At 54.0% G+C, this 115,343-nt stretch carries 106 protein-coding genes, 4 pseudogenes and 1 riboswitch (1 of these 111 only partly in view); of the genes and pseudogenes, 63 read left to right on the forward strand and 47 right to left on the reverse strand.

Annotated elements, in window-relative coordinates:
• A protein-coding gene (locus P0H77_RS18600) for a ParA family protein (RefSeq protein ID WP_276158697.1) crosses the window boundary here: on the reverse strand, positions 1–852 show its 5' portion. Its footprint begins 24 nt before the window's first position; the window shows 852 of its 876 coding nt (coding positions 1–852); the start codon lies at positions 850–852; the stop codon falls past the left edge of the window.
• Positions 853–1,116: 264 nt separating this feature from the next.
• Here P0H77_RS18600 and P0H77_RS18605 point away from each other — a divergent pair.
• A pseudogene (locus tag P0H77_RS18605) lies at positions 1,117–1,309 on the forward strand (Arm DNA-binding domain-containing protein); the annotation flags it as partial.
• An 18-nt stretch (positions 1,310–1,327) separates the two neighbouring features.
• Here the strand turns inward: P0H77_RS18605 and P0H77_RS18610 are convergent.
• On the reverse strand, positions 1,328–1,453 hold the full coding sequence (locus P0H77_RS18610; RefSeq protein ID WP_276158698.1) for a hypothetical protein: 126 nt from the start codon (positions 1,451–1,453) through the stop codon (positions 1,328–1,330).
• Between the two features lie 319 nt (positions 1,454–1,772).
• Here P0H77_RS18610 and P0H77_RS18615 point away from each other — a divergent pair, with 319 nt between their 5' ends.
• Positions 1,773–2,585 carry a hypothetical protein gene (locus tag P0H77_RS18615; protein WP_276158699.1) on the forward strand — a complete coding sequence of 271 codons (813 nt, stop codon included), beginning with the start codon at positions 1,773–1,775 and terminating at the stop codon, positions 2,583–2,585.
• Positions 2,586–2,640: 55 nt separating this feature from the next.
• Here P0H77_RS18615 and P0H77_RS18620 read toward each other — a convergent pair whose 3' ends face one another.
• The gene (locus P0H77_RS18620; protein WP_276158700.1) at positions 2,641–2,994 is read right to left on the reverse strand and encodes a hypothetical protein; all 354 of its coding nucleotides are present in this window, start codon (positions 2,992–2,994) and stop codon (positions 2,641–2,643) included.
• 11 nt (positions 2,995–3,005) lie between these two features.
• Between P0H77_RS18620 and P0H77_RS18625 the strand changes: the two are divergent.
• Positions 3,006–3,134: pseudogene (locus tag P0H77_RS18625) on the forward strand (IS630 family transposase); the annotation flags it as partial.
• 549 nt (positions 3,135–3,683) lie between these two features.
• On the opposite strand, the gene P0H77_RS18630 reads toward P0H77_RS18625, so the two are convergent.
• From P0H77_RS18630 to tssB, 16 genes are all read right to left on the reverse strand, one after another.
• Positions 3,684–4,592 (reverse strand): hypothetical protein, encoded by a 909-nt coding sequence (locus P0H77_RS18630; RefSeq protein WP_276158701.1) that lies wholly within the window; start codon positions 4,590–4,592, stop codon positions 3,684–3,686.
• 23 nt (positions 4,593–4,615) lie between these two features.
• Positions 4,616–5,095: an Hcp family type VI secretion system effector gene (locus P0H77_RS18635; protein WP_276158702.1), complete on the reverse strand. Its 480-nt coding sequence runs from the start codon at positions 5,093–5,095 to the stop codon at positions 4,616–4,618.
• Positions 5,096–5,118: 23 nt separating this feature from the next.
• On the reverse strand, positions 5,119–6,459 hold the full coding sequence (locus tag P0H77_RS18640) for a type VI secretion system ImpA and VasL domain-containing protein (protein ID WP_276158703.1): 1,341 nt from the start codon (positions 6,457–6,459) through the stop codon (positions 5,119–5,121).
• A gap of 10 nt (positions 6,460–6,469) precedes the next feature.
• Positions 6,470–9,904: a type VI secretion system membrane subunit TssM gene (gene tssM / locus P0H77_RS18645; RefSeq protein WP_276165176.1), complete on the reverse strand. Its 3,435-nt coding sequence runs from the start codon at positions 9,902–9,904 to the stop codon at positions 6,470–6,472.
• 104 nt (positions 9,905–10,008) lie between these two features.
• Complete coding sequence (tssA, locus tag P0H77_RS18650) at positions 10,009–11,433, reverse strand: type VI secretion system protein TssA (RefSeq protein ID WP_276158704.1); 1,425 nt, start codon at positions 11,431–11,433, stop codon at positions 10,009–10,011.
• A gap of 2 nt (positions 11,434–11,435) precedes the next feature.
• Positions 11,436–12,182 (reverse strand): type VI secretion system-associated protein VasI, encoded by a 747-nt coding sequence (vasI, locus tag P0H77_RS18655; protein ID WP_276158705.1) that lies wholly within the window; start codon positions 12,180–12,182, stop codon positions 11,436–11,438.
• A complete protein-coding gene (gene tssH / locus P0H77_RS18660) occupies positions 12,179–14,953 on the reverse strand; it encodes a type VI secretion system ATPase TssH (RefSeq protein ID WP_276158706.1) in 2,775 nt (924 codons plus the stop codon). Before tssH ends, vasI begins: the two co-directional genes overlap by 4 nt.
• Before the next feature lie 11 nt (positions 14,954–14,964).
• Entirely contained in the window at positions 14,965–15,705 is a 741-nt protein-coding gene (icmH, locus tag P0H77_RS18665) for a type IVB secretion system protein IcmH/DotU (protein WP_276165177.1), read from the reverse strand.
• Positions 15,706–15,787: 82 nt separating this feature from the next.
• The gene (gene tssK, locus P0H77_RS18670) at positions 15,788–17,131 is read right to left on the reverse strand and encodes a type VI secretion system baseplate subunit TssK (protein WP_276158707.1); all 1,344 of its coding nucleotides are present in this window, start codon (positions 17,129–17,131) and stop codon (positions 15,788–15,790) included.
• Between the two features lie 2 nt (positions 17,132–17,133).
• On the reverse strand, positions 17,134–17,667 hold the full coding sequence (tssJ, locus tag P0H77_RS18675; protein WP_276158708.1) for a type VI secretion system lipoprotein TssJ: 534 nt from the start codon (positions 17,665–17,667) through the stop codon (positions 17,134–17,136).
• The gene (gene tagH / locus P0H77_RS18680) at positions 17,664–18,950 is read right to left on the reverse strand and encodes a type VI secretion system-associated FHA domain protein TagH (RefSeq protein WP_276158709.1); all 1,287 of its coding nucleotides are present in this window, start codon (positions 18,948–18,950) and stop codon (positions 17,664–17,666) included. The genes tssJ and tagH overlap by 4 nt, the downstream gene beginning before the upstream one ends.
• A gap of 16 nt (positions 18,951–18,966) precedes the next feature.
• Entirely contained in the window at positions 18,967–20,010 is a 1,044-nt protein-coding gene (gene tssG, locus P0H77_RS18685) for a type VI secretion system baseplate subunit TssG (RefSeq protein WP_276158710.1), read from the reverse strand.
• Positions 19,977–21,800 carry a type VI secretion system baseplate subunit TssF gene (gene tssF, locus P0H77_RS18690; protein ID WP_276158711.1) on the reverse strand — a complete coding sequence of 608 codons (1,824 nt, stop codon included), beginning with the start codon at positions 21,798–21,800 and terminating at the stop codon, positions 19,977–19,979. Before tssF ends, tssG begins: the two co-directional genes overlap by 34 nt.
• A gap of 5 nt (positions 21,801–21,805) precedes the next feature.
• Positions 21,806–22,228 carry a type VI secretion system baseplate subunit TssE gene (tssE, locus tag P0H77_RS18695; RefSeq protein ID WP_276158712.1) on the reverse strand — a complete coding sequence of 141 codons (423 nt, stop codon included), beginning with the start codon at positions 22,226–22,228 and terminating at the stop codon, positions 21,806–21,808.
• A gap of 5 nt (positions 22,229–22,233) precedes the next feature.
• Positions 22,234–23,718, reverse strand: coding sequence for a type VI secretion system contractile sheath large subunit (gene tssC / locus P0H77_RS18700; RefSeq protein WP_276158713.1), 1,485 nt, complete (start codon positions 23,716–23,718; stop codon positions 22,234–22,236).
• Positions 23,719–23,737: 19 nt separating this feature from the next.
• Positions 23,738–24,244: a type VI secretion system contractile sheath small subunit gene (gene tssB / locus P0H77_RS18705; protein ID WP_276158714.1), complete on the reverse strand. Its 507-nt coding sequence runs from the start codon at positions 24,242–24,244 to the stop codon at positions 23,738–23,740.
• Between the two features lie 699 nt (positions 24,245–24,943).
• Here tssB and P0H77_RS18710 point away from each other — a divergent pair.
• From P0H77_RS18710 to P0H77_RS18780, 15 genes and pseudogenes are all read left to right on the forward strand, one after another.
• Entirely contained in the window at positions 24,944–25,462 is a 519-nt protein-coding gene (locus P0H77_RS18710) for an Hcp family type VI secretion system effector (protein WP_001142963.1), read from the forward strand.
• Positions 25,463–25,677: 215 nt separating this feature from the next.
• Positions 25,678–27,669, forward strand: a complete 1,992-nt coding sequence (gene tssI / locus P0H77_RS18715; RefSeq protein ID WP_276165178.1) for a type VI secretion system tip protein VgrG — start codon at positions 25,678–25,680, stop codon at positions 27,667–27,669.
• A 47-nt stretch (positions 27,670–27,716) separates the two neighbouring features.
• Positions 27,717–28,358: a hypothetical protein gene (locus tag P0H77_RS18720; RefSeq protein WP_276158716.1), complete on the forward strand. Its 642-nt coding sequence runs from the start codon at positions 27,717–27,719 to the stop codon at positions 28,356–28,358.
• 146 nt (positions 28,359–28,504) lie between these two features.
• Positions 28,505–28,918, forward strand: coding sequence for a hypothetical protein (locus tag P0H77_RS18725; protein ID WP_276158717.1), 414 nt, complete (start codon positions 28,505–28,507; stop codon positions 28,916–28,918).
• Positions 28,919–28,964: 46 nt separating this feature from the next.
• Positions 28,965–30,146 (forward strand): DUF2169 domain-containing protein, encoded by a 1,182-nt coding sequence (locus P0H77_RS18730; protein WP_276158718.1) that lies wholly within the window; start codon positions 28,965–28,967, stop codon positions 30,144–30,146.
• Positions 30,147–30,148: 2 nt separating this feature from the next.
• Positions 30,149–34,588 carry a PAAR-like domain-containing protein gene (locus P0H77_RS18735; RefSeq protein ID WP_276158719.1) on the forward strand — a complete coding sequence of 1,480 codons (4,440 nt, stop codon included), beginning with the start codon at positions 30,149–30,151 and terminating at the stop codon, positions 34,586–34,588.
• 95 nt (positions 34,589–34,683) lie between these two features.
• Entirely contained in the window at positions 34,684–35,154 is a 471-nt protein-coding gene (locus P0H77_RS18740; RefSeq protein ID WP_276158720.1) for a hypothetical protein, read from the forward strand.
• A 274-nt stretch (positions 35,155–35,428) separates the two neighbouring features.
• Positions 35,429–35,569 (forward strand): annotated as a pseudogene (locus tag P0H77_RS18745) (transposase family protein); the annotation flags it as partial.
• A 592-nt stretch (positions 35,570–36,161) separates the two neighbouring features.
• Positions 36,162–36,656: a DUF4150 domain-containing protein gene (locus P0H77_RS18750; protein ID WP_276158721.1), complete on the forward strand. Its 495-nt coding sequence runs from the start codon at positions 36,162–36,164 to the stop codon at positions 36,654–36,656.
• On the forward strand, positions 36,650–36,976 hold the full coding sequence (locus P0H77_RS18755; protein ID WP_276158722.1) for a hypothetical protein: 327 nt from the start codon (positions 36,650–36,652) through the stop codon (positions 36,974–36,976). The genes P0H77_RS18750 and P0H77_RS18755 overlap by 7 nt, the downstream gene beginning before the upstream one ends.
• A 42-nt stretch (positions 36,977–37,018) precedes the next feature.
• On the forward strand, positions 37,019–38,098 hold the full coding sequence (locus tag P0H77_RS18760; protein ID WP_276158723.1) for an RHS repeat-associated core domain-containing protein: 1,080 nt from the start codon (positions 37,019–37,021) through the stop codon (positions 38,096–38,098).
• A gap of 18 nt (positions 38,099–38,116) precedes the next feature.
• Complete coding sequence (locus P0H77_RS18765) at positions 38,117–38,491, forward strand: hypothetical protein (protein ID WP_276158724.1); 375 nt, start codon at positions 38,117–38,119, stop codon at positions 38,489–38,491.
• A 169-nt stretch (positions 38,492–38,660) separates the two neighbouring features.
• On the forward strand, positions 38,661–39,650 hold the full coding sequence (locus P0H77_RS18770; protein ID WP_276158725.1) for a hypothetical protein: 990 nt from the start codon (positions 38,661–38,663) through the stop codon (positions 39,648–39,650).
• Positions 39,650–40,213 carry a hypothetical protein gene (locus P0H77_RS18775; RefSeq protein WP_276158726.1) on the forward strand — a complete coding sequence of 188 codons (564 nt, stop codon included), beginning with the start codon at positions 39,650–39,652 and terminating at the stop codon, positions 40,211–40,213. Before P0H77_RS18770 ends, P0H77_RS18775 begins: the two co-directional genes overlap by 1 nt.
• A 31-nt stretch (positions 40,214–40,244) precedes the next feature.
• The gene (locus tag P0H77_RS18780; RefSeq protein ID WP_276158727.1) at positions 40,245–40,853 is read left to right on the forward strand and encodes a hypothetical protein; all 609 of its coding nucleotides are present in this window, start codon (positions 40,245–40,247) and stop codon (positions 40,851–40,853) included.
• Between the two features lie 717 nt (positions 40,854–41,570).
• On the opposite strand, the gene P0H77_RS18785 is transcribed toward P0H77_RS18780, so the two are convergent.
• The 3 genes from P0H77_RS18785 to P0H77_RS18795 form a co-directional block, all read right to left on the reverse strand.
• Positions 41,571–42,716: an L-dopachrome tautomerase-related protein gene (locus P0H77_RS18785; RefSeq protein WP_276158728.1), complete on the reverse strand. Its 1,146-nt coding sequence runs from the start codon at positions 42,714–42,716 to the stop codon at positions 41,571–41,573.
• Positions 42,717–42,824: 108 nt separating this feature from the next.
• A complete protein-coding gene (locus tag P0H77_RS18790; protein ID WP_276158729.1) occupies positions 42,825–43,130 on the reverse strand; it encodes a hypothetical protein in 306 nt (101 codons plus the stop codon).
• Positions 43,123–43,626, reverse strand: coding sequence for a lactoylglutathione lyase family protein (locus tag P0H77_RS18795; protein ID WP_276158730.1), 504 nt, complete (start codon positions 43,624–43,626; stop codon positions 43,123–43,125). The genes P0H77_RS18790 and P0H77_RS18795 overlap by 8 nt, the downstream gene beginning before the upstream one ends.
• Before the next feature lie 90 nt (positions 43,627–43,716).
• Here P0H77_RS18795 and P0H77_RS18800 point away from each other — a divergent pair, with 90 nt between their 5' ends.
• A complete protein-coding gene (locus P0H77_RS18800; RefSeq protein ID WP_276158731.1) occupies positions 43,717–44,583 on the forward strand; it encodes a LysR family transcriptional regulator in 867 nt (288 codons plus the stop codon).
• 342 nt (positions 44,584–44,925) lie between these two features.
• On the opposite strand, the gene P0H77_RS18805 is transcribed toward P0H77_RS18800, so the two are convergent.
• Both P0H77_RS18805 and P0H77_RS18810 read right to left on the reverse strand, forming a co-directional pair.
• Complete coding sequence (locus P0H77_RS18805; RefSeq protein ID WP_276158732.1) at positions 44,926–45,570, reverse strand: TenA family protein; 645 nt, start codon at positions 45,568–45,570, stop codon at positions 44,926–44,928.
• On the reverse strand, positions 45,570–46,415 hold the full coding sequence (locus tag P0H77_RS18810; RefSeq protein ID WP_276158733.1) for a BtpA/SgcQ family protein: 846 nt from the start codon (positions 46,413–46,415) through the stop codon (positions 45,570–45,572). Before P0H77_RS18810 ends, P0H77_RS18805 begins: the two co-directional genes overlap by 1 nt.
• Before the next feature lie 26 nt (positions 46,416–46,441).
• Between P0H77_RS18810 and P0H77_RS18815 the strand changes: the two genes are divergently transcribed.
• A complete protein-coding gene (locus tag P0H77_RS18815; RefSeq protein WP_276158734.1) occupies positions 46,442–47,314 on the forward strand; it encodes a PfkB family carbohydrate kinase in 873 nt (290 codons plus the stop codon).
• Position 47,315: 1 nt separating this feature from the next.
• Here P0H77_RS18815 and P0H77_RS18820 read toward each other — a convergent pair whose 3' ends face one another.
• Entirely contained in the window at positions 47,316–48,269 is a 954-nt protein-coding gene (locus P0H77_RS18820) for a substrate-binding domain-containing protein (protein ID WP_276158735.1), read from the reverse strand.
• A 342-nt stretch (positions 48,270–48,611) separates the two neighbouring features.
• On the opposite strand from P0H77_RS18820, the gene P0H77_RS18825 reads away from it, so the two are divergent.
• The 9 genes from P0H77_RS18825 (at position 48,612) to P0H77_RS18865 (ending at position 59,387) form a co-directional block, all read left to right on the forward strand.
• The gene (locus P0H77_RS18825; protein WP_276158736.1) at positions 48,612–49,634 is read left to right on the forward strand and encodes a LacI family DNA-binding transcriptional regulator; all 1,023 of its coding nucleotides are present in this window, start codon (positions 48,612–48,614) and stop codon (positions 49,632–49,634) included.
• 380 nt (positions 49,635–50,014) lie between these two features.
• A complete protein-coding gene (locus P0H77_RS18830; RefSeq protein WP_276165179.1) occupies positions 50,015–50,761 on the forward strand; it encodes an ATP-binding cassette domain-containing protein in 747 nt (248 codons plus the stop codon).
• Positions 50,762–50,779: 18 nt separating this feature from the next.
• A complete protein-coding gene (locus P0H77_RS18835; RefSeq protein WP_276158737.1) occupies positions 50,780–51,781 on the forward strand; it encodes an ABC transporter permease in 1,002 nt (333 codons plus the stop codon).
• A 3-nt stretch (positions 51,782–51,784) separates the two neighbouring features.
• On the forward strand, positions 51,785–52,864 hold the full coding sequence (locus P0H77_RS18840) for a phosphotriesterase-related protein (RefSeq protein ID WP_276158738.1): 1,080 nt from the start codon (positions 51,785–51,787) through the stop codon (positions 52,862–52,864).
• A gap of 13 nt (positions 52,865–52,877) precedes the next feature.
• Positions 52,878–53,633, forward strand: a complete 756-nt coding sequence (locus P0H77_RS18845) for a glutamine amidotransferase (RefSeq protein ID WP_014838512.1) — start codon at positions 52,878–52,880, stop codon at positions 53,631–53,633.
• Complete coding sequence (locus P0H77_RS18850; RefSeq protein ID WP_276158739.1) at positions 53,633–54,745, forward strand: M20 family metallopeptidase; 1,113 nt, start codon at positions 53,633–53,635, stop codon at positions 54,743–54,745. Before P0H77_RS18845 ends, P0H77_RS18850 begins: the two co-directional genes overlap by 1 nt.
• A gap of 296 nt (positions 54,746–55,041) precedes the next feature.
• Entirely contained in the window at positions 55,042–55,935 is an 894-nt protein-coding gene (locus P0H77_RS18855) for an SDR family oxidoreductase (RefSeq protein ID WP_276158740.1), read from the forward strand.
• A 72-nt stretch (positions 55,936–56,007) separates the two neighbouring features.
• On the forward strand, positions 56,008–57,834 hold the full coding sequence (locus tag P0H77_RS18860; RefSeq protein WP_276158741.1) for a glycoside hydrolase family 15 protein: 1,827 nt from the start codon (positions 56,008–56,010) through the stop codon (positions 57,832–57,834).
• A 149-nt stretch (positions 57,835–57,983) separates the two neighbouring features.
• On the forward strand, positions 57,984–59,387 hold the full coding sequence (locus P0H77_RS18865) for a DUF1996 domain-containing protein (RefSeq protein ID WP_276158742.1): 1,404 nt from the start codon (positions 57,984–57,986) through the stop codon (positions 59,385–59,387).
• 255 nt (positions 59,388–59,642) lie between these two features.
• Here the strand turns inward: P0H77_RS18865 and gss are convergent, their stop codons facing one another.
• Positions 59,643–61,511 (reverse strand): bifunctional glutathionylspermidine amidase/synthase, encoded by a 1,869-nt coding sequence (gene gss, locus P0H77_RS18870; protein WP_276158743.1) that lies wholly within the window; start codon positions 61,509–61,511, stop codon positions 59,643–59,645.
• 154 nt (positions 61,512–61,665) lie between these two features.
• On the opposite strand from gss, the gene P0H77_RS18875 reads away from it, so the two are divergent.
• Both P0H77_RS18875 and yghU read left to right on the forward strand, forming a co-directional pair.
• Positions 61,666–62,223, forward strand: coding sequence for a thioredoxin domain-containing protein (locus tag P0H77_RS18875; protein WP_276158744.1), 558 nt, complete (start codon positions 61,666–61,668; stop codon positions 62,221–62,223).
• A gap of 45 nt (positions 62,224–62,268) precedes the next feature.
• A complete protein-coding gene (yghU, locus tag P0H77_RS18880; protein ID WP_276158745.1) occupies positions 62,269–63,135 on the forward strand; it encodes a glutathione-dependent disulfide-bond oxidoreductase in 867 nt (288 codons plus the stop codon).
• A 44-nt stretch (positions 63,136–63,179) separates the two neighbouring features.
• On the opposite strand, the gene P0H77_RS18885 is transcribed toward yghU, so the two are convergent.
• Positions 63,180–64,817 (reverse strand): methyl-accepting chemotaxis protein, encoded by a 1,638-nt coding sequence (locus P0H77_RS18885; protein WP_276158746.1) that lies wholly within the window; start codon positions 64,815–64,817, stop codon positions 63,180–63,182.
• Positions 64,818–65,019: 202 nt separating this feature from the next.
• On the reverse strand, positions 65,020–65,523 hold the full coding sequence (locus P0H77_RS18890; RefSeq protein WP_276158747.1) for an RNA helicase: 504 nt from the start codon (positions 65,521–65,523) through the stop codon (positions 65,020–65,022).
• Positions 65,524–65,623: 100 nt separating this feature from the next.
• Between P0H77_RS18890 and P0H77_RS18895 the strand changes: the two genes are divergently transcribed.
• The 3 genes from P0H77_RS18895 to P0H77_RS18905 all read left to right on the forward strand — a co-directional run bounded on the left by P0H77_RS18895 (position 65,624) and on the right by P0H77_RS18905 (position 67,467).
• Positions 65,624–66,028: a hypothetical protein gene (locus tag P0H77_RS18895; RefSeq protein ID WP_276158748.1), complete on the forward strand. Its 405-nt coding sequence runs from the start codon at positions 65,624–65,626 to the stop codon at positions 66,026–66,028.
• Positions 66,009–66,482 carry a cytoplasmic protein gene (locus P0H77_RS18900; protein WP_276158749.1) on the forward strand — a complete coding sequence of 158 codons (474 nt, stop codon included), beginning with the start codon at positions 66,009–66,011 and terminating at the stop codon, positions 66,480–66,482. Before P0H77_RS18895 ends, P0H77_RS18900 begins: the two co-directional genes overlap by 20 nt.
• 88 nt (positions 66,483–66,570) lie before the next feature.
• Positions 66,571–67,467: an SDR family oxidoreductase gene (locus tag P0H77_RS18905; RefSeq protein ID WP_276158750.1), complete on the forward strand. Its 897-nt coding sequence runs from the start codon at positions 66,571–66,573 to the stop codon at positions 67,465–67,467.
• Positions 67,468–67,628: 161 nt separating this feature from the next.
• Here P0H77_RS18905 and exbD read toward each other — a convergent pair whose 3' ends face one another.
• Both exbD and exbB read right to left on the reverse strand, forming a co-directional pair.
• A complete protein-coding gene (exbD, locus tag P0H77_RS18910; RefSeq protein WP_176918470.1) occupies positions 67,629–68,054 on the reverse strand; it encodes a TonB system transport protein ExbD in 426 nt (141 codons plus the stop codon).
• Positions 68,055–68,060: 6 nt separating this feature from the next.
• The gene (gene exbB, locus P0H77_RS18915; RefSeq protein ID WP_176918469.1) at positions 68,061–68,795 is read right to left on the reverse strand and encodes a tol-pal system-associated acyl-CoA thioesterase; all 735 of its coding nucleotides are present in this window, start codon (positions 68,793–68,795) and stop codon (positions 68,061–68,063) included.
• A 250-nt stretch (positions 68,796–69,045) separates the two neighbouring features.
• Between exbB and metC the strand changes: the two genes are divergently transcribed.
• Both metC and yghB read left to right on the forward strand, forming a co-directional pair.
• On the forward strand, positions 69,046–70,233 hold the full coding sequence (metC, locus tag P0H77_RS18920) for a cystathionine beta-lyase (protein WP_276158751.1): 1,188 nt from the start codon (positions 69,046–69,048) through the stop codon (positions 70,231–70,233).
• 132 nt (positions 70,234–70,365) lie between these two features.
• Complete coding sequence (gene yghB / locus P0H77_RS18925) at positions 70,366–71,025, forward strand: DedA family general envelope maintenance protein YghB (protein WP_276158752.1); 660 nt, start codon at positions 70,366–70,368, stop codon at positions 71,023–71,025.
• A gap of 32 nt (positions 71,026–71,057) precedes the next feature.
• Here yghB and P0H77_RS18930 read toward each other — a convergent pair whose 3' ends face one another.
• Positions 71,058–71,957 carry an AraC family transcriptional regulator gene (locus tag P0H77_RS18930; RefSeq protein ID WP_276158753.1) on the reverse strand — a complete coding sequence of 300 codons (900 nt, stop codon included), beginning with the start codon at positions 71,955–71,957 and terminating at the stop codon, positions 71,058–71,060.
• A gap of 173 nt (positions 71,958–72,130) precedes the next feature.
• Here P0H77_RS18930 and yqhD point away from each other — a divergent pair, with 173 nt between their 5' ends.
• Both yqhD and dkgA read left to right on the forward strand, forming a co-directional pair.
• Positions 72,131–73,294 (forward strand): alcohol dehydrogenase, encoded by a 1,164-nt coding sequence (gene yqhD / locus P0H77_RS18935; RefSeq protein ID WP_276158754.1) that lies wholly within the window; start codon positions 72,131–72,133, stop codon positions 73,292–73,294.
• A gap of 101 nt (positions 73,295–73,395) precedes the next feature.
• Complete coding sequence (dkgA, locus tag P0H77_RS18940) at positions 73,396–74,223, forward strand: 2,5-didehydrogluconate reductase DkgA (RefSeq protein ID WP_276158755.1); 828 nt, start codon at positions 73,396–73,398, stop codon at positions 74,221–74,223.
• On the opposite strand, the gene P0H77_RS18945 is transcribed toward dkgA, so the two are convergent.
• The gene (locus P0H77_RS18945; RefSeq protein ID WP_276158756.1) at positions 74,208–74,660 is read right to left on the reverse strand and encodes a carboxypeptidase-like regulatory domain-containing protein; all 453 of its coding nucleotides are present in this window, start codon (positions 74,658–74,660) and stop codon (positions 74,208–74,210) included. The genes dkgA and P0H77_RS18945 overlap by 16 nt on opposite strands.
• Positions 74,661–74,810: 150 nt before the next feature.
• On the opposite strand from P0H77_RS18945, the gene P0H77_RS18950 reads away from it, so the two are divergent.
• Positions 74,811–75,113, forward strand: a complete 303-nt coding sequence (locus P0H77_RS18950; protein ID WP_276158757.1) for a hypothetical protein — start codon at positions 74,811–74,813, stop codon at positions 75,111–75,113.
• Positions 75,110–76,189 carry a DUF3828 domain-containing protein gene (locus P0H77_RS18955; RefSeq protein ID WP_276158758.1) on the forward strand — a complete coding sequence of 360 codons (1,080 nt, stop codon included), beginning with the start codon at positions 75,110–75,112 and terminating at the stop codon, positions 76,187–76,189. The genes P0H77_RS18950 and P0H77_RS18955 overlap by 4 nt, the downstream gene beginning before the upstream one ends.
• Before the next feature lie 58 nt (positions 76,190–76,247).
• On the opposite strand, the gene P0H77_RS18960 is transcribed toward P0H77_RS18955, so the two are convergent.
• The 5 genes from P0H77_RS18960 to P0H77_RS18980 form a co-directional block, all read right to left on the reverse strand.
• Positions 76,248–78,419: a YgiQ family radical SAM protein gene (locus P0H77_RS18960; protein ID WP_276158759.1), complete on the reverse strand. Its 2,172-nt coding sequence runs from the start codon at positions 78,417–78,419 to the stop codon at positions 76,248–76,250.
• Positions 78,420–78,561: 142 nt separating this feature from the next.
• A complete protein-coding gene (gene ftsP, locus P0H77_RS18965) occupies positions 78,562–79,974 on the reverse strand; it encodes a cell division protein FtsP (protein ID WP_276158760.1) in 1,413 nt (470 codons plus the stop codon).
• A 62-nt stretch (positions 79,975–80,036) separates the two neighbouring features.
• Complete coding sequence (gene plsC, locus P0H77_RS18970) at positions 80,037–80,774, reverse strand: 1-acylglycerol-3-phosphate O-acyltransferase (protein ID WP_276158761.1); 738 nt, start codon at positions 80,772–80,774, stop codon at positions 80,037–80,039.
• A 175-nt stretch (positions 80,775–80,949) separates the two neighbouring features.
• Complete coding sequence (gene parC / locus P0H77_RS18975; RefSeq protein ID WP_276158762.1) at positions 80,950–83,208, reverse strand: DNA topoisomerase IV subunit A; 2,259 nt, start codon at positions 83,206–83,208, stop codon at positions 80,950–80,952.
• Between the two features lie 118 nt (positions 83,209–83,326).
• Positions 83,327–83,725: a YgiW/YdeI family stress tolerance OB fold protein gene (locus P0H77_RS18980; RefSeq protein WP_176918450.1), complete on the reverse strand. Its 399-nt coding sequence runs from the start codon at positions 83,723–83,725 to the stop codon at positions 83,327–83,329.
• A 146-nt stretch (positions 83,726–83,871) separates the two neighbouring features.
• Here P0H77_RS18980 and qseB point away from each other — a divergent pair, with 146 nt between their 5' ends.
• From qseB to P0H77_RS19000, 4 genes are all read left to right on the forward strand, one after another.
• Positions 83,872–84,531 carry a quorum sensing response regulator transcription factor QseB gene (gene qseB / locus P0H77_RS18985; RefSeq protein WP_276158763.1) on the forward strand — a complete coding sequence of 220 codons (660 nt, stop codon included), beginning with the start codon at positions 83,872–83,874 and terminating at the stop codon, positions 84,529–84,531.
• A complete protein-coding gene (gene qseC / locus P0H77_RS18990; protein WP_276158764.1) occupies positions 84,528–85,877 on the forward strand; it encodes a quorum sensing histidine kinase QseC in 1,350 nt (449 codons plus the stop codon). The genes qseB and qseC overlap by 4 nt, the downstream gene beginning before the upstream one ends.
• A gap of 106 nt (positions 85,878–85,983) precedes the next feature.
• On the forward strand, positions 85,984–86,565 hold the full coding sequence (locus tag P0H77_RS18995; protein WP_276158765.1) for an NAD(P)H-dependent oxidoreductase: 582 nt from the start codon (positions 85,984–85,986) through the stop codon (positions 86,563–86,565).
• 36 nt (positions 86,566–86,601) lie between these two features.
• Positions 86,602–86,916: a putative quinol monooxygenase gene (locus P0H77_RS19000; protein ID WP_176918446.1), complete on the forward strand. Its 315-nt coding sequence runs from the start codon at positions 86,602–86,604 to the stop codon at positions 86,914–86,916.
• 108 nt (positions 86,917–87,024) lie between these two features.
• On the opposite strand, the gene P0H77_RS19005 is transcribed toward P0H77_RS19000, so the two are convergent.
• From P0H77_RS19005 to P0H77_RS19015, 3 genes are all read right to left on the reverse strand, one after another.
• Positions 87,025–88,215 (reverse strand): glycoside hydrolase family 88 protein, encoded by a 1,191-nt coding sequence (locus P0H77_RS19005; RefSeq protein WP_276158766.1) that lies wholly within the window; start codon positions 88,213–88,215, stop codon positions 87,025–87,027.
• An 11-nt stretch (positions 88,216–88,226) separates the two neighbouring features.
• Complete coding sequence (locus tag P0H77_RS19010) at positions 88,227–89,489, reverse strand: oligosaccharide MFS transporter (protein ID WP_276158767.1); 1,263 nt, start codon at positions 89,487–89,489, stop codon at positions 88,227–88,229.
• Between the two features lie 64 nt (positions 89,490–89,553).
• The gene (locus P0H77_RS19015; RefSeq protein WP_276165180.1) at positions 89,554–91,380 is read right to left on the reverse strand and encodes a DUF2264 domain-containing protein; all 1,827 of its coding nucleotides are present in this window, start codon (positions 91,378–91,380) and stop codon (positions 89,554–89,556) included.
• 163 nt (positions 91,381–91,543) lie between these two features.
• Here P0H77_RS19015 and P0H77_RS19020 point away from each other — a divergent pair, with 163 nt between their 5' ends.
• From P0H77_RS19020 to tatB, 15 genes and pseudogenes are all read left to right on the forward strand, one after another.
• The gene (locus P0H77_RS19020) at positions 91,544–92,383 is read left to right on the forward strand and encodes an AraC family transcriptional regulator (protein WP_276158768.1); all 840 of its coding nucleotides are present in this window, start codon (positions 91,544–91,546) and stop codon (positions 92,381–92,383) included.
• Between the two features lie 224 nt (positions 92,384–92,607).
• A complete protein-coding gene (locus P0H77_RS19025; RefSeq protein ID WP_276158769.1) occupies positions 92,608–93,201 on the forward strand; it encodes a molecular chaperone TorD family protein in 594 nt (197 codons plus the stop codon).
• Positions 93,198–95,477, forward strand: coding sequence for a molybdopterin-dependent oxidoreductase (locus tag P0H77_RS19030; RefSeq protein ID WP_276158770.1), 2,280 nt, complete (start codon positions 93,198–93,200; stop codon positions 95,475–95,477). The genes P0H77_RS19025 and P0H77_RS19030 overlap by 4 nt, the downstream gene beginning before the upstream one ends.
• Entirely contained in the window at positions 95,474–96,031 is a 558-nt protein-coding gene (locus tag P0H77_RS19035; RefSeq protein ID WP_276158771.1) for a 4Fe-4S dicluster domain-containing protein, read from the forward strand. The genes P0H77_RS19030 and P0H77_RS19035 overlap by 4 nt, the downstream gene beginning before the upstream one ends.
• A complete protein-coding gene (locus P0H77_RS19040; RefSeq protein WP_276158772.1) occupies positions 96,031–96,798 on the forward strand; it encodes a DmsC/YnfH family molybdoenzyme membrane anchor subunit in 768 nt (255 codons plus the stop codon). Before P0H77_RS19035 ends, P0H77_RS19040 begins: the two co-directional genes overlap by 1 nt.
• Before the next feature lie 76 nt (positions 96,799–96,874).
• On the forward strand, positions 96,875–97,216 hold the full coding sequence (gene hypA, locus P0H77_RS19045) for a hydrogenase maturation nickel metallochaperone HypA (RefSeq protein ID WP_276158773.1): 342 nt from the start codon (positions 96,875–96,877) through the stop codon (positions 97,214–97,216).
• 99 nt (positions 97,217–97,315) lie between these two features.
• On the forward strand, positions 97,316–98,446 hold the full coding sequence (gene hybO / locus P0H77_RS19050; protein ID WP_276158774.1) for a hydrogenase 2 small subunit: 1,131 nt from the start codon (positions 97,316–97,318) through the stop codon (positions 98,444–98,446).
• Positions 98,443–99,453 carry a hydrogenase 2 operon protein HybA gene (gene hybA, locus P0H77_RS19055; protein ID WP_276158775.1) on the forward strand — a complete coding sequence of 337 codons (1,011 nt, stop codon included), beginning with the start codon at positions 98,443–98,445 and terminating at the stop codon, positions 99,451–99,453. Before hybO ends, hybA begins: the two co-directional genes overlap by 4 nt.
• Complete coding sequence (gene hybB / locus P0H77_RS19060; RefSeq protein ID WP_276158776.1) at positions 99,446–100,615, forward strand: Ni/Fe-hydrogenase cytochrome b subunit; 1,170 nt, start codon at positions 99,446–99,448, stop codon at positions 100,613–100,615. Before hybA ends, hybB begins: the two co-directional genes overlap by 8 nt.
• Entirely contained in the window at positions 100,612–102,312 is a 1,701-nt protein-coding gene (gene hybC / locus P0H77_RS19065; protein WP_276158777.1) for a hydrogenase 2 large subunit, read from the forward strand. The genes hybB and hybC overlap by 4 nt, the downstream gene beginning before the upstream one ends.
• Complete coding sequence (locus P0H77_RS19070) at positions 102,312–102,806, forward strand: HyaD/HybD family hydrogenase maturation endopeptidase (protein ID WP_276158778.1); 495 nt, start codon at positions 102,312–102,314, stop codon at positions 102,804–102,806. The genes hybC and P0H77_RS19070 overlap by 1 nt, the downstream gene beginning before the upstream one ends.
• The gene (gene hybE / locus P0H77_RS19075; protein WP_276158779.1) at positions 102,796–103,287 is read left to right on the forward strand and encodes a hydrogenase-2 assembly chaperone; all 492 of its coding nucleotides are present in this window, start codon (positions 102,796–102,798) and stop codon (positions 103,285–103,287) included. Before P0H77_RS19070 ends, hybE begins: the two co-directional genes overlap by 11 nt.
• 2 nt (positions 103,288–103,289) lie before the next feature.
• Positions 103,290–103,538 (forward strand): hydrogenase maturation factor HybG, encoded by a 249-nt coding sequence (gene hybG / locus P0H77_RS19080; RefSeq protein ID WP_276158780.1) that lies wholly within the window; start codon positions 103,290–103,292, stop codon positions 103,536–103,538.
• A 59-nt stretch (positions 103,539–103,597) separates the two neighbouring features.
• Positions 103,598–103,822: a twin-arginine translocase TatA/TatE family subunit gene (tatA, locus tag P0H77_RS19085; RefSeq protein ID WP_276158781.1), complete on the forward strand. Its 225-nt coding sequence runs from the start codon at positions 103,598–103,600 to the stop codon at positions 103,820–103,822.
• A 2-nt stretch (positions 103,823–103,824) separates the two neighbouring features.
• Positions 103,825–104,106: pseudogene (tatB, locus tag P0H77_RS19090) on the forward strand (Sec-independent protein translocase protein TatB); the annotation flags it as partial.
• A gap of 190 nt (positions 104,107–104,296) precedes the next feature.
• On the opposite strand, the gene parE reads toward tatB, so the two are convergent.
• From parE to nudF, 5 genes are read right to left on the reverse strand one after another with little or no spacing between them, the layout of a single operon-like run.
• The gene (parE, locus tag P0H77_RS19095) at positions 104,297–106,189 is read right to left on the reverse strand and encodes a DNA topoisomerase IV subunit B (RefSeq protein ID WP_276158782.1); all 1,893 of its coding nucleotides are present in this window, start codon (positions 106,187–106,189) and stop codon (positions 104,297–104,299) included.
• Positions 106,190–106,216: 27 nt separating this feature from the next.
• On the reverse strand, positions 106,217–106,792 hold the full coding sequence (gene yqiA, locus P0H77_RS19100; protein ID WP_276158783.1) for an esterase YqiA: 576 nt from the start codon (positions 106,790–106,792) through the stop codon (positions 106,217–106,219).
• On the reverse strand, positions 106,792–107,619 hold the full coding sequence (gene cpdA / locus P0H77_RS19105; RefSeq protein WP_276158784.1) for a 3',5'-cyclic-AMP phosphodiesterase: 828 nt from the start codon (positions 107,617–107,619) through the stop codon (positions 106,792–106,794). Before cpdA ends, yqiA begins: the two co-directional genes overlap by 1 nt.
• A gap of 24 nt (positions 107,620–107,643) precedes the next feature.
• The gene (locus P0H77_RS19110; protein ID WP_176918438.1) at positions 107,644–108,066 is read right to left on the reverse strand and encodes a DUF1249 family protein; all 423 of its coding nucleotides are present in this window, start codon (positions 108,064–108,066) and stop codon (positions 107,644–107,646) included.
• Positions 108,063–108,695, reverse strand: coding sequence for an ADP-ribose diphosphatase (gene nudF, locus P0H77_RS19115; RefSeq protein ID WP_276158785.1), 633 nt, complete (start codon positions 108,693–108,695; stop codon positions 108,063–108,065). Before nudF ends, P0H77_RS19110 begins: the two co-directional genes overlap by 4 nt.
• A 198-nt stretch (positions 108,696–108,893) precedes the next feature.
• On the opposite strand from nudF, the gene tolC reads away from it, so the two are divergent.
• The 3 genes from tolC (at position 108,894) to P0H77_RS19130 (ending at position 112,316) form a co-directional block, all read left to right on the forward strand.
• Positions 108,894–110,336, forward strand: a complete 1,443-nt coding sequence (tolC, locus tag P0H77_RS19120) for an outer membrane channel protein TolC (protein ID WP_276158786.1) — start codon at positions 108,894–108,896, stop codon at positions 110,334–110,336.
• Between the two features lie 142 nt (positions 110,337–110,478).
• On the forward strand, positions 110,479–111,150 hold the full coding sequence (locus P0H77_RS19125; RefSeq protein ID WP_276158787.1) for a DUF1190 family protein: 672 nt from the start codon (positions 110,479–110,481) through the stop codon (positions 111,148–111,150).
• A gap of 5 nt (positions 111,151–111,155) precedes the next feature.
• Entirely contained in the window at positions 111,156–112,316 is a 1,161-nt protein-coding gene (locus P0H77_RS19130) for a glutathionylspermidine synthase family protein (protein WP_276158788.1), read from the forward strand.
• Positions 112,317–112,472: 156 nt separating this feature from the next.
• On the opposite strand, the gene ygiD is transcribed toward P0H77_RS19130, so the two are convergent.
• Positions 112,473–113,264: a 4,5-DOPA dioxygenase extradiol gene (ygiD, locus tag P0H77_RS19135; RefSeq protein ID WP_276158789.1), complete on the reverse strand. Its 792-nt coding sequence runs from the start codon at positions 113,262–113,264 to the stop codon at positions 112,473–112,475.
• A 195-nt stretch (positions 113,265–113,459) separates the two neighbouring features.
• Between ygiD and zupT the strand changes: the two genes are divergently transcribed.
• Positions 113,460–114,233: a zinc transporter ZupT gene (gene zupT / locus P0H77_RS19140; RefSeq protein WP_176918432.1), complete on the forward strand. Its 774-nt coding sequence runs from the start codon at positions 113,460–113,462 to the stop codon at positions 114,231–114,233.
• 128 nt (positions 114,234–114,361) lie between these two features.
• Here zupT and ribB read toward each other — a convergent pair whose 3' ends face one another.
• On the reverse strand, positions 114,362–115,015 hold the full coding sequence (ribB, locus tag P0H77_RS19145; RefSeq protein ID WP_276158790.1) for a 3,4-dihydroxy-2-butanone-4-phosphate synthase: 654 nt from the start codon (positions 115,013–115,015) through the stop codon (positions 114,362–114,364).
• Positions 115,016–115,106: 91 nt separating this feature from the next.
• A riboswitch (FMN riboswitch) is annotated at positions 115,107–115,255 on the reverse strand.
• Between the last annotated feature and the right edge of the window lie 88 nt (positions 115,256–115,343).

A 115,343-nucleotide genomic window follows, 5' to 3' on the forward strand; every position in this document is an offset into this window, starting at 1 on the left:
CAGAACGTCACTGAAATGGCTCTGCCACTCAGGGAACAGTTCACACGCGAGGTCGTGCATGGTGACGGCTGCGGCCGGACCTTTGCGGCGTGTTTTGTATTCCAGACGATGCACGGGCTGCTGCTTTACGTGCCCCAGTTTGAAAATATCCAGCGCCTCGATACGGGTATTGAGTAAACGATAAACGTCACGGTTGCCCAGCGCAGAGGCGTCGTAATGTTTTTCGTTAATGATGGCGGCAAGACCGTCCATTGCTTCACGGTCAAGCAGGGTGTTTTCGATACAGTTGACGAGAATGGAAATATCAGGAAGGCGGATACCGTAATTTTCATAGGTTTTCAGGCGGTTAAGCATGTGAAGGGAGCCGCGGATAAATTCGCGGACATCCGGAAGGATGGGTTTAACAACGCCCATCACATTACCGGTAGAGGAAAGGAGGGAAAGTTCGGTCATGACGCCTGTTGCGCCTTTCGAATCCACAATAATGACGTCATAACGGTTAAAGAAAGGATGCTGAAGTATGTTACGCAGGCGAAGACGGCCATCTGCAGCGTGGAGCATCGCGGTCGGCAACAGTTCGTCCGGGTCGTTAGAGTAGATGACATCGAGATTTTTTATGGCGGTCTGCGAAATGCATTGCATATGGTCACTGACCATCTGCATCAACAATTCATAGAGACCGAAAGGGGATTCATGCTCCAGCGCGAAGATACTGCTGGCTGTGGGCTGGGAATAGTCTGCATCCACAAGAAGGGTATTCAGGCCAGCATCGGCAAGAAAACCGGCAAGGTAAGCAGCAAACGTGGATTTGCCTTCTCCACCTTTGGGAGAGATAACGGGAAGTATTTTCATTTTGCACACTCTTTACAGTATGCAAATACGCCTGTTTACAAACTATTAACTTTGACTCAGGGATTGAAAATCCCCGTGTCCTTGGTTCGATTCCGAGTCCGGGCACCACCTTTCCTTTTTATGCTTCCCTATAAATCCCCATGTATTTGTGACTCAATGAGTTAGCGTAAAAACTTTCCTGATACGTTTTGATTTATCTCTGTGTATCCGGAAAATTGTGGGGCAGATTACGGGTCATTCAGTTCGATGAATGGAGAGACCCTCATGTTGACTGACAGTAAAATCCGCGCCGCGCCCCCCCGAAAAATCCTACAAATTCACCGATGCATAACGTCTGTACCTGACGGTATCTGCCAGCGACTCTAAGCTGTGGTATTTCCGCTATCGTTTTGAAGGTAAGGAAAATCGTCTGGCCTTCGGCCCCTATCCTCAGGTTACGCTGGCAGAAGCCCGTAAAGGTTAAGGGCGCTGAAAATCAGCAGGTACAGGACTTACCGGGATAGTTTCCGGCCAGGTGAAACGTCAGCCAGCAGACTGGCGCAGTGAAGGATGACCCCTGCCGCAGGTATTTTTGCGGCCCGGCGATTGCAGAAGTTTGCACCTAAAGGTATTCCTTGTAAATGTGATAGGCATCCCAATGTTATTTAATTATTAATTCAATACCGTATCGACCATCATTAAAATGATGATGTAAATTTCAGCAGGGTATAAATAATTTATAATATTATGCATTTTAATTTAGCAGTAGCTATTATGAATTAATTTTTCAAAATAAAACTGATTTCATTGTGTTTTTTCATTCATACTAATTATTTTTTACGTAATACCATTCGCTAAATGAATGTTTTTATTGTTACAGGAAACAGCGGTATAATGATTGTCGAATTTGGGCGTGTCAATATGGAGATAAGGACTCATCGATGAATATGAAGCCACTGTCCGCTATAATTTGTACCCTTTTACTCGCCAGTTGTTCGAAATCATCATCTATTGATGGCCGGAAAACCGGAGCGACTACACCACGAATGGACGGTATTCCCGCTGTAACAACACAACTTACCGACCGGGATGTTTTTGGTGATGAGCTAACGCTGGATATTACGGAAGAAGATATTGAGAATGCGGTGGAGGCAGCCTCGGAGGGGTTTGAGATACCGCTGAAGTCCTCCGTTATTCTGGTGGAATCAGGATCACGCGCACCTGATGTTATTATGCAGAAGGAAATGCAGCGATATTACCAGGTTTCCATTTTCTCCGGTATTCCTGTCGCCAGGAAAAAAAGGGCTGTTCAACTGGTAACACCAGTAAAGGAAACAGTCAGCGACACGGAAAATTTTTCAGACAACAAAAGCGGCATAATCAATGCCAATTATATGCAGGCGCTGCGCTACATCGGCGCAAAGGGAAGGCAAAAGACCATTGTGGTTTACTGGAGCGAACTTGAAGCCGGGAAATATAATGCTGCCACAAAAGAGGTGGTCTGGAAAAAATATACTGGCGGGAATGTTTCCGGATCATCGCTGCGCTATCTGATCCGGTTTGCACTGGTGGATGTTGCGACCGGGGAGTGGGCAACGTACTCACCGGTTAACACAGAATTGATGGCTGTTGCGTTAAGCGGAGAAACAGGCAATAAAAAGGATATGACAGAACAGCAACTTGTAGATCTGAAAAAGAAAACCTGTAAAATGGTGGTTGAGGATCTGGTCAATCGGTACAGCAATAAAATCTGACGGATACGGGCTGTGTCATTCAGGAATACCGGCCGCCGATGATTTACGGTGGCAGTCAGCGGTACGAAAATTTCCGTGTATCCGGATCATCTTTTTCTCTGACCAGAAACAGTGCCAGTGGCCGCTGCCTTGCCGAAATATCCAAATAATATGCCGCATTGAATGCAAGAAATGCCGCATTATTTAATTTAGTTCGTATTGCCATACCGAATCCAACTGAGCCAGCAATAAACTTCCCGACAGCATATGCCAGAATACCTTTTGCTACCATATCTGTAGCCAGATTAGCAGCCAACCCCATAACTGCCTTCCGTGCTTTATCCATAACAGGATAGATGGATTCTCCAATCAGGTGTTCCAGAGTATCATCTCTTTTTGTCGGATCCTGGTTACCTTCCGGTGAACTCATATTTTCTTAATTATTTCAGCAGTACGCGAGAGTTCAGGGATACAATATCCACATTTTTTGCACAGACGCTATCAGATATAGTGGACTCGCTGACATCCCGAATTAACGATATCTTTCAGGTGCTCAAACCTGCATCCTGATATTTATTAGTTATAGCACTGACGGATGCAGGATATAAATCCCTTTGCTGTAACGCCAGATCCCCAGTATCGAGAGCGTTTGTATTTCCCATCAGAGTTCGCGCATGAAGGGGATACCCTGTTTATTCATAAACAACAGTATCCAGCATTTTTCAGGCAAAAAACACCAGTACGGCCAGTCAGGAATTGCTTTACCCTTCATTCATTAACCGGACACTTTCGATTTTTGCCACGGATCCGGGATGTTTTTGCAAAAGAAATCTACAATATTAACTGGACTGACAACAGAATTATCTATGATATTTCATTCCTTAAAAAATAGCTTACATAGCAAATTACACTCACAGATATTGCTGATGAGAGATCGTCATCTGATAATCTTATAAGCAAAATAAATTATGACTACAGCAATAGGGATAAATAATGCATCAAAGTACCCGGGAATATATTCAAGCACCACAAGCATAATGGCGACAATAGCTATAACCATAAGATTGGGAATTATGAGGTCATTAAATATCCTTGTAACCAACCATCTAAATACTTTCCTCATTTTATTATTCCCTTGAAAAATCTTATTGCATTTTCTCCAGCATTGGCACCATAATCACCAATAAATATTTCAATTGGCAGGTAATCTTTAAATAGAAATAAAAACATTTCCAGATTATTCATATATAATAAACGATAAAGTTCAGGATTACAGTATTCTAGCCTTTCAGCCGTGGCCGCTGCCTTGCCAAAATATCCATAATAATATGCCGCATTGAATGTAAGAAATGCCGCATTATTTAATTTAGTTCGTATTACCATACCGAATCCAAATGAGCCAGCAATAAACTTCGCGACAGCGTATGCCAGAATGCCTTTTGCTACCATATCTGTAGCCAGATTAGCAGCCAACCCCATAACTACCTTCCGTGCTTTATCCATAACAGGATAGATGGATTCTCCAATCAGGTGTTCCAGAGTATCATCTCTTTTTGTCGGATCCTGAAGATCTTTTAGTATTCTTTCGATTTCTTCTGTATCAAGATTAAGATCGTAACACATTAAAAGCGAAGGGTTATCCTTGCAATAATTTAAATAATAAGTAGCCTTTGCTATTATTCTAAGCTGTGTTTCCTCATCATACTTTCCCAAAATATAGAGTATACACATGTATAAAATATCAAGAAGGGCATCAGTGCGTTTTAGAAACTCCTTAGTACATATATACATTCTCTTATCATCATGCCGCAAATCTACACAAGTGTTGTTATCACTAAGGAACGCACAGACGCCCCTTCCTATTCCCCTTTCTGTACCGTCCAGGATTACCCCTACTGTTTGGGATACTCTTGCCATGAAAGATGCAGTACCTTTATGCAGTGAACGGGCAATGTGGTTCATATTCTCCTGCTGTTCAAGTCGTGTTTTTACATATAGTGAATTATTCTCATACGTCTGATCTTTCATTTCCCGCTCCTGGTGCTAAATCGTCAGAAAAGCCGCTCTTCCCACAGGCTGTAGGCACTGGTCCCGGCAATACAGTGCTCCTGGGTAATACTTTCATAGCTCAGTGACAATGACTCTTCCGGTTGTCCCTCGCTGTGGTTGATGGTATGCGGCACAATATGCTTAATACTGGCGATGCGGGCGTTAATCAGCTTCACTTTATAATACAGTTCATTAATGCCAAAGCGGTTGGTCCGGTAATACTCAAAATCACAGGTCAGACATTCGTTTTCGCTGATAGCCTTACTCAGCAACGGGGAGGATTTATCCACCGGCTTCTGGATCGTCAGCATCTGATGATTCACGTTCTGTGCGCGGGTCAGCCCGTGGGACAAACCTAACACCATAATCTGATCCATATGCGCAATCTGCGCTTTATTTCCAATGGAGGCCATGGAAGAACAGCCTGCCGAGATCAGCCCCTGAAGGTCACCGTTCAGTGTCAGATAAACCGGATTAGCCATAATAAACTCCTTTGATTTCGTCGTTATTTTTCGGATTTGATTTCGGTTGCCGTCTCCGGCATCCCGCCGTTTTTCAGCAGCAGCCAGCGACTTAACACGCCGTCCAGCCGTTCATTAATCTGTTTTTCCAGTGCCTCAGTATTCTGCCCCCGTGCGCGGGCGTCCTGGTACTGCGTCAGCAGGGATTCCAGCGGCGTTTCCTGACCCAGCCCCCGCTCTGCCTGCCAGATAACATTCTTTATATAGGAAAGGGTCAGCCCTTCTTTCTCACGCTGCATCACCAGATCAGCAAAAGCGTGTAAATCCTGGCGGGTCTGGAGCCAGCCGCGCAATTGTGGACTGCTCTGTGCGCGGTTTTTCAGTGTTTCATTCCATTTCGCACTTGCCTGCTGCTGTTGCAGACTCTCCGGCCAGCGGCTGTCGGCGGTACGGGTCATCTGCATACCCGTCTCCAGCAGTTGTAATGGCGACGTATCAGGAAGCTGTTGCAGCCGTTGCCCATAGCTGTTCAATTCAGGCGATACCAGCCAGACCGTTGCCGCACCCTGTGCCGTATCCCTGACCTGTGCCAGTTGCTGCTGCATCGGGTACACCTGCCACCACCAGAGCGCGGCGGCGATAACCGCAGTAGCGGCGACACCCGACATAAAACCTTTCACCGGACTGCCCTGACCGGCGATACCGCCATTATCCGCCAGACCACGGACTTCCACCCGCATCTCCGGCAGGTCGGGGAGAGGAGCGACGGCCTCAGTAGCCATGGGCGCATTACTTTCCGGGGCATAGACCAGCGTTCTGACGGTGGCCTGTGTGACAGCATCGGTATTATTCCGGGGTTGCGGTTCCAGCCTTTTGCGCGTGTTCTGCACAAAATACAGCAGGTTCTCCACGCGCGGCGGGCGCTTCAGCTCGACCTGCTGGAGTTTGTCACAGATAAGCTGTAAGGCCCGTTCGGTGCGGTACAGCAGCGGCAGGTCGTTTTCCGCAAAGGATGTCTGCTGGCGCAGGATATTTCCGGTACGGGTGTTGAGCCAGTCCAGCATCTCGGTGCGTGCAGATCCACTCTGTGGCCAGAATTTGTCCCATTCACGGGTAATCATTGCCGCCAGCAGTTCAGCGCCTTCACAAAAACCGGCCAGCCCCTGCGTGCGGGTACGCGCCAGGGTGTAGTAGGTGGCCGTGTGCAGATCCACACCATTGGCCTTAAAAATTGTCAGCGCCAGCGATTCCACCAGCCGCCAGTTCATTTCCGGCTGCGACGGATGGCTGGCCTTATTAATTTCCTCGCGGATAGCGACGAACTCCGGCAGATTGCGCGGATCGCTGCCGGTCACGATAGTTTGTGTCAGTACATCGTTGCTCATCCCTGTCTCCTCAGTACAGCGTATCCGGTAGCCGGAACTGGCTGAATAGCCCACCACTAAACGGGTTGTCTTCGGTATCAGCGTGTATCCGGTAGACCATAGCACCACCGTCCACGTTAAAGCGCACGCTGAATGTCCCCTCTTCCACGCCAGTTAGCTGTCCAGCCCCGAACAGGCGGAACTGTGCCCACGGCCCACTGAAGCTGATGCTGCGTGGTGCGCCGCCACTGACGCCAACCAGCGTCAGCTTGCTTTCATTACCCTCGCGCATGTTGTTCGGCCAGACCAGATGGGCGGTGTAGTTACGCCCCTGACTGTAATCGACTAACTGACCGTCGAGGTTCAGCACGCTGCGGCGCTTGTTACCGGAAAGCGAAACGGTCTCCACCGCAAATGAAGTGCCCAACCCGTTCTGTCGGCTGAAGAAGATGTCGCGGATTTTTTGTGCCGTCTCAAGCTGGGTACGGATATCCTCACGAATAATCACGGCATTATCGCCGTCCTCCAGGCTCAGGTCGTTTTCCATAAACAGTTTCAGGTTCTGCTGGTAAAAAGTGTCCAGCACGCCATCCGGCTTAAAGAAACGCTCAAACGCATCCAGCGACGCATCCTGCGATGAGCGCGGATTGAACGGATAGTTGTTTGCCAGTTGCTCGTTGAACGGTCTGACCACGTTGTCGCGCCAGTCAATTTCCATATAGTGAACGGCTTCCACCATCACCACATGCCATGCCTGGTCGGCCAGCTTGCCCACCCAGCGGTTAAGCGGCGCGGGCAGGGTTTTCGCCATCTGGCGGGTAGCGAAAATGGGATCGCTGCTGTTCTGGTCAAGACGTAACTGGACGGCTTTCAGCGCCGATTTCCCCGGCACCGGCGCATTCTGTATCGCCAGCAGGTAACGGTGCAGTTCTGTTAACTGCTGATACACTGCCTGAAACGTGTTTTCCTTGTTATTCTGTACCGCCAGCGTACTGTTTTCCGGCGCAAATTCATGTCCAAGCCGCGTCAACAGGCGATAGCCCGGCTCCGCCTGGGCGTCTTCACGTTCTTTATCAGAAAGTTTTTCAGAGAGAACAGCAGGCTGCGTGTTATCCCGCAGCGCCGTCAGCGCCCGCTGTAATGGCTGGTCGCCGCTGATAACCTGCTCCAGCGCGCCGGTCAGTTGCGCAATGGACTCATAGTCGCGCACGTTGAGGTTGTCCATTCCCGCCCGCCAGGTGGCGGTGTAATCACTGATATACTGTTCAGTAAGCTGGCGCTGGATTTCTGCCCGGTCAGCCTCGCTGTATTTCACGCTCTGCGTCAGGTTCAGTACCCACGAGTCCAGTGCCGTCAACTCAATCAGTTCATTTCGTTGCTTTACAAAGTAATTCTGTAGTCCGTAACGGGTAAGGAACTGCGGGACAACCAGTTTGTTGTCATCTGAGGAAATAAACACCTGATCGAATGTCGGGCCAACCTGATCGCGCAGGTTCAGATCGGCAGGCAGTACGCCCAGCGCCCGTGTTTTCAGGCTCTGGTAGACACGCTGGTAAACCGGCAGCTTACTGAGTTCTTTTTGTGCTGACACTACCGGGCCGTTATACGGCGTCCAGCGGCTGATGGCGTCGCCGTCGCCCGCCGCACGCTCTGCGTGCCAGTCGGTATGCTTCAGGGCATAGTCCAGATGGGACATGAGTTGCGCCTGAACGTCACGCTGGCCGTGAAACTTATCGCTCCAGCGCTTTGCCATGTACTGTTTTACCACCTCATTATTGCGCCCGCTTTTATCCTCCAGCATTCTCATGACACGCAGCACGGCAAGTTTTTCTTCGCTTTCTGGTGGTGCAGCATTCATTTCCTTCACCAGACCGTTAAACAGGGCGGGCAGATAACGCTGCTCCAGCAGTTGCAGGTAGGTCTGTTCCACATACGGCCCGACACGCCTGCCCTGGTACAGTCCCATATCGGCCAGGCGGCTGCGATCCCCCCAGTCACCATAAGCCAGGGTGGCGTCGCGAACCGGGTTAAGTAATGGCAGTTGCAGATTACCATAGTCATCCATACCCTGCGGCGGCTGTATGGACATAAAGGCTTCAGCCTGTTTCAGTACCTGGACGCCGGAGGTGTAGTTGGCATTGTAATAATGGTGCCAGCCGGTGATTAACAATAATGCCGCCACCCCGCCCACTGCGGAAAAGACGGTCAGACGGCGACGGCTCCTTATAAGCCAGGAACGGCTTTCTCCGGCCAGATTCGGTTCTGCCAGCAGCGCCTGTGGAAACAAATTGCGGGAAAAATAAGGTGCGGTATCCACCAGCGGCCAGGCCGTCAGCGGACTGCTGCCCAGCCGGTACTGCCGGGCGGCAGACTGGGTGAAAATATCATCCATCTGACCGCGTTGCAGTGATGAGGTGAGATAGACGCCACGCAGCATGACATCCATGTTTTCACCGTCCAGCAGGCCATCCAGCAGCGCCACCAGATAGTCCCGGCTCCCCTGCATCTGGCGGACAAAACTGAACAGGGAACTGCGCATATGCGTCTGCGTGAGCATCAGATCCGGCGTGGCGTGGTTCATTCGCTCACACCATGCCTGCCAGAAAGCATCCAGCTCGGTGCGCCAGTCTTCATTTTCATGGGCGCGGCGGGTGAAGGTGACGCCCAGAACCGTATCGCGATCTTTTTTATCCAGAGACTGAAACAGGGCGGCAAACCCGTGCAATAAATCCAGCCGTGTCAGCACCACGTAAACCGGTAACTGGCAGTGAAGGTGCTGGCGTACATCCTGCAAACGGCTGCGCAGCGTGTGTAACAGATGCTCACGCCGACGTTTATCAGCGGTCAGCAGATCAGGTAAATCGAGAGTGATAATGATCCCGTTCAGCGGCTGGCGGGCACGCTTTTCCACCAGCCAGTCCAGGACATGCTCCCATAAACGGCGGTGCAGGACACCGGCATCCGGTTGTTCACAGAGCGCACCGTCAATATCAAAAATAACCGCCTGTCTGCCGACATGAGGAACGATGTACAGGCGTTGCTCTGTGCCACGCACCATCTCCGGGGTATAAATGATATCGGACGGATATCCCTCTCTTAACAGTGCAGTTTTACCGCTCCCGGCAGGGCCAATAACCATATACCACGGCAGTTGCCACAGGTAACGACGGTTGTCGAGATGGCGTTGCAGACGCAGCAGCCACCTGTCGAGGTAGCGTTGTTGTGCATTCAGCTCCACACTGAGTGGATCCTGCGCCTCCTCGCGTTGCTGCTTTTGTTGTCTCTCAAGCTGTTGCAGGCGTTTCATCACCCGGACAGTGAGCCACCCCAGGGCAATAATCCCCCAGGCCGCCGTCGCCAGCCAGCGGTTCGCCAGCGGCCTGAGCCAGTGCTCGTCATACAATGACCATGACGGACCTTTCCACCAGATCCACACCAGCAGAAAAATCCATGCCAGCACCAGCAGCCAGAACGCGGAGATCTTAAACCGGGGCATGGCTGGCCGGAGGGCTGATCTCATGCCACTGAATAGTCGGGGGGTTGGTAATCTCACAAAAGCTCCTGTGTCTCTTACTGTTCTGCCGTGAATTTGTTTTCCAGTTGCTCCAGCAGGGATGGCTCCCATTCAGCCAGCGTCATTCGCAGACCTGCTTTGAACAACATCCTGTACTGTTGCTGTGCAAGCTTTACCATCCCGGCTTCCTCCATCAGCTGCGCGCCAAGATACTGTCGGTGAAACTGATCGCGGGGCTCGCCTTCCGGCAGGTTTTCCAGGTATTGCAAGGTAGCCTCCAGTCCCTGCTCGCTGAAACACTGCCGGACAGCCTCTGCATTTTCATCGGCCCGGATCACAGGGGTCGCCTGCTGGCCCGGTGATGTCGCCAGCCACTGTTTTGTCTGTTCGCTCATAAACGGCGAGCGATCGTTAAACAGCAGGGTGGCAAGTTGCGGCAGACGGGTAAGAAAGCGGGCAACTTCATCCCGGATGGCGTCTGCCGCACTGGTATAACCCAGGCGCTGTGCGGTCAGTGCGGAAAGATAATGACCATCAAGCCAGTACGGTGCCAGCAGCAGGCTTTTTTCCACCTGCTGCCACAGTGCTATATCCGCGCCGGTTATCCGGGACTGGTAGTCAGCAGCCATGTCAGCAGAAACTGCCGCCAGCGGAGTACGACCGTCGCTCTCTGCCGGAGGGGTGCTGGTGATGGTGTGCCACAGCGCGTGGCGGCGCAGACGGTAACCCAGCGGCGATTCCGGCTGGCGCTCACAGAGAATATCGGCGACTTTCAGCAACGTGTCGCGCCAGGCCGTATCGTCGTGGCTGTCAACTGCAACCTGCGGAGCCGGAGCCGCAGACACGGTGGTGATATTGTGTGGCACGTCGCGGGCCGGTGTGGCGACCGTCTGCGGTGTGCTGCCGGAGGTGGCCGGAGAGGAAGACAACGCAGGCGCGGCATCACGAAATGTACGCTGGCAGAGAGCAAACAAATCATCAGTCGCCTGCGCCAGATCCGGGGCATCCTGCGTCTGCCAGCTTTGCGCCAGTTTTGCCATTTCCCCCAGCAACGCGTCGCGCTGCGTCATGGTGGCATTTTCTGCAAAACCGGGGATACCCGTTTCAAAACGTTTTATCACCTGGGCGGCAAAGCGCTTTTTATGTGCCATTCGCGGGGCTGCTACCGTCCAGTAACGCTCCACATACAGCGCCAGTAAACGCAGCGCCAATAGCAGATCACCAGCGTGTTGCAGGGTGCGCAGCAGGTGGGCCAGCAGGCGAAAATCCTTGCTCTCCGATGCCAGGAGCGTCAGCCCCCGGCGCTGTATCTCCGGAATATCAAGCTGGCTGTGGGCCAGCGAGCCGAGTTTCAGCATTTCGCCGTCGATATACTCCCAGCCGGGATTATCGTCTTTCAGCGCGGAAGTCAGTTTGTCTTCCGGCAGAGTTTCCAGCAGGTGCGAAATCCAGGTATCCGGGTTACGTAGGTCCATTACCATTTTTATTCCCCCGCCCAGTGACAGGCAGCGCGCAGCGGCGCGATAGTTTTTGCCAGCCCGTCAATGTTAAACGTCAGTTTCCCGGCGGCGCTGTCCGTACCGGTATCGATAGTCAGCGTTTTTGCGCCGAAAAGCTGTTTAATCTCATCAATGCCGGATAAGCCCCGGCTGGCCTCCAGCAGATAGCCGTTTTCGCGGATAAACCAGCGCGACTGAAAACGCCCGGCGTTGGTGGTCAGCGTCACGGCGATGTCGTTGGGCGTCATGGCGTGAGTCAGCGCCACCTGCATCCGGGTGATGTTGTCCACGCAACTGAACATCAGCACCGGGCGTGGCGGCACGTTGCCGATAGCCGGGGTGGTAATAATCACGGTTGGCCGCTCTGTGTCGCTCTGCGTCATCATCAGCGTGGTGGAGTTGTCGGTACGCTGTTTTTCCTGGCTGAAGGCCCGTTTCCAGGCCTCGCCTTCGTAATGTGCCCTGACCAGTGCACCGTCGAAACCAGGCTGTTCCGGCGCAAGAATGCGGTCGTAGCAGTCCAGCCGCTCCAGCGCCGCAGGCTCACGACGACAGGCCATCATGGCCGTTACCGTCGTCGTTACCGTTGCCTGGGCATTTGTCTGTGGTATGACAATGCCCGGCAGCACAGCGCCGGATGCCGCCGGTTCAGCAGGCGCTTCTGCCTGTACGGCGCTGGCGAACAGCCCCGGTAACAACAGACCGGCCAGCAGTATCCGCATTCTGCTCATAAAACAGCGGTGTCCTCTGTTTCCGGTTCCGGCAGTGTGTCGGCGTCTGCGCTGTCCTCCGGTGCGTCCTCCACGTCAGCGATAAACGCGCCATCGGCCACGCCCAGCACGATGCGGGCAATCGCGGTGTTCGCTGCCATTTTCTGCAACAGCAGCAGGGAGAGCGGCGGCAGCATCTCGCCGTCGATCACCGATTCCAGCATACGTGCACCGTTTTCGGCACGGGTGACGCGCTGCATGATTTCATCAGTTACTTCCGGCTCAATCACCACTTCTGCGCCGAAGCGGGTACGCAGCACGTTATCCAGCCGTGCCAGTTTCCCGGCGATAATCACGGAAAGCGTTTCACGCGACAGAGGCAGGTACGGCACCACTTCCATACGTGCCAGCAGCGCAGGCTTGAAGAAATCCGCCAGCACCGGATACAGCGCTTCCTGCATCGCTTCCGGGTTATCCGCATGGTCGACAATCACCTGATAACCAAGGTTGGACGTCAGGAAAAAGACGATATTTTTGCAGTCAATCAGGCGGCCTTCACCGTCAGCCATCTCACCTTTATCAAAGGCCTGGTAGAACAGGTTGAGCACATCCGGATGGGCTTTTTCCACTTCATCAAGCAGCACCACCGAGTAGGGCTTCTGACGGATGGCTTCAGTCAGCACACCGCCCTCGCCGTAGCCGACATAGCCCGGCGGGGAGCCAATCAGGCGCGAAACGGTGTGTTTCTCCTGGAACTCCGACATGTTGATGGTGGTGAGATACTGGCGTCCGCCATAGAGCAGTTCCGCCAGTTGCAGCACGGTTTCTGTTTTGCCGACGCCGCTGGGACCGGCCAGCAGGAACGCGCCGAGCGGTCGCCCCGGACGGCGCAGATCGGCGCGCGCGGTCAGCAGGTGTTTATGCAGGTGTTTAATCGCCAGATCCTGGCCCTTAATGGTGTCGCCCAGCCACTGCGGCAGATCGGTAATGACCGACATTTCATTCTGTGACAGGCGGTTAAGCGGCACGCCGGTCCATTCTGCGATGACGGCGGCAATCTGCTTTTTATCGACGTGCGGGGAAACCAGAAGCTGCGTGTTGTGCAGGGCGTCCAGTTCGGCGGTTAACTGTGCAAGGCGCTCTGCCGGAAGGATGTCAGGCTCTTGCTGCCCAGTGACGGGCTCATCCACAACCACGGTGTTATCGTCGGTGGTCTCTGCCACCAGTTCATCCGCGGCGACAGCATCATCACCGGCAGTTTCTGTATCCGGTGCGGCGGTTTCGTCCAGCAGCCCCTTACGCAGCGCGATGATTTCCTGTACCAGCCCCTGCTGCAGGTGCCACGCCGCTTCCAGTTCGTCCAGTTCGGTCAGCGTTTCGTCATACTGCACAATCACCTCCGTCAGCCGTGAGGTGTCAGACCGCAGGCCGATGCGGATCTCGCGCTCAAGCTGACGCATTTCCGCCTCGCACTGGTGGCGCAGGGTGGTCAGCGCCGAAATCTGCTTCGGCGGTGATGACAGGTTGATCGCCACGCGGGCGCAGGCGGTATCCAGCACGTCGATGGCCTTGTCCGGCAACTGACGGCCGGAGAGGTAGCGCTCGCTTAACATCGCGGCAGCCTGTAACGCCTCATCGTCAATCAGCACACCGTGGGATTGCTCATATACCGCCGACAGGCCGCGCAGAATAATGGTGGCTTCCGCCGCCGTGGGTTCGCTGACCTTCACCAACTGGAAGCGGCGCGACAGGGCGGCGTCTTTCTCAAAGTATTTTTTGTACTCGCTCCAGGTGGTGGCGGCGATGGTTTTCAGTTCGCCGCGCGCCAGCGCCGGTTTCAGCAGGTTGGAGATATCCAGCCCACCCTGCTGGTTGCCCGCGCCAATCAGCGTATGCGCCTCATCGATAAACAGGATAACCGGCTTCGGTGACTGGATCACTTCCGCCATCAGCCCCTTGAAGCGCTTTTCAAACTCGCCCTTGACCGATGCGCCCGCCTGCAACGCGCCAAGATCCAGCGTCATAATATCGGTGTCGCGCAGCTTGTCCGGCACCCGGCCATCCACGATGCGCAGCGCCAGCCCTTCAATCAGCGCGCTTTTACCGACGCCTGCCTCACCTACCACCACCGGGTTATTCTTGCGGCGGCGGCAGAGAATGTCGATCATCAGGTCAATTTCGTTATCGCGACACAGCACCGGATCGAGCCGCCCCTGACGGGCATCGTCGGTCATGTTTTTGGTATAGCGGCCAAGCAGGCTGTCGCCGGTATCGGCTGTGACGCTCATAGCCTGTCCGTCCGCATTCAGCGCCACGGATTCGGCGGACTCTTTCGTCCACGCGGCAAAATCCTGCTGTAACTGGTCGCGGTTAATACCGGTCAGCAGCCTGGCGGCGGCAGACGGGACGTAGCGCAGCGGCGAATGCAGCAGGGCGAGCAGCAATACGCCGCCACGCAACTCCGTCTGCTGCATCTCAGCAGAGGCCAGCAGCCAGCTCTCTTTCAGCCACTCGACCAGCATCGGCGAAAATGCCGGATAGCTGTCAGTCGTTCGCGCCGTGGCATAATTTTCCACCGTCAGCGCCCGGCGAAGCTCACTGATGTCAATGTCCGCCCGCTCCGCAACCACTCTTACGTCGCTGCGTACCGCTGCCAGCATCTGCAACAGCACATGCGCCACGGTAATTTCCGTTGCCTGCTGGCTCATACATTCTGCTGCGGCAGCTTCCAGTGCCTGCCGGGAAAACGGGTTCAGATGCTTTACCAGAGAGGCCAGATTAATCTGGATCATATGTTGTGTCCTTACCTGGCGAGCAGCCGGTTCAGTTGATGCAGAATATCCTGCGTCTGGCTGTCCAGACGCAGCATCCAGAACAGATAAAACAGCGCTAGCACAACCACGCCACCCAGGAGGAGATGTTTAATGGTCAGGCGCTTCATTAACTGATAGCGCCCGCCCTGCGTCTTTTTATCCTGATGCAGTAGCGGAAAAGGCGCATCGCCACGCAGTTTGTGCAGAACGTGGTGCAGGCGGCGGTAAATCTGTTCAAATTCGCCCTGATCCTGCGCGGCCACCTTGTAGCGCCCGCGAAATCCCAGCGAAAAACAAAGGAATAAAAACTCAAGCAGATCCTGGTAACGCTTTGGCTCACGGATCAGGCGTTCAAGCAAAATAAACACCTTTTCGCCACCCCAGGCTTCATTGTGAAAATGAACCAGTAGCGACTGTTTGATCCATTCGTTTTTGTTCGACCAGCCGTTGCCCAGCGCGGCTTCATCAATAAAGGTGCAGAGAACATAACGGAACGAGACAATCACACCCGGTTCGTAGCCCTGCTCCTGAAGCAACTGCTCCACAGCCTGAACGTCCGTTACCACTTGGGCAAAGAGGTGCTCCGGCATGGTCTGACTGTTCATCCCGGCCACGCGCATTACCATGCCCAGCAATGGCGTGGCGGCGTCGATCATCGGGTTCAGGCTGTTGCCACGCAGGGACAACCGGTACTGGCGGGCGGAGATGTCGTCACCCGCATCCTGTGCCATCGTACTCACGTTCTCCCGAGGTTCCCCTGTGGCCTGATGATCATTACTGGCGGCCAGCGGAATGAACTGCTCGCTCATGGCCTTAACCTCTTATCGCCCACAGTTGTATACCGAGATCCGGGAAGGGACCGGAAATATGCAGCGCCAGCGCTCCGGCTTTCACCACGTCCTGCCAGGCGGCAGCACCTTTGTCCAGTTCGAAGTAAACAAAGCCATCATGGTACGGTAGCTGGCGCGGAGCGGCGGTTCGCGGCGTCAGCGGAACCCCCGGCACCTGCACGCTGACCATATCGCGGATTTTGTTGGTGGCCGCGATTTTTGACTGCTGGGTAAACTGGTGGATAAGCTGGCTGTGCGGCATCCGTGCGCGCACCGCCAGAATGAAGGTGCCGGAACGCAACAGGGTCGGATCGTTAACCGTGGCGACATAGAACCCGTCAGAGAAGACAAGCGGCAGATTCTGCGCACGCGGCATCAGTACGGTGTTGAGCGCCCGGCGCAACTCCGGGATCACGGTATTAAACGACGTCGTAAGATTGCGGTGGTCGTAAGACTCCACCGGACAGGGCAGACGGCTGTCCTCCGTAAAGGTCATCAGTTCCCCCAGCAACCGGACCAGATCCAGATAAAACGTTTCCGGGTGCAGGGTATGCAGATGAGTACGGTGGGTAAAGTGCATCTGGCTGCGGTTAAGCACCTGCAACATCATAAACTCGGCCACATCCGCAATACCGCTCTGCTCCGGCGAACCGATACGCTTTGCCAGTTCGCTGGCGCGATTGCTGAGAAGCCCCTGCACATCCCCGGCAAATCCGTTCAGCAGCGGGCTGACACGAATGGCCTGACAGGTCGGGATAAAGCTGTCATCCAGCACCAGAGCACCACCGGACTGCTGGCTGAGGATACGGCACAGCGGCAGCGTGACCATCGCACTGAGATCGTCCGCACCACTGACGATTTTCGGTGCCAGTTGCCCCAGCATGATGGGCTGCACGTCGCCGTCATCGGAGTGTAAATCGCGGATATCGGCCTGTGTCAGGCGGTAACGCTCCGTTCCCTGCCCTGCGCTCCGGCGTCCTTCGATTTCACAGGTGATATCACTGATAACGGGTAACGCCAGGTAAATGTCGTTGCTACCGGGCCGGGAGAGATCGAGCGGCTGATACGGCAAAGGGAGCTGATCCTGCTCCGGGATGCTGAACACCGTGCCATCCGGCATACAGCCCGTCGCGTGGTCCAGCATCAGTTTCCCTTGGGCCAGCAGTTCTGTATTGATCGACAGCGAGGTAAATCCCCAGGCAAAATCATCCCGCGCACTCATACGCTGGTTCAGCAAATATTCCTGATTACGCTGCTGTTGCTGGAAGTGCTGCGGCAGGGCAAACAGACCTTCCTGCCAGATCACCCTGTTTTTCATGGTTGCCATTGTCAGTTGTCCTCTTTTTTCATTTCGATACTGCCCTGTCGTATATGCACCAGCAGGCGGTAGTGATGGCCAGTGCCTTCCACCGGTTCGATTTGCTTCCACTCTGTAATCTGGTCATCGGAGAAATACGCCACAACGCCAATAAAATGCGTTTTTTCATCCAGCTTCACCGGCGGCAGCGTTTTCATGGTGTCCGGCAGGAGGTTAAAATCCTGGTGGTCAATATAGTTTTTTCCCAGTACCTCCGGCAGTGGCGTACTGGCAACCCCGTCATAGTCAGCAGCCTGTAGCTTCGAGTCATCGCTCATATAAATCAGTTGCACATCGATGGCCGCCGCCTCACCGTCCGCATTGATATTCGTGTCCGGCTCGGTCAGCAACGTGACCGTCACCTCCGATGACTGATCCGCCAGTTCCCCAACCTGAATATCCGGGTTCTTAATCACCTGGCCGAGCTTTTTCACCGTTTCGCAGCCTGTCAGGGTGAGGCTGAAAAGCAACATCACCATGCAGGTACGAAAAAAACGCCCTGTCATGCTTCCGGCTCCCGCTGTTTCTCACGCAGTACCCGGTCATACACCTGGGCATAGACTTCGTTAAACAGCATTTCAAATCCCTGCTGACGGCTGGAGGCCAGTTCGTCGTAGTAATCGCAGTACATCTGCCAGGCTCCGGCATCATCCAGCGGCTTGCGCAGTTCGTGACTGCGCCGGTACTGGACAAATCGGCGCATCAGGCTCTGCGGCGAGAACGCGTCCAGCAGTACGCGCAGCGACTCCACAATGGCGGCGCGGTTGGCTTCTTCATGGTGGCGGATATTGCGCAGGCTCTCACCAACGGCGGCGGGCGCGGCAAGATGCACCGGACTTTTACCTTCCGCGAACATCACGTCCAGCGCGGTGGTGTAATCCATATTCAGGCGCAACGGGTTATCTTCCAGTGGACGCAAATGCTTGTCCGACAGGCTGTTACGACGCTGCTGTAGCTCAAGCAGCCCTTTTATCGCCGCCTGCAACGTCCGCCCCGCTTCTTCCAGAAAATCATCAGCATCCTGTGAGTTACGCACGGCAAGCGAACCGCCCAGCCCACGCAGCAACGGGGTAACAGCAAGATGGAGTTGGGCTGTATCTGCCGGGGACGCCGCATCATCCTGTCCGGTAAGGGGATCGGGATACAGCGGCGGCAGATCCATAAACGGGGTGTCGATCACCCCATCCCTGTCAGGAACAGAAGATCGCGCAGGAACGATCCCGGAAAGCGGATCGCCCGCCACGGTCAGGCTTTCCGTCCGCAGAGCCTGAAGCGGATCGGCTGAAAAACTGTTGACCACGGTATCCGCAAGCTGGTGCGTCCGGGGCATTCCCGGATACGCAGGCTGGCCGTCTGTCGTCAGCAGCGCGTCTGCCAGACGATCACGGTTGGTGACGATGGTTTCCGGTGCCGCCATCTGCTCGCTGTAGCTGACCAGCTTCCCGTTATGGATAAACACCTTCAGCGCCAGCGCCCCCAGGACGACCTCATCGCCCTGGCGCAGGCGCACCAGTCCGGTCTCCGTGGACACCGGAGCCAGATTAATCATCAGCCCCGGCACCAGGCTTTTCAGACAAAATGCACCGTCATGCATCACCACCTGGCAGGCGCGTTCGGCAACAGAACCAGCCCTGTCCTGCAACGACCAGTGGCAGGCGGGCGCGTGGCCGATATCACCGCCACCGGCGGTAAACAGACATTTTGCGGCACGTCCGCTCTCCAGCTCATTACCGTTCATCACCTGTAGCGTCAGTGAGAGTACGGGAGCGAGCGTTTTTTCCTCAGCCATATGCGGTTCCATAAAATTAATCCCTGATGTGGAGGGTGACGGATGGCGGCATTTTCGGCTGGCCGATAAACGCCGTGCGTCCGATACAGGATCGGGAACGATCGCCCAGCCGCATTCCCTTTGCCTGCTCCGGAGCAAGATCAAGCCGCAGATCCCAGGCAAACTGATCGCGCAGCAGGAAGGAGATAAACATCGTCAGCGCCTGGTGGTTTTCACCTTCCGGTAAAAAGGAGAGGTAACGCGCCATTGAGAGATTGCCGAGCCGCAACAGAAATTTTCCACTGCGATCCGGCACTCTGGCACCGAGTGTAAAATTAACGCCGATCACCGAGCGGCCCGGCACATACCCGGCCGTTTTCCGTTTCGGGTTACGCACGCCCAGCCGGTTCTGTTGCGCGGGATCAAGGGATACCTTACGCAACTGCCAGTTTTCGATGCTGACCTCCGGTAAATCGAAACAGTGGCTGACCAGGTTGCTCACCACGTCCGGCGAGCGCCCGGGGGTTGCCAGTATCCCGGCATAGGCCAGCATCTTGCTGTGATTGATGGCGAGTCTGTCACGCACGCTCGGGTTACCCAGGCCCACCAGTGCATACATCCGCTGTGAAAAAGCGTCGGTTCCGCCGTTTCGAAAACAGACGTAATAGCGGTATTTGCGCCAGGCATGGTAAGCAAACTGTGTCCAGCGGTGGCTGAACAGATCGAGGAATGCTTTCAGCCCCTCTTCATTCTGCGCAGATTCCTGCGCCATCCGATCCAGGTAGTAGCCGGGCAGCGGCGACTGGCTGCCGGAGAAACCCAGGAATTTTGTCGTCAGGATAAACTGCCCGTTGTCGCTGCGTTCAAGCGTACTCAGGTCACTGCCCGGAAAGGCAATGCTGGCATCGGATTTGAACAGCACCACTTCCTGCTCCGGTTCGGTACGCAGAGATGGCTCACGATCCGGCTCACCATACTGGCGGTACAATGACTCCATCAGCACATAAAAATTCATCCCGCGCACATCCGGGAGCAGTGTCGCTTCCCCTACATCAGGGCGTGCTGGCCTGTATGTTGCCATTCCCAGGACTCCTGACTTTCCGTGTTAATGATTCTGAGACAGTGAAATGAGTTGATGCTGGCGTACAACGCAAAAAAGTATGACAGCACGGTTCCCAGCAGGTAGATCTCGCCTTCACAGACAAAGGGGGCGGGATTAATCCACAGCGTGGTGGACAGACCGCGAACCGGCACGCCCTTAAACAGACGGTCAACCGGGCGGGATTCCATTTTTTCGATGGCGTCGAGCTTCTGCGAGGAGAGCCTGGCCTGCTGCGGATGGTGGATACCCGGCATATCGAAGGTGCGCAGCACCTGAATCAGTGCCTCCCTGTCCAGCAACGAGAGGTAGTTCAGGTTCATGCTGGAAATTAGCGACCAGTGCATATCGCCATCCGTCACCGGATACAGTGGACGGGTCGGGCGCGTAACGTTGCTGAAAGAAGCGACCGCAGGATTTTTATTAACAGCCTCACAGATATCACCGATATGCAGTGACGCAGGTAACATCCGGTTGGTGCAGACCAGCGAGGCGGTAAACACTTCGCCGCTCAACCGGGAAGAATCGGGCAGACTGCCATCGGCGTGAACAAAGGCAATAGCATGATCCAGGCCACGATGGAACAGGGAGGTTCTGGTGCGGTGGTGCCAGTAGACGACTTCACGCTGGCGGTTGTACTCGATCTGATGCTGAAACCCTTCAAACTCAGGCCAGAGGCGAAATTTTTTACCCTGGCTGGTCTTCGGGAGCTTACTGGATACGGATTTTACCCGAAAAATATCGCAGGACTCCAGATGCTGCTGGCTGGCGCAAAACGGATACTGCGGCATACTGCCATCCGGCCTGACGGGTTCAGACTGTTGAACAAAGAGATTTACCGCTGGCGTACAGTACGGGCGCAGCGAATCTTTGCGAAGCTTGATATCCACAGGCAGCGGCAGGTTAAAATGCAGACGCAGTGTAAACGCGCCTGCCGGGAAATTCGCCGGTAACGGCGCGGCTCCCCGCAGATGAAAGAAGAAAAAGCTCTCCGGGTAGCAAAAATACTCCTGGAGCACACGGTAGCCGTTATGGACGTTTTTTGGCCACGGCAGCAACGCATCTTCCCGTTCAAACCCGGCGGCATCCAGCCACAACTCCGGCATTGGCATCTGGTACTCTCCGGCCATCAGTTCCGCATCCATCAGTCTCTCGCTGAACCACAAATAGAGTTGTTGCCGGGTGTAATCATCCTCATTGCCCAGCCAGAAGGTGAGCTTATTCAGATCCAGCTCGCCGGGAGAGACATTTCCTTCCGTGAAAAAATCAATCTCAATGATACCTTCTTTCAGGGTGCTGGCGTTACGTACATCCCGGACAAAGAGTGGTTGCAGCCAGGTATTGCGTGCCAGCGTAAAGTGGCAGACAGGTGGCGCAGTGTTATTATCTTCATCGCTCAACGCCCCATGGGTGGACGTCTGGTTACTGCCTGTCGTCAGCGTTTTTATCAGTTCATCCCGGCAGACCTGAACGGACGATTTCAGCTCCTTACGGGGCAGATATTCAATCACCGTCATAGAGGGAACCGGACGCAGATAATTCGGCCACAGCATATTAATCAGGCTGTGCGTAAACTCCGGGAACTCATCCTCCAGCTTTTGCCGCAGGCCACCTGAGAGAAACGCAAAAGCCTCCATCAGGCGTTCCACATCGGGATCACCCTCTTTCTCGGCCAGGAACCGGGACAGATACGGTTTTTCCTGTGCCAGCAGCTTGCCAAGCTGGCGCAGGTAATCGAGTTCTTCGCGGTAGAAACGTTCCAGGAAGGCCATCAGTTTTACTCCACACACCAGTGCTGGTGGTTATCCAGCAGAATGTCAAACTCCAGAACATCCTGCCTGTCGCTGAAATCCAGATATGCCACAATATGAAAACGCAGTTCCAGTGGCGCATGGCTATCCTCTGTGGCAGCAGTCACCGCCACATCTGATATCCGGGGTTCGTAACGCAGAATACAGGTCTGAATCGCCTGAACCATCCATTCCCGGATGTTCTGGTAATCAGAAGACTCATCGTTAAAATCAGCGATCCCCAAATCCGGTGAGCCATAACAGCTACCGGAACGGGTGTTGAGGATATTACGCAGGTTATCGCGTACAGAATGCAACAGCGCCACCTTTGGGCGCTGGCGTGAAGGCGGTTTTGCCGCCTCCCCGATACGTTCAAACAAGCTGTTCCCGGACTCCCGTTCCGTTATCATGATGACTACTCTTTATCCAGACGTCCGACCAGCGACAGTTCAAATGAGGCTCCCATATATTTAAAGTGCGGACGCACGGACAGGGCTACTTGATACCAGCCTGGCTCCCCTTCCACATCAGAGACTTCAATCTTCGCCTGACGCAGCGGTTTACGGCTGCGTACGTCAGAAGGTGGGTTTTCTTGGTCGGCCACATACTGGCGTATCCAGCCGTTCAGCTCACGCTCCAGATCGCCTCTTTCTTTCCATGAGCCAAGCTGCTCGCGTTGCAGCACTTTGATGTAATGCGCCAGCCGGTTAATGATGAAAAGATAGGGAAGCTGCGTACCGAGTTTGTAGTTAGTTTCGGCCTCTTTCCCCTCCACCGTGTTAGGGAAAACTTTCGGTTTCTGGACCGAGTTGGCGGAGAAAAATGCTGCATTATCAGAGCCTTTTCGCATTGTCAGGGTAATAAAGCCTTGCTCTGCCAGCTCGTATTCCCGCCGGTCGGTAATCAGAATTTCGGTAGGAACTTTGGCCTGAAGCTGGCCCATTGCCTCATACAAATGCACCGGCAAATCTTTTACCGCGCCACCGCTTTGCGGACCGACAATATTTGGACACCATCTTGTGGACATGAAACTTTCGGCCATGTTCGCTGCCAGAAGAAACGCCGTATTCCCCCACAAATAATGCTCGTGATTTTTGCTGACATCCTCATGATAGTTAAAACTCTTGACCGGATTTTCATCCGGTGCATAAGGATGGCGCAGCAGGAAACGCGGTGCCGTCAGGCCGAGGTTACGGGAATCTTCGGACTCGCGCAGCGAACGCCATTTGGTGTAAGCCGGGCCTTCAAAAATGGCGGCGACATCCTTAATGCCGGGAAGTTCGGTAAACGAATCCAGACCAAAGAACTCCGGCGATACGGAAGACAGGAACGGGCAATGCGCCATTGCGCTGACGGCACTGATATATTTCAGCAGCTTCATGTCAGCTGCGGTATTCTCGAATGCGTAGTTACCAATCACTGCGGCAAACGGCTCGCCGCCAAACTGACCAAAACCACTGGAATAGACGTGCTGGTAGAACCCTGACTGGGTGATTTCCGCCGAAAATTCAAAATCATCCAGCAATTCTTCCTTAGTGGCGTGCATGATGTGAATTTTGATATTTTCACGCGGATCGGCATGATCAACCAGCAGTTTCAGTGAACGCAGAAACGACTCCAGTTCCTGAAACTCCGGGGCATGGAGGATCAGATCCATCTGGTGTCCCATGCGCGCATCAATATCGGCAATCATGCCGTTGATGGCAAGGATATCGACAGACTCTGCCTCATCATTATCCTGCAACAATGCGGTGATAAAGGCAGTCACGCCCTGACGGGCGATATCGTAGCTTTCTGACGTCGGTTTAAAACGCGTCTGCGCCATAATTTCATCCAGCAGACTGGGCGTAGCGACCGGTGCTGTGGAAGCGAGCGCTTCCGGTAAGGTAGTCTCTGACATACTGAAATCCTTGTACAAGTTATTTCCGGCCCGCGAGGCCCAGCTCTGCGATCAGTTGTTCGCGGCTCTTTTCATCAGCAAGCAGTGCCTGAAGTTGCGCACGGAAAGCAGGCATATTGCCCATTGGCCCCCGCAGTGCTACCAGCGCTTCGCGCAGTTCCAGCATTTTGCGCATCTCCGGCACTTGGGCGGCAACATTGTCCGGCGACAGATCAGCCAGCGATTTTACTTTCAGGTTGACGTTCATGCGCGCATCAGGGGTGTCGTTAAGCGTGGAGGGCACTGTAAAATCACGCCCGATACCCGCCTGATCCAGCACGGCGTTAAAATTGTTACGATTAATGGCAACCGGCTGGCGTTCATCCAGCGGTGTGTCGTCTGTGCCCCCCGTCAGATTGCCGGTTACTAATAAATTAAGTGGCAGTTCCACTTCTGCTGTCTGATTTCCAGTTTTCGGCTGAAATCTTATATTTACACGTTCTTTCGGGGCAATACTGCCACTGTTGTCATTTTTTCCGCTGCTCATAAAAATAGTCCATCAGGTTGTTGTTCGAGCCATGAACACAGCATGTTCGTTACTATAAAAAATTACTGAAAATGCCGTTACCGTGGCAGTAAAAGATGAATTTCGCACCCTTCCCGTTTCGCATTTTACGCCCAATGAAAAATTTTAAAAGATCTTTTTCTTCTAATGAAACAGGGGTATGATTTTGCCATTCGGTACGATGACATAATGCTAAATGGAAGTCATCGGCGGCGCATGGAAGGCAAGAAATACTCAAAAAAAAATAAATAACTTACTGATTTTAAATCATTTAATAGATATTCATGGATAATGCTTATAGCAGAATTTTATACATTAATTTTGTGAATGTGAAAAACGCAATAATTTAAGGAATATCTGACGGATTTTTCTTAAAACAAATGAAAAACGAGATGGATATAATATTATTCATGATTAGTTATTTCCTGAATTACAGACAATAAAATTCAGAAAAAATGAATCTACCTGGTCGCCCGTACATATATTTAGTTTAGATTAAAAAGGTATTCAGTAATATTAAATCGTTGTGTACCGGGATTACCAAAAATCCGGTTTATCCGTAAACCGGATACCGAAGTATGATGCGACTCCCGGAGCGAGCCGCATTATTATCGGCCTGTCGGGAGTTAACGGCAGACCACCGGAAATAGTTGTTAACAACACTCACAAGGAGCATTACAAATGCCAACTCCATGTTACATTTCAATAACAGGCCAGACCCAGGGCAATATCACCGCAGGCGCATTCACCGCAGATTCTGTCGGTAACATCTACGTGCAGGGCCACGAAGACGAAATGCTGGTGCAGGAATTCCTGCATAACGTCACCGTGCCAACCGATCCTCAGTCTGGCCAGCCTTCTGGTCAGCGTGCTCACAAACCGTTTATCTTTACCGTGGCGCTAAACAAAGCCGTTCCGCTGCTGTACAACGCGCTCGCGTCTGGCGAAATGCTGCCGAAAGTTGAACTGCACTGGTGGCGTACCTCTGTCGAAGGCAAACAGGAGCACTACTTCACCACCCGCCTGACTGACGCGACGATTGTGGACATGAACCTGCATATGCCGCACTGCCAGGATCCGGCACAGCGTGAATTCACCCAGTTGCTCGCCGTTTCACTGGCATACCGTAAGGTTGAGTGGGAGCACATCAAGTCCGGCACTTCCGGTGCCGACGACTGGCGTGCGCCACTGGAGGCATAAGTCTCAGACAACAGCATCCCGCCCTGTGGGCAGGGTGCTGTTTTTTTACGTGTTGAATACAAAAAAGCAGTGCCAGTAAGGGGTTACGTTTTCTACGGGAGATGGCGGATGCCGGAAACTTCGGCGGTAGCGTGCCTGAACGCCAGCGTAACACTGTACTGTCACAGCCGCTGAACAGCGGAATGTCTTTATTCCTGAACTCCAGGGAGGTCAATATGTCATTAAAAGGGCTGCGTTTTACACTGGACGTGGACGGGCAGGACGCAGGTACGTTCGCCGTAGTGAGTTTCTGGTTAATGCAGAACAATTCCGTTCCGTTTGTCATGGATGTGGATGTCGCCAGCAAGGAATTTGGCCTGAAGGCAAACAGTCTTCTGGAAAAAAAAGCCACGCTGACCATCTGGCAGGGACCAAAAGCGCTGCGTTATGTCACCGGCGTGGTGGCCAGCTTCGGGATGAAAGAAAACAACCGCTGGCAGATGCTGTACCGTCTTCGTATCCAGCCCCCTTTGTGGCGCTGCGCCCTGCGCCAGAACTTCCGTATCTTCCAGCAACAGGATATTCAGGCCATTTCAGCCACCCTGCTGGATGAAAATGGCGTGACCGGCTGGACCTCCTCCTTCAATACCGGCCACCCTCCCCGCGAATTCTGCGTGCAGTATGGTGAAACCGATCTGGAATTTTTGTCCCGCCTGTGGGCGGAAGAAGGGATTTTCTTTTACGACAAACTCGCTCCGGATGGCCCGGACCAGAAACTGACGCTGTGTGATGATATGGCCGGACTCTCACCGATAAAAGAGGCTATCACCTTCAACCCGAACACCACCACGGAAGTCACCAGTGAGTGTATAAGCGCGTTTCATTATGAAGCGAGTGTCCGCCCCTCCTCCATACTGAGCAAGGATTACACCTTCAAAACCCCCGGCTGGGAGGGGAAGTTTAACCAGCAGGGCGAGAACCTGAACAGCCAGTTCACACAGTATGAGATTTATGATTACCCGGGGCGGTTCAAGGACGAACAGCACGGGCAGGATTTTACCCGTTACCAGATGGACGGTCTGCGTAACGATGCGGAAACAGGCAGCGGTTCCAGTAACTCCCCGAAGTTATGGCCGGGTACACGCTTTACGCTGAAAAACCATCCGCAGGAAACCCTGAATCAGGACTGGCAGGTGGTAAGCAGCGTGCTTACCGGGGAACAACCGCAGGCATTACACGGTAGCCAGGGCTACGGCACCACGCTGCATAACCAGTTTACCGCTATCCCCGCTGACCGTACCTGGCGTCCTCAGCCTTTACCCAAACCCAAAGTGGATGGCCCACAAAGCGCCATTGTCACTGGCCCGGCGGGCGAGGAGATTTTTTGCGATGAACATGGCCGGGTGCGGGTGCAGTTTCACTGGGACAGATACAATCCGAAAAATGAGAACAGCTCCTGCTGGGTGCGGGTATCACAGGCCTGGGCCGGAGCCGGATTCGGCAACTTAGCGATACCGCGTATCAATCAGGAAGTGATTGTGGACTTTCTCAATGGCGACCCGGATCAGCCCATTATCATGGGCCGCACCTACCACCACGATAACCGCTCCCCCGGTGGCCTGCCCGGCACCAAAACCCAGATGACCATCCGCTCGAAAACCTATAAAGGCAGCGGTTTTAACGAGCTGCGCTTTGAAGATGCCACTGCAAAAGAACAAGTCTACATGCACGCCCAGAAGGACATGGTGACAGAGGTACTGCATGACAGGACAACCACGGTAGATCATGACCATAACGAGACGGTGAAGAATAACCAGACGGTCACGGTCGTCGTGGGGCAGACCATTAACGTGGGCAGTAAGAAAGAAGGCGGGCACGATCAGAAAACCACGGTGGCAAACGATCAGATAATCACGGTCCAGAACGATCAGAAACTGCACGTTGCTCACGACCGCCACAAAGATGTTGATAACGACCAGATCACCACTGTTACCGGGTTTGACACTGAAACCGTGGTGAAGGATCAGAAGGTTAACGTTAACCAAAGTTATACGCTCACCGTTACCAAAGAAACGAAGATCATTTCAGGTGATCTTATCGAACTGACCTGTGGTGACTGCTCCATCAAAATGGAGAAAAGCGGGACGATAACCATTACCGGAAAGCAGTTTGACTTCACTGCCAGTGGCCCGGCCAATATCAAAGGTAAAGACGTATTCATCAATTAATATGTAAATAGGTGTATTTTCAGATAGTTATGCAGGTATAAATTATTATGGATTTTAACATCCCAATATACCCTGAATATATTTATGATTTTGATAGTGAATTAGATGACTATGGTGGTCAATACTATTCCTTTACTTCACCGTTAGATGATGGAATGTTTTTTTCAATCCCACCAGATAAAAAAATTCCGGGTTATTATTCACCAATTGTAGATGAGGATGAGGGGTTATGTGTTGGTTACATGCACAAGGGTACGTCAACTCTTTATGATATCTACGATTATAATGGTGATTTTGTCAACAGGTTTGAACCACCATTAGAAACACCTTGGGTTGACCCTCTAGATATAATATTAATGGGGCCTGTTATTATAAAAGGTTTCCGCCTGGGACTTGAATCATTTAAGCTAATAACAAAAAGAGGTGCAGTAGTTCGTGTTTCATCCTATATCACCAGGCATTGGACTACTCTCTTACGTGGCAGAATGAAATGGGGTTTATCATCTGGCGCACTTAAATTCTCAGCGACGCCCGCTCGTCACATGGCAGAAGCTGGTCGGTATGTTCCTGTGGCGATTTTGGAAAGGGCTATAAGGTATGGTAAAAGACTACCTGATGTCTCAGGAAAATCAGGAAAGATTCTACAGAGGTATGAGATTAAATTAATTCGTTCAAAAAAAAATAGTTAAAACAGCTGATATTGAGGGACCAGCTGTAAAAAACGCTAAAATAGGGGAGCATATATTATATGTAAATGAAGAATATACGCTTGAAGTTGTTGTTGATGAATCAACATGGACGATAGTGCATTTTTTGTATAAGTAAGGTGAGATATATGCTGAAGATTAAAACTCCTGAAATTGAATTTACCCTTACAGTTGATAGCACAGAAGAAAACTCTGCTGATTTTCCTTATTATAGCATATGTTTTAAACTGTCTGCCTTGTTTATTTCAAAAGAAATTAGGTATTCAGCGATATGGGAGGCTTATAATGGTGAGATTGAAACATTCAATTCCGAGTTAATTAGATTAAAAGATAAAGATGATAATGGTGAGGTTACTTTATCGCTGATGAATGAAAATAGCACATTAACTATTGTAAAAATAACCTCTCCCTATGAGATATATGTCTTTAGGTACAGGTTATCATCATCTGCAAACTCAGAGTTATTTATACAAGGGGAGTCAATACTGGATCAGACTTATATTTCCGCCATTGTAATGGGGGTCGATGATTTATTGAAATGATATGTCTTTATTACATTCTTTCTGTTATTAGAACGAGGTGTATAAAATGGAATTTCGTAACCTGACACCCTTTTCAGTGATGCAGTACGCAATGGATGATAAACACAACGAGCGTCATTGTGTGGTCGCTATGAAAACAGGCTTCCGTCTGGTACAGGACGATGAGGGCCAGTGGCAGGCCGGGTTGATGGAAAATCCGGTACTGCCTTTATGCGTGGAAGATGAATATGCCGGTGAAATCAATGTGTCCCCGGTGCTGCGTGAAAGCGACCTCGCCCCCCTGAAACCTGCCTGCGATATTATTGTGAATGGTACAGCGTACACGCCGGACGGTATCGCTGTGCCGGAAATGACGGCAGGTTTACTGATGCGCTCATCAAAAGGTGAGGTGCTGATTGACAAAAAACTGCGCATTACCGGCCCGCGCTTTTACCGGCAACAAGCATTGACCGGACAATGGTACGAAACCGAGCCGGAACCCTTTACCTCCCTGCCACTGAACTACCGCTACGCTTTTGGCGGCGAATGCCGTGTGAACGCTGACAGCGATTATGCAGACCGCATCCCGGAGGAATACCGTCTTACCGACGAACAGCGGCGCGAACATCCGGAGGCGGATAACCCGCCGCTGGCGCATATGGCCTGCCCGGTAAACCCGCTGGGGCTGGGGTATACGCAGGCGTGGTATCTGCGGGCCTGTGAACTACAGCAGGTGGACGCGCCCCGGATTATTGCGGTGGACAGCCCGTTCACCGTGAAACAGTTCACCGACTGCATGAACGGACATGCCGACTGGTTTGCCCCTGAATACCAGCCAGCGGGTTTTGGCGTGATTGGCCGTGCCTGGCTGCCGCGCCTGCCGCTGGCGGGCACCTATGACGAGGAGTGGCTGGAAACACAGCACCCTGACCTGCCGGATGACTTTGATTTTAACTACTGGAACTGCGCCCCGGATGACCAGCGCATTCCCTTTCCGCTGCCGGGACTGGAGTTCGTGCTGACGGGCTTTCGCCCGGAGGGTGATATTCATTTCACCCTGCCAGCACATGAAGGACGCCTGCTGATTCGTGCCATGAGCGGACACCGTTTGCCGCTGCCGATGCTGCTGGACACCCTGGAAATCAATACTGACACACTGACGGTGGCGCTGACCTGGCGCTTTCTGCTGCCGGGCAATACCCCACCGATACGTGTACTGGAAGCGAGATACCGGACAAGGAATGCATAAGGATGGCAGATAACTATACCGCGCGTAAAAGCGGAGACTGGAAAGTCGTCAGCACCAAACCGGACGTGTGTAAAACGCCGCGCGGGGATTCGACACCGCCCGTCCCCTACCCTGTCACGGCGAATATGGGTACGGCGGTGATGGTGGTGGAGTCGGTGAAGCTGAACGGCTGCCCGGCGCTGGTGCTTGACCAGAGTAAAATCCCGCAGACCATCGGTGATTCACCGGGTGCCGCGAAAGGCGTGAGCAGTGGCACGGTGGGGGATGTATGTGAGCCGCTGGAGCACAGCGAGACAGTGTTCTTTGGCGGCAAACCCATGTTACGGCACAACGATGAGTTCTGGATGAACAGCCGGAACACTATTGGTCTGATAGTGGGACAGCCGCCACCGGGAGGGGTTCCGGCAGACGAGGCAGACCCGCCGGATGAGCCTGAGACGGAAGAGGAAGAAGAGGAAGAAGGCAGCGGCTGGCTGGACTGGGTGCAGACGGGGCTGGATATAGCAGGGTTTATTCCGGTTGTGGGCAGTCTGGCGGACCTGGCGAACGCGGGTATCAGCGCGGCGCGGGGGAATTATGCCGAAGCGGCGATGTCGCTGGTCGCGGCAGTGCCGGGCGTGGGTGATGCGGCGAAGGCGGCGTCGATGGCGGTGAAGGGAGCAAAGGCCGTCGGCAAGATGGGCGCAAAAGCGGCGGCAAAAGCGGCAGCGAAAGCAGCAAAAGAGGCAGCGAAGGCGGCCAGACTTGCGGCGAAGGCAGCAGCAAAAGCGGCACGGGAAGCGGCCAGGGCGGCCAGGAAAGCGGCGGCGAAGCTGAAGGGCGGGATAGTTAAAGGCTGGAAGGAGCTCTGGGAACATCCGGGTGAAAAAGTTGAGGAGTTACTTTGTGACAGCGACCCGGTTGATGTGGTAACGGGTTCCCTTATTCAGCAGCTTAGCGTTCTGAGCCTGCCGGGTTCCCTGCCACTGACGCTTTCACGTTTTTATCGCTCACAGGCAAAAGAGACCGGGATATTTGGCCCGAAATGGACGGATGAGTGGTCCTGCTCGCTGGTGGTACACGGTGACAGTCTGCATTTCACCGATACGACTGGTGTGGTGCTCTACTTTACTATCCCGCAGGACGGCATTTTTCATGATGCCGTTAACTTCCGCATAAGCCGTTACCGGCTTTCCGGTGACATGCGCGGCGAACTGGCCATTTTTGACCGCAGCTCGCAGCAGACGCGGATTTTTACCTCAACAGACCGGGGCACATACCTGCTGTCAGCCCTTCATGACAGTTACGGCAACCGGATTGATTTTCTCCGCACGGACAGTCTGCTGACGGAAATCTGCCACAGTGACGGCTACACGCTGGCGCTTGACTGGCAACAGCGGCAACTGATGAGCATTGACCTGGTGACGCCGCAGCGTCAGCGCCTCGTCACCTGTAAATACGATGACAATGGTTTTCTGGCAGAGTGTGACACCTTCCAGTTTACCCATCTGTGGCATGAATATTCCCCCGAAGGGCTGATGACCCTCTGGCGGGATACGGATAAAACGCAGGTCAGCTACCGCTATGATGACGCCGGGCGGGTGACGGAGGTTTCCACGCCGGAAGGATACTATAACGACCGTTTTATCTATAACGATGAAGAACGCTGTACCACCTATCTGGATGCGGAGGGCGGACAAAAGCTTTACCGGTATAACGAAGATAACCTTGTCACCAGTATTACCGACCCGCTGGGCCGGGAAGAAGTTTCCGTGTGGGAAGGAATGAAACTTCAGTCCCGCACTGATGCGCTGGGGCGCACCACGGCGTATGATTATAACAGTGAAGGCGATATCAGCCGCGTATCCCTGCCCGGCGGCTACAGCCTGTCTTACGACTATAACGATGCCGGGCAACTGACTCAACTGACGCTGCCGGGGAATCAGGTATGGCAGTGGGTTTACGACGATAAAGGCAGTATGGTCTGCCTGACCGACCCGCAGGGACGCCAGCAGCAGTTCAGCTACAGCGAACAGGGTGATTTGCTGGCGCGCATCATGCCGAACGGGGCCACCTGGCGCTGGAGCCACGACGCACTGCACCAGGTGCGGGAAGCTGTTGCGCCAGATGGCGGCGTGACACAAATGGAACAGGATATTCTGGGGCGTCTGTTGAGCGTCAAAGACCCGCTGGGATTCACCACACAGTTCCGCCACAGTAAAACTCATGCCGGGCCACTGGGCAGCGTGGAAGAAATTCAGCGCCCGGATGGTGTACGCGAACTGATGCGCCAGAACAGCGAGAAGCTGCCGGAGAGCTTCACCGATGGCGAGGGGAAAACGACCTGCTATGAATACGGGGCGTTCGATATCCTGACCGCTGTTATCCGCCCCGACGGCGAGCGACTGGAATGCCGCTACGACAGGCTCACCCGCCTGACCCAAATCATTAATGCCGAAGGTGAACACTATCGTCTGGAATACGATAAAGCCGGACAGCTTGTTGCTGAAACTGACTTTACCGGACGCACGCTGACCTATGAATATGATGCTGCCGGGCGCTGCATCCGCACTACCTTCCCGGACGGCACGCACCTGAACCGCCGTTATAACGTGACCGACCAGGTGACGGATGAGGAGGTGACGCAGGGCGACAGTGACCGCATCCTCAGTACCACCACCTTCCGCTATGACACCCTCTGCCGTCTGGTGGAAGCCAGGAATGACGATGCCACCGTCACCTATGAATACGATGATGCCAGCCGGTTAACCGCCGAAACCATTAACGCCAGACGGACGGAATACAGCCACGACGCTGAACTGGACACGGTGGCGCAGCGTACTACCGCAGGTATTACGGAACGCTTCACGCGCGGGTTAACGGGCGAGCTGAAAGAATGGCTGATAGCGGACCATGCGCCGCTGGCTTTTGAGTACGACCTGCGCGGCCAGGAAATATCGAGAAAAAGCGAAACCGGGTTTTACCAGACGCAGGGCTACACGCAGACGGGGATGCTGACAACGCAGCGCGCAGGGAACCTGACAGAGCCGGAGGCGAAGAACAAAGACCTGCAACGGCAGTGGCTGTATGACCATGCCTATAACCTGACCATGATATCGGACTCGCTGCGCGGGACGATGGTCAACAGCATGACGGCGAACGACCAGATAAGCCATGCCACCTGGACGGGCAGTGGCAGTACCCTGATGAGCGAGGAGCGTTTCACTTACGACAGTAACCTCAACATCAGCCGCCGCCAGACGTGGGTGAACGAGGTGCTGGAAAGCGAGACGCATCAGCATCAACAGCATGGCCGGGTGGTATCGCGTGGACACAAAGAATGGCGACACTCAACACACCGTATTAACCCGGACACCGGGATGCCGGAGGAAGGGAAATTTGTCCGGGTGGTCAATGCGCACGGTATCACCTGGAAGTACGATGTTAACGGTCGTCTGGTGGAGAAACTTGTCGATAAAGGCGGCTACCGCCCGCTCACGTGGCGCTACCGGTGGGACGCCCGAAGCCAGCTTACCGGGCTGGAGACGCCGGAGGGCGAACGCTGGGAATACCGGTACGACCCGTTCGGCAGACGCATCAGCAAGCGCTGCACTAACCGGGACAAGGCAGGTATGGATTTTCACTGGAACGGGGGCCAGTTAACGGAAGAAATCCCTGTTAACACTGATGGTACACCAGACCAGGAAAACGCGATCCGCTGGATATACGAGCCGGGGAGCTTCACGCCGCTGGCGCGTTATGAAAAAGGCCAGTTGCATTATGCCATCACGGATACGGTGGGGCGTGTCCAGGAGCTGTTGACCGAAGACGGGGAAATCGTCTGGAAAGGTAAACAGCAACTGTGGGGCCGGGAAGAGGCTGCAAATGACGATAACCTGTCATGCAGGCTGCGCTTTCCGGGGCAGTATGAGGATGCGGAGTCGGGACTGTACTATAACCGATTCCGGTACTATGATTGCGAAACAGGGCAGTATCTGTGTGCAGACCCGATTGGATTAAGAGGTGGATTAAACCTTTATGGTTATGTCAAGAATCAATTGAGTATGACTGATCCGCTGGGACTGCGCAGAAAACATGCAACGTTAAAAGATAGAAACGGCAATCCTCTGGCTGAGGGAGTGAGTGGTAATTATGGAAGGGAAAAAGTTGGGGGGAAATTAGACTCTAGGTTAGAGGCCGTTGTTAACGCAGCAGTGGAAAAAATGGAGGATTTGGGAAAAGATAAAGATTTTCATGGCCATTATGCAGAAATTAATGCAATTCAGGATTTTTTAAATAAAGGCGGTACACTAGAGGACTTAGATGGATTGATAATGGAGACAGTAGAAATGTTTGGTGGGAAAGCAACTAAAACAGTGGTTGAAGCGTGTGATTGCTGTAAAGAAATATTATCTCATTTCAGGATAGATGATGCCTTTGAATTACTAAAAAATCCCTTTTAACGCCATTGAATTTTAGTGGAAATTATGTATGGCATGATTAATTGTATTATCAAGTGAGTTTTGTGATAATTGTATCTATGATAATGGAGGCTCAAATGACCGATATTTACAGAGATGACTTAATTGATCTTATTGACGAAATATGCGATTACCATGAAAAGCATGATGATTTAGATACTTATAAAAAAATTATTAACTTGAAGGCGAGTGTATTGGTTTTGCTGGAACCGTTTGATATTGCTGAGATGGAGGTTCTAATTAAGGGGAAAGCAGCTTGGGAACATGGTGATGATGAAGAAATAAAATATATTCGTAAAGAACTGGGCAGGAAACGTAGTGCGCTATATGAACTTAGAGGCAGTGACTGTAAGTGGCGCATTGGTAGAATAGATGCATTACGAGATCTTTTTTACACATACGATGAAGGCGAAGGTTACGGTGAGCGCTCGAATACAATAGATTATTTTGTGATACATATGAAAGAGGCCGGAGTGTCAAGGGATGCTATATATGCCAAACTTAAGGACGAATGGAAACGTTTTAAGAAAATTAATAACATTAAATAACGAATTGGTGCCATCAGCGATTGTCGGGAAATCCCACCGATGGCGAGGGGAAAACGACCCGCTATGAATACGGCGCGTTCGATATCCTGACCGCTGTTATCCGTCCCGACGGTGAGCGGCTGTAATGCCTAGGGAAAGATCATCAGCAGTACGTTTTTTGTACTAGTAAATCCGCATTTTTTGTTTAAAAATTAAGCCAATCCTTATCCGGTGCAACTGTCCTTCTGACTTTACATATGATCAAATATCTCCTGAAAAATAAGGAGAACAGATTATGGAACTTGAAAAGTTAATGGCACATATTTCAATTATTCCTGATTACAGACACTCCTAAAAAGTAGAACATAAGTTATCAGACATTCTTCTTTTGACAATCTGCGCTGTCACTCCTGGTGCTGAGGGATGGGATGACATCCATGGGGGCCGTATGCAGAAACGCATAGCTAAGGATACGTTGCGCGGAGTATGCGCAAGCTTGAGAAGAAACGGTGGCAGGCCTACCGGGAGCTGCTGTCGCAAATCGGCCCCAAACAACCCCGGCTGCTGTGATAAAGAGTCACGGTGGGCAGCGCAGGGGGAAAGCTCAGACAGGATCTTAGCCAGGGCGAAAGCATGAGTATTATTTTTTGTACAGCCATAGATCGAAGATAAAATACAATCAGAGATCGTGTGTTTTGCGTATATGAAAATACAACAGCGCCAACCGGGCATCAATGATATACAGGCTAAATATTTATTGCTTTGGTTGTATTTAATTGGTGATTGAAAATAATTCTGACCAATAAAATAGAAATAATATTATTTTTTGATTACTAAAAATACCCGGTAGTTTACATTTTTATTATACAGGCATTATCCGAAGGACTATCCGGCAATCATCGTTAGGTTATTTTAATACTAATTAATTTCATGAGGTGTTTAGCGGGGATAATATCTCCTGAAATAATTTTCTCAGCGAATAACATTAATTAAATGTTATTGATTCCTGAAACAGGGAGTGCATAAGGATGGCAGATAACTATACCGTGCGTAAGAGCGGAGACTGGAAAGTCGTCAGCACCAAACCGGACGTGTGTAAAACGCCGCGCGGGGATTCGACACCGCCCGTCCCCTACCCTGTCACGGCGAATATGGGTACGGCGGTGATGGTGGTGGAGTCGGTGAAGCTGAACGGCTGCCCGGCGCTGGTGCTTGACCAGAGTAAAATCCCGCAGACCATCGGTGATTCACCGGGTGCCGCGAAAGGCGTGAGCAGTGGCACGGTGGGGGATGTATGTGAGCCGCTGGAGCACAGCGAGACAGTGTTCTTTGGCGGCAAACCCATGTTACGGCACAACGATGAGTTCTGGATGAACAGCCGGAACACTATTGGTCTGATAGTGGGACAGCCGCCACCGGGAGGGGTTCCGGCAGACGAGGCAGACCCGCCGGATGAGCCTGAGACGGAAGAGGAAGAAGAGGAAGAAGGCAGCGGCTGGGCTACTCGCAGACGGGAATGCTGACAACGCAACGCGCGGGCAGCCAAGCAGAACCGGAGACCGGGAACAAAGACCTGCAACGCCAGTGGCTGTACGACAAAGCGTATAACCTGACGATGATATCGGACTCGCTGCGCGGCACGATGGTCAACAGCGTGACGGCGAACGACCAGATAAGTCACGCCACTTGGACGGGCAGCGGCAAAACGCTGATGTGTGAAGAGCGCTTTACCTACGACAAAAACCTAAATATCACCCGCCGTCAGGCCTGGGTGAACGAGGTGCTGGAAAGTGAGACGAGCCAGCATCAACAGCATGGCCGGGTGATATTGAGTGGACACTAAGAATGGCGACACTCAACACACCGTATTAACCCGGACACCGGGATGCCGGAGGAAGGGAAATTTATCCGGGTGGTCAATGAGCATGGTATCACCTGGAAATACGATGTTAACGATCGCTTGGTGGAAAAACTGGTTGATAAAGGCGGCTTCCGGCCATTGCAGTGGCGCTACCGCTGGAATGCGCGGAGTCAGCTTACCGGACTGGAAACACCTGAGGGAGAACGCTGGGAGTATAAATACGACCCGTTCGGGCGCAGAATCAGTAAGCGCTGTACCAACCGGGACAAGCCCGGTATGGATTTTCACTGGAACGGGGACCAGTTAACGGAAGAAATTCCGGTTAACGCCGATGGTACACAGGACAGTGAAAATGCCATCCGCTGGATATACGAGCCGGGCAGTTTTACGCCACTGGCACGTTATGAGAAAGGCCAGTTGCATTATGCCATCACGGATACGGTTGGCCGTATTCAGGAGCTGCTGACCGAAGATGGCGAAATCGTCTGGCGGGGCAAACAACAGCTTTGGGGCCGGGAAGAGAGTGCGAATGATGACAATATATCATGCAGGCTGCGTTTTCCGGGGCAGTATGAGGATATGGAGTCGGGGCTGTACTATAACCGTTTCCGGTACTATGATTGCGAAACGGGGCAGTATCTGTGTGCAGATCCTATTGGGTTACTAGGAGGCACTAATCCATATGGTTATGTATTAAATCCATTATATTACAGTGACCCGCTTGGGTTAGACTGTTATTCGTGGGATGCAAATCTCAGACGCTGGCGGAATAGCAAAGGGGAGTTTGTTAGAGTTGCTACTCGAGATTTCTTTGAACAGGACCTTAAAAGACAAGGGTTGCGGACACCTCCTGCATCTTTAAAAGAAACGTGGATTGATGGTCAATATAAAATAACGGTTAGAGCTCATCCGGCGGCCCCCAATCATGGATATACTGGCAGTATATATAGAGTATCGCGCCAGAAGATTGGAGATGGTACAGAATATATGGATATTTATGGTGATTGGCATAAGGAATCAACGCTGAAACCAAATTATAAGGGTGGTGCTCCTAATCCGACTTATGATGCACAAGCAGCAAAAGATACACATATCCCTTATTAAGGAAAGGTGATTATTTTCATGAAAAATACAATAGATGAAATAAGTAAAACATTAAAAGAAAAAGAGTGGTGTGATATGGAAATAGATAGCATCAGTAATAATGATTTAATTATAAAGGGATGTATGGAGTTAACAGATCAAGATTATTTTATAGAATTTAAATTCTGTGATGTCTCTTATATTGATGCGCCTCTTTCATGGACAGTTGATACTCGTGAGGAGTGCATATTCAAATACGTCGATAAAAAATTGATTTCTGTAGATTCTTCTGGGTTTCAAAAATATTTTCACTTGGGTGGTGATTATATGTTTTCATTTTTAGCTGACTTTTTTAATTCAAAGGATTGGATCCATATAGTTGCGAATTCGGTGGAATATAGAATTTTAACTTAGAAGTTATCCCGGTAGGCGTAAACCAGAAGAGGGGAAGACAGAGGGTATCTGGCTACAGTCCTTGCGGGGTTTCGTAATCTTGCCCTGGGATTTAACACAAATTTAATTCATGCGCTTGCCCTACTGCAACCCACGACCCGTCATTATAACCATTTGGAGGTATAACAAAATGTTTAATGATAGAAAAATTGAGGACTATTCAGATTATGATATATCAGTAATGCTTGGTATTGTAAAGCCTGAAAATATTAACTTCCAGTCGATAATTAATAATCTTGATTGTCATAAGGATTTCTATGGTGTCGGTATTATTTATAATGATGGTGTCGAATCTTTTGTGATCCGGAAGTCAAGACCTGGAGCCGGTGCCGTAGCGCATAAAATTACACATATTATTATCACCAAAATACTCACATCTCTTCCTGATTCAGTCAAAAAGAACTTTGAAGATATAGTTACTTCATCATTAATTGAAAACGAGAAAACATCATTCATATTGTCTTGTGGAGCGATGATTCTATGGGGTATCGGAACTTTTATTGCTGATGCGGCTACAGTAGCATCTTTCGGAGGTGCTACTCCTCTTGCTGTAATTTCGACGGCAGGCACTATAGCTACAGGAGCACAATGTGTAAATAGTGGATTGAGATTGTACGATTTAAATTTTAATGATGGTAAATGGGTTAGGTGGTTTGACTCTCAGACATGGTATTTATCCACAATTGCAATATTAGACCTGATAGCTCTGGCCGGTGCTGGTCGGGATTTATATAAAGCTGTTAAAGCATTTAGAGCTATTAAAAGTGTATCCAGTAATGCTACAGTCTCGTTGATAAAATGGCTGCGTGGATTTAATGTGACTGAGCGAATTACCCTTTCAAAAAATATCATTAAGCATTTTAACCCCAACGCTTCAGAAAAACAAATTAGCATGTGGTTAACAGCTAATAGGTACCCTAAAGTACTAGACTCTGAAAACGCCATGCGTGAGATAAATAGTTATCTTAATGATACAATAATATCATCAATGGGATATGGCGGTAGCGCACTTAATGGGGTACTCAGTGGCGCTCCTTTTGTGGCTAAAAAGCAGGAACCAGAGTATACAGAGCAAGATCGTTACGCAATAGGAATACTACGTACAGAGCAGACATTTTAATGAAAATCATAAATTTTATTACCGGGAAGAATATTAGCTCATTGATTTATTATTTTGATAGCATTAATGAAAATGATATTATCGAACATGCGCTTAATAATATTTGGCTTAAACAAAAAATACCCAATCCGCTTTCTGTTATTGCAATAATGATGTTATTGATGTTCTCATTCTCGGTACCATTTCAAATTACACTTGTCAGTTTTGATTTTCCTCCTCCAGTAGCCGTCTCAATTATATATCCACCTGTATTAATTGTTGTTGTATTAGTGGTTCTTGCCATGAAGGCAACGATAAAAGGAAGAAAATGGGCCGTTGTGACATTTAAATATCTGTTTCTGATTGATTGTCTTTTGTTTTTAATATCATTATATTTATCTTTTTATGTTGGAGATTTTCACTGGCAATTAATGATGGTAATAGCGGGGATGCTTTTGTGGAGTAGATATTTATTGAATAGCCACTCCTTTTTGATTGTAATAAAATTCTATCTCCATCGGAGGTTGGCTATGAATGTGATTGATAAGGTATCAGATAAAAAAAATACACATCAGGGAAAATAGCATATGAGGTTATTGACTGCCTGGTGAATAAATGAAATTTCATCTAATTGAACTGGTTCATAAGACCTTAACCAGTATTGTTAAACCGTATATGGCTGAACCCAAAAATGTGCAGGAAAAATTTTCATGCTGTGAACGCCCTGTGGGAGAATTTGATTATCGTGGTTACAGACTGCTCAACAGCTATAAACAATCTGTTATCCGTGGAGCCATTTGTCACACTGCACATCAGGTCGTGATTAAACGCATCACTGAGAAAAATGGCGGTATCATCCCCTTCGATCTGGCCGATCATTTCATGCTGGCGCAGGGGGTGGATATTGAGAGCCGGACAGATATTGCCCCGTCAGGAGAAATTGATGCAGGGACAGAAACCCGTGCCAGGAACCCGCTGTTAAGCCTGTCCGGACGCTGGGGACTCGTAGGCAAAGCCGGTATCGGTAACGCCATTCCTACCGGAGGCGTACAGTGGGACATGTTTGGTGAAGGTGCCCGCACCATCATGTTTGAACGTGATGAATCACTGATTGATCTACTGGAGCCGGATCAGGTGGAGCGTCTGAAACGTATTATCACTGAGCAGGCAGAGGCCAGCACGGATATTCAGCCGATAAAAGCTGAACATCAGGGCGCAGGATAAAAAGGGACAGCGTAATTGTTGTCCCTTTTTTCAATGATACGCAGTAAATTACATGATTCGTTAACACGATTAACCAAACTGGTTACAGGTTGCTAAAACAGCTTTATCAGGTTTTGTTAATGAACAGGATCATACCTTGTGAAGCTGTAGCAGAAACCAAATCCGCATCCGGTGACGGACAAACCAGTAAGCCAATGTTGTAGATAACCTGCAATTCTGCAAGGAATGCTTTCGTGGTAGTCTGCTTGGTGGTCCCGACAAACAGCTAAAAATAGTTTTAGTATAGAAAACATTTCATTAGCCCAAAGGACTGCGCCGAGTCCGGGCACCACCATTCAAAACCGGCTGGTCAGTTTTACAAGATGCAATCCTGACGGACACGAAGTCGAGCCAGTAAAAACACGATGTAACGCTGTTATTTGCTGTTGAAAGAAAGGCTCCTGAAGAACAGACTTGTTTGCGCAAGTCTGTTCTTTCGTGCGTGATCTTTACAGACCCTGATCGCTAATGCCAGATTGTGTCAGTTCGATATTCATCCACTAATTACGTCAGCTCTGTTTCCAGCATATCCCTCAAACTATCAACACTTTTATCCGTGTATTTTTAGTCCTGCATTCAAACGCGAATCGGCTCAACGGGTTGTTGACCCAAATTACACTGTCTCTGACGCTGCCGGGCAAGGTGAAATAATTACCTCTTACACATAAAAAATAGCATTCACGATCCACTTACTGCACTACCCAGAGGTATTCCTTCATAATTGTTCGGCAGATCAATGCTGTAAATATTAAATACTCGTTTAGCTTTACCTGTATCCGATGTGGATACAACAGGCTGTTTTACCGGAATCCAGAGTTTTCGGTCGGGTGAGATAAAAGAACCGTCCGGTCGAACCAGTCGTGGATCGCTAACCAGTACCGCACTTTTTCCATGAGGAGACCACAGAGTAATATTATGAGTTTCAGTTTCTGAGAAATAGATGTTTCCCTCCGAATCCATCGCGCATCCACCCGAAAAATTGTTGTCATAAACAAGCTCCACATGCCCGGCAAGAGCGGTATCAGAAAGCTTTTCATTCCAGAGATATTCGGTCTGTACCCGATACAACGGGCCTGTTGGCGCAGCCCAGTAGAGCCACGTGCCATCGGCGGTAATCTCGATCATATCACTATTCGGTGGATGAAATGTTTTTCCCCCTTTAACGTGCGCCAGCATCGCGGGAGGTGCTTTATCGCTGGCTTTTACTACAGGCATACCCGACAGGCGGCGGAGGGTAAGGCCGTTTTTGAGATCGTGAATAATAATGCCCCCCAGTCCTGAATCAGAAATGTATATTCGTGAACCGTGGAAACGTAGATCATTCATCTGCGCGCCCGGAGGCAGGATGGTTTCATCAAAACGCAGAATTCTAATAATCTCACCACTTCCGGCGTCTAATTGGACAATTTTCTGCGCACCCGGGCCGGGTCTGGCGAACTGCTCGCCGAAAATACCGGCGCTTAATGAACCCTGATCGACACACCATACGCTTTCATCAGTAAATACATGTACCGAATTGAGATAGACAAACGCCTCGCTGCCATCGTCCCCCGGCTGCCAGGTATTCCAGCGGTTTCCCGGAAAAGGCTGCAGGCTGCCATCTGCCCTCTGACGCGCCAGTGAGGGTGTGGCATATTCAGCAGAATAGCGCGGCAGACCAAGAAAAAGTCTGCCGCTGCGGGTAATCGCGACCTGGTTTGCCATCCAGGGAGACTGAACGGCAACCTGCAATACAGGCTTTAATGTGACGGCATGAGTGAAAGGGATTCTGCCAGCACAAAGCACAGCAAGTACTTTTAGAAATGTACGGCGTGAATAAGTCATTTTCTGTTCCGGGTATCAGTTCTGGAAGTTATTCGCACCCAAAAGGCCAGTTCTCAACTAACCTTGCGATGAGTAATGCTCGGCAACAAAGTACATCAGAACTGCTGGCTACGACTGAGGCATCAGGCCTTTGTAACAGGTAAAAGAGCATGCCCCTTGCGGGCGCAGATCGCCATTCGGCCCCACGGCAACCACGGTACCTGCGCCATCAACGCCAAGGACCTGGCCGACCTGCGTCGACAGGACTTTCCAGTCCACAGGGTTAAGCCCGATCGCTGCGTTATGTACCAGTATGTCATCAGGCTTTAATGGCTGAGCGCTGAGATAACAATCCTGCAGTGCTGCCGGTGAATCGCCGCCCTGCCATACCCAGCCGCGCCATTCCGTGGGAACACAGAGGTCATTATCAGACATAGGCACCTGCCGAATAAGTCAGCTCATAACTGTGGCTGTAAAGCTCAATGATGTTGCCAAACGGATCTTCCATGTAGACCATCCGGTAGGGTTTCTCTCCAGGATAGTATTCACGCACAGGCATACGCTGTCTGCCGCCTGCGGCGACGATTTTAGCCGCTAATCCCTCCACATCCGGGTCCTGCACACAAAAGTGAAACACACCGCTCTTCCAGTATTCAAAGTTGTTTTCCGGTTTTTCAGCGGCTTTAAACTCAAACATCTCCACTCCAACACGATCGCCGGTTGAGAGGTGGGCAATACGAAATTTTTCCCAGCCTGAGCCAAATACGTCTGTGCACATTACGCCAATAGCGGAATCATCTTCCTGAATCTCAGTAGGCGGCATAATCAGATACCAGCCCATCACCTCGGTATAAAACGTAATGGCAGCGTCAAGGTCAGTGACCGACAGGCCAATGTGGGAAAAAGCACGGGGATAAGGTGTTGTCATCATTTCTCTCCAGTGATGAAAAGATCTACAGACTACGTGCAGCCATGTATAATGAAAACAGTGATTCAGTTATAGGATTTATAAATTTTCATTATGCTAAATCCACAATGGTTAAAATCATTCGTTACACTGACAGAAGTGGGCAGTTTCACTGAATGTGCAGAGCAGCTTGGTATCACCCAGGCTGCAGTCAGCCAGCATATTCGTCACCTCGAGCAGAAGTTAGGGCCCCTTCTCCTGCGCAGCAGACGGCCTCTGGAACTGACCCCGGCCGGAAACGCGCTGACTGATTATTGTCAGCAGGTTGATCGGGCGCACCGACAGCTTGAGTTACGGCTCAGCGACAGTGATGTCACCTGCGGCGAAATTAGCCTGATTTCACCCGGTAGTATTGGCTTGCGCCTTTATCCACTGCTGCTTTCACTACAGGGGGAGCATCAGGATTTAACGGTTCGTCATCGTTTTGCCCCTGACAGTGAAGTTATCGACGCGGTACTACATAATCGCTATGAAATGGGACTTGTAACGCAGAAACCTGATGACCGGCGGCTTGTGGCGCAGAAGTTTGCTGAGGAGGCGCTGGAACTGGTTATTCCGGCCAACGCCTGTGTTAATTGCTGGGAAGATCTGGAAGCGCTTGGCTATATCGATCATCCTGACGGGCAGGCTATGGCGACGCGTCTGCTCAGTAGACGTTTTCCCGGCAATCCCGGCGTTCGTAACCTTCCGCAGCGTGGTTTCAGCAATCAAATCAGCCTCATACTCGAACCCGTGGCGCGCGGGCTGGGATTCACCGTCCTGCCCCGCTTTGCCCGGCTGGCGTTTGCTCGTCCGCAAGCCATTAAGGTCACTGAAGACGGGGCTGCACTTGTTGATACCATCTGGCTTATTCATCGTGCCGAATGGCCGCTCTCGGCGCGGGCGCAACAGGCGCTGCACTGGCTGAAAGACAGGATATAACCTCTGCCCGGGAGCCAGATTTATTTACCCGCTTTGCCGCCGATACCAGACCATCCAGCCAGTCCTGATGCCCGATAATCACCGGATTTGGTTTAGTCTGTGCCGGCTGCTTCGTCGGTTCCCCTGCTGTCGGAGAAACATACTCTGTTACCTGCGCTTTAACGGGAAAGCCGAAAGTCTCAGAATAGAAACGAACGCCCTGTTCCAGTTCAGGCCCTTTATCGTTATAAAAACGCGCATTGATAGAATCATTGAAACGTCAGAAAAGCTGTTATATACCCCATTTCATAGTATCAACGTTCAGGGGGCGCCGCTTCGGCGTCCCCTTTGTTTAGCGCACGACTAATCCTCGTACGCAGCGTGATGGAAATCAATTTCCCACTGCAGCACATCACCGTAAAGCGCCGACAGCGCCTGCTTTTCATGTTCACTCAGCGCCATGGCGCAGCGGTCGAGTTCGTTCTTCAGCCAGAGCGCCTGCTGATAAAATTCGTCCTCCGCGTGCATTTCCACCCAGCGTCGTACATCAGCATCGCTCTGGCGATGTTCGCTCACCCGTCGGCACCAGAAATAATACATCCACTCCGCACCGAACATCAGGGTAACGATCTGCTCATAGCTTCCCTGCCGGGCCGTCCGCAGCATGCCGTCGCGAAAGCGCTGCACGCCGGGAAGATCGTCCGGATAATCAGCGGGAGTAATCCGCCGTTCTGATAATACCTGTTCAAACCATGCAATCTGCGTGTCAACCAGGGCATTCAGGACGCCAATAAGCCAGCGCTGCTGATGAATACCCGGCGCATTGCTGACCCCGAGAGCAAAAATCGCGATTGCCGTCGCGACAAAGTTGCCCTCAAACACCAGATAGCGGTTAAAGACGGCTGTCGGCAGACGATCCTGTTCGATATCAGTCACAAAACGGTGCTGCTGCATCGCCTGCCACGCCGATTGATGTTCGCGCAACAGCCGTTCGCTAAACGCTTCCATTATGCTTCCTCCAGCGCGGCCTGAGCGACCGACATAAAATGCTTCACCCGGGCCAGTTCAACATCGTTCCACCAGACGCCATCGACCTTCATCGTACTGGCCACAATGACCCCCTGGGTCCGTCCGAGGATCTGGCTCACGTTGGCGGGCGTCACCCCGGATCCCACCAGCAGCGGTAGCTCCGTCGCCCCGCGGATCTCGTCAATTTCCTCCATCGTGGCGCTATCGCCCGTGCGCTGGCCGGTCGCGATCACCGCATCGGCTTCGAAGAAATCCACGTCGCGCGTGAGCTCCTGAATAGAACGATCGGCAACGATGGCATGGCTACCGTGCTTGACGTGGCTGTCGGCAAAGACGCGAATATGTTCAGCGCGCAGCATGCTGCGATAGCGCAGCGCCTTAGCGGCCGCCCCTTCAATAAATCCTTCGTTGGCGATATAGGCGTTGGCCCACTGGTTTACGCGGACGAAATCGGCCCCGCCCGCCAGGGCGATCGCCATCGCCGGGATCGCCGCGTTCGCCAGGACGTTAATGCCCAGCGGCACACCAAAACGCTCACGAACTTTCTCGGTAATCACCGCCATCAGCGCAGAGGTTTCATGACCGATATCCTCAGGTTTGGAAAAAGGAATATCACCATGGTTTTCAATAATCAGGCCGTGAACGCCGCCTGAAATATAATTTTCAGCATCGCGAAGCGCACGCTCAACAATACCGGGGACTGATTTCCCTCGATATTTAGGCGTACCTGGAAAAGGATCGCAATGAATAACGCCAATAACAACTTTATCACGTGAAAAAATAGCTTGTATTGCATTCGTTTTTTCTGCTGAGATAGCAACCATCTTATCCATCCTGTTAAGGGAACACTATGCGTGTTTATGTTACTGGTAATATTACCGTAGATGAAACCTGGTCCATTCCGGATATACCGAAAAAAGGCGCTTCCATTCACGGCATTAAAGTTTCGCAGGATATCGGCGGTAAAGGCGCGAATCAGGCGATTATATTATCCCGCTGCGGAATCGACACGCGTTTAATTGCCGCCACGGGAAATGACAGCAACGGCGAGTGGATCCGCCAGCAGATAAAAAATGAACCACTGACGCTACTACCCGACGGCCATTTCAATCAACATAGCGATACCTCGATTATTTTAAATAGCGCTGATGGCGACAATGCCATCATTACCACGACGGCCGCAGCCGATACGTTCAGCCTTGATGATATTATTCCTCATATGGCGGAGGCCGCCGCAGGCGATATTCTGCTACAGCAGGGAAATTTCGCCCTGGATAAAACCCGGGCGCTGTTCCAGTACGCCAAAACCCGCGGTATGACAACGGTATTCAACCCCTCGCCTGTCAATCCTGATTTTTGCCATCTGTGGCCGCTTATCGACATCGCGGTGGTCAATGAATCCGAGGCCGAGCAGCTCCAGCCTTACGGCGTAAAAACCTTAGTCGTGACCCAGGGCGCGGCAGGCGCCTGGCTGGTTCAGGCAGGCCAGCGCCAGTTTTGCCCCGCCGTCCCCGCCGAAGCGCTGGACACCACCGGCGCTGGCGACACGTTCCTCGCGGTAATGCTGGCGTCCGCGATCCTGCGCGGCGTAGCGCCGGATGCGCTGGCGCTGGCGCACGCCAGCCGCGCTGCCGCCATTACCGTTAGCCGCCGGGGGACGCTCAGCGCGTTTCCCGGCGGTCATGAGCTCGCCGCTCTGTTAGCCGTGAACGGCGCGCGCTGACCTACTTGAACAGCGAACGATAGGTATCGACGTTCGCTTTGGTTACCACCGTGGCCGGAACCAGAATAGTTTTCGGCACGGTTTTACCTGAAGCGATCGTGTTCAGCGCATTCAGGGCTTCGGCCCCCATCTTTTCCGGATCCTGCTGCAGAACGGCGGTGACGTAGCCGTCGTCAATACCGGAAATCGCCTTCGCCGTCAGATCCCAGCCAAAGACTTTAATATCTTTCTGGCGCCCCTGGTTTTCCACAGCGGCGATAGCGCCCAGCAGAGCGGGTTCGCCGGTGGCATAGATCGCCGTCAGATCGGGGTTACCGGTAATCAGGTTCTCCGCCGCGGTCATCGCTTTATCCTGCACGTTCTGGCCGTCGACGACGTTAGCGATGGTAATTTTCGGATTGCTTTTCAGCGTCTCTTCAAACCCTTTCTGCCGCTGGTTCTGAATGGCCGAATTCAGCGCGCCGACAATACCCAGCCGCACCTGACCGCCCATCTCTTTCTGCACGTAGTCCACGAAATATTTACCAATAATTCTGCCGCCTTCGATATTATCAACGCCGACCTGAGCCGCCTGCGGCCCGGCCGGTAATACGGCATCAATCGCAATCACTGGAATGTTAGCGGCGGCGGCTTCTTTTACCGCGGGCATAATTCCGTTAACGTCGATAGCGTCAACCAGAATGCCTTTAACGCCTTGCTGAATATAGTTTTCTATCGCGTCGTTTTGCGCTACGGGATTATCGTTAGAGTTAAAAATAACTAAATCCTTGCCGCTGGCTTTGGCCGCATCCTGGGCGCCTTTATTCATCAGATTAAAGAACAGAGCCTGCTGATTGATTTGCACCAGCGCATAGGTCGGACCGGCGGCGCCGGCGGCAGAAATAAAACTCATTGATGCCAGCATCGTCGTGGCTAAAGCAAGTAAACGCAGTTTTCCGGTGTTAAATAACATCATCAGTATCCTCGTCGGGAATAGTTGATAGCCAGCAGAGTTCCGCGCCGCATGCGAACGCAGAAGGATTATTTTTGGCGGGCAAATATCGTCTATATGGCCAGAACAATCAGCGACCGTTCGGCGGATACCTGCTTAATTTCATTCCGGCAACCGGTCCGTGTCGGCGCGCGACTGGAATGAGTTAAACGGGTTTGGGAATGACTTCCCGGATGATGCGGTAAACTGCCTATACAATTCTCCGCAGATTAAAATTTGTCAAGCTTTTATTTCAGGTATTGTTAGCAGAGAAATTGCTGTATCCACCGCGCTTAACTATGTTACAGATAGCCGATTCTGGCAGAAATGGCGCAGGAAATGAGTATAAAACGCGTATTGTTATCCGATGTGGCAAAGCTGGCGGGGCTGTCGAAGGCGACCCTGTCGCGCTATATGAACAACAGTATTGTGCTACCGCAGGACACCATCCTTCGCATCGAAACCGCCATTCGCGAACTGGACTATCGCGGCAATAGCCTGGCACGCCGTCTTAGCAAAGGCGGCAGCGAAACGCTCGGCCTGGTGCTACCCGATATTACCAACCCCTTCTTTGCCGAACTGGCCGATGCCGCCGAAGAGGCCGCGTCTGCCAGCGGTTACAGCCTGGTGCTGTGTATCACCCGCAACAACCCGGAAAAAGAGTGCCAGTTTATCCGCTGGCTGGATACCTGCCAGGTCGACGGCCTGCTGTTCACCACCAACCGCCCCGATAACGGCCTGCTGCGTAAAGAAATCCAGCGCCACGAACGAATTGTCCTGCTGGATGAAGATATTCCCGGCAGTAAGGTGCCGAAAGTGTTTGCCGATAACGTCCAGGGCGGGCGGATCGCCACCGAAAAACTGATTGCCGCCGGGCATCGCCTTATCGCTTTCGTCGGCGGCCCGGACAAGCTGATGAGCGTTCGCGAGCGCTATCAGGGCTTCTGCACTGCGATGGAGCAGGCCGGCCTGAGCTGGCCGCCCGATTGGGTGATGTACGGCGACTACCAGCGTGAGTTTGGCCAGCAAGCACTGCGTTCCCTGTTCAGCCAGCCGGTTCGCCCGACCGCCATCTTCGCCGCCAGCGACTATCTGGTGCTCGGCCTGCTCGACGGTCTGCGCGCCAGCGGGCTCCAGGCACCGGAGGCGCTATCGTTGGTCGGCTTCGATGACGCCAACTATGCCGATTTTACCCAGCCGCGGATTTCCACTATCCGCCAGCCCGCCCGGGAACTGGGCCGCACCGCGGTGAACATCATGATGCGTCTGCTGAACGACGATCGGGATATCCCGGCGGAAACCCGCCTGCCAGTGGAGTGGATTGGCCGCGACTCAATCAAGAACTGTTAAGCACGTCCCAAAATGGCGCAAAAGCGCCCACTTTTGGCGCAAAAAACGTTCAATTAACATTTTATTCACTATAATTAGTAAACCGGTTTACCTGAATGTAATTAATAAACTCTATTTATTACATAAGGTTAAATCACAGGGCTGCTGTGTTGTTCCTGCCCTGGCACGGATGCTGCAATGTTCTTACTGGCGAACAAATATCTTACATAGCGTTTGTCCTGACTGTACTGGCGAGTGATCTATTCCGCAGGTAAACCGGTTTACTAGCATGTAAACCGTGTCGGATAGCCTCTCTCCCGCAGGATGGCGAACATTTTCCCGGCAACAGCGATGGGAGTTATCAGATGCAGCAGCCACAAACTACCCCGCCAAGGGTGGAGATGATCAATATCACCAAGACCTACGGGTCGATACTTTCATTGCGCGGAGTCAATCTTGAGCTGGCTCCGGGCGAGGTGCTGGGCTTAGTGGGCGATAACGGCGCGGGGAAATCCACCCTGACCAAAGTGCTCTCTGGCGCGGTGATCCCCTCCAGCGGCACGATTCGTATCGACGGTGAACAGCAGCAGTTTACTAATCCGGCCGATTCGCGCCGCTGCCATATCGAGATGGTCTATCAGGATCTGTCGCTCTGCGACACGGTCGACGTCGCGGGCAATCTGTTTATGGGCCGCGAGCCGATGAAGGCGGTCCTCGGTATCCCCTTTCTCGATGAGGCCAGAATGCACGCCGATGCCAGGGAGATGCTAAAAGGACTCGGGATCTCCATTCCCGATACCCGGCTGCTGGTGCGAAACCTCTCCGGCGGCCAGCGCCAGGCCATTGCCATCGCCCGCGCGGCGGCCTTTGACCCGAAAGTGCTGATTATGGATGAACCCACCGCCGCGCTGGCCGTCGCGGAAGTCGAAGCGGTGCTGGAGCTCATTCGCCGCGTTTCCGCTCGCGGGGTGAGCGTGATCCTGATTACCCATCGCCTGCAGGATCTGTTCCTGGTTTGTGACCGGATCATGGTGATGTATGAAGGTACCAACGTCGCCGACAGACGGGTAGCCGACACCAGCCTGAGCGATATCGTTAACCTGATTGTGGGCGAAAAGTTCACCGCCCGCTCTGCGGCTGCACATTGAGGTAACAGGATGAGTATCATGAACTTAAGCAGCTCCCGCATGATTCAACATTCGCTGCCGCGCCGCCTGCTACATAACCACTCAGGCGTGGTCAGCATCGCACTCTTTTTCGTCTTCTGCTGCGTGGTGTTTTCGCTGATCACCGGCAACTTTCTCACCGGCACCAACTGGCTCAACATCATCCGTCAGAGCGCCCCGCTGCTGATCGTCGCGACGGCGATGACCCTGGTCATTACCACTGGCGGTATCGATCTGTCGGTGGGCTCCACCCTCGCGCTGGTCGGCGCGCTTTCCGCTATCGCCCTGAATAACTGGGGGCTGCCGTGGCCGGTAGTACTGCTCGGCGGCCTGCTGCTCGGCGGACTCGTGGGCGCCATCAACGGCTTCTTTATTGCCTATGAAGGCATTCCGGCATTTATCGTCACGCTCGCCACCCTGGCCGTGGTTCGCGGCATTGCGCTGCTGGTCACCCAGGGCTACTCGATTCCGGTTCCGGCTGACAGCCTGTTTACTTTTATAGGACGCGCGTGGGTAGTCGGTATCCCCGTGCCCGCGCTGATCGGCATTATGATTCTGGTTATCGGGCATATTGTTCTCAACCATATGCGCTTTGGCCGCTACGTAACCGCAATCGGCGCTAACGCCGAAGGCGCGCGACGCAGCGGCATTAATACCAAAGCAGTCACCATGAAGGTCTATATCATCAGCGGAATGGCCGCCGCGCTGGCGGGGATGATTATAACCGCGCGCCTCGGCAGCGGCTCCTCCAACCAGGGCGAAGGCTTTGAACTGCAGGTTATTGCTGCCGTTGTGCTTGGTAGCACCAGCCTGTTTGGCGGCTTCGGTACCATTATCGGCACGTTGCTGGGCGCGCTGTCGATTGCGGTCATTCAGAACGGACTGATCCTGTCGCATATTTCGCCGTTTTACACCCAGATAGCCACCGGCACCATTATCCTGCTGGCGATCTGGCTGAACACCCGCATTCTCAACCCCACGCGCTCCGCGGCAAAAGGATAGCTGATGAAAGGATCAATTTTTCGCCATCCCACCCCGCTGCCGCTTGGCGTCGGTAGCGGTTACGTGATGACAGTGCTTGGCCCGCTGCCGATTAGCGAAATAGGCGTGACCCTGATGCATGAGCATATTTTGCTGGATGCCTCCGGCAAATGGGTACCGCCCTGCTGCTGTAGCGATCGCCATCTTGCCGAAATGCCCGTAAAAATGGAAAACCTCGGCGAACTGTCGCTGAATCCGCTGATGAGCCGCGATAACTGCCAGCTGTTTGACGTCGACGTTGCGATTGAAGAACTGACTAAATATCGCGCCCTTGGCGGAGAAACGGTGGTCGACCCGACCAATATCGGTATCGGCCGCGATCCCAAAGCGCTGGCGCGCGTCGCGCGCCTGACCGGTCTGAACATTATTATGGGTACCGGCTTCTATCTGGAACCTTCGCACCCCGAGTGGGTAAGAACCAGCAGCGTCGAACAGCTGACCGAGCGGCTGATTTACGATCTGGGCGGCGCGGAGGAGAAGCCGGAGGTGCTCGCCGGGCTCATTGGCGAAATCGGTATTTCGAGCCGCTTTACGCCGGATGAAGAGAAATCCCTGCGCGCTGCGGGCCGGGCCAGCGCCGCGACCGGCGTGCCGATCGAGGTCCATCTGCCCGGCTGGGAGCGGCTGGGTCATCGGGTGCTGGATATTCTCGAACAGGAAGGCGCCGATTTACGCCATACCGTGCTGTGCCATATGAATCCCAGCTTTGCCGATAAGCGCTACCAACGGGAGCTGGCGCAGCGCGGGGCGTTTCTCGAATACGACATGATCGGCATGAGCTATTACTACGCCGACGAGTCGGCGCAGTCGCCCTCCGACGAAGAGAACGCCCGCGCAATTCGCGAACTGATTGACGACGGCTATATCCAGCAAATACTGCTGTCGCAGGACGTCTTCCTGAAAACCATGCTCACCCGCTACGGCGGCCACGGTTACGGCTACATACTCAAGCATTTTGTTCCCCGCCTGCGGCGCCATGGCGTCAGCGGCGAACAGCTTGAAACCCTGATGATTGGAAATCCCCAACGGGTCTTTGGCGGATAAAAGGAAAGTCATAATGCAGAAAAAAATCTTACTGGTCGGTGAATCCTGGACCAGCACGTCAACGCACGTTAAAGGCTTCGACCAGTTTGCCACCGCCACCTGGCACACCGGCGCAACGGATTTTCTGGCCGCGCTCGCGGACAGTGCCTACGCCATTACCTATATGCCCGCCCACGCGGCGGCGACAGACTTTCCGCTGACGCTGGAGGCGCTGCAGCAGTGGGATGCGATTATTCTTTCGGATATTGGCGCCAATACGCTGCTGCTGCATCCGGACACCTGGCTGAAAAGCCGCCGAACCGCCAATCGTCTGACGCTGCTGCATGACTACGTGGCCGGCGGCGGCTCGCTGATGATGATTGGCGGCTATTATAGCTTCCAGGGGATTAACGGCGGCGCGCGCTATCGCCATACCGCGGTGGAGAAAGTTCTGCCGGTCCGCTGTCTGGCATGGGACGATCGCATTGAAACTCCGGAGGGTTGCTATGCCGAAGTGACGGAATCCCACGCTCTGTTCAACGATATTCCGGGCGAATGGCCGTGGCTGCTGGGCTATAACGAAGTAGAAATGCATCCGGAAGGCAAACTGCTGGCGACCGTGGCCGGTACTGGTCATCCGCTGCTGGCTATTCGTGAATATCAGCAGGGTCGCTCGCTGGTGTGGACCAGCGATATGTCGGCTCACTGGCTGCCGGAAGAGTTTGCTCAATGGCCCGGCTACCGCCAGCTGTGGATTAACTGCCTTGACTGGCTGACGGAACGTCGCTGATGGCCGCCACCCTGCAACTGGCCCGGCAACTGCTGGACTTTAATACCATCAACCCGCCGGGCAGCGAAGCAGACTGCATGCGGTTCTTCGCCGACTGGCTTAACGATCGCGGTTTTGCGGTTTCGCTGTCGTCGTTCGGCGAGGGACGCTGCAATCTTATCGCCAGGCTGCCCGGGGCGAAGACCGGTAAGCCGCTGGCTTTTACGGGTCATCTGGACACCGTGCCGCTGGGAAATGCCCCGTGGCAGTACGATCCTTTCGGCTCGCAGATCAAAGACGGTCGCCTTTATGGACGCGGGTCCAGCGATATGAAAGCGGCGATAGCGGCGTTTGCCGTCGCCTGCGTTCATCAGCGAGAAACGATCCTCGCCGGACGCGGCGCGGTAATGCTGATTACCGGCGGAGAAGAGACCGGCTGCGATGGCGCACGAGCGCTGATCGCCTCCTCGACGTTGCCTGACGTGGGCGCCCTGATCGTCGGGGAGCCCACCGCCAACTATCCGGTGATCGGCCATAAAGGCGCGCTCTGGCTACGCTGCGAAACGCGGGGGAAAACCGCCCACGGCGCGATGCCGGAGCTGGGAATAAATGCTATCTATCTCGCGGCGGATGCACTGGGTAAGATCCAGCATTTTTCGCCGGGCGCGGCGCACCCGCTGATGAAGCAGCCCACCCTCAACGTCGGACGCATCGAAGGTGGACTCAATATTAATTCCGTGCCGGACCGCACGCGTTTTGATGTCGATATCCGCAGCGCGCCCAATTTACAGCACGCCACTATCCGGCAGCGCTTGACCACGCTGCTTGGCGAAAGCGTCACGGTTTCCACGCTGGTTGACCTGCCCGCCATGCTGAGCCGGGAGGATCACGCGTGGATTCAGCAGGTTTATCAGCGCTGCCAGCCGCTGCACGCTAAGCCGATTGAACCGCGCGTGGTGCCTTACTTTACCGACGCCTCGCTGCTGCTGCCTGCGTTGGGCGATCCGCCCTGTATTATTCTCGGCCCCGGCGAGCCGTCTATGGCCCATCAAACCGACGAGTACTGCCTGCTCAGCCGGCTGGAGGAGGCTGAGCAGCTATACGAAGACATTATTCGCAACTGGGAGATGTAGCTAAATCAGTAGCTCCCCGGAATTTGGGACAGTCGCAATGAATCCGGTCAGAAGACCGCACCAGGAAAATAATCATTATTCATTACCTCATCGCATCTTAATTATTAAACTGAGGATTGATAATTATATTATTGTAAATATCCACTTTCCCATCACACCCCTGAAAAAATAACACCCCATTACACCAGTAAATAATTACTTTCATTTTTCGTCGTGGAATTTTGACGTCAAAACGTGACAAACATCACATCTATGCCAGGCTTAATAACACCTTTCACAACGTTCAAGGAGTAAGCATGTCTGAGCAAACCAAAAAAACCTCTCTCGCCCCGGAATATCCTACTCCTCCCTTTGTAGAGCAGCCGCAGCCCGTACCAGGCCTGGCCAGTAAGATGATCCCGGTGCCGGATCACGGTGAAACCAGCTATCGCGGCTCTGGCCGTCTGAGCGGGCGTAAGGCGCTGATTACCGGCGGTGACTCTGGTATTGGTCGTGCGGTGGCGATTGCCTATGCACGTGAAGGCGCGGATGTAGCCATTAACTATCTGCCGGAAGAAGAGTCTGACGCGGCGGAAGTGATCAAGCTTATAGAAGCGGAAGGCCGTAAAGCTATCGCCATCCCCGGCGATATCCGCTCGGAAGAATTCTGTGAGAAACTGGTGAAAGAGGCGGTTAACCAGCTCGGCGGGCTGGATATCCTGGTTAATAACGCCGGTCGCCAGCAGTTCAACGAATCTATCAAGACGCTGAAAACGGAAGATTTTGACGCGACGTTCAAAACTAACGTTTATGCGATGTTCTGGATCACCCGCGCCGCGGTGGAACATCTGCCGCACGGTGCCTCGATTATTAATACATCGTCAGTTCAGGCGTATCAGCCAAGCCCTATTCTGCTGGACTATGCGCAGACCAAAGCCTGTATCGTGGCGTTCACTAAGTCACTGGCGCAGCAACTGGGTAAAGACGGTATCCGGGTGAATGCCGTGGCGCCGGGGCCATACTGGACGCCACTGCAGTCCAGCGGCGGCCAGCCGCAGGAGAAAGTGAAGCAGTTTGGGGCCAGCGCGCCGCTGGGTCGCCCAGGCCAGCCTGCGGAAATCGCTACGCTGTATGTCACGATGGCTTCGCCTGAAAGCAGCTACACCTCCGGTCAGGTATGGTGCTCTGACGGCGGTACCGGCACCCTGTAAGCGTTATTTCCTGTCCCGTGGCCGCCGTCCGGCGGCCATGTCTTCAGAACCCATCAATCTGGATAACAAAAATTGAAGAATGCAGAATACCATTCTCCCGTCCGCAAGGAGGGGTTTGCCGAACTCGGCGACTACGCGGCAATCGGCGAAGGGCGCTCGGTGGCGCTGATCGCGCCAGATGGTTCAATCGACTGGTGGTGCGCCCCAAATCTTGACTCTCCTCCCCTGTTTGACCGCCTGCTCGACCCGGAAATTGGCGGTTTTTTTCAGCTTGAGCCGGAAGGTGCCTATACGGTCAGCCGTCAATATCGTCAGGACAGCAACGTTCTGGAAACCCGTTTCGAAACCGAAACCGGCCAGGTGCTGCTGACCGAATCCATTAACAGTACGCTGGCGGGACGTCTGCCGTGGAGCGAGCTGGCGCGCCGGGTTGAAGGCATTGAAGGTGAGGTCACGCTGAATCTTGCCTTACGCTTCGGCACGCGGGCCGAAACCCGCTCACCGTGGATGGCAAAGACTAAACAGGGCAACGTTTATCATATTGCCGATCTGATGGCGATGCTGCGCACCAGCGATGACATTGAGATCACCTCGGCCGATGATGAGCAGATTACCGGCCGTCTGAAAACAACCGCCGGATCGCGTGCGCTGGTCGCCTTGCTGGTGACCGAAAAAGAGCCGCTGGCCGTTCCGCCCCTTTCAGCTATCGATAATCGCATCGAAACCAGCCATGTCGCGTGGTGTGACTGGGCCAGAAGCCTGAGTTATGAAGGTCGCTATCAAAAACACGTGGGGCGCTCGGCGCTGGCGCTGAAGTTTCTCTGGTATTCACCGACCGGCGCGCTGGCGGCAGCAGCCACCACTTCGCTGCCTGAAGGGATCGGCGGCGAGAAAAATTACGATTATCGTTATGCCTGGATCCGCGATGCCTGTCTCATTATTAAGGCCTTCGCGTTTCTCGGCGCGCTTGAGGAGTGTAAAGCCGCGTTCTCCTGGCTGTCGAAAACCATTCTGCGCCACGGTGTTCAGTTGCACGCCTGCTATACCCTGGAAGGCGATATGGTGCCGGAAGAATCGTATCCGCCGCTGCGGGGGTATAAAGATTCGACGCCGGTGCGAATAGGTAATAACGCTCGCGATCAGACCCAACTCAGCATGTACGGCGACATGCTCGCCACCGCCCAGCAGTTTGTGGAAGCGGGACACGTCCTGGACCTCTCCACGTCGCGCTTGCTGGGAGAACTGGCCAACTGCTGCGCCGATCACTGGCGGCAAAAGGATTCCGGGATTTGGGAGTTACCCGACCTTCAGCACTATACGCATTCCAAAATGGCCTGCTGGCTGGCGCTGGATATGGCCGTTAAGATGGCGGAGGAAAAGTATATTGAACCGACCTGGGTCAAGCGCTGGCAACGCGAGCGGGACCGCATTCGCGACTGGGTAGAAAGCCACTGCTGGTCCGAAAGTAAGCAGGCATATTTGTTCTATCGCGGCAGCGACGGCGGCCTTGATGCCTCTCTGGCGCTGGTTCACCGCTACGGCAAAAAAGTCAATCCGCAGCGAATGCTGTCGACCTACGCCGCTATCCGTCGCGAGCTGGGGAACGACAGTGCCATGCTCTACCGCTACAGCGGCGTGGAAAAAGAAGAAAACACCTTCGTGGCCTGTTCGTTCTGGCTTGCCGAAGCCTGGGCGGAGATGGGAGAAATCAACCACGCTGAACAAGCGATGGAAGAAATTCTCGACACGATTTGTGATAAAGGCAACGTGGAGACCTTCAACGAAATGTTCGATGTCAGAAGCAATACCTGGACCGGCAACCTGCCGCAGGGGCTGAGCCATCTGGCGCTGATCTTTGCCGCACAGGCGATGACAAACTACGATAAGCACGCATCGTAGCGGCAACCGGGACCGTTGCCCGGCTGGCGGCGACGGTCCCGGTTGTTCTCTCATTACGCTAAAATGAGACTGATTGATAATTAATGATGTGTTAAATCAAGTACATCCTGCTACTTCTGCTGATATTCACACACAGCAGGAACGCTACGATGAAACTTACCGCTATCACAACCGGACTGATGTCCACCCTCGCATTTTGTTCTTTTACCGCCCATGCCGGGCCGCAGTCGCACGTGGTGTGTGCGTATCATCACACCCTCGGTGACGACGCCATTATGATGTTTGGCAAGCCAAACCAGGCGATGTGGCACGATTTTTTTGGCAATACCCACACGGATGCTTTTTCCACCTATCAGACCCTGCGCGAGCATCCCCAGACCAGCTGCGATAACCAGGCGGATGGCTCAGCGTACTGGGCTCCAGCCATGAAACTGCCCGACGGCGAAGTCGTCAAACCGGCCTATCAGAAGACCTATTATCAGGCCACTAACGTTGATAACTATCCACTGCACCCTTTCCCGGCCGGGCTGGAGCTGCTGGCGGGCGACCACCATGGAACCGCCCCCAGTTCGCACATCACGTTCTTATGCGCCAACGGCAAAGGCTACACCAATAAAGCGGGTGAAGTCTGCGGCTTACGCGGCGCGGGCGATGCCGTACAATTTAATATCGGCATCGCCTTTCCCAACTGCTGGGATGGCGTCAACCTGAAGCCGACGCACGGCCACAGCAATGCCGCTTATGATGTTAAAGGCAAATGCCCGGCGGATTATCCGGTGAAAGTCCCGACGGTAAACATGAATATCGCTTATGTGCTACCGCAGATCACCTCGCTGGATACCGCTAAGGTCCAGCTCTCCCTGGACCCGACCATGCACGGCGACCGTCGTGAAGAACACTGGGGCAGCATTTATACCGCACATGCCGATTTCATGAACGGCTGGACGGAAGATGCGGCGCAGTTTATGACCGAACTGTGCATGAACAACAACCTGGATTGCGGCACTACCGTACCCTGGGCCTATGCCAAAGCAGAAGAGAACACCTCGGTCAGCAGCAGCCATCCGAATCAGCATAACGCGACGCCGGAAAGCCTTAACGTAGAGGATAACTGGCAGGATGGCGGACGTACTCAGCATCCGGAAACGATGACGCTGGTGAAATTTAAAATCCCACAGCTACCCGCAGGCGTGGATCCGGCGCGGTTCAAATACCGTATTCGAATTTTCGGCGGCAAAGTGGAGAAGAACGGCGCGGATCAGATTTTCTTTTATCCGACCAGCAATGACTGGAATGCCAGAACCGTAACCTGGAATACGCGCCCGGCGGTGAAGTACAACTCTGATGCGATCCTTTACCTGAACTATTCCCGCGAATATCGCATGGTCGATGTGGATAAAGCCGTGCGTAAAGCGCTGGCGGAGGGGAAAACGGAGATTTCCTGGTATATCGGCGGCGATCGTCATGGCAACCATTATGAATTCAAACCGGCCAGTTCGCGGGAAAGTCTGGTGCTGATGTTGACCGGCTTTAAAAGCGTTCCGCAGACTTGATGTGGAATGATGCCTGGCGGCGCTTCGCTTGCACAGGCCTACGAATTGCAAGTCACCTGTTGATGTTGCGGCTTCTCGTAGGCCGGGTAAGGCAAAGCCGCCACCCGGCAAAAAGGCACAACCAATACCAAAGCCCGGTACAGACGGGTTAACAGGGGAAACGCCGGGATTGGGTTCCCGGAGGGAGACCCAACCCGGCGGTCGCCCCGCTGACCACGGACTATTGACTGTTGACCTGAGCCCTGTTTACCGGGCTTAGCTTTCCTCCGTTTTCACCACAATTAACGGTTCGATATCGCTCTCTTTTTTAATGACCAGCGAATCATCGCCGCGCAGGCAGGTTCCGCCATAGCTGCCCCCAACGGTAAACGTACAAACCTGGATATATTTTCCGTCCACATTCGGCAGGCACCAAAGCTGCTGGTAGATATTTTTCTGTTCGCTAAATTTACCGCTGGTTTTATCCAGTAGTTCTTCCTGATGGCTCACCAGATCGATATTACTGCCGCAGCGACCGGCAATCGGCTTCACGGCATATCCGGTCTGCACCAGCTCGTCATTAACCACAAAATCAGTATCCAGCAGATAGCGATGATGCGGGAACAGCGACCAGAGGATCGGCAGTATGGCCTTGTTGCCGGGGATCACCGTCCACAGCGGTTCGAAAACCATCACTTCAGGGCGTAGCAGAACGTCTATCAATCGGACCTCGTTCTGCGGATGCCCGGTGCGGATCGGTACGGCGGCATACTCTGTCTCGCTGACTTCGCGCACCTGTTCTATCGCCGTTTCCCACGCCCAGGTTTTCCACACGCAGTTCACCAGCCGTCCGTCGCCGTCAATCAATTGACCAGCATCATCCCAGCGCAGCTCATCCAGCCCGCGGAGGATCTTGCTGTCAAAACCGGCTTTCTCCAGCGCCTGCTGCATAAACTGCGCGTGGTAATCTTCCTCAACGTCGTTATCCTGCATGATATGCACAAACGGACGCGCATGACTGTGTCTCCACGCGCCGATTAACTCATTAAGCAGATCCTCGCCAGGATTATACCCGTTTCCTTTATAGCCGAGCGCCGTCCAGCGTTCGAGGATGCGCCCCGCTTCCGTATGGCAGGAGGCCGAATCCGCGTTGTATTCGTAAACCTTCAGCCCGCGCTCATCCAGACAAAAATCCATCCGCCCGGTGATCATGTCGTGGCGGCGACGCTGCCACGACAAACGCAGACGCGGCCAGAGGATTTTAGGAATATCGAACAGCGCCAGCAGGTTATCGTCCTTCATCACTTTGTCGGTGGCGTGGAGATACATCAGATGCAGTTCGTTGGTCGCCTTGATCAACTCCTGCTCGGCGGTGTCGGTGATGGTAAAATACTGTGCCGGATCGCGGTTAATCACATGGCCGTTAGCCTGCACATAGGCGCGTTGCAGCGGGTCCTGCTCATCGAGCCATTTCCCTTCAAACAGCGTTTTATCTTCCAGCCGCGCGCCGCGAATGGCCAGCGCCTCGCCGCGGATATCCGGCTGTGGCAAACTGTGCTCCGTCTCATCGGTCTGGATCATCCAGCCTAAGATCGTGGTGTCGTCAAAGGTATCGCGAAGGGTATAGCAGCCGTTTTCCACCACCAGCGCCAGTTCACGGGTCCACTGCTGGCCGGGAGGCAGCGGCGTGTGAATCACATTTTGCTCGGCGATCCTGACGCGGTTCTGGCACAGTTGGGTAATGACCGCCACATGCCCGGTACCGCTAAATTCGCCACCTTTCTGCCAGACCAGCAGCGCCCCCGCTTCCGGCGGACGCCGGGAGCCATTGGCAAATGCCTGCAGCGGCAAAATGTTGTCGTTGACCACCTCACGCAGAAAGCGCAGAGAGAAGATTTCCCACGCCATACCGACATCGGTAAAGACAACGCCATAATTCAGAAACAGAAAACGGCGGGCGAATTCCACGCACTGCCATTTGTGCCCCATATATTCATGGTCGATATAGCTGCGAAAGGACGCGTCATCGGCGTAGTAGTGCGGATCGAGGGAGCTGTAATCTGACGAATAAATGGCGACGCCGCCGGGGGCGTAACCTAATAGCGTGCCAAACGGGGCATGCTGGTGATGAATTCCGTTGCTCATTAACCTTACCTTAACGTAATACAGCCTGAGCAGAATGCACCCTGCTCTTTGTGCTAACTAAACAGACGTCGACTTATCATACACCTCATTACCCGCTACCATGATCCGACGAAGGAAAAATTCACGCGTTGTCATTCATCATCAGGAGTCGCAAATGAACCAACAGCATTATGTCGCGCAGCCGCTGGAATGGGGCCACGGCCCGCGGACGTTTGAGGTTTTTCTTGAGCCGACCTGTCCGTTTTCCGTGCGTGCGTTTAACAAGCTACACGCGCTGCTTGAACTGGCGGGCGAAGATAAAATCACCGTGAAGATCCGCCTGCAATCGCAGCCCTGGCATCTTTTTTCCGGGGTCATTGTGCGCTGTATTCTGGCCGCGTCGACTCTGCCGGACGGCAGAGAGGCGGCGCATAAAGTGATGCAGGCCGTTGCCGATCATCGGGAAACATTTGAGTTTACCGATCACTGCGCCGGCCCGAATATGGACGCCACGCCGCAGGAAATGATTGCGCGGATTGAGAAGTACAGCGGCGTCAGCCTGGCGGAAGCCTTTGCCCGTCCGGCGTTGCAGAACGAGATTAAGTGGCACTGTAAATACGCCCGCCAGAATGGCATCCACGTTTCGCCGACCTTTATGGTCAACGGACTGGTGCAGGCGGATTTAGGTAGCGGCGACGACATCAGCGTCTGGGCAGAGCGTCTTCTGGCCTGACGGCAGTATTCCTCTTCACAACATAACCTCAATAAGGCAGGCAACATGTCAGACAATAACTATCAACCTCCGAAGGTATGGACATGGAATCAGCAAGGCGGCGGCGCATTCGCCAATATCAACCGCCCGGTGTCTGGCGCAACGCATGAAAAGGAACTTCCCACCGGCAGGCATCCGCTCCAGCTCTATTCGCTGGGCACGCCAAACGGGCAGAAAGTCACGATTATGCTTGAGGAACTGCTGGCAAAAGGCGTGACGGGGGCGGAATACGATGCATGGCTGATCCGCATCGGCGAAGGCGATCAGTTCTCCAGCGGTTTTGTGGAAGTAAACCCGAACTCCAAAATTCCGGCGCTGCGCGATCACTCCACCACGCCTCCGACCCGCGTCTTTGAATCCGGCGCGATCCTGGTTTATCTGGCGGAAAAATATGGCTACTTCCTGCCAAAAGATCTGGCCGCCCGTACTGAGACGCTGAACTGGCTGTTCTGGCTTCAGGGCTCGGCCCCGTTCCTCGGCGGCGGCTTCGGCCACTTTTACAACTATGCGCCCGTCAAAATTGAGTACGCGATCGATCGTTTCACGATGGAGGCGAAACGCCAGTTAGACGTGCTGGATAAACAACTTGCGCAGCATAAATACGTCGCGGGGGATGAATATACCATCGCGGATATGGCCGTCTGGCCGTGGTATGGCAACGTGGTGCTCGGCAACGTCTATGATGCGGCTGAATTCCTGGACGCAGGCAGCTATAAAAACGTGCTGCGCTGGGCTAACGAGATTGCCAGCCGTCCGGCGGTAAAACGCGGGCGCATCGTTAATCGCACCAACGGCCCGCTTAACGAGCAGCTTCACGAACGTCACGACGCCAGCGACTTCGACACCCAAACTGAAGACAAGCGCCAGTCCTGATAATGCGTCCCGCCAGCTTGCGCTGGCGGGACAGTTTAGTCATATTAAAACGCGACCCACTCTTCGGTTGCCGCAGGCTTAGCCATGCGCGGTGAACGCGGCGTCTCTGCTGGCGCTACCGCCTGTGATATTTCCTCATCGGAAAGACGGAACGTTTGCACCGAGCTACGCAGATCTTCTGTCTGAAGCCGCAGGGACGATGCCGCTGCCGAGACTTGCTCCACCAGCGAGGCGTTCTGCTGCGTTACGCTGTCCATCTGCGCAATTGCAATGCCGACCTGCGAGATACCTTTACTTTGTTCATCGGTCGCGGCGGCAATCTGTTTCATGATGGTCGTGACTTCCTGCACCGCCCGCAGAATCGCTTCCATGGTGGTTCCGGCATCGGAAACCAGGCGCGAGCCTTTCTCCACGCGGGTGACGGAATCAGCGATCAGAGCTTCAATTTCTTTCGCCGCACCGGCGCTGCGGCTGGCAAGATTACGCACTTCGCCGGCGACCACGGCGAACCCACGGCCCTGCTCACCGGCACGCGCCGCTTCCACCGCCGCGTTAAGCGCCAGAATATTGGTCTGGAAGGCAATGCTGTTGATCACATCGGTAATTTCGGCGATTTTCTTCGAACTGGCAGAAATTCCGACCATCGTATCGACCACTTCGCCGACCAGTTCGCCGCCTTCACTGGCGGTGGTAGAGGCAACGTCCGCCAGCTCGCTGGCCTGGCGCGCATGATCGGCATTTAATTTTACCGTTGCGGTAAGCTGCTCCATGCTGGCGGCCGTTTCTTCCAGCGCCGCGGCCTGTTCTTCGGTGCGGGAAGAGAGATCGTTATTGCCGGTGGCAATTTCTGTCGCCCCGCGCCAGATATTTTCGCTGCCGGAGCGAATATTGCTGACCGCCTCGCGCAGGCTGTCCTGCATTGTCTTCAGCAACGGCACCAGTTGTCCGACGCAGTTACGTCCCATGTCTTCTATCGGCTGACTGAGATCGCCCTGCGCAATCTGGCGGAACTGCTGACGAATGCGCTCAAGCGGTTTCACCAGCATCGTCACCAGATAGCGATCGGAAAAAATCAGCAGCAGAATACCGACAACCACGGCGGCAATAATGGCAATCCGGGTCTTATTGGTGCGGTCATCCACCATAATACGGGTGTGATCGAGCGTTGACGCGCCCGCCGCATTAAACTTCTCGGCGCTCAGGCCAAACGCGCGGCTCAGCGGTGGGGTGATGTCATTAGCCTGAGCGCGGTATTCCTCAACCGTTCCCTGCTGCGCTCGCTGCATTTGCGGCACAACGCCCTGCTCCAGCAGCGCCTGCCAGTTTTGAATGACTTCCGCAGAGATTTGCGCATCCATCGCGCCCGGAGAGATGGCCTTCAGCTCATCCAGTCTTTTACGCATGGTCTCCAGCGCCTGCTGCGCGGAGGAAAAATCCGCTGTCCCCCCTGCTGCTTTGGTTTCCATCGCCCGGCTCAGGCGGGTGACAAAGCGAAAATACTGGTCGTTACCCTGGCTTAACAGGGTCATCTGTTTTACCAGCTGTCGGTCAACATCATTGCCTTCTGCAACCTTAGTCAGGGAGATGACGCCGTACAGGCCGACGCCGGACCACAGCACGCAGAAAATACCCAGAATCGACAACATGACGAGACGGATAGTGAGGTTACGAAGAAGTCGCATAGAGATTCCTTTGCCTTTGGGAGGATTACGCCCACAGGGCGCTCTTACCTCCTGTTATCGGCAAGGCGGCGGAAATTTATAACCTTTTGTGATTATTTTTTGTAAATATTACTTTTCGTTAAACAGCATTCAGTGACGCTACACACTAAAATATTCATCTGGCCTAAGTCATTCTGGACAGATGACCTTCTGGTAATCAGGGTTAAACAAGGTAAGGTTTCACAAACGGCCGCTGGTATTCCGGCCAGACCAGCGCGACCAGGGTAGGATAAGCATCCATACTAAACTCACGAAAGCACTGCTGAAGGTTGACGACGTCCAAATCCGTGCGCGGCACTTTCTCACCGTTCTGACAGCGCTGTTTCAGATTATCGTAATATTTATAAACCGCTGAATTGAGATCGCTACAGCGGCGCTGAGCATCAAATAAACCCGGCGTGGATTTAATTTGTGTGACGTCCATTCGCTTAATAGTGGCGTGTAAAAAGTCAATATATTCATGGTTTACCCGCCAGTACCATACCGGTGTAATTGCGTTCATCAGTACAGAAAAATGGTCTTCCCCCTCCTGTTTTGACATTGCCGGTACCGGCAAGGGGGATTCTTCTTCATTTTCCACCGGTCTTTTATTGAACTCTGTCATCAGTAAGAGAATAATAGCGGTGAGCAATAGCAGTGCAATCACTAAATAAATAATACTGTTCATGGCGCGCTCCATTTTTTTTGATTTTAAAAGTGCGCCATGTTATTGTCAACGAGCCTCACAGCAAAATGCTCCTCATGGTGTTGAAAGTTAAGGAATTTACATGATACCCGAGACCCTTATCCCGGCTCGCTTTCACACATCCGCGGCTGGGGAAGAGAGTGAGGAAGCAGAAAATAGTGCCAGTTTAACTCAGGGAAAAAGAACCCTCGCTGAGCTTGAAAATGACATATTAACTTCAATCGGTCGTAACGGTTTTTCCAGAAATATGCTATTGGAAGAACGCGACCGCCATATAAAAGATCGACTGTTTCGCGTTGTCAAAATTGAGACATTTTGCCATGTCCTTAATGAGTTACAGGCCAACGGTGACTTTTCAGCACAGGAATTAAGTCAAATTTTGGCAGATAAAACGCTGGAAATTAATGAGAGCGGTAATGACATTTGGCTTAATTTGATTACCCGCGAGAAAATCGCGCCTATGTTTTATGATCTGGAGGACGAATAACGTGAAAAAATATGATAGCAAAGACGTTTATTTGACTTTAGACGATACAAAAAGCGATGACCTTATCTTAAAGCACAATCTTGCGGTGCTCATTAGCGATAAAAATGCCACCATCCAGAATACGGCCAAAGCGCTGGTTTCAATACCCGCCGCGCTGGTAAAGATGAAATGGCAAAACCGTCGCGAGATTTACGCTTACCAGGTAAAAGAAGAAATTTATGGCGCGGTGATTAATGAAATCATCGCCCGCCGTCCGGACCTGAAAGAGAAAATCTTTGACCACATTGAAGCCAGCTATCAGCACTTACGCGCCCGTGAAACCGCTACGCTCGGCCTGACGCGTAAACTCTCCGACGGCAATTACCGCACGTCGAATGTCAGGATTGTTCCTCTTGAGGCTGAAGCGCCATCTTCCCCTGCCCCTGCGGCAGACTCACCAGGCGATCCCGTCTGACGGGTACAGAAAAGCCTGATTATTTCTCTTAAGTCATCGGGGACGACTACGCTTAACGCATCCGTAACCGATCATGGAGAGCGTATTTATGTCGAAGAATCAAACTACCCCACAAGATCCCACGACCCAGTATCATACGGGTGAATATCCGAAGCAGAAGCAGCCCTCACCGGGTGTGCAGGCCAAAATGACGCCTGTACCGGATTGTGGCGAAAAAAGCTATGTTGGCAGCGGGCGTCTTAAAGATCGTAAGGCACTGGTGACCGGGGGCGATTCAGGCATCGGACGCGCCGCCGCCATTGCTTACGCGCGTGAAGGCGCTGACGTGGCGATTAACTATCTGCCTGCGGAAGAAGAAGATGCGCAGGATGTTAAGGCGCTGATTGAAGCTGAGGGACGCAAAGCGGTGCTCATTCCGGGCGATCTGAGTGATGAAACCTTCGCCCGCTCGCTGGTGCATAAAGCGCGTGAAGCGCTGGGTGGACTGGATGTGCTGGCGCTGGTCGCGGGGAAGCAGGTTGCTATTGAAGAGATTGCCGATCTGACCAGCGAGCAGTTCCAGAAAACCTATGCGGTGAACGTTTTTGCATTGTTCTGGATCACCCAGGAAGCCCTGCCGCTTCTTTCTGCGGGCGCGAGCATTATTACCACCTCGTCAATTCAGGCTTATCAGCCCAGCCCGCATCTGCTGGATTATGCGTCGACTAAAGCCGCGATTCTCAATTACAGCCGTGGACTGGCGAAGCAGGTGGCGGAGAAAGGGATTCGGGTGAATGTGGTGGCGCCAGGGCCAATCTGGACCGCGCTGCAAATTTCCGGCGGTCAGCCGCAGGAGAAACTGCCCGAGTTTGGTCAGCAGACGCCGATGAAGCGCGCCGGGCAGCCTGCGGAGCTGGCACCGATTTACGTTTATCTGGCGAGTCATGAGTCAAGTTATGTGACCGCTGAGGTTCACGGCGTTTGCGGTGGGGAACATTTGGGGTAACGGCCCTGCGATGACCTGCCCGGTGGCGCTGCGCTTACCGGGCCTACGCCACGCGTAACCCGTTTTAAAACAGCCAAATTGTAGCCCCGGTAAGCGCAGCGCCACCGGGGACATCACGAAGCAGGTGCCGGACAAGGGTTGCCGAACCCGCACAAAGGCACTTACTTTGCCTTCGTCACCTCTTCGCCTACCAGACCAATCTTCAGGTAACCCGCCTGATGCAGGGTATCCATCACCTTCATCATTGTTTCATAATCCACGGTTTTATCCGCGCGGAAGAAAATGGTGGTGTCTTTTTTCCCTTCGGTGAGAGTATTCAGCGCATTCACCATCGTCTCATCAGTCACCGGATCGTTACCGATAAACATGCTGTTATCCGCTTTTACCGACAGATAAATCGGTTTTTCCGGACGTGGCTGCGGCTGACTGGACGATGCCGGTAAATTCACCTTCACATCAACGGTAGCCAGCGGAGCCGCTACCATGAAGATGATCAGCAGAACCAACATCACGTCGATAAACGGCGTGACGTTGATATCATGCATTTCGCCGTTATCATCCAGATTTTCATTAAGATGCAAAGCCATGCTGCATTAACCTAAACGGAGTTTCTGGGTAGAACGAACCGGCTGCGCAGCGTTGCTGGCATCCAGATCGAGGTCGCGGCTCTGCAGCAGCAGGATCTGCGCGGCAACATCGCCGAGCGTCGCTTTATAGCTGCCGATCATGCGGGCGAAGATGTTGTAGATCACCACCGCCGGGATTGCCGCGACCAGGCCGATTGCCGTCGCCAGCAGCGCTTCCGCGATACCCGGTGCCACTACCGCCAGGTTAGTGGTCTGGGTCTGGGCGATGCCGATAAAGCTGTTCATAATCCCCCACACCGTACCAAACAGGCCGACGAACGGAGAGATCGCACCGATAGTAGCCAGATAGCCATTACCGCGCCCCATATGACGGCCAAACGCCGCTACGCGGCGTTCCAGACGGAATCCGGTACGCTCTTTAATGCCTTCGTTATCGGATGAACCTGCGGAAAGTTCCAGCTCGTTCTGTGCTTCATAAAGCAGACGAGTGCTCAGACTTCTGCTATGGAAGGAGGCGGCGATTTCGCTGGCCTGATCCAGAGAGCGGGCTTCAGCGAGCTGCTGCTGCTCACGCTTGATACGACGCTTGTGCGCCAGCATTTCCGCGCTTTTGCTGAAGAAAATAGCCCAGGTGACGACCGATGCCAGGATCAGGCCAATCATCACAATTTTAACCACGATGTCGGCATGTTGATACATACCCAGAACGGAGAGATCCGTCTGCATCAAATTATTACCCACTCTCAATCTCCAGGACACAAGTCACAAAATCTGAGCATAATAATATCAAAACAACGTCGAATTGATAGTAGTTCTCATTAGTATTTACATATTGCCGTAAATTCCGCTCATTTTCCTTGCGCTTACGCAGTAAAAAAGTGGTCTGTTGAATTAAGGGAAATTTTTATTCTGAATATGCCGCCAGGCGGATGCATAATACGGTAATCGTGTTAATTTAGACGTCCAGATGGATAAAAACAGGCTGAGCGACATGGCAGAGAAGCATATTGATACCGCCCTGGTGAATGCGGGGCGCAGCAAAAAATATACGCAGGGTTCGGTAAACAGCGTGATCCAGCGCGCCTCATCGCTGGTATTTGAGACTGTGGAAGCGAAAAAACACGCCACCCGCAACCGGGCGAAAGGCGAACTTTTCTATGGCCGTCGCGGGACGCTCACCCATTTTTCGCTGCAGGAAGCGATGTGTGAACTGGAAGGCGGCGCGGGGTGCGCGCTGTTTCCGTGCGGCGCGGCGGCGGTTGCTAATACCATTCTCGCCTTTGTTGAACAGGGCGACCATATTCTTATCACCAATACCGCCTATGAACCGACCCAGGATTTTGCCACTAAAATCCTCGGCAAGCTGGGCGTCACGACGAGCTGGTTTGATCCGCTGATTGGCGCACAGATTGCCGATAGCGTGCAGCCCAATACCAAAGTCGTGTTTCTGGAATCCCCCGGCTCCATCACCATGGAAGTCCATGACGTTCCGGCTATCGTCGAAGCGGTCAGACGCGTGGCACCGAATGCCGTCATTATGATCGACAACACCTGGGCGGCGGGCATTCTGTTTAAGGCGCTCGATTTCGGTATTGATATCTCCATCCAGGCGGGCACCAAATATTTAATTGGCCATTCTGATGCCATGGTAGGAACTGCCGTTGCCAATGCCCGCTGTTGGGATCAACTGCGCGAAAACGCCTATCTGATGGGGCAAATGGTCGATGCGGACACCGCCTATATGACCAGCCGCGGCCTGCGTACCCTCGGCGTGCGCCTGCGCCAGCACCATGAAAGCAGTCTGAAAATTGCCGAGTGGCTTGCCATTCACCCGCAGGTGGCGCAGGTCAATCACCCCGCCCTGCCTGGCAGCAAAGGCCATGAGTTCTGGAAGCGCGATTTCACCGGCAGCAGCGGACTGTTCTCGTTTGTTCTTAGAAAAAGGCTGAACGATCGGGAGCTGGCGGAGTATCTCGACAACTTTACGTTATTCAGCATGGCCTATTCCTGGGGTGGCTATGAATCGCTGATCCTCGCCAGTCAACCTGAGCATATCGCTGCTATTCGACCCGACGGCGAAGTGGATTTTGACGGCACGCTTATCCGCGTCCATATTGGTCTGGAAAATGTTGACGATCTTCTTGCGGATTTAGCAGCGGGGTTCATGCGGATCGTGTAATAATAGCGCCGGGATGCACATCTTTTCGCAACTCAACAGTGGAAAAGTCTGCAAGGCTGCGTCCGGGATCAACAACGTCCGGACCAATAAGGGATAGAATCGTCGAATAGATGCTGTTTTACGGGAAAGTTCATGGCTGTTATTCATAATATCGTCGCCGCGCTCTGGCAGCATGATTTTGCTGCCCTGGCGAATCCGCACATTATTGGTGTCGTCTATCTGGTCATGTTTGCCACCTTGTTTCTGGAAAACGGTCTGCTGCCCGCCTCTTTCTTACCCGGTGACAGCCTGCTGCTGCTGGCCGGGGCGCTGATCGCCAGAGACGTAATGGGCTTTGTTCCCACCATTGCCATCCTGACCACGGCGGCAAGCCTTGGCTGCTGGCTAAGCTACGCGCAGGGCCGCTGGCTGGGAAACACTCGCGTGGTAAAAGGCTGGCTGGCTCAGCTTCCTGATAAATATCACCAGCGGGCCACCTGCATGTTCGACCGCCACGGCCTGCTGGCCCTGCTGGCCGGACGCTTTCTGGCATTTATAAGAACATTACTGCCCACGATGGCGGGTATCTCCGGTCTGTCAAACCGTCGCTTTCAGTTCTTTAACTGGTTGAGCGGCCTGCTATGGGTGCTGGTTGTCACCGGTTTTGGCTATGCGCTAAGCATGATCCCGTTTGTGAAGCGTCATGAGGACCAGGTGATGACCTTTCTGATGATCCTGCCGATTTTCCTGCTGGTCGCCGGCTTGCTGGGGACCATTATCCTCGTTGTGAAAAAGAAATACTGTAACGCCTGACGCTCCCGCGCCGGGCGGCTGAACCTGCCCGGCTACATCCCCTGAATCATTCGGATCCGCGCCGCATCTTCTCCCGGCGTCATGCCAAAATAGCGTTTAAATTCGCGGCTGAACTGCGAGGCGCTTTCATAGCCCACCCGCATCGCCGCCGCACTGGCCTTCATGCCGTCATGGATCATCAGCATCCGCGCTTTATGCAGCCGGTACGACTTCAGATATTGCAACGGCGAGGTGCTGGTTACCGACTTGAAGTTATGGTGAAACGCCGAGACGCTCATATTCGCTTCGGCGGCCAGCTGATCGACGCTCAGACTCTCGGTGTAATGGCTTTCAATGCGTTTTAAGACCCGGCTAATCAGGCTGAAATGGGTCTGACGGCTGACCAGCGCCAGCAGCGCCCCGCCGCGCGGGCCGGTTAACACGTGATAGAGAATTTCGCGGATTATCTGCCTGCCAAGAATACGCGCATCCAGCGGACGCTCCATCACGTCCAGCAGCCGCTCGGCGGCGCACAGGATCTCATCCGTCAACACCGATGAGTTGATCCCGCTGGCCGACTCGCCCGGCTGGAAGCGTTCGTCCTCGCCAATGTCCATCAGCAGTTCCTGCAACTGTAATATATCAACGTTCAGGCGGATCCCGGCCAGCGGGATGTCCGGCGTAGCGTACGTCTCGCATTCAAATGGCAGCGGGACGGTGAGCAGCAGATATTCATTGGCGTCATAACGAAATACGCGTTCATTGATATAGCCAATTTTATGGCCGGAAAAGAGAAATACGATCCCCGGCTGGTACATCACCGGCGTGCGGGTGCCGGGCTGCGTACCGTAGAGCAGACGTACGTCCGGCAGCAGCGCGCTGAGCGATTTTTCGTTATCTCTGAGCAGGTTAATTTTTTCGGTAAGCTGCTGACAGATTTCCTGACGGTTCATAATCGGTCACCTCCGGGGCGCAATTTCACCCGTTTAGTCTGCCCGTATTTAACGCCTTTCTCCAGCACTATGGAGAAATGGGCAAGAGAACGGCAGGAATATGCATTGAGAGCTCGCTATCACAAGACCACAATGAAAGCCTTAGTTTTTTTACCTACTTAAGGGAACGAGCAATGAATAATTTTACTCTGCATACCCCCACCCGCATTCTGTTTGGTAACGGCGCGATTGCCGACCTGCGCGATCAAATCCCATCTGATGCCCGCGTCCTCATCACCTACGGCGGCGGCAGCGTTAAAAAAACCGGCGTACTCGACCAGGTTCACAGCGCGCTGGCCGGGCTGGACGTGCGTGAATTCGGTGGTATTGAGCCTAACCCGTCTTACGAAACGCTGATGAACGCGGTGAAAATCGCCCGCGACGAGAACATTACCTTTTTGCTGGCGGTCGGCGGCGGTTCCGTGCTTGACGGCACGAAATTCATCGCCGCTGCCGCACACTACGCGGACGGTGTCGATCCGTGGCACATTCTGCAAACCAGCGGCAGCGATATTCGCAGCGCGATTCCAATGGGCTCCGTACTGACCCTGCCGGCTACCGGTTCCGAGTCCAATAAAGGCGCGGTCATTTCCCGTAAAACTACCGGCGACAAACAGGCATTCCATTCGCCGTTCGTTCAGCCGGTCTTCGCGGTACTCGATCCGGTTTACACCTATACCCTGCCGCCGCGTCAGGTCGCCAACGGCGTCGTTGATGCCTTTGTGCATACCGTTGAGCAGTACATCACCTATCCGGTGAACGCGAAAATTCAGGACCGCTTTGCCGAAGGCATTCTGCTGACGCTGGTGGAAGATGGCCCGAAAGCGCTTCAGGAGCCGGAAAACTACGACGTGCGCGCTAACGTGATGTGGGCGGCGACCCAGGCGCTGAACGGTCTGATTGGCGCAGGCGTGCCGCAGGACTGGGCCACCCATATGCTCGGCCATGAGCTAACCGCGATGCACGGCCTCGATCACGCGCAAACCCTGGCGGTCGTTCTGCCTGCGCTGTGGAATGAAAAACGCGACGCCAAACGCGGCAAGCTGCTGCAATATGCCGAGCGCGTCTGGAACATCACCGACGGCAGCGAAGACGAGCGCATTGATGCCGCTATCGCCGCCACCCGCAACTTCTTCGAGCAGCTCGGCGTGCCGACCCGCCTTTCCGGCTACGGTCTGGACGGCAGCAGCATCCCCGCACTGCTGGCAAAACTGGAAGAGCACGGCATGACCGCGCTGGGCGAACACGGCGATATTACTCTCGACGTGAGCCGTCGTATTTACGAAGCGGCGCGCTAAGCATTTTGTCTTCCGACTTTCGTTTTTGACTTTTTCGTCCAGACTTAATGCACACAACTTCGCCGGGATCGCTCCGGCGAGTTTCCAATAAGGAGGAATGCATGACACATCCAGGCGTAATCAAACTTCAGGACGGCAACGTAATGCCACAACTGGGTCTCGGCGTGTGGAAAGCAGGCAATGACGAGGTAGTCCAGGCCATTCATAAAGCGCTGGAAGTGGGCTATCGCTCAATTGATACCGCTGCCGCGTACAAAAATGAAGACGGTGTAGGGAAAGCGTTACAGAGCGCGGGCGTTCCACGTGATGAAATTTTCGTTACCACGAAACTGTGGAATGACGATCAGAAGCGTCCTGCCGAAGCCTTGCAGGAAAGTCTCGACAAGCTACAGCTCGATCATGTGGATCTGTACCTGATGCACTGGCCGGTTCCGGCTATCGATCGCTATGTCCAGGCGTGGGAAGGGATGATCGATCTGCAAAAACAGGGGCTGGTAAAAAGCATCGGCGTCTGCAACTTTCAGATCAACCATCTGCAACGGCTGATTGATGAAACGGGCGTTACGCCGGTGATCAACCAGATCGAACTGCATCCGCTGCTCCAGCAGCGCCAGCTTCATGCGTGGAACGCCACGCACAAAATCCAGACCGAGTCCTGGAGCCCGCTGGCCCAGGGCGGCGACGGCGTATTCGATCAGAAAGTGATCCGTCAGCTTGCCGATAAATACGGCAAGACCCCGGCGCAGATCGTGATCCGCTGGCACCTTGATAACGGCCTGGTGGTGATCCCGAAATCGGTCACGCCATCACGTATCGTGGAGAACTTCAACGTCTGGGACTTCCGTCTCGACAAAGACGAGCTGGGCGAAATCGCTAAACTGGATCAGGGTAAACGTCTGGGACCGGATCCGGATCAGTTCGGCGGCTGATTGCCCGTCACCTTATTGATATCAACCCGATGACACACTTCCGGCGGCGTTTCACTCGCCGCCGGCAACTGGCAGATAACGCCAATTTCCACCCCGTCCAGCTCATGCGCATTGCCTAATCGGCCTGCGGCAAGATAGTCATACTGCTGCGTTGCCGTCTGAAAGTGCAGCCCCGCACGATGTACCCAGTCCATCGGCCCTAATGGCAGGAAAAAAACCCATTTATGCTTCGCAGGAAATGAAAAACGTCCGTTGTTGTCAGACACGGCGCTTGTCTCTCCGGCATTGCTCGAATACGTCACGCTCGCCCCCGCCAGCGGCTGTCCGCGACTATCCAGCAGTTGACCTTCCACCCTCGGCTGAGATTGATAGTGCGTTACGCACCCGCTTTGCAGCAGGGCGACTAACACAAGGCCCAGACAAAATCGTTTTTGCATCCTTTTTCTCGCGTCATTAATCCCTCTTTATTGACTACCGTTTCAGTTGTTAAGTCAATGAGTCGTGCGCTTTTCAGAAATCATTCATTCCCCTCCGCCCGGTCCCATGGTTACGCTAGCGCACAGGATCTTAACGACAAGGAATGGCGCGTGAAAAACTGGCGGCTACGCAGAGATTTACTGCTTAATCAGGAGCTCACGCCTGGCGGCGTAAGTCCGTGGCTCAACACTAATCTGCTTTGCCGCTGTCAGGATAAAGACTTTATCGCCGGTGAAATGCTCGATTCCACGCCGCTCAACGGCGGGCGCGTTCATGTTCTGATGCAGCTATCACTTAATAAAGCACGCGTCGATGCCCAACGACTGCTGGGATTAACGCTGGTTCGCGACCGTAACAGCCAGCAATGGCAAGCGGAAGCCGTGAAACTCAAGGCCGGGAAGAAAACACAATGAGACCTCTCCTTCTCTTGCTGTGCCTCATTTTCAGCGCCTGTGTACTGGCGCAAACGCCGCCTCTCTCGCCGGAGCAAACCGTCAGGCAGCTTTATCAGGCTTACGGTCAGGATTCTGCATCGCCCCCTCCTTACTTTGGCAATATCGGTGAAAAAGCGATTATTTCCACGCGTATGCAAAATGCCGTGGCGCTTAACCACCAGCTAACTTTACGAGGCGATGCAAACTGGCCGGATAGCGATCCCTTATGTGAATGCCAGGATTATGAGAATCTGGTACTGGAAAGCGTGGCGATAAAGCCCGTCGATGAAACGCATGTGAATGCCGTCGTACGTTTTCGCCCTTTTGCGGACAGTGATGAGCGTGTGACGCAGACGCTCATGCTAGTCGCGGAAAATGACCGCTGGTTAATTGATGATATTCGCGGCAAATATGGCGGTGTTTATCAGAATATCAACAGGGCGAATCAGAGCATGCTCGCAAAACTGGCATCGCTCCAAAAAGCGCAGCCGGAGGATTTTGTTTATGCGCTTTTCAATCATCTGAATGATTATTCCTGGCCGTGGACTTGGGCCGTATCGCAGCAGTATCGGCAGGCGGTAGAAGAGTATTATCAGGCGTCCTTTTATAGCCGCGAAGAGTGGGCTGCCCAGAAAGGGATCCTTGCCAGAACAGCCACGCGCCCCTGGCCCTGGTCGTGGACCAGACCCTTTGCAAGAGAATATCGTCTGGCGGTCAATAGCGATAATCAACAGGCTTTTGTCCGGCCCGATCGATTAACGGAAGAGATGAGCGTTGATAGGTTTTATCTCTACAATAATCCCATTTGTCATTGTGTTGAATCGCAGCTTAATGATGTGGAAGCGATCCACATTGTTGAACAATATGACAATTTTGCCAGAATAGAGGTTCTTTTTTCTCTTAAAGACGCCGCATCGGTGGAACATAAAGAGCAACAGTTAATGCTGCGTCGCGTTGATAACCGGTGGGAGATTGAGGATTTCATTGATCCTGAAAGCGGCAGCCTGCTTAAGCAAATGCAGGCCATTACCCGCCAGAGAATTTGGGGAGAGTGAGACGCAATCCGCCAACATGATCACATTGTCCCGGCAGAAACGCTGCCGGGACACCCCTTTAACGTCCCGCCGATTTCACGCGTTTCTTATTTGCCGCCAGCCCCTGTCGCTGATGCGCCACCGGCGTATGCTTAGTCAGCGCCGGACGGCTATTGCGGTTCTGCCGCCGTGCTTCGCGCATCTCCTCAAGGGTCGGCGCAGGCACCAGACATTCGCGGCGTCCACCGATCAGATGCTTTTTACCCATCGCTTCCAGCGCCTGACGGATCAGCGGCCAGTTAGCCGGATCGTGATAACGCAGCAGCGCCTTATGCAACCGCCGCTGTTTATCGCCTTTCGGCACCACCACATCTTCACTCTTATAGTCAATCTTACCCAGCGGGTTTTTGCCGGTGTAATACATGGTCGTTGAGTTCGCCAGCGGCGACGGATAGAAGTTCTGCACCTGATCCAGACGGAAGCGGTGGCGCTTCAGCCACAGCGCCAGATTGACCATATCCTCATCCTCCGTTCCCGGATGCGCGGAGATGAAATAGGGGATCAGATACTGCTCTTTACCCGCCTGCTTCGAATAGGTATCAAACAGTTCCTTAAAGCGATCGTAGCTGCCCATTCCCGGCTTCATCATCTTCGATAATGGACCCGCTTCCGTATGCTCCGGCGCGATCTTCAGGTAGCCACCCACGTGATGCGTCGCCAGCTCTTTGATATAGCGTGGATCCGCCACGGCCAGATCGTAACGCACACCGGAGGCGATCAGGATTTTCTTCACGCCTTTCAGGTCGCGGGCGCGACGGTAAAGATCGATCGTCGGCTGGTGATTGGTATCCATATGCGGACAGATTTCCGGATACACGCATGACAGTCGACGGCAGGTCTGTTCCGCGCGCGGCGAGGTACAGCGCAGCATATACATATTGGCCGTCGGCCCGCCGAGATCGGAAATCACCCCGGTAAACCCGGGTACAGAATCGCGGATCGCCTCGATCTCATTGATGATCGAATCTTCCGAACGGCTCTGGATAATGCGCCCTTCATGCTCGGTGATCGAGCAGAACGAGCAGCCGCCAAAACAGCCGCGCATAATGTTAATTGAGAAGCGGATCATCTCATACGCCGGAATGCGGCTGGTGCCGTATGCCGGATGCGGCACGCGCTGGTACGGCAGGGCAAATACGCTGTCCATCTCTTCCGTTGAGAGCGGAATGGCGGGCGGGTTGATCCAGATGTAACGGTCGCTGTGTTTCTGCATCAGCGCCCGCGCGCAGCCTGGGTTGGTCTCATGGTGAAGAATGCGCGAGGCGTGGGCATACAGCACTTTGTCGCCCTTCACTTTCTCGAAGGAAGGCAGCAGGACGTAGGTTTTCTCCCACGGCTTCGGACGCGGCGGCTGCACGGTGACGGTTTTCGCTTCCTGCTTTTTCGGCGCAACCGGTTTGTTTTCCGCGCACGGCAGATCGTCACCATACGGATGCGGGATCGGGTCAATCTTCCCCGGCGTGTCGAGACGAGTGGAATCCACGCCGCTCCAGCCCGGCAGCGCTTCTTTAACGATAATCGCGGTATTGCGTACATCGCGGATCTGGCTAATCGGCTCGCCCATCGCCAGACGATGCGCCACTTCCACCAGCGGACGCTCGCCGTTGCCGAAGATCAGCATGTCGGCTTTGGCATCCACCAGCACCGAGCGGCGCACGGTATCAGACCAGTAGTCATAGTGCGCGGTGCGCCTGAGGCTCGCCTCAATGCCGCCGAGAATAACCGGCACATCTTTCCATGCCTCTTTACAGCGCTGGGTGTAGGCGAGCGTTGCGCGATCAGGGCGCTTGCCCGCCACGTTATCTGGCGTATAGGCATCGTCGTGGCGCAGCTTGCGATCCGCGGTATAGCGGTTGATCATCGAGTCCATATTGCCCGCCGTCACGCCGAAGAAAATATTCGGCTTGCCGAGGCGCATAAAGTCGTCTTTGCTGTTCCAGTCCGGCTGGGCGATGATCCCCACCCGGAAACCCTGCGCCTCCAGCATCCGCCCGCAGATCGCCATGCCAAAGCTCGGGTGATCGACATACGCGTCGCCGGTAACGAGAATAATGTCGCAGCTATCCCAGCCAAGTTGATCCATCTCTTCGCGCGACATCGGCAAAAACGGCGCGGGGCCAAAGCAGGCCGCCCAGTACGGCGGCCAGGAGAAGAGGTCACGATCCGGCTGGATCAGGGATATTGCGCTCATAATGCTTCCGGGGAAAAAATAATCAAAGGGCGTGGATTATATGCCGAATACCACCGACAAATGAAGGGAGATTTTTGCAATAATAGTGCGTAGATGCCTTGTTGAACCAGAGCCTGCTACAGACAGGCTCTTAAAAAAAACGTTACGGTGCCGGATTCACCAGTAACTGCCCTATCGATCCCCGGTCCGCCATTTCCAGTGTCTGGCTGGCGTACTGGAACGGGAAATGCGCCCATGATGGCTGACCGAAATAGACCAGCAGTTCCACCTGACCGTCGATCCAGACGGTATCTTTCCAGCCGCGATCTTCCGGGAACGGCATTGCGCCGTTCACGTTGCGGATCTGGAACATAACGCCTTCGATGTGGAAAGGCTGCGGCTCATCGGCACGCACCGTCCAGCGCTCCCAGGTTCCCTGCTGAGCAGTGATGTCGATCCGCTGCGGGTCCCAGAGCTGACCATTAATACCCGGATCGTCGCCGAGGGTAATATCGCGGCTGCGCACCGGCGCGCCGCTGATCAACTCCGCCGACAACAGGCGCTGCGGCAGGCTGTCAGTCACCAGCGGCAGCAGGCCCGTCGGGCGTAACGTCAGCACCAGCGTCGAAATCAGGATGCTCGACGGTTCAAAGAAGCCGCGAATACGGTCCATAATGCTCGCCGCTTCGCCGCAGGTGATCGAGACTTCATCGCCGTTAGTCATATCCACGAGGATCTCACGTCGTTCGCCCGGTGCCAGCGAAAGCTGTTTGAGCGAAACGGGCGCAGGCAGAAAACCCTGATCGCCGGAGATCACGTGGATGGCGCGACCGTCACTCATTTGCAGCTGATAGCGGCGAGCGTTGGACGCATTCAGCAGGCGCAGGCGCACCCAGCCGCGGGACACTTCCACGTAAGGACTCTGCGCACCGTTGACCAGCAGCGTATCGCCCACAAATCCGCCGCTGCCCGGCTCGCTGTACTCCGGCGTGCCGAAGTTATCCAGCCGTTTATCCTGAATAATGACCGGGAAATCATCTACGCCATAGTGGCTCGGGATCGGCAGCGACTTACTGATTTCGTCTTCCACCAGCCACATTCCGGCCAAGCCCTGATACACCTGCTCGGCCATGCGGTTCGGGGTGTTGGCGTGATACCACAGCGTCGCGGCGCTCTGACGGATGGGTAATACCGGTGCCCAGTCGGCATTCGGCGACATCATCCGTGCCGCGCCGCCGATCAGTGGCCCCGGAACCTGCAATCCGCTGATGGTCATCGCCACATTCTCGGTCATCCGGTTGCTGTAGATAAGCTTAACGTCATCACCGCGCCAGACGCGAATGGTCGGTCCCAGATAGCGTCCGTTAATGCCCCAGACCGGCGCCCGCGTGCCTGGCGTAAACGACCAGTGCGAGCGTTGCAGCGTCAGAAAGATCGGCTGTCCGCGACGGGATTCCAGCAACGGAGGGACCGGTAACGCCTGCTGCTGCCCGGCAGCGTTTGCCCTCAGCGGCACCGCACCAGCGCAAAGCGCCAACCCTGATGCCTGAACAAACTGACGCCGACTGAGTGACATATGTGCTCCATAAAGATAAAAATAAGTAAAAGGGTTCCGTTTCCCGCCGGGCAAAAACCAGATTAACGCTTTTCCGCCGCTTCCCGTTCGGCAACTTCTTTATCAAGTTCTGCAATTTTAGCCGCCATGATTTCACGGCAGTGGGCGGCGAGATCGCGAACCTGATCTTTACCCCACGCGCTGGTATCAACCGGCGGCAGCATTTCAACAATCACCAGGCCATTATTTAGCCGGTTGAGCTTGATTTTATTCGACGTGTTGGACACGCAAACCGGAATAACAGGCACGCCTGCCGCAATAGCCGCATGAAAAGCGCCGGTCTTAAACGGTAATAAGCCCCGCCCGCGACTGCGCGTTCCCTCTGGAAACATCCAGATGGAAATGCGGCGCTTTTTAAATTGATCGACGACGGCGGCAATGGTGCTGTGCGCGCGGGAACGGTTATTACGGTCAATCAGCAGATTGCCGGTCAGCCAGTACAGCAGGCCGAAGAACGGGATCCAGACGAGGCTTTTTTTGCCGACGGTAACCGTCGGCGGCTGCACGATGCTGGAGGCTGTCACCATATCGTAGTTATTCTGATGGTTGGCGATATAAATAGCGTTGCCATAGCTGGCGGCATCTGCCGGGCGGCGTAGCTCAACCTTCAGGCCAAATACCGGCGCAAGGCGGCCGAACATATGGCCGAAAGTAGCAACGTGTTTTGGGTTACGTGGACTAAACAGACAGTAAATACAGCCGAATACGCATACCAGGATGCTGTAGATGACCACAACAATTAAACGCAAAATTGAAAGCATAGCTACCTCTGACACCCGTTTCGCTTAGAATTATACGTTACCGTTATGCGAAACAGTATGTGGTGAATTGCAGGTTCCCAAATGGGTATTGTTAATCGCAACGGGTGAATTAACAACGGTTTTGCGGCAATTTTTAACCGCATCCCCTTCCGTTGCCAGAAGGGGAAATACAGATTTACTCTTCGCTATCGCCTGCGCTCGCCCGGCGCGGAGAATCGATGTCCACGCGGTCGATTTTTTGCAGGCCGCGCATCAGCGAGCCGCGACGGCCACGCTCGCCGACCACTTTCTGCAACTCTTCCGGACGCAGCTTGATCTTGCGCTTGCCGACATGAATAGTCAGCGTGCTCTGCGGCGGTAAAATGAACAGATGCGCCAGGCCGTCGGTACCGGCAGCCGCTTCAGCGCCAGGAATGCTGATGATCTTGTTGCCCTTACCTTTCGACAGCTGCGGCAGATCGCTGACCGGGAACATCAGCATTCGTCCGGCGTGCGTGATCGCCAGCAGCATATCGGATTCATCTTCGATAAGCAGCGGCGGCAGAACGTGCGCATTCTCCGGCAGCGTAATCAGGGTCTTACCCGCGCGGTTACGGGAAACCAGATCGTTGAAGGTGCAGACAAAGCCGTATCCCGCGTCCGACGCCATCAGCAGCTTCTGCTCGTCGCCGGTCATCAGCATATGCTCAACCGTTGCGCCCGGCGGCAGCGTCAGTTTGCCGGTTAATGGCTCGCCCTGACCGCGCGCCGACGGCAACGTGATGGGATCGATAGCGTAGCTGCGACCGGTGGTATCGATAAACACCACCGGCTGATTGCTCTTGCCTTTTACCGAGGCTTTCCAGCTATCGCCTGCTTTATAGTTCAGACCCTGTGCGTCGATATCGTGGCCTTTGGCGCTACGCACCCAGCCCATCTGCGACAGCACGATAGTCACCGGTTCAGACGGCAGCATATCGTGCTCGCTCATGGCCTTCGCCTCTTCACGCTCTTGCAGCGGAGAGCGGCGATCGTCGCCGAACGCGTCGGCATCGGCCTGAAGTTCTTTCTTCAGCAGGGTATTCATCTTGCGCTCGGATGCCAGAATGCCCTGTAGCTGATCGCGCTCTTTCTCCAGTTCGCTCTGCTCGCCGCGAATTTTCACCTCTTCCAGTTTGGCAAGATGGCGCAATTTCAGTTCGAGGATCGCTTCGGCCTGGGTTTCGCTGATGCCAAAACGTGACATCAGCGCCGGTTTCGGTTCATCTTCCGTGCGGATGATTTCAATTACTTCATCAATATTGAGAAACGCGACCAGCAAACCTTCGAGGATATGCAGGCGCTTAAGTACTTTCTCAAGACGGTGATTGAGGCGGCGGCGTACGGTATCGCGGCGGAATACCAGCCATTCGCTTAAGATTTCCAGCAGGTTTTTCACCGCCGGGCGTCCGTCGAGGCCGATCATGTTCAGGTTAATGCGGTAGCTCTTTTCCAGATCGGTCGTGGCGAACAGGTGATTCATCACCTGATCCATATCCACCCGGTTGGAGCGCGGGACGATCACCAGACGCGTCGGGTTTTCGTGATCTGATTCGTCGCGCAGGTCATCGACCATCGGCAGCTTTTTGTTGCGCATCTGGGTGGCGATCTGCTCCAGCACGCGCGCGCCGGAGGTCTGATGCGGCAGAGCGGTGATCACCAACGCGCCATCTTCTTTTTTCCATACCGCGCGCATGCGCACCGAACCGCGCCCGTTCTCGTAAATTTTACGAATTTCGGCGCGGGAGGTGATGATTTCCGCTTCGGTCGGGTAGTCCGGCCCCTGGACGATATCCAGCAGTTCGTTCAGCGTGGTTTTCGGTTGCTCAATTAATTTAATCGCCGCATTCGCCACTTCACGCAGGTTGTGCGGCGGGATATCCGTCGCCATCCCCACCGCAATGCCGGTGGTGCCGTTCAGCAGAATATTCGGCAGGCGCGCAGGCAGCATTTTCGGCTCCTGCATGGTGCCGTCGAAGTTCGGCACCCAGTCCGCGGTGCCCTGCCCCAGCTCGCTTAGCAGCAGCTCAGCGTATTTGGACAGGCGCGATTCGGTATAACGCATCGCGGCGAAGGATTTCGGATCGTCCGGCGCCCCCCAGTTCCCCTGGCCGTCGACCAGCGGGTAGCGGTAAGAGAACGGCTGCGCCATCAGCACCATCGCCTCGTAGCAGGCGCTGTCGCCGTGAGGATGGTACTTACCGAGAACGTCACCGACGGTACGGGCGGATTTTTTAAATTTCGCGCTGGCGTTAAGCCCCAGTTCCGACATCGCGTAAACGATGCGGCGCTGCACCGGCTTTAAGCCATCGCCAATAAACGGCAATGCCCGGTCCATGATGACGTACATGGAGTAGTTCAGGTAGGCGTTTTCTGTGAATTCATGCAGCGCAAGGCGCTCTGCCATATCGCTCATTGATTGTGATTCCTCAACTTACACCCGGCTATTGATGGGCAATATTGCCGCAGATACTACCCTATCTGCCGCGTTGAGTCACAAAGAAAAAGGGCCGGAGAACCGGCCCGAAGGGGAATTATTTAGCGACTTTGTTAATGTGTTTCACGTCAATCTCAATGGAGTTGCGGCCTTTGTCCACTTCCCCCTGAATTTCAACGGTATCCTGCGGGGTAATAGTGACGCCGTTCCAGCGCTTGTCATCGATATCGACGTTAATCGTTCCGGAAGCATCTTTAAACAGGTACAGCTCGTCGCCCACGCGCTCCACCAGGGTACCGCGCAGGGTGACCGGTGCGTCGTCGTTAAGCTTTTTAGCGTTTTCGACGGTAATTGCGCTACTGTTCGGACCCTTGAATCCACCGTTTTGCGCGGCGTTCTGCGTCGCATTCGGCCCGTTAAATCCGCCCTGGTCGGCAGCAAACGCCGGAGCAGTACAGAGTGCCAGGACAGCAGCCATTGCAGCAAATTTTTTCATGTGATCCTCTCCCTTCAGTTTATTTCATCTTCATTAAACAGTGTAATGCTTAACAACTTCTTAAGCAGACGAAATATAATTTCCTGTACAACCTCCGACAGGAGAAGGTCTACTGGGGTTACAGACGGGTCAACACGGAGAGTCAGATGCGTATTTTGTTGATAGAAGATGACAAGCTGATCGGCGATGGCTTAAAAGCCGGGCTGGCAAAAATGGGATTTAACCTCGACTGGTTTACCCGGGGTGAAGAGGGACGAGCGGCGCTGTATAGCGCGCCCTACGATGCGGTTATCCTCGATCTTACGCTGCCCGGTATGGACGGGCTGGATATTCTGCGTGAATGGCGTGAGAAACAGCACGACGTACCGGTCCTGATCCTCACTGCCCGCGATGCCCTTACGCAACGCGTCGAGGGGCTGCGACTTGGCGCGGACGATTATCTGTGTAAGCCTTTCGCCTTAATTGAAGTGGCTGCCCGCCTGGAAGCGCTGATCCGCCGCGCCCACGGTAAATCGCGCAGCGAACTGAGCCACGGTCAGGTGACGCTCGATCCTGGCCGTCTGGTGGCGACACTGGCCGGGGAACCGTTATCCCTGAAGCCCAAAGAGTTTGCGCTGCTTGAACTGTTAATGCGCAATGTCGGACGCGTGCTGCCGCGCAAGCTGATTGAGGAGAAGCTGTACTCCTGGGATGATGAAGTGTCGAGCAATGCCGTTGAGGTGCATGTCCATCACCTGCGGCGTAAGCTCGGCAGCGAGTTTATTCGTACCGTTCACGGCATTGGCTATACGTTAGGTGACGCATGATGTTTACCCAACGCCTGAGCCTCGGTCTCAGGCTAACCCTGCTTTTTTTACTGCTGGCGCTAACCGCCTGGTTTTGTGCCAGTCTGGTCGCCTGGCATCAAACCACTAAGCAGCTTAATACCCTGTTTGATACCCAGCAGTTACAGTTTGCCCGGCGCATCAGCGCGATGGATTTTAACGAGATCCGCTCGCCGCAACCGCCGCTAATCCCCTCCAGAAGAGTCAAAAACGGTCATTATGATGATGACGTGATGGCCTTCACTATCTATACGCCTGAAGGCGTAATGGTACTGCATGATGGGGAAAATGGCCGCGATATTCCATTTAACTATCATCAGGATGGCTTTGAGGATGGCTATCTTAATACCGACGATGACAAATGGCGTTTCCTGTGGCTGACGACGCCGGATAACCGCTATCGCATTGTGGTAGGCCAGGAATGGGAATATCGCGAGGAGATGGCGCTGAAGATTATTACCTCGCAGCTGACCCCGTGGCTGATTGCCCTGCCGCTGATGTTATTGCTGTTAATCGTTCTCCTAAACCGCGAACTGGCTCCCCTGCGGAAATTAACCTATACCCTGCGCCGTCGCGTACCGGAAACGGCGGACGTCCTGAGCACCAAAGGCGTTCCCAGCGAAGTTCGCCCGCTGGTGGATGCGCTGAATCATCTGTTTTATCGCACGCACGAAATGATGACCCGCGAGCGCCAGTTCACGTCGGATGCGGCACACGAACTGCGCAGTCCGTTAACCGCGCTGAAGGTCCAGACGGAGGTGGCCCAGCTTTCAATGGACGATCCGCAGGCGCGGGAAAAAGCGCTGGCCCAGCTGCATGCGGGGATCGACCGCGCAACCCGACTGGTCGATCAGCTGCTTACCCTCTCACGACTGGATTCACTGGACAAACTGGACGACGTGCAGCCTGTTCCGCTGGCGGATCTGCTGCAATCGGCGGTGATGGATATTTATCATTGCGCGCATCAGGCAGGCGTAGAAGTCGGTCTGCAGCTTAACGCCGAAAACGTCACGCATACCGGGCAGCCGCTGTTGTTAAGCCTGCTGGTCCGCAACCTGCTTGATAATGCCGTGCGCTATAGCCCGCCGGGTAGCCGGGTCACCATTACGCTGGATAGCCAGTGCTTTATGGTGCGCGATAATGGCCCCGGCGTTGATAACCCCACGCTTGCGCGCCTTGGAGAACGTTTTTATCGTCCGCCCGGTCAGGATGCGCCGGGCAGCGGGCTGGGGCTGTCGATTGTTCAGCGTATCGCGGCGCTGCATCAGATGTCGGTCTCTTTCAACCACGCGCCCGGCGGCGGGTTTGAGGTACAGGTTCGCTGGTGAGCTTATTATTGCGTTATAAGCAAAAGTCTTTGCACATTTTGCTAATTTCACCGGGTTACGTGCTGGCGTACTATACCAGGCAAATGCAATTCATTAGGAACACATAATGAGCAACATTCTGATTATTAACGGAGCGAAAAAGTTCGCTCACTCCAACGGCGAGCTTAACGATACGATGACGGATGTCGCGCAAAGCTACCTGCGCGACGTCGGCCATCAGGTCCGCGTGGTGCGTGCGGAGAGCGACTACGACGTGAAAGAGGAAGTGCAGAACTTCCTGTGGGCCGACACGATCATCTGGCAAATGCCGGGCTGGTGGATGGGCGCACCGTGGACCGTGAAAAAGTACATCGATGATGTGTTTACCGAAGGACACGGCTCGCTGTACGCCAGCGATGGACGCACCCGTTCCGACGCCAGTAAAAAATACGGCTCCGGCGGGCTTCTGCACGGTAAAAAATACATGCTTTCCCTGACCTGGAACGCGCCGATGGACGCCTTTACCGATAAAGAGCAGTTTTTCCACGGCGTCGGCGTGGACGGCGTCTATCTGCCGTTCCACAAAGCCAATCAATTTCTGGCCCTTGAACCGCTGCCAACCTTTATTGCTAACGACGTGATCAAACTTCCTGATGTGCCGCGCGATATCGCAGAATATCGCAAGCATCTGGCGGCGATTTTTGGTTAAATGTGGGGATTAATTGCACAAGGAGTTGAGTAAATCATGTTGACAGTCATTGCTGAAATTCGTACCCGTCCAGGCCAGCATCATCGTCAGGCAGTGCTGGACCAGTTTGCCAAAACTATTCCTCTCGTTCTTCAGGAAGAGGGCTGCCACGGCTATACGCCGCTGGTGGATCACGCGGCAGGCGTCAGTTTCCAGACCACCGCCCCGGATTCCATCATCATGCTGGAGCAGTGGGAAAGCGTGGCGCACCTTGAAGCACACCTGCAAACGCCGCATATGAAAGCGCACGGTGAAGCGGTGAAAGGCAGCGTCCTGGAGACCCATATCCGTATTCTGGAGCAAGGGGTTTAATCTGGCGCTCTGCCCCGTTTGCCGGGCGGCACTGCGTTTGCCCGGCCTACAATGGCTGCCATGCTCTATACCGTAGGCCCGGTAAGCGAAGCGCCACCGGGCGTGACCTCACCAGTACAGCTTCCAGCTTTGCGTGATCCTGACCAGCGCCTCCACGTAAAAATAATCCCCCCAGCTACAGCACTCATCCACGCCTTTATCGCTGGCAAGATGATAAACCGAGTGCTTCAGCAGACCATTCCCCGGCTCGTTCAGCCCGGTGAGGTAGTTTTCCGTCAGCGACGAGAAAATTTTCAGCGCCCACCGCTGGTACGTTTCGCGATCCGGATCGGTCACCGGTAGCTGTTTCACCAGCTCCAGCAGCCCGCACACCGCGATCGCCGCCGAGGAAGAGTCGCGCAGCGCATCGGTGCCGACCAGCGCCAGATCCCAGTGACACACGCCGTCTTCCGGCAGGCGGTTGAGGAAATAGTTCGCCAGCCGCTTCGACAGCGCCACCATGGTGTTATCGCCGGTATAGAGATAACTCAGCAGGAAGCCGTAAATCCCCCACGCCTGGCCGCGTGACCAGCAGGAGTCGTCGGCATACCCCTGCTGCGTATTACCGTAACGCGGCTCGCCGGTCACCACGTCCATATAGTAGGTATGAAAAGTAGAAGCATCCGGGCGGATCAGGTAGTTGGCCGCCTGCATCACGTGTGCCTGCGCTGCCTGCGCATAGCGCGGATCACCGGTTTGCTCCGTCGCCCAGTAGAGCAGCGGCAGGTTCATGTTGCAGTCGATGATCATCCGTCCGGCCTGCTCAGGATCCTTAAGATCGCCCCACGCCTGGATGATATGCGCCCTCGCATGAAAGCGCTCCAGCAACGCCTCCGCCGCCTGCAACGCAAAGCCGCGCGCCTCCCGGTTGCCGGTTAATCGCCATGCGGCCATACAGGAGAGCGTATATAAAAAGCCCAGGTCATGAGTGTTGGTATCGTGACGGCTGGCAATGCGCACGCCAAAAGAGCGCACGTGTTTTTCCGCCAGCTGGCGGAAAGCGTCATCACCACTCATCTCCCACGCCAGCCAGAGCTGCCCGGTCCAGAAGCTTGTGGTCCACTCCACGTTATCCGTTAGCGGATATTTTCCATTAACGCAGGCTTCCGCCGGGAATTTTTCACCGAACTCCGTTAAATGACGGCGAATCAATTCAAGGGTGTGATGACGTGCTGAGGTTAATTGATCTTTCAGCGCCTGCGGAGGTAATGGCGCATCCGGACATTCACGTAATCTTTCCTCGACGATGTGATTTAACATATTTCGGTTCCTTATTTAACAGTGCTATTTTCAGCGACAGCATATTTTGCTCGCCCGCGCGCCTGACAGGCGGAAAGCGTGAAAGCAGAAATAAACGTAAAGAACAGCGCCGTAGCTCCCATAATAATATAGGTATGCTCGAAGCCAATGCGGTCATACAATATGCCAGCCGGAGAAGAGACCACGACATTACCGACATACAGCATGGCCTGATAGCCAAGTAAATACATGGTCGCGTTAACGCGTTTATCAAAATGCTCCGCGATATATTTAAATACCGAGACCAGCAGCAGGCAAATTTCCAGACCGTAAAGCGGTTTGAGGATGGAAATCAGCAGGTGAGAATCACACAGCCCGGAAATAATCAGACGCGCGCCGACCAGCGCCCCCACCAGCAGCAGGCCACGCTTCGCGCCGATCGCGTTGACGAAGAACGGAACCACCATATACATGATGAACTCCATGCCGGACTGGACTGTACCGAGGTAGCCGAAAATGGCGTTGCCCTGATGAACGTCATCGAAAAAGGTGACGAAATAGCGCGAGAATTGCTGCTCAGCAATAAACATCATCCACGCGACGCCTGCGACATACAGGCAGAAAGCCCAGAATTTGCGGCTTTTCAGCAGTTGCCCGACGTCAGCCGGAACGATTTTTTGTTTCGCCAGTACCTCACCCGCCTGCGCCGAATTTACGTTGACCTTCAGGCTGATTAAAACGATCAGCATAACGATTGACGCCACGCTGCCGAGGATAAAGTTATACGCCGGAGAGAGGTTAAACAGCAGGCCGGAGAACGAGGATGCCACCGCCCAGCCGAGCGATCCCCACATGCGAATCTGACCGAATTCCATACCATTCAGGCGGCTGAAGCGGTCAGAGTAGGATTCGCAGGCGGCAACGCCAGCATACCAGGCAAAACTCAGGTAAATCGCCCCCACAATAATACCCACCAGCGTATTTGAAATTAATAGCGGCTGGTAAACATAAATAAAGAACGGGGCCATTAATGCCGATATAATGACGACAAAATAGAGCAAATATTTACTCATGCCGATTTTATCGAGAATATAGCCGTAAATGGGCTTGAGGATCACCGAGAAGATACCGTTAACGGCAAATACCGTACCGATTTCAGTGCCGCTTAAATTGGCCTTTTGTCCCAGCCAGATCGCCAGCAGACCGATACTTGCAGACCACGTAAAAAAATAGAGAAAGATAAAGGAGCTGATTTTGTAATATTCAGCCCTGTTTTTCGTTGGCGTATTTTCCATACATTCCTCGACGAAAAGAATAAAGTCAGTGTGTTAGTTTTTTACCGGGCAGGACACCACCGCCTCACAGCGGTATGACCACCCGCTTCCCGCTCGCCGGATCGGTGACGATCATCTGCCGGTTGTCGATCGCCAGGCCCGGCACCTGCGCAAAGGTTTTACGGCTGTCGCCGCTGGCCGCCACCGCGCTAAACAGCCAGCTTTCACCCACCGGGATATCGCCGCGCAGTACCGGAATAGCGGCGCATTCAGCGAACATCACGCTGCTGTTCGGGGGAGTAATAATGCAATCCGCCTGGCGTTTTCCTTGCGCCGCCAGGCAGCGGATGGCGCTGGCACCGTTCGCCGCCTGAATCAGACAGCCGTCATCCGTGAGCTGGGGCGCCGATTTCATTACCGCAAAACCGCCTTCCACGCTGGTTAACCGACGGGCGCTGTCGATACGATGCACGCGCAGGTGCCAGTCACCGCAGGGGATAAGCCAGCTGTCGATATGAACATCGCTCCACGCAGACCAGCGCGAGAAGATAACGTCCTCATGCACCTGCACCGCCTCGCAATGACGACGGCCGCGGAAGTAATCATCGTTTTCACTGAGCAGCAGCATATTGTCGCAGGCCGCATGTTTAATCCCGTAGCGTCCGCGCTCAATGGTGAAACCAAATCGGCTGGAGTAGGCAAATTTGGTGTATTTCGCTTCGGTATTGACGTAGTTGTTCAGCTCCAGCTGTCCGGACGTCAGCATAACCACATGCTGCGATGCCTCACTATGCATCAGGATTTGCTGGGCATGCGCAATAGCGCGGGTCTCAGCCAGCTGCGGCAGCGCTTTTTCTTCCGCCTGCCAGAACGGATGCTCCGCAGGCAACGCAAGAATAAGGAAAACCTTCAGCGCCCAGTACGGCGAGCCGGGCGAGTTATAGTCTTCGCACATCGCCAGGTTGGGGTAAGCGAAGCCAAGCGTCAGAATACCGTCGCGGTCAAAAATCGGTTTTTCCAGCCACCAGCGCAAATGACGCAGGATCACGCCTTTGATTTCGCCCGGCGTGAACACCTCCAGCCCGGCAAATGCCGCCGCGCTCCAGAAGGCGACCATCGCAAATCGGTAGGTCAGGCTGCGGCCAAAGGGCACGGACGCGCCATCGGCGGCTGACATATAGATAAAATCCTGTGCAAATCGGCATGAGCGTTCGCGCAATACGGCGGCGCGTTCAGGATCGTCCTGCGCATTCAGGGTGGCGTAAATCAGGCCGTAGAAATGAAACGCCATTGAAATGTAATAATCTTTCGGTCGTTCAGGACCGTCTGAATACCAGCCATCGCCAAGATAGTAGGCTTCCATCTGGTTAAAGCGACGCTCAATCGCCTGTTGGTCCCACGGCAATCCGGCGCGCTTAAAGCCCAGCTGAACCATAATGGCAAAGTAGTTCCAGTTGCTGTCCGGCATTTCAGCATCGCTGATTTGATCCAGCCAGCGGTGCAGATTGCGCAGTTCGCCCTCGCTAAAGGCGTCGGTGAGCTTATCCTGTAGCAGAGCCAGCCCCAGCCCATAAGCCGCCATTTCTACCAGCCGCTGGTCGTAAGGCCCGGTTTCGCCCCAGTAGCCTGCATTTTCCGGATCGGTGCCCAGCCGGATCGCGTCGATGTATTTCTGGCTCAACGCCGTTTCGACGCCGCCTGCCAGCAGCGGGAAAAGCCCCCATAACGCGCGTGACAGTCCCTCCATATTGGCGATCTTCACATCGTAATGCGCACAGGTATTGCCCAGCGGGAATTGCGCGCTGTCGGCAGGAAATTGCTTATCCAGCGCCTCCAGCATGGAAACCAACGCGGCGATCACGTCGTCGCGTAAAGACAATGGTATTGATTTTTCTTGTCGTGTCGTAGCCATCATTCCGTCCTCCCCGAAAGTGGCTAAAGCATAGAGAATCGCTGACGTGCAGAAATGTTACCCGCGTCACAACTGGGTTATTTAACTGAACCCCCTATTGAGAAAATTTAAAATAGTGGTTTATTTATCGAATACTCCACCTGAAAATTTAATTTGGTTGCCCATGGCTGAGAACCTGAATGCAGAACGTCTGGAACTGATTGCGCTAAACGATACTATCGCCTCGTTTAGTCGGCTTTTCGCTAATACAGTTCGCTACCATCACTGGCATCAGTGTCTGGAGGTCCTGTACGTGGAGGAAGGCTATGGAGTGGTGATCGTCAATCATCGTCAGTACACCATGCGTCCGGGCAGGATGTTTTTCTTTCCGCCGTTCACGATTCACAAAGTGATGGTGGATGCAAAAGCACAGGATAGCTATCGCCGCACGATCATTCATGTCGATCACCATGCGGTCGCCAAAACACTGCGCGATTTTCCGCAGAACCAAAGCTGGCTGCTGGCGCTTACCCGGCGAGGCGGCACTGCGTTCGTTGCCGATCTCAGCGAGATGCATCCGCACCTTGATGCCCTTTTCAGTCGCTATGCACAGATCCCCGTCCTCACCACAGAAAATATTGCCTGCCTGTTGATTATGTTGTTCAGCATGCTGCCCGCGGATCGGGAGAAAATGCCGGAAAGCCATCGCGGGATCGCCAGCGAAGTGATGTTCTGGCTGGAGGAAAACTACCCTTGCAAGTTCAGTTTGACGCAGCTGGCCCAGGATCTGCAAAAATCACGCAGCTATGTTTCCCGCCGTTTTCATCTGGAAACGGGAGAGAATATTCATGATTATCTGAATACCATCCGCCTGCGCAAAGCCTGTGAGCTTCTGTTACACAGCACGTTAAGCATCAGCGATATCGCCAGCCAGGTCGGATTTTCTGACGTAACCTGGTTTATTACCTCGTTCAAAAAGGGCATTGGCGAGACGCCGTTGCAGTACCGTAAAAATCACCGGTAAAACGTACCCGCGCCGACTAAAGAGCAAACAATAAATAAATACGGTGAATATATATTGTTAAATATATTCAAATAAAATATTTATATCTCTTATTAACGACACACTTTCATACAAAATAAACCACTCACCCTTAATGGTTATTTATTTTCGTCAAAAAAAACCGCTGTCACATTGTGTATTATCGGCCCCCCTTACTGACAACACTTAAGACCTGTAATAACAATATGAATGCAGAGTTTCCTGACACGTTGTTTTACCGTGGCACGCCGATGTCATCATCATGGGAACTGACTGGCCTATTATTACGCGATTTCTTTTATGCTAAAGATGCTGCCGCGTTAAGTCAGTGTGTAACGGCCATGAGCCCATTTTTCTCACAGGAACAACAGATTACGCTTCCCGCGGAAGACTGGCGAGAAACAGAGTACGACTTCAATCGCCTGTTTATCGGCCCGCAGTCTGTGCAGGCTGCCCCGTACTCATCCGTCTATCTGGATGCCGAAACCGTATTAATGGGAAAAAGTACACAGCAGGTTAAAGAACTTTATCAGGCGCTCGGGGTTATTAATGCAAATGAGAATCAAATACCTGACGACCATATTTCTTACGAAATAGAAGTCTGCCTGCTGCTGGCAAAAAATAGCACAACCCCAGCCCACCACGAGGCGCTCTGCTGGTTTGTTTCGGAGCATATGGCCTTATGGCTACCGCTGTTTGTCGAAAAAATAATAAACAATGCAGCAACACCGTCTATTAAGGCTGCTGCAATGCTGCTGACTAATTGGTTTGGTGAATTAAAATCGAGAGTATTACTATGAATAATGATTCCGGGCGTCTGAATCGACGTTCCTTTTTAAAAGGACTCGCCACGTTAAGTGCCGCTTCCGCCTTACCCGGCGGATTATTAACTTCACGTTGTGCTTTAGCGCAACCCCCTATCCCCTTTAATCCTGACACCTACAAAATCTACCGTAACGCCTGCCCGCTTAACTGTTACGACACCTGTAGCCTGAAAACCTGGGTCAAAGACGGCGTTATCACTTACGTAGAAGGCGCAAAAGAGTCTACCTACACCCACGGGATGCCATGCGTGAAGGGGCTGACCTACCCGCGTCGCGTATACAGCCCCGATCGCATTAAATATCCGATGATTCAGGACGTGCGCGGCAGCGGTAACTGGCGGCGTATTTCGTGGGAAGAAGCGATGAATCGCATCGCCCGTAAGATACTTGAAATTAAAAAGAAAGACGGTTCCCTGCTCGGCCTGGCCATGACCAAATACTCCGGCAAATTTGGCGTGCTGAACTATGCCGTAGAAGGGATGATGTCTTCTCTCGGCTACACCACCCGATTTGCCGGAACGCCGTGCTGGCCTGCGGGTATCGACGCACAGAACTACGACATGGGCGACATGTGGTGTAACGATCCGGAAGATATGGTGAAAGCAAAGTACATCATCATATGGGGCGGTAACCCGGCCTGGTGTTCTATGCACTCCATGAAGTACATCTACCAGGCGCGCGAGAAAGGCGCGAAAATCGTGGTTATCGATCCGCTGCTCTCGCAGACCGCCGCGAAGGCCGATCTTTATCTGCGCGTCCGCCCGGGGTCTGACGGCGCGCTGGCGCTGGGGATGGCACGACACCTGGTTGATAAGGGTCTGGTCGACAAAGACTTCGTGACGAATTATTCCCACGGCTATCCTGAATTCGAACAGTACCTGCTTAATCACATTACCGTTGAGTGGGCGTCAGAGATCTGCGGTCTGGATGCCGATGTCATTCGTACACTGGCGGAAGAGTTCACCGCCGTAAATCCGGCTACCGTCTGGATTGGTTACGGTATGCAGCGTCACGTTAACGGCGGCGCTAACGTCCGCGCTATTGATGCCTTTGTCGCCATGACGGGCAATATTGGCGTTGAAGGTGGCGGTGCCCGCTACGGTCATCTGCATACCTGGGGCTTTAACTATAACGCCATGATGCAGAAGCCGCCGGTGGGTTCAGTCGGTTTTGTCGGTGCCACAGGCGCAACCAGTGAGTTTGGCGGCGGTGCTGAAGGCGGTACGGCGCAGTATTCCGACCGTTCGCTAAACATCAACCAGACAGCGCAAAGCATTCTGGATGCCAACGATCCGCCGATCCGCATGCTGTGGGTGGCCTGTAAGAATCCTTTTTCGCAGGATTTTGACCGCAGCAAAATGGAAGAGGCCTTTGCCAAACTGGAAATGGTGGTCTGTGCTGAACAATTCTTCAACGAAACGGTCCAGCACGCAGATATCGTGTTGCCGGTAACGACCGCCTTTGAAGAGTGGAACGTCGACGCGTCTTACTGGCATTACTGGCTGTCAATCAACCAGCCGGCCATTAAACCCATGTACGAAGCAAAATGCGACCTGGAAATCGCTACCCTGCTTTCGCGCAGCATCAATGCGCTGGAACCGGGTTCCTGTACTTTCCCACAGGAATTCGATCACAAACGCTGGCTGGATCAGGAGTTCAACGATGGGATGGCGAAAATGTTCGGCATTTCGTCATGGGACGATCTGCTGGACGGCCCGAAAAAGGCCATTATGCCCAGCACAGCGGCCTGGTACGATCGCAAATTCAAAACTCCGTCGGGTAAATACGAGTTTAAATCCGAGCTGTGCGAGAAAAATGGTCATACCGCGCTACCGGAATACAAACCCGAAGCGCAAAGCAGCCTGCCTTTCCACCTGTTCACACCACACGTCCAGTTCGGGCTGCACTCGCAGTTTATTAACCTCGACTGGATGCAGGTGTTCTATCCGGAACCGTTCGTCTATATGCACCCGGCCTCCGCAAAGAAAAAAGCGATTGCCGAAGGCGACCTGGTCAAAGTCTTTAATGACACCGGCGACGTAGAACTGCGCGTTAAAGTTACGACCAACGTACCGGAAGATTTCCTGGTGATGTACGAATCCTGGTTCCCGAAACGCAAATATAACGTGCAGAACGTGGTGGCGGATACGCCTGCCGATATGGGCCTGATGAAAACCGGGGCGCCCGGCGCGGCCATTCACAGCCAGTTTGCTGATATCGTTTTGATCCGTAAGGGAGAATCTGCCGCATGAGACGCGCATTTTTAGTTAACAGTGATAAATGCATCGGCTGCCGTGGCTGCGCGATGGCGTGCAAAAGCTTTAACCATCTGGAGCCAGAGCGTTTCTGGCGCTACGTCTATCCGCTGGATAAAGCGATCTTTCCACATGAAGAGCGCGCGTTTTACTCGCTTGCCTGCAACCACTGCGAAAATCCGGCCTGTGTCGAAGCCTGCCCGGTCGGTGCCTACCATCGCCGCGAAGACGGCATTGTGGTGCATCAGCAGGAGCTGTGCATCGGCTGTAAAAACTGCATTCGCAGCTGCCCCTACGGTGCGCCACACTTCAACGAAGAGCTGAAGAAAAGTGAAAAATGCAGCATGTGCTACGAACGTCAGGACATCGGCATGAACCCGGCCTGCGTCGATGCCTGCCCGGTTGGCGCGCTGACCATCATCGATCTGGAAAGCAACGATCTGCCGACTAACGTCGTGCAATATCCGCCGGGATACCCGCAGATGCCGAAACTCAATCCAGGCACGCGTTTCATTCTGGCGCACGAGCCAAAACAGCCGGGAGACAAATAATGGAAAAGTACGAATTACCGCTGGTGATCTTTACCGTGTTGAGCCAGACCTCAGTCGGTATGGCCCTGATCCTGACCTGGCGGACCGTCAAAGGTGACATTGAGGGAAATCGCCTTCACTGGCTGCTCACCGGGCTGGTGCTGGGCGTGGCCTCTATTGCGGCAGTGCTGCACCTCGCCCATCCCCTGTTTGCGTACAACGCGCTGCGTAACCTGCAACACGCCTGGCTGAGCCGCGAAATCCTCGGTGCGACGCTGTACGGTGCTGCCATCGGTGTGACGTTCCTGGCGAAGGGACATAAAGTCCCCGCGCTGATCGCCTCGCTACTGGGCATCGCATTAGTGGCGATACAGGGGATGACCTACGCCGCTCCGGCGATGATGGCCATCGCTAACGGTATGACCATGCTGTTCTTTTTCCTCACCGTCTGGGTGATGGGTAGCGCCGCCATTCCGCTGCTGCGCCTGAAGGCGCTGGTGCCATCGCTGCGCCAGGGTATTCTGATGTTCATTATCGCGATGATTGCCGCTCCGTTAGTCTGGACCAGCGGCGGCACCATCATGAAAATGACTGCCGACAGCTGGCTGACCTCACCGCTGTACCTCGCAAGCCTGGTGTGCTTTATCGCCGCGTTTATCACGACGCGCAAAGCGGTGGCGATGCCAAAAAGCACGCTGCTATTGATGCTGGTCGCCGTGCTCCTCAGCCGGTTGACTTTCTTTGGCGATACCCTGAGTTCCATCGTGAATATCGGTCATCTGTATTAATTCAGTACAACAGCACATTCTCTGCGCCTTGCAGAGAATGTGTACTTTCTTATTCACTTTCTGCGGATGATGCTAAATGCATGAGCTGACGCTGGCGCTCAATATTGTTCAGATACTCGAAGAACAGGCCCGGAGCCGACAATTTAACCGGGTAAAACAAGTCTGGATCGATATTGGCGCATTGAGCTGCGTAGAAGAAACGTCGTTACGCTTTGGCCTGCTCAGTGCCACACGCAATACGCTGGCTGAAGGCGCACTGTTTCATCTCGTCACCGTTGCGGCTCGCGGCTGGTGCCATGGTTGCTGTCAGGCATTTGAAACTCGCCAGCACGTAGCGAATTGTCCGGTGTGCCACTCTGCGCAAATTCAGCATGAACGGGCTGATGCGCTACACATCCGCGAACTGGAAGTTGAATAATTTTATAACAAGACGGAATTATCGCCTTATTAATCAGCAGATCCATTTCTCGCATTAATAAAAAATAATTTCCATAACGGGTATTCTGAGAAATAAATCATGAGTGAACGAGAGAATACGTTCTTTAACGAGGGCGTAAGCCGTCGTGGTTTTATTACGCTCTGCACCGCGCTGGCGGCGTCGCTGGGGTTAAGTGGTAAAGCTTCCGCGCAGATTGCCGGGGCGCTGACGTCCCCTTCCCGACCGCCGGTGATCTGGATTGGCGCGCAGGAGTGTACCGGCTGCACTGAATCGTTGCTGCGGGCGACGCACCCGACCGTGGAAAACCTGGTGCTCGACGTGATCTCGCTGGAGTACCACGAAGTGCTCTCTGCCGCCTTTGGCCAGCAGGCGGAAGAGAATAAACATAACGCCATCGAACGCTATAAAGGCCAGTATGTGCTGGTGGTCGACGGCTCAATCCCGCTGAAAGATGGCGGGATCTACTGCATGGTCGCCGGGAAGCCGATCGCTGAACATATCCGCGAGGTTGCCGCCAACGCCAGTCACGTCATCGCCATCGGCTCCTGCGCCGCGTGGGGCGGCGTGCCGGCCTCCGGCTGCAATCCCACTGGCGCGGTGTCACTTCAGGACGTCATCCCGGATATCCCGGTGATCAACATTCCCGGCTGTCCGCCAAACCCGCACAACTTCCTTGCCACCGTTGCACACCTGATCGCCTTTAACCGTGCGCCGAAACTGGACGATAAACGTCGCCCCACTTTCGCCTATGGCCGTCTGATCCATGAAAACTGCGAACGCCGTCCGCATTTTGACGCCGGTCGCTTTGCCAGAGCGTTTGGCGATGAGGGCCACCGTCAGGGCTGGTGCCTGTATCACCTCGGCTGTAAGGGGCCGGAGACCTGGGGCAACTGTTCCACGCTGGAATTCTGCGACGTCGGCGGCGGCATCTGGCCGGTGGGTATCGGACACCCCTGCTACGGCTGTAATGAGAAAAATATTGGTTTTACCAAAGGTATTGCGCAACTGGCTAACGTCAGCCAGCCGACGCCGCGTGCGCAAGTGCCGGATGTCCAGCGCACGGAAGGCGGTGCCATTTCCCTGAGCGCTTCCGGCCTGCTGGGGGCGGTCGTCGGCGTAGTGGGCGGCGTCAGCGTGATGGCGGTGAAGCAACTCGGACACTCCCGGACGGCGGATAAGAAAGACGCAGACACGGAGGACCAGTCTTGAACAGACGTCATTTCTTTAAAGTCGCCTCCGGCGGGCTGCTGCTGGCCGGGATCGCCCCGACGGTGAGCGCCGCAGAAACATCGCGTCAGACGGCCCCAGATGCGGTGGGCATGCTGTTCGATTCCACCCTCTGCGTAGGCTGCCAGTCCTGCGTGACAAAATGTCAGCAAATCAACACCCCCGGCCTCGCGGACTATCATCCCGATGACAATAGCGCGAATAACGACACCTCATCGGTTAACGACAAGCTCAGCGCCCGCACCAATAACATTATCCAGATCTGGCGTAGCGGTAACGGCGAGCACAAAAACCAGCTTCAGGACGGCTACGCCTTTATCAAAAAACAGTGCATGCACTGCGTCGATCCGAACTGCGTCTCCGCCTGTCCGGTCTCGGCGCTGCAAAAAAACGCGACTACCGGCATCGTTGAGTATAACCCCGACGCCTGCACCGGCTGCCGCTACTGCATGGTCGCCTGCCCGTATAACGTACCGAAATATGATTACAGCGACCCGTTCGGCGCAATCCATAAATGTGAGCTGTGTAACCAGAAAGGCGTGGAACGGCTGGATAAAGGCCAGTTACCCGGCTGCACCGAGGTCTGCCCTACCGGGGCGGTAATTTTTGGCCGCCGGGACGCGCTACTGAAAGAGGCGAAGGCGCGTCTGGCGTTGAAACCCGGCTCACGCTATGACTATCCGCGTCAGCAGGTCGGCAGCAAGGACACGTATTCACAGACCGTTGCGCAGTATCAATCCTCGGTGTATGGCGAAATCGAAGGCGGCGGCACCCAGGTGCTGATCCTCTCGGCGATCCCTTTTCAGGCGTTTGGTCTGCCCGCGCTGGGACCACAATCTACCGGCTCTCGCGCCGAGCACGTCCAGCATACCTTGTATAAAGGCATGATGCTTCCGGCAGCGGCGCTGGCGGGGATCACCTGGCTGGTCCACCGCAACAACAAACATCACGACGCCGCTCAGTCTGAAGAGGAGAACTCCCATGAGTGATCATAGCCATGTGCTTCGTCCGCTGGGCGGGAAGCTGTTTACCCGCGCCGTTTACCTGTTCGCGCCGTTTGCGGCGATCTGCGGCCTGCTGATTATTAAACGTCTGGTGATGGGGATGGGCGATGTCACGGCGTTGAACGGCGGCTATCCCTGGGGCGTGTGGATCTCCTTTGATTTGCTGGTGGGCACCGGCTTCGCCTGCGGCGGCTGGGCAATGGCGTGGGCGGTGTATGTGTTTAACCGCGGCGATTATCACGATCTGGTGCGCCCGGCCCTGCTCGCCAGCCTGTTCGGCTACGGTCTTGGCGGGCTGTCGATTACTATCGATTTGGGACGTTACTGGAACGTGCCGCACTTCCTGATGCCCGGCTACTTCAATACCAACTCGGTGCTGTTTGAAACCGCCGCCTGTATGACGGTCTATATCGGCATTATGTCGCTGGAACTCCTGCCCGCGCTGCTGGAACGTCTGGGCTGGCACGTTCCTTTGCGCGCCCTGAACCGCGCGATGTTTATTTTCATCAGTATCGGCGCGCTGCTGCCGTGTATGCACCAGTCGTCGATGGGCTCGCTGATGATGATTGCCGGATATAAGGTTTATCCACTCTGGCAAAGCTATGAGTTTCTGCCGCTGTTTTCTCTGCTGACCGCTTTTCTGATGGGCTTTTCAATCGTCATTTTTGAAGGTTCGATACTGAAAGCCAGCGCGACGTTTACCACCGATGAAACGCCGCTATTCAGCAAGCTCAGCCAGGTGATTAAAGCGCTACTGTGGATTTTCATCCTGCTGCGCGTGGGCGAGATACTCTGGCGCGGTAAGGTCGGGTTAGTGCTGGCGGGGAACGGCTATTCCTGGCTGTTTATCATTGAGCTGGCGCTGTTCATTATTCCGCTGACCATCCTGCATTGCGGCCCACTCCGCCGCAGCCCGCGAGCGCTGTTTCTGTGCGCGCTCTCCGTGCTGCTCGGCGCGGCGATGTGGCGTATCGATTATTCCCTCGTCGCGTTTGATCCGGGCAATGGCTACCACTATTTTCCGACCGCCAGTGAACTGCTGATCTCCATCGGCTTTGTGGCGATTGAAGTCGTCGCTTACATCCTGCTTATTCGTCTGCTGCCGATTTTACCGGCCAAAGCAGCTACTGTTGAGGTAAAACCATGAGTCAACGTATCACCATTGATCCTGTAACGCGTATTGAAGGTCATCTGCGGATCGACTGTGAAATTGAAGGTGGCAAAGTGGTGAAAGCCTGGTCGTCCGGCACCATGTGGCGCGGGATGGAAGAGATCGTCAAAGGCCAGGATCCGCGCGACGCGTGGATTATCGTCCAGCGCATTTGCGGCGTCTGCACCACTATTCACGCCATCGCCTCGGTGCGCGCGGTGGAGAATGCGCTCCAGATGGAGATCCCGCTGAACGCGCAGTATATCCGTAACCTGATCCTCTCCGCACATCAGATCCACGATCATATCGTGCACTTTTACCAGCTTTCCGCCCTCGACTGGGTGGATATCACCGCGGCCCTGAAGGCCAATCCGGCCAAAGCGGAAGCGATACTGAAAAGCGTCTCCAGTTGGCCGCTGAACAGCGCCGCCGAATTTACCCGTGTACAGCAGAAAATTCAGGCGCTGGTGGACAGCGGACAACTGGGGATTTTCGCTAACGGCTATCAGGGCCACCCGGAAATGAAACTGTCGCCGGAAGTGAACCTGATTGCGGTAGCCCACTATTTACAGGCGCTGGAGTGCCAGCGCGATGCTAACCGCATTGTGGCGATCCTCGGCGGCAAAACGCCGCATATTCAGAACCTCGCCGTCGGCGGCGTGGCAAACCCGATTAATACCGATGCCCCCGGCGTCCTCAACCTTGAACGCCTGATGTACGTGAAGTCGTTTATCGACAAACTCAGCGATTTTATTGAGCAGGTCTATAAAGTGGACGCGGCAATTTTCGCCGCCAGCTACCCTGACTGGATGAAACTGGGCAAGGCGGCAGACTATTACCTGGCCGTACCGGATATGCCGGTCAGCCGTAAAGGTGACGTTTTCCGCATTCCCGGCGGTTATATGAAAGGCGTGGATTTCGCCACTTTCCAGCCAATCGCCTCACATGTCGATCCATTCCTGATCAATGGCATTGAAGAGAGCGGAAAGCACGCCTGGTATAAAGACAATGATCCGCAGAAACCGTGGCAGGGCACCACCATTCCTGATTTCACCGGCTGGCAGGAAGAAGGTAAATATTCATGGGTGAAAGCGCCAACCTTCTACGGCAAAACGGTGGAAGTCGGCCCGCTGGCCTGGCTGCTGTGCGGCCTGGCCTCGAAACATGCCGGAACCGTCGCGCACTATGACAGCATCGCCGCGCAGTACCAGGCGCTGACGGGCAACGCATTAACGCACGATGCGTTGCAGTCGACGTGGGGCCGCATTCTGGGCCGCGCGGTACGGACTTCAGTCCTGTGTGATGAACTTCAGGCACAATATCAGCTGCTGGTGGATAACATCGCCAAAGGCGACACGGAAACCTTTATCAAGCCGGTATTCCCGGATGGCGAGATCCGCGGCGTCGGTTTTGAAGAAGCGTCTCGTGGCATGTTGTCGCACTGGATCGTCATTAAGGACGGCAAAATTGCCAACTATCAGGCGGTAGTACCGTCGACCTGGAACGCCGGGCCGCGCAACTTCAACGACGAACCGGGGCCGTACGAGCGCGCGCTGATTGGTACGCCGGTCACCGACGCGCAAAAACCGCTGGAAGTGGTGCGTACCGTTCACTCATTTGACCCGTGCATGTCCTGCGCGGTTCATATGGTTGATTTACGCGGCAAGACGCTGAGTAAGGTGAAAATTCTGTAATGAATACCCTGCTGCTTGGCGTCGGTAACCTTCTTCTCAGTGATGAAGGTGTCGGCGTGCGAACCATCGAAGCGCTGGAGCAGCGCTTCCGTTTTCCCGACGAGGTGGTGCTCCAGGATGGGGGCACCTCAGGAATGGAGCTGATGGAGGTAATGGCTAACCGCGACCTGCTTGTCGTGGTCGATGCCGTACAGAGCGAAAGTGCTCCCGGAAGCCTGTTTATCCTTGAGGATAACGACGTTCCTGCGTATTTCACCGAACGGCTCTCCCCGCATCAGCTCGGTCTGGCTGATGTGCTGATGGCCCTGCACATGACGGACGAGTTCCCGCGCAAGCTGATCCTGCTGGGCATTGAGCCTGCGTCCCTGGCTCCCGGTATGTGCCTCAGTCCGGTCGTGGCCTGTGCGATGGAGGCCGCAATGGCGAAAGTTATCCATATTCTGGATAACCACGGGATCCACGCGACGGCTCTGGAGAACGATCGTGTCAGGTAAACGTATTGAGGGTTATACCACCGATCCTTCAGCCCTGATTGAGCGCGTTTTTCAGCAGGTCGCGGAAAGCAGCATGGTCGGCCTGCCCTTTTACCGGGCACATCTGCCGGTCAAAGCCTGCGCCTTTCATCTGTTTGAAGGGCAATGGTTTGGTGCCCTGCTGACGCCGTGGATGCTGGCACTGCTGGTACTGCCCGGACCGGGGCAGCGCTGGGACTACCGGCGTGCCGATGAACGTCTGGCGCTCACATTTCCACAGGGCAACATCGTGTTTCGCCCCGGAGAGATCGCGCCAGAACTTTACTACCTGTCGTGTTCGCTGATGTCACCCGTCGATCTGGCGCTGGACGCTGAGCAAGCCATCGCGCTGGCGGAAAACAGCGTCAGGCTGGCGCTGTCGCTGCCGGTACGCCATGAAAGCGGGATTGACACCGGCCGCCGCGCGCTGTTGCGCGGCACGCTTTCCACCAACAGGAGTTAACAATGTGCATTGGCGTACCGGGGAAAATAGTGGCGGCAGGTGACTCCATCCACGAACCGGCGTGGGTGGAAATTAACGCCATCAGAAGACAAATAAATATCTCTCTGATTTGCGAAAATTCACCACAGGAACTGATGGGCTGTTGGGTACTGGTTCACGTCGGCTTTGCGATGAGCATCATTGACGAACAGGAAGCCAGCAACATTCTGGAGATGCTGAAAAACATCACCGGGGAAGCAGTGATCCCCTGATTTTCAGCGCGACACGGCCGCCATGGCGCGGCATTTTTTTCTGACAATAAGGTTCCATTATGGGCGAAATTAGCGTTACCAAATTATTAGTGATTGTCGTGCTGGTTGCACTGGTTTTCGGCACCAAAAAGCTTGGCTCTCTGGGTTCCGACCTTGGAAGCGCGCTAAAAGGGTTTAAGAAAGCAATGGGCGACAGCGATAACGCGTCTCAGGATGCTGACTTTCTCAATGACCAGAAAGCCGGGGATCTGAAAGACACCGCTGGCAAATCGGAACAGGCATAACCATGTTTGGCTTTGGCTTCGGCGAACTGCTGCTGGTTTTTGTTATCGGACTTATTGTCCTTGGTCCGACACGTCTGCCGGTCGTCGCCAGGACAGTGATTTCATGGATCGCCACCATCCGCTCGCTGGGACAGTCGTTACAAAACGAACTGACTCAGGAACTGAAGGTGCTGGAACTGGAGGACAAGCTGAAACAGCTGGAATCGCTGAGCGCGGAAAGCCTGACGCCAGAACTTAAAACCTCGCTTGAGGCGCTACGCCAGGCGACGGACGCGCTGAGACGTCCCGTTGAACTTGACGTCATCCCTGCGCCAACAATAGGCAAAATCCAGCCAGCGCCGAAGGAGTAATGCCTGGCGGCGCTTCGCTGGTTCCGGCCTGTGAATTACGAATAATTGGTTGATATTATTACATTTTGTGAGCCGGGCGGGGCGACGCCCGGCAACAGGTGTGTAGCATAGCAAATAAAGCGCGTTACCCGTCGATCTCCGCCAGGTCGCCCTTCTCCTGCAACCAGTTACGGCGGTCTTCAGAGCGTTTTTTGGCGAGCAGCATATCCATCATCGCGTTGGTGCGCTGATCGTCTTCATCACTGATGGTCAGCTGTACCAGACGGCGGGTGTTCGGATCGAGCGTCGTTTCACGCAGCTGCATCGGGTTCATCTCGCCCAGCCCTTTAAAGCGCTGCACATTAGGTTTGCCCTTCTTACGTTTAAGCTGCTCCAGTACGCCGGTTTTTTCCTCTTCCGTCAGCGCGTAGTACACCTCTTTACCGAGATCGATACGGTACAGCGGCGGCAGCGCAACGTACACGTGGCCGTGTTTCACCAGGGTGCGGAAGTGCTTCACAAACAGCGCGCACAGCAGCGTGGCGATATGCAGACCGTCGGAGTCCGCATCCGCAAGAATGCAGATTTTGCCGTAGCGCAGCTGGCTGAGATCTTCACTGTCAGGATCGATACCGATGGCCACCGAAATATCATGCACTTCCTGCGAGGCCAGCACTTCATCGGAAGACACTTCCCAGGTGTTAAGGATCTTGCCTTTCAGCGGCATGATCGCCTGATACTCACGGTCGCGCGCCTGCTTGGCGGAGCCGCCTGCCGAATCCCCTTCCACCAGGAACAGCTCGGTGCGGTTGAGATCCTGCGCGGTACAGTCCGCCAGTTTGCCCGGCAGCGCCGGACCGCTGGTCAGTTTCTTACGCACCACTTTTTTCGCCGCACGCAGGCGACGCTGGGCGCTGGAAATCGCCATTTCGGCCAGCATCTCTGCGGCCTGCACGTTCTGGTTCAGCCACAGGCTGAAGGCGTCTTTCACTACGCCAGAGACAAACGCCGCGCACTGACGCGACGAAAGGCGTTCTTTCGTCTGCCCGGCGAACTGCGGGTCCTGCATTTTGACCGACAGCACGTAGGCGCAACGGTCCCAGATATCTTCTGCGGAAAGCTTCACCCCGCGAGGCAGAATATTGCGGTATTCGCAGAATTCGCGCATTGCGTCCAGCAGCCCCTGACGCAGGCCGTTAACGTGAGTGCCGCCCTGCATGGTCGGGATCAGGTTAACGTAGCTCTCGGTCAGCAGCTCACCGCCTTCCGGCAGCCACAGCAGCGCCCACTCAACGGCTTCGGTATCGCCCGCCAGATTGCCAACAAACGGTTTTTCCGGCAGCACCGGCAGACCGTTTACCGCTTCGCACAGATAATCATTGAGGCCATCTTCATAGCACCAGCGCTGCTCGGTGTTGTTGACGTTGTCTTTAAACGTGATTTCCACGCCGGGGCACAGCACTGCTTTTGCTTTCAGCAGGTGCGACATGCGCGAAACGGAGAAGCGTGGACTGTCGAAAAAGCTTTCGTCCGGCCAGAAGTGGACGCTGGTGCCGGTATTGCGTTTTCCACAGGTACCGACCACCTTTAAGTCTTCCACCTTTTCGCCGTTTTCGAACGCGATACGGTAAACCTGGCCGTCACGACGGACTGTCACTTCCACGCGCTTTGACAGGGCGTTGACAACGGAAATGCCCACTCCGTGAAGACCACCGGAGAACTGGTAGTTTTTGTTAGAGAACTTGCCGCCCGCATGCAAACGGCAGAGGATCAGTTCAACCGCCGGCACGCCCTCTTCCGGGTGAATGTCTACGGGCATCCCGCGGCCATCGTCAATGACTTCCAGCGATTGATCGGCGTGCAAAATGACGTCCACGCGCTTTGCGTGGCCTGCCAGTGCTTCATCCACACTGTTATCAATGACTTCCTGACCCAGGTGGTTAGGGCGAGTCGTGTCAGTATACATTCCCGGGCGGCGGCGAACCGGCTCAAGCCCGGTGAGTACCTCAATGGCATCAGCGTTATATGATTGCGTCATGGTGTTTTCGTAGGTCGTTCTGGCTGCTTAGCGCAGGCCCAGAAAATCGATAATCTGTGAGAAATGATCGTCAAAGCCAACAAATGCGTGATTGCCGCCCTCTTCGACGGTCTGGCGGCAGGCGTCAAAATAGTCCACCGCCTGGCGGTAATCAAGCACCTCGTCTCCGGTCTGTTGCAGCAGCCAGATAAGATCCGGCGCTTCCAGCGGGTCGATTTGCATCACTTTGAGATCGTAAATATGGCGAGACTCTAGCACATATTGCTGGCCTGTGTAGGGATTCTCGTTATGCCCAAGGTAATCCGCCAGCAGCTCAAAAGGACGCACGGCCGGATTGACGACCACTGCCGGTAACATAAAGCACTGTGACAGCCAGGTGGCATAATAGCCGCCAAGTGACGAGCCGACGATACCCAGCGGTTGGCCCCCCAGCTCCAGCACCAGCGACTCCAGCAGTTCCGCTGCCTGCGCCGGGAAAACGGGCAGTTGCGGCGTCACCATCTGGATCTCAGGATAGTGTAACGTCAGCCATTCCCGCAACGCGGTAGCCTTCGCCGATCGCGGCGAGCTGTTAAAACCGTGCAGATACAGAAGCGTAGACATCAATATCCTTCTGAGGCGGTATCCGGGCTAAATTGCGTACTCTGTAAACGGCAGACTTCCGTTACCAGAGAGCCATCGTCGTGCAACTCCAGCCAGCGCCAGCCGGGAGAGATGGTGTCCAGGGTAAAATTGGCGCAGTGTGGCTTAAACTGAACGCAGGTAGACGGTGTTGCCATCATCCGGCGACCGTTCCAGTCGAGATCCAGCTCCTGATGAATGTGCCCGCACAGCATGTGCTTCACGCGCGGAAAGCGCGCCAGCACGTTATCCAGCTCCTGTGCGTTGCGCAGGCTGTGCTGATCGAGCCAGCCGCATCCTGCCGGGAGCGGATGATGGTGAAGTAACAACAGCGTATGCCGATCGGTGGATTCCGCCAGCTTACGTTCCAGCCACTCAAGCTGAAATTCGCTCAGTTCGCCGTGCGGCACGCCGAACACCTGGCTGTCCAGCAGCAGGATTTGCCAGTGGTCGCCCACCCACACCCGCTTTGCCGGGGAAATCCCTGCTTCCTGAAGCGCGCTGTACATGGCTGGCTGAAAGTCATGATTTCCCGGCAGCCAGACGCAGGGTGCAGCAAAGCCAGCGATACCCTCAGCGAAATGCTGATAGGCCGCTGCAGACTGATCCTGAACTAAATCCCCTGTCGCCACGATGAGATCGCATTCACGCTGTTCAGCATGAATGGCGGCCAGTACCGCCTGATAGCTTTCCCAGGTATTCACACCCAGCAGCGTCTCGTGTTTTTGGGCAAACAGGTGAGTATCAGTGATTTGCAGTATCTTCACTTTGGCCCCACCAGCCAAAGGAAGCGTTAACAGGCTTTCCAAATGGTGTCCTTAGGTTTAACGACGCTATAAAACCGGAATCGCCATCGCTCCATGTGCTAAACAATATCGTAGCCAGTCGGCTAAAAACTGATTAATTTGATGCTTTTCGTCGCGTTGATGCAACTTTTTATTCGGATAATCATACCGCGCTTTGAAGCGAAAGATCTGCTGAGTTGAACACACTTCCGCGACCATAGCGTCATGATACAGGCGAACCGACATGGATGGCAGGCTCCAGTAACTGACGGCGGGCGCGGTTTGTTCGATCTCCACCAGCGTAGTGTAGCGGGTAGATTCTTGTATGGTTAACCGGTACTGCGCGTTGGCCACCTGATAACTTGCGGTCTCGCCCGGCGCATCGTTACGCGGCAGCAGGCGGCGGAGCTGGGCGAAATTGGTTTCGCACAGACGCATCATTTCGGGAAAGTCAGGTGTATAACGCTTCATTTTTTCCACTCATTCATTAACTCTTGATAATGTAGCTGTAGCCATTGCAGCGCGATGACTGAGGCCGCGTTGTCGATTTTCCCCTCTTCAACCCACTGGTAAGCCTGCTCCCGACTTACCACATGAACCCGAATGTCTTCGTTTTCATCAGCCAGACCGTGAATCCCTTCCGCGGTCGTGGCGTCCACTTCCCCCACCATTAAGGAGAGGCGTTCACTGGTGCCACCCGGACTTGCCAGATAGCTCATAAATTTTTTCACCCGGCCAACATTAAGGCCAGCTTCTTCTTCCGCTTCGCGACGGGCGACCTGCTCGACGCTCTCGCCTTCTTCAATCATTCCGGCGACCAGTTCTAATAACCATGGGCTTTCGCTGGTATCGTAGGCGGCGATACGGATTTGCTCCACCAATACCACTTCGTCGCGCACCGGGTCAAAGGGTAGCAAGACGGCAGCATGGCCGCGCTCAAAAATTTCGCGCCGCACTTCACCGCTCATTTCCCCGTTAAACAGACGATGGCGAAAGCGGTATAAATCGAGCGAAAAAAAACCGCTATACAGTGTTTCGCGTGCAATAATTTCTATATCATTTTTTGTGTACGTTACCGCCAGTCCATTTTGTCTGGTCATGATTATCTCCGGGTGACAATAGTGATGAAATTATGGATTTCTCGCCAGTTTAACTACGGTTTCACAAACTCTATGGTAGATTGGTGCCCATTAATGTCGGATGGCACATAACGCCAACCTTTGAGACTGGCAGATTCTGCTACAATCGGCGATTATTTTTTGAATTTGTTTAGCGCTAAAAATGCTTCTCAACAAGGAATGCAAATGAAGAAATTGCTCCCCATCCTTATCGGCCTGAGCCTGACCGGCTTCAGCGCAGTGAGCCAGGCAGAAAACCTGTTGCAGGTTTATCAGCAGGCGCGTTTAAGCAACCCGGACCTGCGTAAATCAGCAGCCGATCGCGATGCGGCATTCGAAAAAATCAACGAAGCGCGTAGCCCTTTGCTGCCTCAGCTTGGTCTGGGTGCAGATTATAACTACAGCAATGGTTTTCGCGACACTAATGGCCTCGATACCACATCTAAAAGCGCCTCTCTGCAATTAACGCAGACTATTTTTGATATGTCGAAATGGCGCGCCCTGACGCTGCAGGAAAAATCAGCCGGTATTCAGGATGTGACCTGGCAGGCCGATCAGCAAACGCTGATCCTGAACACCGCCACCGCCTATTTTAACGTATTAAGCGCCATTGATGCACTTTCCTATACTGAAGCACAGAAACAGGCTATCTATCGCCAGTTAGACCAGACTACCCAGCGTTTTAACGTCGGGCTGGTGGCGATTACCGACGTGCAGAACGCCCGTTCACAGTACGATACCGTGCTGGCGAATGAAGTGACTGCGCGTAACAATCTCGATAACGCCGTAGAATCGCTGCGCCAGGTCACCGGTAACTACTACCCTGAACTGGCCTCTCTGAATGTGGATAACTTCAAAACCACCCGGCCTGAAGCAGTCAATAATCTGCTGAAAGAAGCGGAAAAACGCAACCTGACGCTGCTTCAGGCACGTCTGAATCAGGATCTGGCTCGCGAGCAGATTCGCCAGGCGCAGGACGGCCATCTGCCAACGCTGGATTTAACCGCCTCAACGGGCGTTTCTGATACCTCGTATAGCGGTTCCAAAACCCGTGGTGCGAACGGCGCGCAGTATGACGACAATAACGCGGGTCAGAACCAGGTGGGCCTGAGCTTCTCGCTGCCGCTCTATCAGGGCGGAATGGTGAATTCGCAGGTGAAACAGGCGCAGTACAACTTCGTCGGCTCCAGCGAACAGCTGGAAAGCGCGCACCGCAGCGTGGTGCAGAACGTGCGTTCCTCTTATAACAACATTAATGCCTCAATCAGTAGTATTAATGCGTATAAGCAGGCGGTTGTCTCCGCGCAAAGCTCTCTGGATGCGTCAGAAGCCGGTTATTCCGTTGGTACGCGTACTATCGTCGATGTACTGGACGCCACCACCACGCTGTATAACGCCAAGCAGCAGCTTTCCAGCGCGCGTTATAACTACCTGATTAACCTGCTCAATGTGAAGAATGCCCTCGGCACGCTGAATGAACAGGATCTGATCTCGCTGAACAGCGCTCTGGGTAAAACCGTTCCTACCACGCCGGAAAGCGTGGCACCGGAAGACGCCTCTCAGGCAGCCAGCGCGGACGGCTATTCTGGCACGGCAGTGCAACCCGCTTCTGCTCGCCGTTAAGCGATTCCCGACAGGCGGGGACACCAGTCCCCGCCTGAACGTAAGGCAACGTAAAGATCCCCTTCTCGCTTCATTTTCGACCCCCCATCCTCTATCCTGAGCAGTATTCATCCCGCACTACCTCTGGGTCTGGAAGACAATTATGAAACGGACAAAAACAATTAATCATGCCACGTTCCGCAAAAGCTGGAGCGCGCGCCATCTTACCCCTGTTGCCTTTGCGGTAGGCGCCGTGTTTATGCTCGCTGGCTGCGAGAAAAGTGACGAAACGGTATCGACTTATCTCAATGCCGACGACTGCTCTTCGGCTAATCCCGGCAAGAGCGCAGAATGTACCACCGCCTATAACAACGCGCTGAAAGAAGCCGAACGGACCGCGCCGAAATACGCCACGCGCGAAGACTGCGTTGCTGAATTTGGCGAAGGCCAGTGTCAGCAGGCGCCAGCGCAGGCGGGAATGGCACCGGAAAACCAGGCGCAGGCCCAGTCCAGCGGCGGTTTCTGGATGCCGCTGATGGCAGGTTATATGATGGGCCGCCTGATGGGCGGCGGTGCCGGTTTTGCCCAGCAGCCGCTGTTTAGCTCGCGTAACCCGGCCAGCCCGGCCTACGGTCAGTACACCGATGCCAGCGGTAAAAATTACGGTGCAGCCCAGCCGGGTCGTACCATGAACGTACCGAAAACCGCGATGGCCCCGAAACCGGCGACCACCTCCACCATTACCCGCGGCGGCTTTGGTGAGTCGGTGGCGAAGCAGTCCGCGATGCAGCGTAGTAGCGCATCGGGTAGTTCTTCCCGCTCGATGGGCGGCTGATCGCCATGGAAAGGATCAGTATCACCGAACGCCCGGACTGGCGAGAAAAAGCCACCGAATACGGATTTAACTTTCACACCATGTACGGCGAACCGTACTGGTGTGAAGACGCCTACTATAAACTTACTCTGGCACAGGTCGACAAGCTGGAAGAGGTGACGGCAGAACTCCATCAGCTGTGCCTGAAAGTGGTCGATAAGGTCATCGCCAGCGATGCGCTGATGACCAAATTCCGCATTCCAAAGCATACGTGGAGCTTTGTCCGCCAGTCGTGGCAAACCCATCAGCCATCGCTCTACTCGCGCCTCGACCTGGCGTGGGACGGCACTGGCGAACCCAAACTGCTGGAGAATAATGCCGATACACCGACGTCGTTGTACGAAGCGGCGTTTTTCCAGTGGCTGTGGCTGGAGGATCAGCTGAAGGCAGGCAATCTGCCGCAGGGGAGCGACCAGTTCAACAGCCTGCAGGAAAAAATTATTGAACGTTTTGCCGAACTGCGCGAGCAGCACGGCTTCCAGCTTCTGCATTTAACCTGCTGTCGCGATACGGTTGAAGATCGCGGCACGGTGCAGTATCTCCAGGATTGCGCCGCTGAAGCAGGCGTCGCCACGGAATTTCTGTATATCGAAGACATCGGACTTGGCGAAAAAGGCCAGTTTAGCGATTTGCAGGATCAGGTCATTGCGAATTTGTTCAAGCTTTATCCGTGGGAGTATATGCTGCGCGAGATGTTTTCCACCAAGCTGGAAGATGCCGGCGTGCGCTGGCTGGAACCCGCGTGGAAAAGCATTATCTCCAATAAAGCGCTGCTGCCAATGCTGTGGGAGATGTTCCCGGATCACCCGAACCTGCTGCCCGCGTACTTTGCGGAAGACGATCATCCGCCACTGGACAAATTCGTCGTTAAGCCGATTTTTTCACGTGAAGGGGCTAACGTTTCGATTGTGGAAAATGGCAAAACCATCGAACAAGTCGAAGGGCCGTATGGCGAAGAGGGGATGATCGTCCAGCAGTTTTATCCACTGCCGAAATTTGGGGACAGTTATATGCTGATCGGCAGCTGGCTGATTAATGACCAGCCTGCGGGGATTGGGATCCGCGAGGATCGCGCGCTGATTACGCAGGATCTGTCACGGTTCTATCCGCATATTTTTGTGGAGTGAGTCCGTTGGTGGGAGATACATGTGATAAAGGTGGTCCTTCCGTTCACCTCAATTTCCCAGGATCAACTGAATTATCGCGTCGGTGAACGTGCCAGGGCGGCTCAATCGCCGCCGCCCTGGCAACCCGGGAGAACCCTTCCTGGCTCGCAACCTGTCTTACTCACCCACCAGTACCGACAACATACTCAAACTCCCCATCTCAATCCCGTCCACCGGGAGGGTCACTGGTTCCTCGCCATCCCACGCGCCCAGAATATACAGCAGCGGCAGGAAGTGATCCGCCGTCGGGTTCGACAACGCGCCGCCTTCATGATCCAGATAGTTGACCAGCGGATGATCTTCCGCCGCGCCCTTCCACGTCAGATTCGCCTTCACATACTCATTAAACGATGTCGCCCACGGATACGGTGTGTTGTCGCCGTGCCAGCGCACGGTACGCAGGTTATGCACCACGTTGCCGCTGGCGACCAGCATGATGCCTTCGTCACGTAACGCAGCCAGCTTACGGCCAGTCTCAAGATGCCAGGCTGCAGGTTTAGTGCTGTCCACGCTGAGCTGCACCATGGGAATATCCGCCTCAGGGTACATCTTGATCAGCACGCCCCATGAGCCGTGATCGAAACCCCACGCTTCTCGATCCAGCGCAACCGGCACCGGAGAGAGCAGTTCGACCAGCCTTCCGGCCAGCGCTGGCGAGCCGGGTGCCGGATAGTGCGTATCGTACAATGCCTGTGGGAACCCGCCGAAATCATGAATGGTTTTCGGGGTTTCCATCGCCGTCACGCCCGTACCGCGCGTGAACCAGTGGGCAGAGATCGCCACGATGGCTTTGGGACGCGGTAAGGTTTTACCCAGTTGCTGCCAGGTACGTGTATAAAGATTGTCTTCCAGCACATTCATCGGGCTACCATGACCTAAAAAAAGTGCTGGCATACGGGAACGGGACATGATGATATCCTTACAAAGAGCATAATTTGATAACATCACACTACGCTCTTTTTACATCTGATGAACTCAGATAACCATGATGATGATCGTCAGAAATTTTGAATGTAAGGATTATTAAAGGCCGGGCATACCCTCTCGAACATTATGGAAGATGCCTCTATTATGAATGAGAATCATTATCAAAAGGAGTAGCCAATGTCAGTACCTTTAATTCTGACCGTGCTTGCCGGCGCAGCCACCTTTATCGGTGCTATCCTCGGCGTACTGGGCCAGAAGCCTTCCAACCGCTTACTGGCATTTTCACTCGGCTTTGCCGCCGGGATCATGCTGCTGATTTCACTGATGGAAATGCTGCCTGCGGCTCTGGCAACTGAAAATATGTCCCCGGTGCTGGGCTACGGCATGTTTATCGCCGGTCTGCTGGGCTACTACGGTCTGGACCGCCTTCTTCCCCACTCTCATCCGCAGGATTTGATGCAGGAGACTGTATTGCCCGCTACGCGTAAAATCCGCCGCACGGCGATTTTGCTGACGCTGGGTATCAGCCTGCACAACTTCCCGGAAGGTATCGCCACCTATGTTACGGCGAGCAATAATCTGGAGCTGGGCTTTGGCATCGCGCTGGCCGTCGCGCTGCATAATATTCCGGAAGGCCTGGCGGTTGCCGGTCCGGTTTACGCGGCGACAGGCTCGCGAGGGAAAGCCGTTTTCTGGGCGGGGATTTCGGGCCTTGCGGAAATTCTCGGCGGGGTGCTGGCGTGGCTGATCCTTGGCAGCATGATGTCACCAATAGTGATGGCGGCGATTATGGCTGCGGTAGCGGGGATTATGGTGGCGCTGTCGGTAGATGAACTGATGCCGCTGGCGAAGGAAATCGACCCGCATAATAATCCAAGTTATGGCGTGCTGTGCGGGATGTCGGTAATGGGATTAAGTCTGGTACTGCTGCAAACTATTGGGTTCGGCTGAGGGTATTATCGCCGGGAAGTATGTGCCCGGTAATGCCGGATGGCGGCTTCGCCTTATCCGGCCTACAACTGTCACGTCTCAAAACGCAGGCCCGGTAAGCGCAGCGCCACCGGGCAGGATCGCCGCGCTTAGCTGGCTTTTTGCTCGTGTTCCCGACGATATGCCACCAAATCTTCAATAGTGACCACCGCCATATTATGCTCGCGGGCAAATTTGATGCACTCCGGCGCACGCGCCATTGAACCATCATCATTGGTTAACTCGCACAACACGCCTGTCGGCTTAAAGCCCGCTAACGTCACCAGATCGATTGTCGCTTCGGTATGACCGCCGCGGGTCAGCACGCCGCCCGGCTGCGCGCGCAGCGGGAACACATGACCAGGACGATTCAGGTCGGCGGGTTTTGCGTTATCGGCAATCGCAGCACGAACGGTGGTAACGCGGTCAGCGGCAGATACGCCGGTGGTGACGCCTTCAGCGGCTTCGATAGTGACGGTGAAACCGGTGCCGTAGGCGCTGGTGTTGTTTTCGACCATCATTGGCAGGTCAAGCTGCTGACGACGATCTTCGGTAATGCACAGGCAAACAATGCCGCTACCGTGACGAATGGTCAGCGCCATCTGTTCGGTGGTCATGGTTTCTGCGGCGAAGATCATATCACCTTCGTTTTCACGACTTTCGTCGTCCAGCACCATCACACCACGGCCTTCGCGCAGCGCAGCAACTGCCTGTTCTACACGCTCAAACGCATTACCAAAAGAAGAAAAAAGAGTCTGATTCATGGTAAAAAAACCTCATTAACATTATGGTTACCAGAATCAGGGCAGACTTAGGAGTCAAAAAAATAACGTGCGCAGGCCAGGCCTGTTGGATCGTTACTCTCTCCCATCCGGACTTTAACCGTCGGCCCCGGAATTACACCGGATCTGCTGACCTTCCGGCAAAGCCAGAAGCGCTCGCGGGCTTTCGACAGGAGTCGAATTACCGCCGGTGGGGAATTACACCCCGCCCTGAGAATAAGCACGGCAACTATAACGCTGTTAACCACTTTGGGCAATCCATTCACTTCAAACAATTGTTTATAGAGTGGCTTTCTCAAACTACAATAAT

Source organism: Superficieibacter sp. HKU1 (genome assembly GCF_029319185.1).
Lineage (GTDB): Bacteria > Pseudomonadota > Gammaproteobacteria > Enterobacterales > Enterobacteriaceae > Superficieibacter.

Coding starts and splice junctions, on each gene's coding strand:
- P0H77_RS18615 (WP_276158699.1), top strand. CDS start 1,773: ATGAATATGAAGCCACTGTCCGCTATAATTTGTACCCTTTTACTCGCC.
- P0H77_RS18620 (WP_276158700.1), bottom strand. CDS start 2,994: ATGAGTTCACCGGAAGGTAACCAGGATCCGACAAAAAGAGATGATACT.
- P0H77_RS18630 (WP_276158701.1), bottom strand. CDS start 4,592: ATGAAAGATCAGACGTATGAGAATAATTCACTATATGTAAAAACACGA.
- P0H77_RS18635 (WP_276158702.1), bottom strand. CDS start 5,095: ATGGCTAATCCGGTTTATCTGACACTGAACGGTGACCTTCAGGGGCTG.
- P0H77_RS18640 (WP_276158703.1), bottom strand. CDS start 6,459: ATGAGCAACGATGTACTGACACAAACTATCGTGACCGGCAGCGATCCG.
- tssA (WP_276158704.1), bottom strand. CDS start 11,433: ATGGTAATGGACCTACGTAACCCGGATACCTGGATTTCGCACCTGCTG.
- vasI (WP_276158705.1), bottom strand. CDS start 12,182: ATGAGCAGAATGCGGATACTGCTGGCCGGTCTGTTGTTACCGGGGCTG.
- tssH (WP_276158706.1), bottom strand. CDS start 14,953: ATGATCCAGATTAATCTGGCCTCTCTGGTAAAGCATCTGAACCCGTTT.
- icmH (WP_276165177.1), bottom strand. CDS start 15,705: ATGGCACAGGATGCGGGTGACGACATCTCCGCCCGCCAGTACCGGTTG.
- tssK (WP_276158707.1), bottom strand. CDS start 17,131: ATGGCAACCATGAAAAACAGGGTGATCTGGCAGGAAGGTCTGTTTGCC.
- tssJ (WP_276158708.1), bottom strand. CDS start 17,667: ATGACAGGGCGTTTTTTTCGTACCTGCATGGTGATGTTGCTTTTCAGC.
- tagH (WP_276158709.1), bottom strand. CDS start 18,950: ATGGCTGAGGAAAAAACGCTCGCTCCCGTACTCTCACTGACGCTACAG.
- tssG (WP_276158710.1), bottom strand. CDS start 20,010: ATGGCAACATACAGGCCAGCACGCCCTGATGTAGGGGAAGCGACACTG.
- tssF (WP_276158711.1), bottom strand. CDS start 21,800: ATGGCCTTCCTGGAACGTTTCTACCGCGAAGAACTCGATTACCTGCGC.
- tssE (WP_276158712.1), bottom strand. CDS start 22,228: ATGATAACGGAACGGGAGTCCGGGAACAGCTTGTTTGAACGTATCGGG.
- tssC (WP_276158713.1), bottom strand. CDS start 23,718: ATGTCAGAGACTACCTTACCGGAAGCGCTCGCTTCCACAGCACCGGTC.
- tssB (WP_276158714.1), bottom strand. CDS start 24,244: ATGAGCAGCGGAAAAAATGACAACAGTGGCAGTATTGCCCCGAAAGAA.
- P0H77_RS18710 (WP_001142963.1), top strand. CDS start 24,944: ATGCCAACTCCATGTTACATTTCAATAACAGGCCAGACCCAGGGCAAT.
- tssI (WP_276165178.1), top strand. CDS start 25,678: ATGTCATTAAAAGGGCTGCGTTTTACACTGGACGTGGACGGGCAGGAC.
- P0H77_RS18720 (WP_276158716.1), top strand. CDS start 27,717: ATGGATTTTAACATCCCAATATACCCTGAATATATTTATGATTTTGAT.
- P0H77_RS18725 (WP_276158717.1), top strand. CDS start 28,505: ATGCTGAAGATTAAAACTCCTGAAATTGAATTTACCCTTACAGTTGAT.
- P0H77_RS18730 (WP_276158718.1), top strand. CDS start 28,965: ATGGAATTTCGTAACCTGACACCCTTTTCAGTGATGCAGTACGCAATG.
- P0H77_RS18735 (WP_276158719.1), top strand. CDS start 30,149: ATGGCAGATAACTATACCGCGCGTAAAAGCGGAGACTGGAAAGTCGTC.
- P0H77_RS18740 (WP_276158720.1), top strand. CDS start 34,684: ATGACCGATATTTACAGAGATGACTTAATTGATCTTATTGACGAAATA.
- P0H77_RS18750 (WP_276158721.1), top strand. CDS start 36,162: ATGGCAGATAACTATACCGTGCGTAAGAGCGGAGACTGGAAAGTCGTC.
- P0H77_RS18755 (WP_276158722.1), top strand. CDS start 36,650: ATGCTGACAACGCAACGCGCGGGCAGCCAAGCAGAACCGGAGACCGGG.
- P0H77_RS18760 (WP_276158723.1), top strand. CDS start 37,019: ATGCCGGAGGAAGGGAAATTTATCCGGGTGGTCAATGAGCATGGTATC.
- P0H77_RS18765 (WP_276158724.1), top strand. CDS start 38,117: ATGAAAAATACAATAGATGAAATAAGTAAAACATTAAAAGAAAAAGAG.
- P0H77_RS18770 (WP_276158725.1), top strand. CDS start 38,661: ATGTTTAATGATAGAAAAATTGAGGACTATTCAGATTATGATATATCA.
- P0H77_RS18775 (WP_276158726.1), top strand. CDS start 39,650: ATGAAAATCATAAATTTTATTACCGGGAAGAATATTAGCTCATTGATT.
- P0H77_RS18780 (WP_276158727.1), top strand. CDS start 40,245: ATGAAATTTCATCTAATTGAACTGGTTCATAAGACCTTAACCAGTATT.
- P0H77_RS18785 (WP_276158728.1), bottom strand. CDS start 42,716: ATGACTTATTCACGCCGTACATTTCTAAAAGTACTTGCTGTGCTTTGT.
- P0H77_RS18790 (WP_276158729.1), bottom strand. CDS start 43,130: ATGTCTGATAATGACCTCTGTGTTCCCACGGAATGGCGCGGCTGGGTA.
- P0H77_RS18795 (WP_276158730.1), bottom strand. CDS start 43,626: ATGATGACAACACCTTATCCCCGTGCTTTTTCCCACATTGGCCTGTCG.
- P0H77_RS18800 (WP_276158731.1), top strand. CDS start 43,717: ATGCTAAATCCACAATGGTTAAAATCATTCGTTACACTGACAGAAGTG.
- P0H77_RS18805 (WP_276158732.1), bottom strand. CDS start 45,570: ATGGAAGCGTTTAGCGAACGGCTGTTGCGCGAACATCAATCGGCGTGG.
- P0H77_RS18810 (WP_276158733.1), bottom strand. CDS start 46,415: ATGGTTGCTATCTCAGCAGAAAAAACGAATGCAATACAAGCTATTTTT.
- P0H77_RS18815 (WP_276158734.1), top strand. CDS start 46,442: ATGCGTGTTTATGTTACTGGTAATATTACCGTAGATGAAACCTGGTCC.
- P0H77_RS18820 (WP_276158735.1), bottom strand. CDS start 48,269: ATGATGTTATTTAACACCGGAAAACTGCGTTTACTTGCTTTAGCCACG.
- P0H77_RS18825 (WP_276158736.1), top strand. CDS start 48,612: ATGGCGCAGGAAATGAGTATAAAACGCGTATTGTTATCCGATGTGGCA.
- P0H77_RS18830 (WP_276165179.1), top strand. CDS start 50,015: ATGATCAATATCACCAAGACCTACGGGTCGATACTTTCATTGCGCGGA.
- P0H77_RS18835 (WP_276158737.1), top strand. CDS start 50,780: ATGAACTTAAGCAGCTCCCGCATGATTCAACATTCGCTGCCGCGCCGC.
- P0H77_RS18840 (WP_276158738.1), top strand. CDS start 51,785: ATGAAAGGATCAATTTTTCGCCATCCCACCCCGCTGCCGCTTGGCGTC.
- P0H77_RS18845 (WP_014838512.1), top strand. CDS start 52,878: ATGCAGAAAAAAATCTTACTGGTCGGTGAATCCTGGACCAGCACGTCA.
- P0H77_RS18850 (WP_276158739.1), top strand. CDS start 53,633: ATGGCCGCCACCCTGCAACTGGCCCGGCAACTGCTGGACTTTAATACC.
- P0H77_RS18855 (WP_276158740.1), top strand. CDS start 55,042: ATGTCTGAGCAAACCAAAAAAACCTCTCTCGCCCCGGAATATCCTACT.
- P0H77_RS18865 (WP_276158742.1), top strand. CDS start 57,984: ATGAAACTTACCGCTATCACAACCGGACTGATGTCCACCCTCGCATTT.
- gss (WP_276158743.1), bottom strand. CDS start 61,511: ATGAGCAACGGAATTCATCACCAGCATGCCCCGTTTGGCACGCTATTA.
- P0H77_RS18875 (WP_276158744.1), top strand. CDS start 61,666: ATGAACCAACAGCATTATGTCGCGCAGCCGCTGGAATGGGGCCACGGC.
- yghU (WP_276158745.1), top strand. CDS start 62,269: ATGTCAGACAATAACTATCAACCTCCGAAGGTATGGACATGGAATCAG.
- P0H77_RS18885 (WP_276158746.1), bottom strand. CDS start 64,817: ATGCGACTTCTTCGTAACCTCACTATCCGTCTCGTCATGTTGTCGATT.
- P0H77_RS18890 (WP_276158747.1), bottom strand. CDS start 65,523: ATGAACAGTATTATTTATTTAGTGATTGCACTGCTATTGCTCACCGCT.
- P0H77_RS18895 (WP_276158748.1), top strand. CDS start 65,624: ATGATACCCGAGACCCTTATCCCGGCTCGCTTTCACACATCCGCGGCT.
- P0H77_RS18900 (WP_276158749.1), top strand. CDS start 66,009: ATGATCTGGAGGACGAATAACGTGAAAAAATATGATAGCAAAGACGTT.
- P0H77_RS18905 (WP_276158750.1), top strand. CDS start 66,571: ATGTCGAAGAATCAAACTACCCCACAAGATCCCACGACCCAGTATCAT.
- exbD (WP_176918470.1), bottom strand. CDS start 68,054: ATGGCTTTGCATCTTAATGAAAATCTGGATGATAACGGCGAAATGCAT.
- metC (WP_276158751.1), top strand. CDS start 69,046: ATGGCAGAGAAGCATATTGATACCGCCCTGGTGAATGCGGGGCGCAGC.
- yghB (WP_276158752.1), top strand. CDS start 70,366: ATGGCTGTTATTCATAATATCGTCGCCGCGCTCTGGCAGCATGATTTT.
- P0H77_RS18930 (WP_276158753.1), bottom strand. CDS start 71,957: ATGAACCGTCAGGAAATCTGTCAGCAGCTTACCGAAAAAATTAACCTG.
- yqhD (WP_276158754.1), top strand. CDS start 72,131: ATGAATAATTTTACTCTGCATACCCCCACCCGCATTCTGTTTGGTAAC.
- dkgA (WP_276158755.1), top strand. CDS start 73,396: ATGACACATCCAGGCGTAATCAAACTTCAGGACGGCAACGTAATGCCA.
- P0H77_RS18945 (WP_276158756.1), bottom strand. CDS start 74,660: ATGCAAAAACGATTTTGTCTGGGCCTTGTGTTAGTCGCCCTGCTGCAA.
- P0H77_RS18955 (WP_276158758.1), top strand. CDS start 75,110: ATGAGACCTCTCCTTCTCTTGCTGTGCCTCATTTTCAGCGCCTGTGTA.
- P0H77_RS18960 (WP_276158759.1), bottom strand. CDS start 78,419: ATGAGCGCAATATCCCTGATCCAGCCGGATCGTGACCTCTTCTCCTGG.
- ftsP (WP_276158760.1), bottom strand. CDS start 79,974: ATGTCACTCAGTCGGCGTCAGTTTGTTCAGGCATCAGGGTTGGCGCTT.
- plsC (WP_276158761.1), bottom strand. CDS start 80,774: ATGCTTTCAATTTTGCGTTTAATTGTTGTGGTCATCTACAGCATCCTG.
- parC (WP_276158762.1), bottom strand. CDS start 83,208: ATGAGCGATATGGCAGAGCGCCTTGCGCTGCATGAATTCACAGAAAAC.
- P0H77_RS18980 (WP_176918450.1), bottom strand. CDS start 83,725: ATGAAAAAATTTGCTGCAATGGCTGCTGTCCTGGCACTCTGTACTGCT.
- qseB (WP_276158763.1), top strand. CDS start 83,872: ATGCGTATTTTGTTGATAGAAGATGACAAGCTGATCGGCGATGGCTTA.
- qseC (WP_276158764.1), top strand. CDS start 84,528: ATGATGTTTACCCAACGCCTGAGCCTCGGTCTCAGGCTAACCCTGCTT.
- P0H77_RS18995 (WP_276158765.1), top strand. CDS start 85,984: ATGAGCAACATTCTGATTATTAACGGAGCGAAAAAGTTCGCTCACTCC.
- P0H77_RS19000 (WP_176918446.1), top strand. CDS start 86,602: ATGTTGACAGTCATTGCTGAAATTCGTACCCGTCCAGGCCAGCATCAT.
- P0H77_RS19005 (WP_276158766.1), bottom strand. CDS start 88,215: ATGTTAAATCACATCGTCGAGGAAAGATTACGTGAATGTCCGGATGCG.
- P0H77_RS19010 (WP_276158767.1), bottom strand. CDS start 89,489: ATGGAAAATACGCCAACGAAAAACAGGGCTGAATATTACAAAATCAGC.
- P0H77_RS19015 (WP_276165180.1), bottom strand. CDS start 91,380: ATGGCTACGACACGACAAGAAAAATCAATACCATTGTCTTTACGCGAC.
- P0H77_RS19020 (WP_276158768.1), top strand. CDS start 91,544: ATGGCTGAGAACCTGAATGCAGAACGTCTGGAACTGATTGCGCTAAAC.
- P0H77_RS19025 (WP_276158769.1), top strand. CDS start 92,608: ATGAATGCAGAGTTTCCTGACACGTTGTTTTACCGTGGCACGCCGATG.
- P0H77_RS19030 (WP_276158770.1), top strand. CDS start 93,198: ATGAATAATGATTCCGGGCGTCTGAATCGACGTTCCTTTTTAAAAGGA.
- P0H77_RS19035 (WP_276158771.1), top strand. CDS start 95,474: ATGAGACGCGCATTTTTAGTTAACAGTGATAAATGCATCGGCTGCCGT.
- P0H77_RS19040 (WP_276158772.1), top strand. CDS start 96,031: ATGGAAAAGTACGAATTACCGCTGGTGATCTTTACCGTGTTGAGCCAG.
- hypA (WP_276158773.1), top strand. CDS start 96,875: ATGCATGAGCTGACGCTGGCGCTCAATATTGTTCAGATACTCGAAGAA.
- hybO (WP_276158774.1), top strand. CDS start 97,316: ATGAGTGAACGAGAGAATACGTTCTTTAACGAGGGCGTAAGCCGTCGT.
- hybB (WP_276158776.1), top strand. CDS start 99,446: ATGAGTGATCATAGCCATGTGCTTCGTCCGCTGGGCGGGAAGCTGTTT.
- hybC (WP_276158777.1), top strand. CDS start 100,612: ATGAGTCAACGTATCACCATTGATCCTGTAACGCGTATTGAAGGTCAT.
- P0H77_RS19070 (WP_276158778.1), top strand. CDS start 102,312: ATGAATACCCTGCTGCTTGGCGTCGGTAACCTTCTTCTCAGTGATGAA.
- hybG (WP_276158780.1), top strand. CDS start 103,290: ATGTGCATTGGCGTACCGGGGAAAATAGTGGCGGCAGGTGACTCCATC.
- tatA (WP_276158781.1), top strand. CDS start 103,598: ATGGGCGAAATTAGCGTTACCAAATTATTAGTGATTGTCGTGCTGGTT.
- parE (WP_276158782.1), bottom strand. CDS start 106,189: ATGACGCAATCATATAACGCTGATGCCATTGAGGTACTCACCGGGCTT.
- yqiA (WP_276158783.1), bottom strand. CDS start 106,792: ATGTCTACGCTTCTGTATCTGCACGGTTTTAACAGCTCGCCGCGATCG.
- P0H77_RS19110 (WP_176918438.1), bottom strand. CDS start 108,066: ATGAAGCGTTATACACCTGACTTTCCCGAAATGATGCGTCTGTGCGAA.
- nudF (WP_276158785.1), bottom strand. CDS start 108,695: ATGACCAGACAAAATGGACTGGCGGTAACGTACACAAAAAATGATATA.
- tolC (WP_276158786.1), top strand. CDS start 108,894: ATGCAAATGAAGAAATTGCTCCCCATCCTTATCGGCCTGAGCCTGACC.
- P0H77_RS19125 (WP_276158787.1), top strand. CDS start 110,479: ATGAAACGGACAAAAACAATTAATCATGCCACGTTCCGCAAAAGCTGG.
- P0H77_RS19130 (WP_276158788.1), top strand. CDS start 111,156: ATGGAAAGGATCAGTATCACCGAACGCCCGGACTGGCGAGAAAAAGCC.
- ygiD (WP_276158789.1), bottom strand. CDS start 113,264: ATGTCCCGTTCCCGTATGCCAGCACTTTTTTTAGGTCATGGTAGCCCG.
- zupT (WP_176918432.1), top strand. CDS start 113,460: ATGTCAGTACCTTTAATTCTGACCGTGCTTGCCGGCGCAGCCACCTTT.
- ribB (WP_276158790.1), bottom strand. CDS start 115,015: ATGAATCAGACTCTTTTTTCTTCTTTTGGTAATGCGTTTGAGCGTGTA.